Source organism: Pseudomonas sp. S2_H10 (genome assembly GCF_054668285.1).
On record NZ_CP162754.1, the window covers coordinates 2149678 to 2265020 of the forward strand.

101 protein-coding genes, 4 tRNA genes, 3 pseudogenes and 1 riboswitch (1 of these 109 running past the window's edge) are annotated in these 115343 nt (G+C 59.0%); of the genes and pseudogenes, 46 read left to right on the forward strand and 62 right to left on the reverse strand.

Annotated features, from left to right (window positions below):
* Positions 1-1073, reverse strand: the 5' portion of a protein-coding gene (locus tag AB4O16_RS09425; protein ID WP_160389682.1) for a dicarboxylate/amino acid:cation symporter. It extends 262 nt beyond the left edge of the window; the window shows 1073 of its 1335 coding nt (coding positions 1-1073); the start codon lies at positions 1071-1073; its stop codon lies beyond the left edge, outside the window.
* A gap of 337 nt (positions 1074-1410) precedes the next feature.
* Here AB4O16_RS09425 and AB4O16_RS09430 point away from each other — a divergent pair, with 337 nt between their 5' ends.
* Positions 1411-2409, forward strand: coding sequence for an AraC family transcriptional regulator (locus AB4O16_RS09430; protein WP_460157584.1), 999 nt, complete (start codon positions 1411-1413; stop codon positions 2407-2409).
* A gap of 137 nt (positions 2410-2546) precedes the next feature.
* Here the strand turns inward: AB4O16_RS09430 and AB4O16_RS09435 are convergent, their stop codons facing one another.
* The 3 genes from AB4O16_RS09435 to AB4O16_RS09445 form a co-directional block, all read right to left on the reverse strand.
* Positions 2547-3893, reverse strand: coding sequence for an ATP-binding protein (locus AB4O16_RS09435; protein ID WP_460157585.1), 1347 nt, complete (start codon positions 3891-3893; stop codon positions 2547-2549).
* The gene (locus AB4O16_RS09440) at positions 3890-4567 is read right to left on the reverse strand and encodes a response regulator (RefSeq protein ID WP_460157586.1); all 678 of its coding nucleotides are present in this window, start codon (positions 4565-4567) and stop codon (positions 3890-3892) included. The genes AB4O16_RS09435 and AB4O16_RS09440 overlap by 4 nt, the downstream gene beginning before the upstream one ends.
* Before the next feature lie 119 nt (positions 4568-4686).
* On the reverse strand, positions 4687-5289 hold the full coding sequence (locus tag AB4O16_RS09445; protein ID WP_460157587.1) for a hypothetical protein: 603 nt from the start codon (positions 5287-5289) through the stop codon (positions 4687-4689).
* Between the two features lie 148 nt (positions 5290-5437).
* On the opposite strand from AB4O16_RS09445, the pseudogene AB4O16_RS09450 reads away from it, so the two are divergent.
* A pseudogene (locus AB4O16_RS09450) lies at positions 5438-5554 on the forward strand (dienelactone hydrolase family protein); the annotation flags it as partial.
* A gap of 91 nt (positions 5555-5645) precedes the next feature.
* On the forward strand, positions 5646-6371 hold the full coding sequence (locus AB4O16_RS09455; RefSeq protein WP_460157588.1) for a 4'-phosphopantetheinyl transferase family protein: 726 nt from the start codon (positions 5646-5648) through the stop codon (positions 6369-6371).
* A 126-nt stretch (positions 6372-6497) separates the two neighbouring features.
* On the opposite strand, the gene AB4O16_RS09460 is transcribed toward AB4O16_RS09455, so the two are convergent.
* On the reverse strand, positions 6498-8108 hold the full coding sequence (locus AB4O16_RS09460; RefSeq protein ID WP_160389688.1) for an ATP-binding protein: 1611 nt from the start codon (positions 8106-8108) through the stop codon (positions 6498-6500).
* Positions 8105-8827 carry a winged helix-turn-helix domain-containing protein gene (locus AB4O16_RS09465; protein ID WP_160389689.1) on the reverse strand — a complete coding sequence of 241 codons (723 nt, stop codon included), beginning with the start codon at positions 8825-8827 and terminating at the stop codon, positions 8105-8107. Before AB4O16_RS09465 ends, AB4O16_RS09460 begins: the two co-directional genes overlap by 4 nt.
* Positions 8828-9563: 736 nt before the next feature.
* Between AB4O16_RS09465 and AB4O16_RS09470 the strand changes: the two genes are divergently transcribed.
* Positions 9564-12458 carry a ribonucleoside-diphosphate reductase subunit alpha gene (locus AB4O16_RS09470; RefSeq protein ID WP_160389690.1) on the forward strand — a complete coding sequence of 965 codons (2895 nt, stop codon included), beginning with the start codon at positions 9564-9566 and terminating at the stop codon, positions 12456-12458.
* A gap of 254 nt (positions 12459-12712) precedes the next feature.
* Here AB4O16_RS09470 and flgE read toward each other — a convergent pair whose 3' ends face one another.
* The 6 genes from flgE to AB4O16_RS09500 all read right to left on the reverse strand — a co-directional run bounded on the left by flgE (position 12713) and on the right by AB4O16_RS09500 (position 17821).
* On the reverse strand, positions 12713-14044 hold the full coding sequence (gene flgE / locus AB4O16_RS09475) for a flagellar hook protein FlgE (RefSeq protein WP_160389691.1): 1332 nt from the start codon (positions 14042-14044) through the stop codon (positions 12713-12715).
* A 31-nt stretch (positions 14045-14075) separates the two neighbouring features.
* The gene (gene flgD, locus AB4O16_RS09480) at positions 14076-14798 is read right to left on the reverse strand and encodes a flagellar hook assembly protein FlgD (RefSeq protein ID WP_160389692.1); all 723 of its coding nucleotides are present in this window, start codon (positions 14796-14798) and stop codon (positions 14076-14078) included.
* Positions 14799-14813: 15 nt separating this feature from the next.
* On the reverse strand, positions 14814-15257 hold the full coding sequence (gene flgC, locus AB4O16_RS09485) for a flagellar basal body rod protein FlgC (RefSeq protein WP_007980123.1): 444 nt from the start codon (positions 15255-15257) through the stop codon (positions 14814-14816).
* 3 nt (positions 15258-15260) lie between these two features.
* Complete coding sequence (gene flgB / locus AB4O16_RS09490; protein WP_460157589.1) at positions 15261-15668, reverse strand: flagellar basal body rod protein FlgB; 408 nt, start codon at positions 15666-15668, stop codon at positions 15261-15263.
* A gap of 348 nt (positions 15669-16016) precedes the next feature.
* Complete coding sequence (gene cheR, locus AB4O16_RS09495; protein ID WP_110662516.1) at positions 16017-16844, reverse strand: protein-glutamate O-methyltransferase CheR; 828 nt, start codon at positions 16842-16844, stop codon at positions 16017-16019.
* 44 nt (positions 16845-16888) lie between these two features.
* Positions 16889-17821, reverse strand: coding sequence for a chemotaxis protein CheV (locus AB4O16_RS09500; RefSeq protein ID WP_460157590.1), 933 nt, complete (start codon positions 17819-17821; stop codon positions 16889-16891).
* Positions 17822-17904: 83 nt separating this feature from the next.
* On the opposite strand from AB4O16_RS09500, the gene flgA reads away from it, so the two are divergent.
* From flgA to AB4O16_RS09520, 4 genes are all read left to right on the forward strand, one after another.
* The gene (gene flgA, locus AB4O16_RS09505) at positions 17905-18663 is read left to right on the forward strand and encodes a flagellar basal body P-ring formation chaperone FlgA (RefSeq protein WP_460157591.1); all 759 of its coding nucleotides are present in this window, start codon (positions 17905-17907) and stop codon (positions 18661-18663) included.
* Between the two features lie 167 nt (positions 18664-18830).
* Positions 18831-19157, forward strand: coding sequence for a flagellar biosynthesis anti-sigma factor FlgM (gene flgM, locus AB4O16_RS09510; RefSeq protein WP_160389695.1), 327 nt, complete (start codon positions 18831-18833; stop codon positions 19155-19157).
* A gap of 48 nt (positions 19158-19205) precedes the next feature.
* The gene (locus tag AB4O16_RS09515) at positions 19206-19673 is read left to right on the forward strand and encodes a flagella synthesis protein FlgN (RefSeq protein WP_160389696.1); all 468 of its coding nucleotides are present in this window, start codon (positions 19206-19208) and stop codon (positions 19671-19673) included.
* A gap of 93 nt (positions 19674-19766) precedes the next feature.
* A complete protein-coding gene (locus AB4O16_RS09520; protein WP_460157592.1) occupies positions 19767-20513 on the forward strand; it encodes a flagellar brake protein in 747 nt (248 codons plus the stop codon).
* Between the two features lie 66 nt (positions 20514-20579).
* Here AB4O16_RS09520 and AB4O16_RS09525 read toward each other — a convergent pair whose 3' ends face one another.
* From AB4O16_RS09525 to AB4O16_RS09545, 5 genes are all read right to left on the reverse strand, one after another.
* On the reverse strand, positions 20580-21956 hold the full coding sequence (locus AB4O16_RS09525) for an MFS transporter (RefSeq protein ID WP_460157593.1): 1377 nt from the start codon (positions 21954-21956) through the stop codon (positions 20580-20582).
* Between the two features lie 62 nt (positions 21957-22018).
* The gene (locus tag AB4O16_RS09530) at positions 22019-23263 is read right to left on the reverse strand and encodes a glutamine synthetase family protein (protein ID WP_460158048.1); all 1245 of its coding nucleotides are present in this window, start codon (positions 23261-23263) and stop codon (positions 22019-22021) included.
* A 201-nt stretch (positions 23264-23464) separates the two neighbouring features.
* The gene (locus AB4O16_RS09535; RefSeq protein WP_460157594.1) at positions 23465-24157 is read right to left on the reverse strand and encodes a sensor histidine kinase; all 693 of its coding nucleotides are present in this window, start codon (positions 24155-24157) and stop codon (positions 23465-23467) included.
* Positions 24154-25758, reverse strand: coding sequence for a response regulator (locus AB4O16_RS09540; RefSeq protein ID WP_460157595.1), 1605 nt, complete (start codon positions 25756-25758; stop codon positions 24154-24156). The genes AB4O16_RS09535 and AB4O16_RS09540 overlap by 4 nt, the downstream gene beginning before the upstream one ends.
* A 227-nt stretch (positions 25759-25985) precedes the next feature.
* Positions 25986-26062: transfer RNA gene (locus AB4O16_RS09545), tRNA-Arg, on the reverse strand.
* Positions 26063-26352: 290 nt separating this feature from the next.
* Between AB4O16_RS09545 and AB4O16_RS09550 the strand changes: the two genes are divergently transcribed.
* The 3 genes from AB4O16_RS09550 (at position 26353) to AB4O16_RS09560 (ending at position 27527) form a co-directional block, all read left to right on the forward strand.
* Positions 26353-26586 carry a hypothetical protein gene (locus AB4O16_RS09550; protein WP_160389702.1) on the forward strand — a complete coding sequence of 78 codons (234 nt, stop codon included), beginning with the start codon at positions 26353-26355 and terminating at the stop codon, positions 26584-26586.
* Between the two features lie 23 nt (positions 26587-26609).
* A complete protein-coding gene (locus AB4O16_RS09555) occupies positions 26610-26789 on the forward strand; it encodes a PA3371 family protein (RefSeq protein WP_460157596.1) in 180 nt (59 codons plus the stop codon).
* A gap of 411 nt (positions 26790-27200) precedes the next feature.
* On the forward strand, positions 27201-27527 hold the full coding sequence (locus AB4O16_RS09560; RefSeq protein ID WP_003178899.1) for an Arc family DNA-binding protein: 327 nt from the start codon (positions 27201-27203) through the stop codon (positions 27525-27527).
* Positions 27528-27856: 329 nt separating this feature from the next.
* Here the strand turns inward: AB4O16_RS09560 and mgtE are convergent, their stop codons facing one another.
* The 8 genes from mgtE to ltaE all read right to left on the reverse strand — a co-directional run bounded on the left by mgtE (position 27857) and on the right by ltaE (position 35729).
* Entirely contained in the window at positions 27857-29299 is a 1443-nt protein-coding gene (gene mgtE, locus AB4O16_RS09565; RefSeq protein ID WP_160389704.1) for a magnesium transporter, read from the reverse strand.
* A 465-nt stretch (positions 29300-29764) separates the two neighbouring features.
* Positions 29765-29841: transfer RNA gene (locus tag AB4O16_RS09570), tRNA-Arg, on the reverse strand.
* Between the two features lie 72 nt (positions 29842-29913).
* Positions 29914-29990 (reverse strand) — tRNA-Arg (locus AB4O16_RS09575).
* Positions 29991-30097: 107 nt separating this feature from the next.
* Positions 30098-30188 (reverse strand) — tRNA-Ser (locus AB4O16_RS09580).
* A gap of 62 nt (positions 30189-30250) precedes the next feature.
* The gene (gene csrA / locus AB4O16_RS09585; RefSeq protein WP_002554426.1) at positions 30251-30439 is read right to left on the reverse strand and encodes a carbon storage regulator CsrA; all 189 of its coding nucleotides are present in this window, start codon (positions 30437-30439) and stop codon (positions 30251-30253) included.
* 187 nt (positions 30440-30626) lie between these two features.
* Complete coding sequence (locus tag AB4O16_RS09590; protein WP_007971040.1) at positions 30627-31868, reverse strand: aspartate kinase; 1242 nt, start codon at positions 31866-31868, stop codon at positions 30627-30629.
* A gap of 91 nt (positions 31869-31959) precedes the next feature.
* Positions 31960-34578: an alanine--tRNA ligase gene (gene alaS, locus AB4O16_RS09595; protein WP_460157597.1), complete on the reverse strand. Its 2619-nt coding sequence runs from the start codon at positions 34576-34578 to the stop codon at positions 31960-31962.
* A 146-nt stretch (positions 34579-34724) separates the two neighbouring features.
* Positions 34725-35729: a low-specificity L-threonine aldolase gene (gene ltaE, locus AB4O16_RS09600; RefSeq protein WP_460157598.1), complete on the reverse strand. Its 1005-nt coding sequence runs from the start codon at positions 35727-35729 to the stop codon at positions 34725-34727.
* Positions 35730-35926: 197 nt separating this feature from the next.
* Positions 35927-36099: riboswitch (FMN riboswitch) on the forward strand.
* Between the two features lie 103 nt (positions 36100-36202).
* Between ltaE and AB4O16_RS09605 the strand changes: the two genes are divergently transcribed.
* The gene (locus AB4O16_RS09605; RefSeq protein WP_150714775.1) at positions 36203-36715 is read left to right on the forward strand and encodes a 6,7-dimethyl-8-ribityllumazine synthase; all 513 of its coding nucleotides are present in this window, start codon (positions 36203-36205) and stop codon (positions 36713-36715) included.
* A 108-nt stretch (positions 36716-36823) separates the two neighbouring features.
* Here AB4O16_RS09605 and astE read toward each other — a convergent pair whose 3' ends face one another.
* The 7 genes from astE to AB4O16_RS09640 all read right to left on the reverse strand — a co-directional run bounded on the left by astE (position 36824) and on the right by AB4O16_RS09640 (position 44734).
* Positions 36824-37834 carry a succinylglutamate desuccinylase gene (astE, locus tag AB4O16_RS09610; RefSeq protein WP_460157599.1) on the reverse strand — a complete coding sequence of 337 codons (1011 nt, stop codon included), beginning with the start codon at positions 37832-37834 and terminating at the stop codon, positions 36824-36826.
* Positions 37835-37846: 12 nt separating this feature from the next.
* Positions 37847-38137, reverse strand: a complete 291-nt coding sequence (locus AB4O16_RS09615) for a hypothetical protein (RefSeq protein ID WP_064119940.1) — start codon at positions 38135-38137, stop codon at positions 37847-37849.
* Positions 38138-38197: 60 nt separating this feature from the next.
* Entirely contained in the window at positions 38198-39544 is a 1347-nt protein-coding gene (astB, locus tag AB4O16_RS09620) for an N-succinylarginine dihydrolase (protein WP_460157600.1), read from the reverse strand.
* Positions 39545-39707: 163 nt separating this feature from the next.
* The gene (gene astD / locus AB4O16_RS09625) at positions 39708-41177 is read right to left on the reverse strand and encodes a succinylglutamate-semialdehyde dehydrogenase (protein WP_371926013.1); all 1470 of its coding nucleotides are present in this window, start codon (positions 41175-41177) and stop codon (positions 39708-39710) included.
* On the reverse strand, positions 41174-42199 hold the full coding sequence (gene astA / locus AB4O16_RS09630; RefSeq protein WP_160389709.1) for an arginine N-succinyltransferase: 1026 nt from the start codon (positions 42197-42199) through the stop codon (positions 41174-41176). The genes astD and astA overlap by 4 nt, the downstream gene beginning before the upstream one ends.
* A gap of 70 nt (positions 42200-42269) precedes the next feature.
* Positions 42270-43289 carry an arginine/ornithine succinyltransferase subunit alpha gene (gene aruF / locus AB4O16_RS09635; protein WP_460157601.1) on the reverse strand — a complete coding sequence of 340 codons (1020 nt, stop codon included), beginning with the start codon at positions 43287-43289 and terminating at the stop codon, positions 42270-42272.
* Positions 43290-43513: 224 nt separating this feature from the next.
* Positions 43514-44734 (reverse strand): aspartate aminotransferase family protein, encoded by a 1221-nt coding sequence (locus AB4O16_RS09640; protein WP_160389710.1) that lies wholly within the window; start codon positions 44732-44734, stop codon positions 43514-43516.
* A gap of 309 nt (positions 44735-45043) precedes the next feature.
* Between AB4O16_RS09640 and AB4O16_RS09645 the strand changes: the two genes are divergently transcribed.
* Positions 45044-49984 (forward strand): dermonecrotic toxin domain-containing protein, encoded by a 4941-nt coding sequence (locus tag AB4O16_RS09645; protein ID WP_460157602.1) that lies wholly within the window; start codon positions 45044-45046, stop codon positions 49982-49984.
* A 12-nt stretch (positions 49985-49996) separates the two neighbouring features.
* On the opposite strand, the gene argR is transcribed toward AB4O16_RS09645, so the two are convergent.
* From argR to acs, 7 genes are all read right to left on the reverse strand, one after another.
* Positions 49997-50977 carry a transcriptional regulator ArgR gene (gene argR / locus AB4O16_RS09650; RefSeq protein WP_160389712.1) on the reverse strand — a complete coding sequence of 327 codons (981 nt, stop codon included), beginning with the start codon at positions 50975-50977 and terminating at the stop codon, positions 49997-49999.
* 248 nt (positions 50978-51225) lie between these two features.
* Entirely contained in the window at positions 51226-51990 is a 765-nt protein-coding gene (locus tag AB4O16_RS09655) for an ABC transporter ATP-binding protein (protein WP_046042317.1), read from the reverse strand.
* Between the two features lie 27 nt (positions 51991-52017).
* Entirely contained in the window at positions 52018-53130 is a 1113-nt protein-coding gene (locus AB4O16_RS09660; protein WP_460157603.1) for a M14 family metallopeptidase, read from the reverse strand.
* A gap of 1 nt (position 53131) precedes the next feature.
* Complete coding sequence (locus AB4O16_RS09665; protein ID WP_160389714.1) at positions 53132-53830, reverse strand: ABC transporter permease; 699 nt, start codon at positions 53828-53830, stop codon at positions 53132-53134.
* Positions 53827-54516 (reverse strand): ABC transporter permease, encoded by a 690-nt coding sequence (locus AB4O16_RS09670; RefSeq protein WP_034151464.1) that lies wholly within the window; start codon positions 54514-54516, stop codon positions 53827-53829. Before AB4O16_RS09670 ends, AB4O16_RS09665 begins: the two co-directional genes overlap by 4 nt.
* A 91-nt stretch (positions 54517-54607) precedes the next feature.
* Complete coding sequence (locus AB4O16_RS09675; RefSeq protein ID WP_008154331.1) at positions 54608-55381, reverse strand: ABC transporter substrate-binding protein; 774 nt, start codon at positions 55379-55381, stop codon at positions 54608-54610.
* A gap of 701 nt (positions 55382-56082) precedes the next feature.
* Positions 56083-58038, reverse strand: a complete 1956-nt coding sequence (gene acs / locus AB4O16_RS09680) for an acetate--CoA ligase (RefSeq protein ID WP_460157604.1) — start codon at positions 58036-58038, stop codon at positions 56083-56085.
* 474 nt (positions 58039-58512) lie between these two features.
* Between acs and AB4O16_RS09685 the strand changes: the two genes are divergently transcribed.
* From AB4O16_RS09685 to AB4O16_RS09700, 4 genes are all read left to right on the forward strand, one after another.
* Entirely contained in the window at positions 58513-58776 is a 264-nt protein-coding gene (locus AB4O16_RS09685; protein WP_460157605.1) for a DUF2790 domain-containing protein, read from the forward strand.
* A 191-nt stretch (positions 58777-58967) separates the two neighbouring features.
* The gene (locus AB4O16_RS09690) at positions 58968-59243 is read left to right on the forward strand and encodes a hypothetical protein (RefSeq protein WP_150717332.1); all 276 of its coding nucleotides are present in this window, start codon (positions 58968-58970) and stop codon (positions 59241-59243) included.
* A gap of 86 nt (positions 59244-59329) precedes the next feature.
* Positions 59330-59572 (forward strand): hypothetical protein, encoded by a 243-nt coding sequence (locus tag AB4O16_RS09695; RefSeq protein ID WP_460157606.1) that lies wholly within the window; start codon positions 59330-59332, stop codon positions 59570-59572.
* A gap of 199 nt (positions 59573-59771) precedes the next feature.
* Positions 59772-61019, forward strand: coding sequence for a ribonucleotide-diphosphate reductase subunit beta (locus AB4O16_RS09700; protein WP_160389719.1), 1248 nt, complete (start codon positions 59772-59774; stop codon positions 61017-61019).
* Between the two features lie 104 nt (positions 61020-61123).
* Here the strand turns inward: AB4O16_RS09700 and dcm are convergent, their stop codons facing one another.
* Positions 61124-62869, reverse strand: a complete 1746-nt coding sequence (dcm, locus tag AB4O16_RS09705) for a DNA (cytosine-5-)-methyltransferase (protein ID WP_256678353.1) — start codon at positions 62867-62869, stop codon at positions 61124-61126.
* 1 nt (position 62870) lies between these two features.
* Here dcm and AB4O16_RS09710 point away from each other — a divergent pair, with 1 nt between their 5' ends.
* The 10 genes from AB4O16_RS09710 (at position 62871) to AB4O16_RS09755 (ending at position 77653) form a co-directional block, all read left to right on the forward strand.
* A complete protein-coding gene (locus tag AB4O16_RS09710; RefSeq protein WP_305989812.1) occupies positions 62871-63320 on the forward strand; it encodes a very short patch repair endonuclease in 450 nt (149 codons plus the stop codon).
* Between the two features lie 221 nt (positions 63321-63541).
* Positions 63542-63763, forward strand: coding sequence for a hypothetical protein (locus tag AB4O16_RS09715; protein WP_160389721.1), 222 nt, complete (start codon positions 63542-63544; stop codon positions 63761-63763).
* 27 nt (positions 63764-63790) lie between these two features.
* Entirely contained in the window at positions 63791-65719 is a 1929-nt protein-coding gene (locus AB4O16_RS09720; RefSeq protein ID WP_160389722.1) for a hypothetical protein, read from the forward strand.
* Positions 65694-66479, forward strand: a complete 786-nt coding sequence (locus AB4O16_RS09725; RefSeq protein ID WP_160389723.1) for a hypothetical protein — start codon at positions 65694-65696, stop codon at positions 66477-66479. Before AB4O16_RS09720 ends, AB4O16_RS09725 begins: the two co-directional genes overlap by 26 nt.
* Positions 66476-67225 (forward strand): hypothetical protein, encoded by a 750-nt coding sequence (locus tag AB4O16_RS09730; RefSeq protein WP_160389724.1) that lies wholly within the window; start codon positions 66476-66478, stop codon positions 67223-67225. The genes AB4O16_RS09725 and AB4O16_RS09730 overlap by 4 nt, the downstream gene beginning before the upstream one ends.
* A gap of 644 nt (positions 67226-67869) precedes the next feature.
* Complete coding sequence (locus AB4O16_RS09735) at positions 67870-68379, forward strand: BRO-N domain-containing protein (RefSeq protein WP_160389725.1); 510 nt, start codon at positions 67870-67872, stop codon at positions 68377-68379.
* Positions 68380-69066: 687 nt separating this feature from the next.
* Positions 69067-70941, forward strand: coding sequence for a UvrD-helicase domain-containing protein (locus tag AB4O16_RS09740; protein ID WP_160389726.1), 1875 nt, complete (start codon positions 69067-69069; stop codon positions 70939-70941).
* 4 nt (positions 70942-70945) lie between these two features.
* Positions 70946-74137 carry a helicase-related protein gene (locus AB4O16_RS09745; protein ID WP_160389727.1) on the forward strand — a complete coding sequence of 1064 codons (3192 nt, stop codon included), beginning with the start codon at positions 70946-70948 and terminating at the stop codon, positions 74135-74137.
* Positions 74127-75980 (forward strand): DrmB family protein, encoded by a 1854-nt coding sequence (drmB, locus tag AB4O16_RS09750; protein WP_460157607.1) that lies wholly within the window; start codon positions 74127-74129, stop codon positions 75978-75980. The genes AB4O16_RS09745 and drmB overlap by 11 nt, the downstream gene beginning before the upstream one ends.
* Complete coding sequence (locus tag AB4O16_RS09755; protein ID WP_160389729.1) at positions 75980-77653, forward strand: nuclease-related domain-containing DEAD/DEAH box helicase; 1674 nt, start codon at positions 75980-75982, stop codon at positions 77651-77653. Before drmB ends, AB4O16_RS09755 begins: the two co-directional genes overlap by 1 nt.
* A gap of 789 nt (positions 77654-78442) precedes the next feature.
* Here AB4O16_RS09755 and AB4O16_RS09760 read toward each other — a convergent pair.
* A complete protein-coding gene (locus tag AB4O16_RS09760) occupies positions 78443-80221 on the reverse strand; it encodes a SulP family inorganic anion transporter (protein WP_160389730.1) in 1779 nt (592 codons plus the stop codon).
* A gap of 118 nt (positions 80222-80339) precedes the next feature.
* Here AB4O16_RS09760 and AB4O16_RS09765 point away from each other — a divergent pair, with 118 nt between their 5' ends.
* Both AB4O16_RS09765 and AB4O16_RS09770 read left to right on the forward strand, forming a co-directional pair.
* Positions 80340-81305, forward strand: a complete 966-nt coding sequence (locus tag AB4O16_RS09765; RefSeq protein WP_460157608.1) for a hypothetical protein — start codon at positions 80340-80342, stop codon at positions 81303-81305.
* A 119-nt stretch (positions 81306-81424) separates the two neighbouring features.
* Complete coding sequence (locus tag AB4O16_RS09770) at positions 81425-81742, forward strand: helix-turn-helix domain-containing protein (protein WP_160389732.1); 318 nt, start codon at positions 81425-81427, stop codon at positions 81740-81742.
* 127 nt (positions 81743-81869) lie between these two features.
* Here the strand turns inward: AB4O16_RS09770 and AB4O16_RS09775 are convergent, their stop codons facing one another.
* The gene (locus tag AB4O16_RS09775) at positions 81870-82925 is read right to left on the reverse strand and encodes an MBL fold metallo-hydrolase (RefSeq protein WP_460157609.1); all 1056 of its coding nucleotides are present in this window, start codon (positions 82923-82925) and stop codon (positions 81870-81872) included.
* A 218-nt stretch (positions 82926-83143) separates the two neighbouring features.
* Here AB4O16_RS09775 and AB4O16_RS09780 point away from each other — a divergent pair, with 218 nt between their 5' ends.
* The 3 genes from AB4O16_RS09780 (at position 83144) to AB4O16_RS09790 (ending at position 85592) form a co-directional block, all read left to right on the forward strand.
* The gene (locus AB4O16_RS09780) at positions 83144-83752 is read left to right on the forward strand and encodes a TetR/AcrR family transcriptional regulator (protein WP_460157610.1); all 609 of its coding nucleotides are present in this window, start codon (positions 83144-83146) and stop codon (positions 83750-83752) included.
* Between the two features lie 157 nt (positions 83753-83909).
* Positions 83910-84977, forward strand: a complete 1068-nt coding sequence (locus AB4O16_RS09785) for a diguanylate cyclase (RefSeq protein ID WP_460157611.1) — start codon at positions 83910-83912, stop codon at positions 84975-84977.
* Positions 84978-85058: 81 nt separating this feature from the next.
* Positions 85059-85592: a DUF1003 domain-containing protein gene (locus AB4O16_RS09790; RefSeq protein WP_460157612.1), complete on the forward strand. Its 534-nt coding sequence runs from the start codon at positions 85059-85061 to the stop codon at positions 85590-85592.
* Positions 85593-85598: 6 nt separating this feature from the next.
* Here AB4O16_RS09790 and AB4O16_RS09795 read toward each other — a convergent pair.
* A pseudogene (locus AB4O16_RS09795) lies at positions 85599-85703 on the reverse strand (LysR family transcriptional regulator); the annotation flags it as partial.
* Between the two features lie 76 nt (positions 85704-85779).
* Between AB4O16_RS09795 and AB4O16_RS09800 the strand changes: the two are divergent.
* On the forward strand, positions 85780-86490 hold the full coding sequence (locus AB4O16_RS09800) for a CTP synthase C-terminal region-related (seleno)protein (RefSeq protein ID WP_460157613.1): 711 nt from the start codon (positions 85780-85782) through the stop codon (positions 86488-86490).
* Between the two features lie 141 nt (positions 86491-86631).
* Here the strand turns inward: AB4O16_RS09800 and AB4O16_RS09805 are convergent, their stop codons facing one another.
* Positions 86632-86958 carry a DUF2025 family protein gene (locus AB4O16_RS09805; RefSeq protein WP_460157614.1) on the reverse strand — a complete coding sequence of 109 codons (327 nt, stop codon included), beginning with the start codon at positions 86956-86958 and terminating at the stop codon, positions 86632-86634.
* A gap of 211 nt (positions 86959-87169) precedes the next feature.
* Between AB4O16_RS09805 and AB4O16_RS09810 the strand changes: the two genes are divergently transcribed.
* From AB4O16_RS09810 to AB4O16_RS09835, 6 genes are all read left to right on the forward strand, one after another.
* On the forward strand, positions 87170-88297 hold the full coding sequence (locus AB4O16_RS09810; RefSeq protein WP_460157615.1) for a glycerophosphodiester phosphodiesterase: 1128 nt from the start codon (positions 87170-87172) through the stop codon (positions 88295-88297).
* A gap of 214 nt (positions 88298-88511) precedes the next feature.
* Positions 88512-88820: a PepSY domain-containing protein gene (locus AB4O16_RS09815; protein ID WP_460157616.1), complete on the forward strand. Its 309-nt coding sequence runs from the start codon at positions 88512-88514 to the stop codon at positions 88818-88820.
* A gap of 184 nt (positions 88821-89004) precedes the next feature.
* The gene (locus AB4O16_RS09820; RefSeq protein WP_160389741.1) at positions 89005-90027 is read left to right on the forward strand and encodes a transporter; all 1023 of its coding nucleotides are present in this window, start codon (positions 89005-89007) and stop codon (positions 90025-90027) included.
* Between the two features lie 229 nt (positions 90028-90256).
* The gene (locus tag AB4O16_RS09825) at positions 90257-91870 is read left to right on the forward strand and encodes an inorganic phosphate transporter (protein WP_460157617.1); all 1614 of its coding nucleotides are present in this window, start codon (positions 90257-90259) and stop codon (positions 91868-91870) included.
* A gap of 191 nt (positions 91871-92061) precedes the next feature.
* Positions 92062-92928, forward strand: coding sequence for a hypothetical protein (locus tag AB4O16_RS09830; RefSeq protein WP_160389743.1), 867 nt, complete (start codon positions 92062-92064; stop codon positions 92926-92928).
* Positions 92925-93647 carry a TylF/MycF/NovP-related O-methyltransferase gene (locus AB4O16_RS09835; protein WP_056725897.1) on the forward strand — a complete coding sequence of 241 codons (723 nt, stop codon included), beginning with the start codon at positions 92925-92927 and terminating at the stop codon, positions 93645-93647. Before AB4O16_RS09830 ends, AB4O16_RS09835 begins: the two co-directional genes overlap by 4 nt.
* 152 nt (positions 93648-93799) lie before the next feature.
* Here AB4O16_RS09835 and AB4O16_RS09840 read toward each other — a convergent pair whose 3' ends face one another.
* Positions 93800-94696, reverse strand: a complete 897-nt coding sequence (locus AB4O16_RS09840) for a LysR family transcriptional regulator (protein ID WP_460157618.1) — start codon at positions 94694-94696, stop codon at positions 93800-93802.
* Between the two features lie 122 nt (positions 94697-94818).
* Between AB4O16_RS09840 and AB4O16_RS09845 the strand changes: the two genes are divergently transcribed.
* A complete protein-coding gene (locus tag AB4O16_RS09845; RefSeq protein ID WP_460157619.1) occupies positions 94819-95577 on the forward strand; it encodes an SDR family NAD(P)-dependent oxidoreductase in 759 nt (252 codons plus the stop codon).
* A gap of 25 nt (positions 95578-95602) precedes the next feature.
* On the opposite strand, the gene AB4O16_RS09850 is transcribed toward AB4O16_RS09845, so the two are convergent.
* A complete protein-coding gene (locus AB4O16_RS09850; protein WP_460157620.1) occupies positions 95603-96034 on the reverse strand; it encodes a multidrug/biocide efflux PACE transporter in 432 nt (143 codons plus the stop codon).
* A 90-nt stretch (positions 96035-96124) separates the two neighbouring features.
* Here AB4O16_RS09850 and AB4O16_RS09855 point away from each other — a divergent pair, with 90 nt between their 5' ends.
* Positions 96125-96979: a LysR family transcriptional regulator gene (locus AB4O16_RS09855; RefSeq protein WP_460157621.1), complete on the forward strand. Its 855-nt coding sequence runs from the start codon at positions 96125-96127 to the stop codon at positions 96977-96979.
* A 95-nt stretch (positions 96980-97074) separates the two neighbouring features.
* Here AB4O16_RS09855 and AB4O16_RS09860 read toward each other — a convergent pair whose 3' ends face one another.
* From AB4O16_RS09860 to AB4O16_RS09870, 3 genes are all read right to left on the reverse strand, one after another.
* On the reverse strand, positions 97075-98310 hold the full coding sequence (locus tag AB4O16_RS09860) for an RNA polymerase sigma factor (RefSeq protein ID WP_460157622.1): 1236 nt from the start codon (positions 98308-98310) through the stop codon (positions 97075-97077).
* Between the two features lies 1 nt (position 98311).
* The gene (locus AB4O16_RS09865; RefSeq protein ID WP_057713581.1) at positions 98312-98656 is read right to left on the reverse strand and encodes a YciI family protein; all 345 of its coding nucleotides are present in this window, start codon (positions 98654-98656) and stop codon (positions 98312-98314) included.
* A 72-nt stretch (positions 98657-98728) separates the two neighbouring features.
* Positions 98729-99154, reverse strand: coding sequence for a YybH family protein (locus AB4O16_RS09870; protein WP_460157623.1), 426 nt, complete (start codon positions 99152-99154; stop codon positions 98729-98731).
* Between the two features lie 140 nt (positions 99155-99294).
* On the opposite strand from AB4O16_RS09870, the gene AB4O16_RS09875 reads away from it, so the two are divergent.
* Positions 99295-99780: a GNAT family N-acetyltransferase gene (locus AB4O16_RS09875; protein ID WP_160389750.1), complete on the forward strand. Its 486-nt coding sequence runs from the start codon at positions 99295-99297 to the stop codon at positions 99778-99780.
* A 141-nt stretch (positions 99781-99921) separates the two neighbouring features.
* Here the strand turns inward: AB4O16_RS09875 and AB4O16_RS09880 are convergent, their stop codons facing one another.
* The 3 genes from AB4O16_RS09880 to AB4O16_RS09890 form a co-directional block, all read right to left on the reverse strand.
* Positions 99922-100410: a GNAT family N-acetyltransferase gene (locus tag AB4O16_RS09880; protein WP_160389751.1), complete on the reverse strand. Its 489-nt coding sequence runs from the start codon at positions 100408-100410 to the stop codon at positions 99922-99924.
* Positions 100411-100505: 95 nt separating this feature from the next.
* A complete protein-coding gene (locus tag AB4O16_RS09885) occupies positions 100506-100991 on the reverse strand; it encodes a GyrI-like domain-containing protein (RefSeq protein ID WP_160389752.1) in 486 nt (161 codons plus the stop codon).
* Positions 100992-101058: 67 nt separating this feature from the next.
* A complete protein-coding gene (locus AB4O16_RS09890) occupies positions 101059-101721 on the reverse strand; it encodes a LysE family translocator (protein WP_460157624.1) in 663 nt (220 codons plus the stop codon).
* Between the two features lie 139 nt (positions 101722-101860).
* Here AB4O16_RS09890 and alaC point away from each other — a divergent pair, with 139 nt between their 5' ends.
* On the forward strand, positions 101861-103078 hold the full coding sequence (gene alaC, locus AB4O16_RS09895; RefSeq protein WP_160389754.1) for an alanine transaminase: 1218 nt from the start codon (positions 101861-101863) through the stop codon (positions 103076-103078).
* A gap of 629 nt (positions 103079-103707) precedes the next feature.
* Here alaC and AB4O16_RS09900 read toward each other — a convergent pair.
* Positions 103708-105060, reverse strand: a complete 1353-nt coding sequence (locus tag AB4O16_RS09900; RefSeq protein ID WP_460157625.1) for a GntP family permease — start codon at positions 105058-105060, stop codon at positions 103708-103710.
* A gap of 81 nt (positions 105061-105141) precedes the next feature.
* The gene (locus AB4O16_RS09905; RefSeq protein ID WP_110662596.1) at positions 105142-105675 is read right to left on the reverse strand and encodes a gluconokinase; all 534 of its coding nucleotides are present in this window, start codon (positions 105673-105675) and stop codon (positions 105142-105144) included.
* A gap of 215 nt (positions 105676-105890) precedes the next feature.
* On the opposite strand from AB4O16_RS09905, the gene gntR reads away from it, so the two are divergent.
* Positions 105891-106922 (forward strand): HTH-type transcriptional regulator GntR, encoded by a 1032-nt coding sequence (gntR, locus tag AB4O16_RS09910; RefSeq protein ID WP_160389756.1) that lies wholly within the window; start codon positions 105891-105893, stop codon positions 106920-106922.
* A gap of 56 nt (positions 106923-106978) precedes the next feature.
* Here gntR and AB4O16_RS09915 read toward each other — a convergent pair whose 3' ends face one another.
* Positions 106979-107227 carry a DUF6124 family protein gene (locus tag AB4O16_RS09915; RefSeq protein ID WP_007974480.1) on the reverse strand — a complete coding sequence of 83 codons (249 nt, stop codon included), beginning with the start codon at positions 107225-107227 and terminating at the stop codon, positions 106979-106981.
* A gap of 420 nt (positions 107228-107647) precedes the next feature.
* Between AB4O16_RS09915 and AB4O16_RS09920 the strand changes: the two genes are divergently transcribed.
* Entirely contained in the window at positions 107648-108124 is a 477-nt protein-coding gene (locus AB4O16_RS09920; RefSeq protein WP_460157626.1) for a hypothetical protein, read from the forward strand.
* Between the two features lie 125 nt (positions 108125-108249).
* Complete coding sequence (locus AB4O16_RS09925) at positions 108250-108888, forward strand: glutathione S-transferase family protein (RefSeq protein WP_460157627.1); 639 nt, start codon at positions 108250-108252, stop codon at positions 108886-108888.
* A gap of 20 nt (positions 108889-108908) precedes the next feature.
* Here AB4O16_RS09925 and AB4O16_RS09930 read toward each other — a convergent pair whose 3' ends face one another.
* The 7 genes and pseudogenes from AB4O16_RS09930 to AB4O16_RS09960 form a co-directional block, all read right to left on the reverse strand.
* The gene (locus tag AB4O16_RS09930; RefSeq protein WP_460157628.1) at positions 108909-109556 is read right to left on the reverse strand and encodes a peptidase inhibitor family I36 protein; all 648 of its coding nucleotides are present in this window, start codon (positions 109554-109556) and stop codon (positions 108909-108911) included.
* A 499-nt stretch (positions 109557-110055) separates the two neighbouring features.
* Positions 110056-110595, reverse strand: coding sequence for a methyl-accepting chemotaxis protein (locus tag AB4O16_RS09935; protein WP_371926014.1), 540 nt, complete (start codon positions 110593-110595; stop codon positions 110056-110058).
* 9 nt (positions 110596-110604) lie between these two features.
* Positions 110605-111375, reverse strand: a pseudogene (locus AB4O16_RS09940) (PAS domain-containing protein); the annotation flags it as partial.
* A 465-nt stretch (positions 111376-111840) separates the two neighbouring features.
* Complete coding sequence (locus AB4O16_RS09945) at positions 111841-112854, reverse strand: ABC transporter substrate-binding protein (RefSeq protein ID WP_160389761.1); 1014 nt, start codon at positions 112852-112854, stop codon at positions 111841-111843.
* The gene (locus AB4O16_RS09950; RefSeq protein ID WP_460157629.1) at positions 112851-113399 is read right to left on the reverse strand and encodes a sigma-70 family RNA polymerase sigma factor; all 549 of its coding nucleotides are present in this window, start codon (positions 113397-113399) and stop codon (positions 112851-112853) included. Before AB4O16_RS09950 ends, AB4O16_RS09945 begins: the two co-directional genes overlap by 4 nt.
* A 183-nt stretch (positions 113400-113582) precedes the next feature.
* Positions 113583-114374, reverse strand: a complete 792-nt coding sequence (locus AB4O16_RS09955) for a phosphate/phosphite/phosphonate ABC transporter substrate-binding protein (protein WP_460157630.1) — start codon at positions 114372-114374, stop codon at positions 113583-113585.
* A 27-nt stretch (positions 114375-114401) separates the two neighbouring features.
* Entirely contained in the window at positions 114402-115343 is a 942-nt protein-coding gene (locus AB4O16_RS09960) for a fatty acid desaturase (RefSeq protein ID WP_460157631.1), read from the reverse strand.

Genomic DNA, 115343 nt, shown 5'->3' on the forward strand with positions numbered 1-115343 from the left:
GCTGCCAGTACGATGAAGCCCGAACCGGTCACACCGGCGGCGCCTTTGGAGGACAGCAACAACACCACCAGCAGGGTGATCTGGTGCGTGATGTCCATGTGGGTGTCAGTTGCCTGGGCAATGAACACGGCCGCCATGGTCAGGTAGATCGCGGTACCGTCGAGGTTGAACGAGTAACCGGTCGGGATCACCAGACCCACGACAGACTTCTGCGCGCCCAGACGCTCCATCTTGATCAGCATGCGTGGCAGTACCGATTCCGAAGAAGAAGTACCCAGCACGATCAGCAGTTCCTCACGGATGTAGCGGATCATTTTCAGCACGCTGAAGCCGTGCAGGCGGGCGATGGAGCCCAGCACGATCAGGATGAACAGCACGCAAGTGATGTAGAAGCAGGCCATCAGTTGACCCAGCTGCACCAGCGAGCCGACACCGTAGGCACCGATGGTGAACGCCATGGCGCCGAAGGCACCGATTGGCGCGAGCTTCATGATCATGTTGATGATGTTGAACATCACGTGCGCGAAGCGATCGATGAAGTCCAGCAGCGGCTTGCCGTAGGCACCCAGGCGATGCAGGGCGAAACCGAAGATCACCGAGAACATCAGCACTTGCAGAATGTCACCGGTGGCGAAGGCGCCGACGATGGTGGCCGGGATCACGTTCAGCAGGAAACCGACGACGCTTTGGTCGGCACCGGCCGCAACATAAGCGGCAACCTTGGAGGCATCGAGGGTGGCGACGTCGATGTGCATGCCGCTGCCCGGCTGCACGATGTTGACCACGACCAGCCCGACCAGCAAGGCAATGGTCGAAACGATCTCGAAGTACAGCAGCGCATAACCACCGGTCTTGCCCACTGACTTCATGTCCTGCATGCCGGCGATACCACTGACGACCGTACAGAAGATGATCGGGGCGATGATCATTTTGATCAGCTTGATGAACCCGTCACCCAGTGGCTTAACGGCCACACCGAGTTGCGGGTAGAAGTGACCGAGCGCGATACCGATGACAATTGCAACGATCACCTGGAAATACAGGGATTTGTACAGTGGCTGACGAGTCGTCATTGCAAAGTTCCTCCAGGGTGCCCGTGACAACATCCATCTGTTGCCCGCAACACCGCAATTGCGAACCCTCCTGCACTGGAGGGATTTGTTTTTTCGAGCTGCGCAACGGCAGGCATCTGCACGTTGTATCGCAAGGCCCGTGCCACCTCCCTTAAAATCCCTGCATGCCTTTTGATATCAGGGGTCGCAGCGAATTCCCTGTCAGCGGACGCATGCAAGCATGTGGCGGATTTCCGCCCTTCCACTAAAAGTCGTCCTGCAATTTGGCGGATATCCGCCCTGTTCATGCCCGCAGCGCGCAGCTACCATCGGTCGCTCAACGGTCAGAACTGCTGTCATGCGCGAACGCACCATTGCCAGTCATTTCGCCCGCGCCGTCCTTGGCGGTGCGCGTCGGCACGGCTATGACTACTCGGGCCTGCTCCAACAACTGGGAATCAGCCCCGAGTTGCTGGACGAGCCACGGGCGCGCATCGCTCTAGAGCAATTCACCCAACTGATCAAGGCCTTGTGGCTGGCACTCGACGACGAGTACCTGGGGTTCGGGCAAGCCCCGAGCAGGCCGGGCAGCTTCGCGATGATGTGCCATGCGGTGATTCACTGCCGCAGCCTGGATAAGGCACTCAATCGCGGCTTATTGTTTTATAGCCTATTCCCCGGGGCTCCGCGCCTGACCCTGAACCGCGAAGATGAATGGGTTCGCCTGAGCCTCGATGACTCGCAGCTTTGGGACCCGGATCATTTCCTCAGCGAAAGCCTGCTGGTGATCTGGCATCGTTTCGGCAGTTGGCTGATCGGCCAGCGCATTCGCCTGGAACAGGCCACGTTCAGCTACCCCCGACCGGAACACGGCGCCGAGTACGACCTGCTGTTTTCCTGCCCGCTGGCGTTTTCCAGCCCTCAGAGCAGCCTGTTGTTTCACAGCCGCTACCTGGCCATGCCGCTGCTGCAGGATGAACGCACGCTCAAGCATTTCCTCGAGCGCTCCCCCGCCGACCTGCTCTCACGCCCGGACGATGGCGACAGTTTGAGCAGTCGCTTGCGCCGCTTGCTCAGCCGCGACAGCTCATCCTGGCCCGATCTGGAAACCGTGGCCGCGCACCTGCACATCAGCCCGCAGACCTTGCGTCGGCATTTGCGCGAAGAGGGTTCGAGCTTTCAGGAGTTGAAGGACCAACTGCGCCGGGACATCGCGATTTACCACCTGAGTCGCGCCGACCTGTCGTTGCAACAGATCGCCGAGCAATTGGGGTTTTCCGAGCCCTCGGCGTTTCACCGGGCGTTCAAGAAATGGACGGGGCTGACGCCGGGGGCTTATCGGGCGCAGGAAAACTGAGTTTCAGGGCTCAGTTACAGGGTGAATTCACTGGCCTCATCGCGAGCAAGCTCGCTCCTACAGTTGACCGCGTACCCAAGGTAAATGCGTTCCCTGTGGGAGCGAGCTTGCTCGCGATGAGGTCCGACAGAGCACCACTAAACCACCGGAAAGTGAATCCGGAACGCCGCCCCGCCCATCGGCGAATCACCCAGGGTCAGCTTGGCGCTGTAGCTCTCGATGATGTCCTTGACCACTGCCAGGCCGATACCCTGCCCCGGATGCTGACGGTCCAGGCGCTCGCCGCGCTCGAGAATCCGTGCGCGCTGATCCTGGGGTACACCGGGGCCGTCGTCCTCGACACACAACTCGGTGCCGCCGAGGGTTTCACGCACGCTGATGCGTATTTCGCCGAGGCACAGGCGATAGGCGTTTTCCAGCAGATTGCCCATCATCTCCAGGAGAGCCCCCTGCTCGATAGGTACGTAGCACGGGTCGGGCAGGTCGAACGCGACGTGCACGCCCTTGTCGCGATAGACCTTGTCCAGCGTGTCGCACAGGCTTTTCAGCACCGGGTGCAGGTGCACCTGATGACGCACCAGACCGCTTTTGCGCAGGCTGGCACGCTGCAACTGATAGCTGATCTGCTGGCTCATGCGTTCGATCTGGGCTTGCAGCACCCAGGCCTGATCACGATCCTCGGGACGCTGGGCCATGTCCTCGCTGACACCCTGCAACACTGCCAGCGGCGTTTTCAGGCTATGGGCCAGGTCATCCAGCGAATCACGGTAACGGCTGCGCTGCTCATGCTCACTGTGCAGCAAACGGTTGAGAGAACCGGTCAGGCGCAGCAATTCCCGCGGATGCTCTTCACTGAGGCTTTCGCGGGTGCCGCCTTCGATCTGGTCCAGTTCCTGGCTCAAGCGCCGCAATGCCTGCAAACCCCAGGTCAGGCCGATCCACAGCAACGCCAGGAGCACCAACAGTGCCGCGCCAAAACCCAGGTAAAGATTTTCGCGCAGGCCTTCGAGGGTCAACTCGTACTCACGAACCGGCTGCAGCGCCACGATGCTGAAGGCTGCATTTTTGCCGCCAAGTAACTTGACCTCGACATCGTAGACGAAGAACTCCTGGCCATTGTCTTCGCGGATCCGCGCAAACTCGTTGCCACGTCCGTCGTAGCGTGGCTTGTAGTTGATGCGTTCTTCCCGGGTCGCCTTTGAGCGCCAGACCAGATGCCCATCACGGTCATAGATGTAGCCGAGCAACCGGCTGTCGGTGAGGTTGAAGCGCTCGTCGGGCAATTGCGCCGGCATCTGCAAGCTGTTGTTTTCCACCCGCGCGGCAGAGATCAATGTGGTCACGTCCGAGGCCAGGCGCTGCTCGATGGAGTCCTGCAACGCCAGGCTGAATGCCCCCTGCATCGCCGGCAACAACGCCAGCATGAACAACACCGCCAACAGCGTGGCGGCGAGCATCAAGCGAATGCGCAGCGAACGGATCAAGTGCAACGCTCATTGAACAGGTAGCCCAGGCCGCGCACGGTGTCGATCGGCTTGAACCCGCCCGGCCCTTCCAGTTTGCGGCGCAGACGGCCGACCAGCACCTCGATCACGTTCGGATCACGCTCGTCGTCATCCGGGTAGAGCTGCTCCATCAAGCGGTCCTTGGGCACCACTTGCTGATGGTGGCGCATCAGGTACTCGAGAATGCGGTACTCATAGGCGGTCAGTGCCAGGGGTTGTTCGTCGAGAGACGCCTGTTTGCGATTGAGGTCCAGCAACAACGGACCCGCGATGATGGTCGACTGGGTGAAACCGCTGGAGCGGCGCAGCAAGGCATTCAGGCGAGCCTCCAGTTCTTCGAACTGAAACGGCTTGACCACGTAATCGTCGGCGCCGGCGGCCAGGCCTTCGACCTTGTCCTGCCAGTTGCCGCGCGCGGTGAGGATCAGGATCGGGAAGGTCTTGCCACCCGAGCGCAACTGACGAATCAGATCGAGTCCGCTCATGCCCGGCAGACCGAGGTCGATCACCGCCAGGTCAAAGTTGAATTGCGCGGTCTGGTACAGCGCCTCCTCGGCATTGGCCACGGACTCGACCACGTGGCCGCTCTCCGTCAGGCGGGTTTGCAGGTGATGACGCAGCAACGCTTCATCTTCGACGACCAGCAGTTTCATAACGCTCTCCCGGGCAAAACAACATCTCCAAAGGCGCAACGTCGCACCTCAATAACTGACATGGCAACGCCGGATCAGACACTCGGGCTGATCCGGCGCAGGCCGCTTTCGAACGCTTGTCAGAAAGCGTAGTTGGCGGACAGATAAGTCTGGGCGCTGCTGGTCAGGTCCAGCGAACCCTGCTTGCTGCCACCGCGCTCATTCATCTCGGTGCTCGCGTTGCTGCGCAGGTAACGGTAACCCAGTTCAACCGAGGTGTTCTGCGAAACCTGTTGCAGCACACCCGCCTGACCACCGATGGCGTAGCCAATATTGCTGTCGCGGCTGAAGCCTGGCGATTCCTGGGTCATTTTGGTCAGGCCGGCCGTGGCACCACCGAACAGCCTGGTGCTGGCGCCCACCGGGTAAAACAGATCGTAGCTGCCCAGGAGGTTTTCCTGACGCAGTTTAATGCCGTTGTGCGAGCCCGATACATTGTCATAAGTGGCGTAGTAGCGGCCCTTGGTGTTTTGCTGGCCCAGACGAACACCCCAGGTGGTGTCCTTGCCGATCACGCCATCGGCGTTCGGGTGATCGAAGTTGTCGTTCAGGGCGTGGGATTTTTTGATCTTGTCGCTGGTCTGTCCAAGAGTAAGGCTGGCGAAGTTGTCGTCGGACGCGAAGGCTGCGGTGCTTGCGCCCAGAACCGTGAATGCCAGTAGCAGTTTTTTGAATCCAGTCATTGGGAAGTTCCTCATGTGCCGTTTGCTTTTTGGGTACGGGGCAAGGTTACTCAGCGCGCCCTGAACTCCCCCTGAACGCACTCTGAACCTGGGCTGAACCGCCCTTTCGCGAATGTTTCGACACGTTTCAACAGGAGTTCTGAGGCTCGACGCCGATCGACTGGGCCATGGTGATCATGGCGGGCCGGACATTGGCTACAACAAGGCCGCGGATGAAAAATCCTGGGCGGACATGCAGGCGTTTTTCAAAAAAATCTTTGGTTAACCCTGTCATCTGTGGCGAGGGGGCTTGCCCCCTCGCCACAAAAGCCACCTGCCACTACCCAGCCCCAAGCCAACCCGGCAAAATGCCTGACATGAATCCAGTCCCCGCCCTGCCCCTCTGCTGCACCCCCCTCGATGACCATTGGCCGCTACCCTTCGTGCTGCCCGATACGGTCCTGTTGAGCACGGTCTTCGATAGCGCACGCCTGGCCAGCGATGACTTTCAGCGCAGTGCCGTGGAGGCGCCGGCGACCATTCAGCGCTCCGTGGCCAAACGGCAGGCGGAGTTTCTTGCCGGACGGGTGTGTGCCCGGGCCGCGCTCCAGCGCCTGGAAGGCTTGAGCGTCATTCCGGCGATTGGTGAAGACCGCGCACCGGTCTGGCCTGCGCATATCACTGGCTCGATCACTCACAGTACGGGCCGCGCCGCGGCCATCGTGGCGAACAAAAGCCATTGGCGCGGCCTGGGCATGGACCTGGAAAACCTGCTCAACGTCGAACGCGCCGAACGCCTGGCCGGGGAAATCCTCAACCCGCCGGAGCTACAGCGCATGGCGGCCGGTCCTCGCGATCAACTGGCGTTGCTGGTGACCCTGACTTTCTCGGTCAAGGAAAGCCTGTTCAAGGCGCTCTATCCGATCGTTCAGCAGCGCTTTTACTTCGAGCACGCCGAAGTGCTGGAGTGGCGTGAGTCGGGGGAGGTGCGGTTGCGACTGCTCACTGACTTGTCCAGCGAATGGCGCTACGGTACGGAGCTGGATGCCCAGTTCGGGGTCAAGGATGGACAGTTGTTGAGCCTGGTGAGCATCAAGGCCTGAGGTTTATTGCTGCCTGTTAGGGCCCCATCGCGAGCAAGCTCGCTCCCACACTGGATCTATGTCACGCCACAAACCCCTGTGGGAGCGGGCTTGCCCGCGATGGGGCCCGAGCATCCACCGCACATCTCAACGCTTCTCCTGATTGCGCGGCCAGCTCAGGCTGAAACACGCCCCGCCCAGGCTCTTGCTCTTGCCGATCAACGCGCGCCCGTCGTGCCAATGGATGATGCGTCGCACAATGGACAGGCCTAACCCATGGCCTCCTGACGCGCGAGTGCGGCTGTCGTCCAGACGCAGGAACGGGGTAAAGATCTTTTCCCAGGCCGACTCTGGCACACCCGGCCCGTCATCCTCGATATCCACCCGGCATCGCTGCTGCCCCACCTGATAGCTGATGGTCACCCGCGATTGCGCATGGCGCATGGCGTTGGTCACCAGATTCTGGATCGCCCGGTGCAGGTAACGCGGCTCGGCCTCGACCCAGGCATCGTCGTTATCGGCCGCCGACAGGCACAACCCCCGCTGTACCGTGACCTCGGCGCGCAACGGCGCCAGCTCCTCGATCACTTGGTTGACCAAGGCATCCAGATCGATGCGCTGAAAGTTCAGCGCCGGAGAACCCTGTTCGAGCCGTGCGTAGGTCAGCATCTCGTCCACCAGCCGGTCGAGGTCCTCGATATCGTTGTCCATGCCCTGGCAGTATTTTTCCAGGGCCTGCGGCGTGGTGGCCGAACCGATCATCTCCAGGCCAAAACGCAGGCGCGCCACCGGCGTGCGCAATTCGTGGGACACCGCGCGCACCAGTTCGCGCTGGATCGCCAGCAACTGCTGCAAGTGCTCGGCCATGCCGTTGAACGCCGAGGCCAGCCGCCCCACCGAGTCCGCGCCGCGTGCCGGCACGCGGGTCTCCAGGCTGCCCTTGGCAATGCGCGTGGCGGCGGCCTCCAGGCCACGCAGACGGCGCTCGAGCTGACGCACCAACAGATAAACGATCAAACCGATCAGCGTAAGGCCCAGCGCGGCGATCAGCACCAGCCACTCCGGTGGATAAGGATTCATCTGGTACAACGGGCCGATTTCCAGGACCCACGGCGTGCCGACCATACCGGCAAACACCCGGATCGAATCGCCCCCCTTGCCCAGCGCCATCACGGTGTCGCCCTCGGACACCCGGCGGCTCTGGTCTTCGTCCATGTCCGCTTCATCCACCGTGACCAGGCGCAGATCGAAGCCGAAACCCTTGTCTTGCTTCAATTTCGCCAAGCGCAAGGGCTGGTCGGCAACCGGGGTGCGCACCAACTCATCGGTCAACAGGTAGATGGTCGCCCGGGCCAGTTGTTCGCTGATCTGCTGCACCTCCCCGGTGAGCATCAATTGCTCCTTGTCGCTGACCAGCTTGTAGACCTTCGCCGCGTGCGGCCCGGTCTGTTCCACCAAGGCCTGGCCGCGCAACACACGGGTGCGCTGGGTCAGGTCGAGGTCGGTCTCGACAAAGGTTTTCAACGCCAGCGGAATGCCCAGCAGCCGCTCCCACACCAGCAAGGCGCGGTGGCGCTCGGTCTGGTTCATCGGTTGCAGGTTGTCGGCCATCAGCGCAAACGTGCCGTGGGCCAGGCGCTCGCGGTATTGCTCGCTGCGCACCTGATTGAGCAGGTGCAACGCCAGCACACCGAGCACTGCCACCAGGATCAGCGCGGCGCACATGCCGCCATAGATACGCAGGAAGATCGAGTTCACAGGGTCTGGTCTACGCAAGCCTCGGGAACGAACAGATACCCCTTGCTGCGCACGGTCTTGATCAGCCGTGGGTGTTCCGGGTCATCGCCGATCTTGGGGCGGATGCGCGAGATGCGCACATCGATGGAACGGTCCTGACCGTCATAGCCGATACCCCGCAGCGCGGTGAAGATCTCTTCGCGCGAGAGGATGCGCCCGGCATTGGCCACCAACAGCCAGAGCAGGTCGAATTCGGCGCTGGTCAGCTCGATGCCGTTGCCCTGCAACCAGGCTTCGCGCAAGGCGTTGTCGACGATCAGCGGGCCGAACTGTAGACGCCGCTGTTTTTCCGGGGCGACTTCGGGTGCTTCACTGCGCCGCAGCAACGCCTGGATGCGCGCCAGCAGCAAGCGCGGGCGTACCGGTTTGCAGACGTAGTCGTCAGCGCCCAGGTCCAGGCCGAGAATCTGGTCGGTGTCATCGGTTCGGGCGGTGAGCATCAGGATCGGGCCGTCGTAACGGGCGCGAACCTTGCGGCAGATGCTCAGGCCATCTTCACCGGGGAGCATCAGGTCGAGGATCACCAGGTCCGGTTGTTCCGTGATGATGCGGTTCGCAGCGAGCGCACCATCCCCTTCGATCGATACACGCAGGCCATTGGCTTCGAGGTAATCGCGGGTCAGTTCGGCCAGTCGCTGGTCGTCCTCCACAATCAATACCTGCCAGGCTTCTTGCTCCACGGGTGACCTCTGCTTGCCAAAACACTTATAAAGGAAGGATCCGCCCGTCTTTTTGTAATGATTCGGGGGGACAAATATGTATACACGCTGGGCCGATTGTATAAACGTCGCCCGTCGAGAACACAAGCAGGTAAATGCGTTCGGATGACAGGGTTTTTTGTGATAGGGTTCGCGCCCTTAAAAATCCGAACGGCTGTTTTCAATCGCTGAAAATCAGTGAAAAACAGTCCGCTCCAGCTAGCTCGCGGCCTACACGCCCGTTCCATCTTTCACACACAATTTACGCACAGGTTTATCCACAGGCAGTACGTTGCAACCCCCTCAAAAACGCATTATCTTGTACCTCGGCGCTAAAAAAACCCTACATGTAGGGTTTTAGCTTAAAAGCCCAACCACATTTCAGACCACAAACTCAAGCGCTTATTGCCAGTTTATGGTTGAACCAAGCACGATTTTACAAGCCCAAACCGCACAGGCGGATGGCACCGTTTTTTCAGGCCCGCATGGCCGGAACGGTACGGGTGTTGCAGTCATGACTGGCACCCCAGAAAGGAATCCGGCTTCGAGCTCAGGCTCGGGGCCAAAGACTTCGGCACGGAAGCGGCATCATTAGCCTTTTTCCTACTGTCCCGAAGTTGTTATGCCCGACGCCTTGTCGGTTGTAGTGCTTCAGGACAGAACGGTGGGCACCATGATGGTGCCCAAACAAACATAGAGAATGTGGAGACACCCCCCCATGCAAACCGACACAACTCGCGAGAACCCGCAGGGCACCTTGCCGCAGGCCGCTGATTCGAATTCGGATCTGTCCGCCACCGCGCCTGGCCAACTGCGCGTGATCAAGCGTAACGGCACTGTCGTTCCCTACACCGATGACAAAATCACCGTCGCCATCACCAAAGCGTTTCTCGCAGTTGAAGGCGGCACCGCTGCTGCCTCGTCGCGAATCCACGACACCGTTGCCCGCCTGACCGAACAGGTCACCGCGACCTTCAAGCGTCGCATGCCATCGGGCGGCACCATCCACATCGAAGAAATCCAGGACCAGGTCGAACTGGCCCTGATGCGTGCCGGCGAGCAGAAAGTGGCTCGCGACTACGTGATCTACCGTGACGGTCGTTCGAAAGAACGCGCCGCCCACGCCCCGGCCGAAGAAGCGGTCAACGCTCACCCGTCGATCCGCATCACCCGCGCCGACGGCACCTTCGCTCCTCTGGACATGGGTCGCCTGAACACCATCGTCACCGAAGCGTGCGAAGGCCTGGAAGAAGTCGACGGCGACCTGATCCAGCGTGAAACCCTGAAAAACCTGTACGACGGCGTAGCCCTGACCGACGTCAACACCGCCCTGGTGATGACCGCCCGTACCCTGGTCGAGCGTGAGCCGAACTACTCGTTCGTGACCGCCCGCCTGCTGATGGACACCCTGCGTGCCGAAGGCCTGGGCTTCCTCGGCGTGGCCGAAAGCGCCACTCACCACGAAATGGTCGACCTGTACGCCAAGGCGCTGCCGGCCTACATCGCCAAAGGTATCGAGTTCGAACTGCTGAACCCTGTGCTGGCCTCCTTCGACCTGGAAAAACTGGGCAAGGCGATCAACCACGAGCGCGATCAGCAATTCACCTACCTGGGCCTGCAAACCCTGTACGACCGTTACTTCATCCACAAGGACGGTATTCGTTTCGAACTGCCGCAGATCTTCTTCATGCGCGTGGCCATGGGCCTGGCGATCGAAGAGAAACAGAAAGAAGACCGTGCGATCGAGTTCTACAACCTGCTGTCGTCCTTCGACTACATGTCGTCGACCCCGACACTGTTCAACGCCGGCACCCTGCGTCCACAGCTGTCGAGCTGCTACCTGACCACCGTGCCGGATGACCTGTCGGGCATCTACCACGCGATCCACGACAACGCCATGCTGTCGAAATTCGCTGGCGGCCTGGGCAACGACTGGACGCCGGTTCGTGCGCTGGGTTCGTACATCAAGGGTACCAACGGCAAATCCCAGGGCGTCGTGCCGTTCCTCAAAGTAGTGAACGACACCGCCGTAGCGGTTAACCAGGGTGGCAAGCGCAAAGGCGCTGTGTGTGCCTACCTGGAAACCTGGCACATGGACATCGAAGAGTTCATCGAGCTGCGCAAGAACACCGGTGATGACCGTCGTCGTACCCACGACATGAACACCGCCAACTGGATCCCTGACCTGTTCATGAAGCGTGTCTTCGATGACGGCAAGTGGACCCTGTTCTCGCCGTCCGAAGTGCCGGACCTGCACGACCTGACCGGCAAGGCCTTCGAAGAGCGCTACGAGTACTACGAAGCCCTCACCGAATATCCGGGCAAGGTCAAGCTGTTCAAGACCATCCAGGCCAAAGACCTGTGGCGCAAAATGCTCTCCATGCTGTTTGAAACCGGCCACCCATGGCTGACCTTCAAAGACCCGTGCAACCTGCGCAGCCCGCAGCAGCACGTCGGCGTTGTTCACAGCTCGAACCTGTGCACCGAGATCACCTTGAACACCAACAAGGACGAAATCGCCGTTTGCAACCTGGGCTCGATCAACCTGCCGAACCACATCGTCAACGGCAAGCTGGACACCGCCAAGCTGGAACGCACCGTGAACACCGCCGTTCGCATGCTCGATAACGTTATCGACATCAACTACTACTCGGTGCCACAAGCGAAGAACTCCAACTTCAAGCACCGTCCAGTCGGCCTGGGCATCATGGGCTTCCAGGACGCTTTGTACCTGCAGCACATCCCTTACGGTTCCGACGCTGCCGTCGAGTTCGCCGACAAGTCGATGGAAGCGGTCAGCTACTACGCGATCCAGGCGTCCTGCGACCTGGCTGACGAGCGCGGCGCATACGAGACGTTCCAGGGTTCGCTGTGGTCCAAGGGCATCCTGCCGCTGGATTCGCAACAGATCCTGATCGAAGCACGTGGCCAGAAGTACATCGATGTCGACCTGACCGAGTCCCTGGACTGGGCACCGGTTCGCGCCCGTGTACAGAAAGGCATCCGTAACTCGAACATCATGGCCATCGCACCGACCGCGACCATCGCCAACATCACCGGCGTATCGCAGTCGATCGAACCGACCTACCAGAACCTCTATGTGAAGTCGAACCTGTCGGGCGAATTCACCGTGATCAACCCGTACCTGGTTCGCGACCTCAAGGCTCGCGGTCTGTGGGACTCGGTCATGATCAACGACCTGAAGTACTACGACGGTTCGGTGCAGCAGATCGAGCGCATCCCGCAAGAACTCAAAGAGCTCTACGCGACCGCGTTCGAAGTGGACACCAAGTGGATCGTCGACGCGGCCAGCCGTCGTCAGAAGTGGATCGACCAGGCTCAGTCGCTGAACCTGTACATCGCCGGCGCTTCGGGCAAGAAGCTGGACGTGACCTACCGCATGGCCTGGTACCGTGGCCTGAAAACCACTTACTACCTCCGTGCCCTGGCCGCGACCAGCACCGAGAAGTCGACCATCAACACCGGCAAGCTGAACGCTGTTTCCAGCGGCGGCAACCACGGTGAAGATTCGGTCCTGGCAGCGCCTGCCGGCCCTGCTCCAGTGCCGAAGGCTTGCGCCATCGACGAGCCGGATTGCGAAGCTTGCCAATAAGCTGAGCCGGTAGGCGTCGCAAGGCGCTTACTCGAAACCCCCGATCAGCCTCTGGCGGATCGGGGGTTTTCTTTTGCCTGTACGAATTATGGTGTCTGTGCAGGCCCCATCGCGAGCAAGCTCGCTCCCACAGTTGATCGTGCCCCCTGTGGGAACGGGCTTGCCCGCGATGAGGCCATCACCTCCAACACAAAACCTCAGGGCACAAAAAAGCCCCTCTCTCGAGGGGCTTTTTTGTGCAGCTCAATCCAGCATCAAGCCATCTGAATGATGGTCTGCATGATGGTGCTCTCGGTGGAGATGGTCTTGGCGTTCGCCTGGTAGTTGCTCTGCGCCTTGATCAGGTCGACCAGTTCGTTGGTCAGGTTGACGTTGGAGTCTTCCAGGGAGTTGGAAACGATCGAACCCAGGGTGCCAGTCTCTGGCGCATCGTAGCCCGGGATGCCCGACGTGTAGGTTTCTTTCCAACTGCTGCCGCCCACCGGCTGCAGGCCTTGCTCGTTGGTGAAACTGGCCAGGGAGATCTGGCCGATCGGCTTGGTCTGGTTGTTGCTGAAGTTCGCCAGCAGCACACCGTTGCCGTCGATGGTCAGGTTGGTGATCTGGCCAGTGGCGTAGCCGTTCTGTGCCGGAATCGAACGCGCGGTATCAGCGTTGAACTGAGTGGTGTTGGCCATGGCAATGGTCAAGCCTGCCGGGTCGGCTGACGCGCCGTTGGGTGTCCAGACGCCATTGGTGACACTGCCCGGGGTCCAGTTGGCGACCTTCAGATCACTGCTGATCACCGAAGTCGGTGGCGTGGTTGGCGGCGTCACGGGTGTGCTGACCGAAGTCAGTTTGCCGGCGGAATCGAACGACATGGTCGAAGCAATCGGAGCGGTAACCTTCGGATCACTGCCATCCGGGTTGCGGCCATCGATCAGCGTATAGGTGTCCCAGGTGTTCGCGCCAGTCTTGACCATGTATTGATCCATGGTGTGCTGGTTACCCTGAGTATCGTAGATCGGGGTACTGAACGACTTGGTAAAAGTCTCGGTCTTGGACGGGTCGAACTTGTTGGCCGCAACCGTCTGATCGATCACCGGCGACGTGGAGTTCAGGTTGATCGTCGACGACACGTTGCTGGTGGATTTCGGCGCCAGGTTGGAAGTGTCGATCCGCAGGTCGGTCAGCACGCCGTTGACAATCTTGCCGTTGGCATCCACACCGTAGCCTTGCAGGCGGGCAGTGCCGTCGCTGTTGGTGACGTAGCCGTCCTTGTCGGTCTTGAACGTACCGGCACGGGTGTAGGTCAGCGAACCGTTGTTGCTCAGGACGAAGAAGCCGTTGCCCTGGATACCCATGTCGAGCACGTTGCCGGTGTTGCTCACGTCACCCTGGGTGAACTGCTGGGAAACGTTGGCCAGGCGCACGCCGTTGCCGACGGTCTTGCTGCCGGTGCCCAGGCGGGTCGCCGAGTACACGTCTTCGAATTCTGCACGGGACGATTTGAAACCGGTGGTCGCGACGTTGGCGATGTTGTTGCCGGTCACGTCCAGTTGTTTGTTGGCTGCAAAGAGACCGCTAAGGCCGATATTGAAAGACATCATCCACTCCTTTATGCCGGGTTAGTCGGCTTTACATACCAATGGTTTGTACTTTGGACAGGGCAACGCTGCCCAGCCCGGCCAGATTGAGCATCAACTCACCGCCGGTCTGGCTGATGGTCACGCTGTTGACGGTCGCGGGCAGGTTGGTGATCAACGCGACGGACTGGCCATCGATCGTCGTCGTGGCGCCGAACGTGTAGGTGCCGGCAGGTACCGTTTCACCCGCATCGTTCTTGCCGTCCCAGATGAAGCTGGCGTTGCCGGCCTTCTGCGAACCGAGGTCGATGGTGCGCACGGTCTTGCCGGTGGAGTCGGTGATCTTCAGGGTGGCGGACGTCACCGAAGACGGAACGACCACTGTGCCGCTGAGGCTCTTGGTGGTGTCGACCACAGCCTTGTCGCCCGGCGCGATGACCGAGCGGCCGACCAGCGACGACGCCTGCAAGGCCTGGGACGAGTTGTAGTTGCTGGCCAGGCCGCTCACGGTGTCGTTGAGCGTGGTGATGCCTTCCAGGCTGCTGAACTGCGCCAACTGGGCCACGAACGCGCCGTTGTCCTGGGGCTCCAGCGGGTTCTGGTTTTTCAGCTGGGTCACCAGCAATTGCAGGAACGCATCCTTGCCCAGCGCCTGGTTACCCGAAGCGCTGCCGGCTGCCGACGCGAGGCCGTCAGTCGTGGTGTTGGTCTTGATCGAGGAATTGGCCAGGATGTCGTTGAGGCTCAAACCGCTGGTGGAATCGGTAACACTCATCTGAGTCGCCCCTTATCACTGACCGAGGGTCAGGACCTTCTGCATCATGGTTTTGGCGGTGTTCATCATTTCGGCGTTGGTCTGGAACGAACGGCTCGCGGAAATCATGTCGGCCATTTCTTCAACCACGTTGACGTTCGGGTAGTAGACGTAGCCCTTGGCATCGGCTGCCGGATGGTTCGGCTCGTAGCGGGCCTCGAGGTTGCTCTGGTCTTCGACCACACCGAGCACCTGCACGCCTTGACCGGCGGCATCCTGGCTCTGGAACAGCGAGTCGCTGCCGCCGCTCTGGCCGCCCTGGAACATGGTGGCGAACACCGGGTGACGCGCGCGGTAGGTCTGGTCGATGCTCGACGAGACGGTCTCGGCGTTGGCGATGTTCGAAGCGACGGTGTTCAAACGCGTGGTCTGCGCACTCATGCCGCTACCGGCAATGTTGAAAACACTGGATAGAGACATGGCTTACTCTCCGCGCAGGGCTGACACCAGCCCTTTGAATTTGCTGTTGAGCAGGGTGAAGCTGGCCTGGAAGCCGACCGCGTTTTGCGCGTAGTTCGACTGCTCCAACTGAGCGTCCACGGTGTTCTGGTCGATCGACGGTTGCATCGGCGTGCGATACAGCAACGACTCGTCGCCGTTGCCCAGGCCTTCAGCTTCGATATGTCGGCTGTTGGTCATGTTCAAGGCAAAAGTGCCGCTCTTGGTTTTCTCGTTCTGCTCGGCGAGCACTTTCGAGAAGTCCAGATCCCGAGCCTTGTAGTTCGGGGTATCGGCGTTGGCGATGTTGTTGGCCAGGACTTCGGCACGCTGGGCGCGGAAGCCCAGGGCTTGTTCGTGGATACCGAGCGCTTTATCGAAGCTGATGCTCATGTCGGGAAACCTTCGGGTGACCTGATTTTTCGTAGGATCAACTTAGCAAGCCCCATGCCAATTCAAAAAAGCCCGGAAACCGGGGCTTTGCCGGCCGTGGCAACGCGGCAATGCCAGAAAAGCGGCAACGGTTTTCCGCCGCCTGCCGCTTTTCTGCCGCTTGGCACCACGTAACCTTGTAGGAGCCGGCTTGCTGGCGATCCAGGCGCCGCAGTCATCCAGACAGACCGTGTCATCGTTCATCGCCAGCAAGCCGGCTCCTACAAGGGCACGCGGTGTAAGTTGGAAATTATCGGCCACAAAAAAGGAGCCCCAAAGGGCTCCCGTTTTTTGACAACACCAACGAAATCACTTCGCCTGGTAAATGATCCCCGGACTGCACTGGACCATCTGGTAATGATCCGGCAAGCCGTTCAGCGCTTCGGAAGCACCGAGGAACAGGTAACCGCCCGGCTTCAACGTGCTGTGGATGCGCAACAGGATGTCCTTCTTCACCTCGGCGGAGAAGTAGATCAATACGTTGCGGCAGAACACGATGTCGAACTTGCCGAGGGCCGCATAACTGTCCAGCAGGTTGAAGGAACGGAACTCCACCCGGCTCTTGATTGGCGCCTTGATCGCCCAGCGCCCCGGCCCTTTCGGGTCGAAATAACGCTGCAGGCGCTCGGGCGACAGACCGCGGCCGATCGCCAGGCTGTCGTATTCGCCGGTCTTGCAGTTGTTCAGCATGGTGCCGGACAGGTCGGTGGCAACAATCTGCACGCCCATCCGCAACTGGCCCATGTTGACCCGCTCGAACTCGTCGATGGACATCGACAGCGAATACGGTTCCTGGCCCGACGAACACGCCGCCGACCAGATGCGCAGGCGCTGGCCGGGACTGGCCTTGATCGCTTCGGGCAGTACCTTGTTCTTCAAGACTTCAAACGGGTAGGTGTCACGAAACCACAGGGTTTCGTTGGTGGTCATGGCATCCACCACCTGTTCGCGCAAACCGCTGCGCGGCTGGGTCTGCATGCGCTGAACCAGCTCACCCAAAGACTTGATGCCTTGCTGTTCCATCAGTTTGTTGAGACGGCTGGAGACCAGGTACTGCTTGTTTTCACCGAGCAAAATGCCACAGGCTTTTTCCAGGAATACCCGGAACTGTTCGAAATCCAAATTACCCGTAGACAATGATGCCGCCTCTTAAATCGCGTTGACTGCCAGGGGCGGGGCCCCTAGCTGATATCTGCTGCTTTGATCCGGTCGACTACCCGGGATGCCAGGTCATCAGGACGGAATTTGGCCAGGAAGTCATCGGCACCGACCTTCTTGACCATCGCCTGATTGAATACCCCCGACAACGAAGTATGCAGGATGATATGAAGCTTTTGCATGCGCGGGTCGTTGCGGATTTCCGCCGTCAGGGTGTACCCGTCCATCTCCGGCATCTCGATGTCGGAGATCATCATCAGGAACTCTTCTTCCGGCTTCTTGCCCTCGTCGACCAGTTTGCGCAGGTAGTCCAGCGCTTGCCGACCGTCGTTCAACGCCACCACTTCGACGCCGACCGTCTGCAGGCAACGCGTGACCTGCTTGCGTGCCACCGACGAGTCGTCGACCGTCAGCACGCGCAACGACAGCGCCTTGTGCTGGGTTTCGACATCCACCACACCGACGGAAATCGCTTCCGGCGTCGGCGCCACTTCCGCCAGCACCTTCTCGACGTCGATGATTTCGACCAACTGATTGTCGACCCGCGTCACCGCCGTCAGGTAGTGATCGCGTCCGGTGCCCTTGGGCGGCGGATGGATCTCTTCCCAGTTCATATTGACGATGCGTTCCACCGAGCGGACCAGGAAACCCCGGGTCTTGGTGTTGTACTCCGTGATGATCACGAAGGGATTGTTCTTGTCCTTCAATGCACCCGAGCCGGTCGCCATTGCCAGATCAAGGATCGGAATGGTCGCCCCCCGGATGTTCGCCACACCGCACACGACAGGACTGGACTTGGGCATCAGCGTCAGTTTGGGGCATTGCAGCACCTCCCGAACCTTGAAGACGTTGATCCCGTACAGCTGCTGGCCGTCGAGACGGAACAACAACAGCTCAAGGCGATTCTGCCCCACCAGTTGCGTGCGCTGGTTTACCGAATCCATTACACCAGCCATGCCCAGACTCCTACACCAACGCCAAGTGTTGTTGCGACGCGCCTTGATCACTAAACGGCACGGCGCTTGCTTTTTTAATCGTTATGAACACAGAACCGACATTTTTTCGACGCCTGACCACACCCTACCGCAAATGGCTTGGTGTGCTGGCGGCCGTTTGCCTGTTCAACGCTGGCAGCCCTGCCCTTGCTGACGCGGTTACCTTGCCTGACATGCTTATCGGCGTCACTCAGGGCTTTCTTGAATTCACCGTAGAAGACTATCTGGCTACCAGTCAAACGGAAGGTCGCTACGAGATCGAGGTCAAGCAGCTCGATCCGCGCATGCACATGCCCATGTGCGACAAGGAATTGACAGCAACGCTGGAGAGTCCCAAGCCCCTGGGACGCGTCACGGTCAAGGTACGTTGCGAGGGTTCCTCCCCCTGGACCGTATACGTACCCGCTCAAGTCCGCCTGTTTCGCGACGTCGTCAGCGCCGCCCGGCCACTGCGTCGCGCCGCCATTGTCGAACCCGCGGATGTGGTGCTGCGCGAGCGCGACATCAGCCTGATCAGCCAGGGCTACCTGACCTCCCTCGACCAGGCGATCGGGCAGCGACTGACCCGACCAATGGTCGCCGACCAAGTGATTACCCTGGTGCATATCGAACAGGCCGAGGTCATCCGCAAGGGCGATCAGGTGGTCATTACCGCACGCAGCGGTACGCTCAGCGTGCGCATGCCGGGTGAAGCCCTGTCGAACGGCAGCCTGAGCGAACAGATCCGGGTGAAAAACCTCAATTCCCAGCGGGTCATCAAGGCGCAGGTCATGGCGCCGGGGCAGGTGGAAGTGTCCATGTAAGGCTCTGTGTTCATCGCAATGTGGCGCTTGCCGCGGCTGTTCCCTAGACTGTGCTCCATGCAGGGCAAGCGCTGACGCGCGCGAGGTTCATTGATAAATGAGCCTAAAGTTTTCCAGGGAATGGCCGAAAACATGGCAAGCGTCCAAATTCCCAGAGGTTTTTTATCATGGTCATCGATTTCAGCCGTTTGAACAGCTCCTCGTCCCTGACGGGCAGTACACGTACCAGCGCCAGCAAGGACAGCGCCGAAACCGGCAAAACCGCGCCGCTGGAGTCCGCGGCCGAACAGGCCGGCACCGTCAAAAGCGGGGAATCGGTACATCTCAGCAATGAGGCTCAACAGTTGCAGAAGGTCACTGACAAGCTGCGCGATCAGCCTGCCGTCGACAACGCCCGCGTGGCCGAGTTGAAAGCAGCGATTGCCGATGGCAGCTATAAAGTCGACAGCAACCGTGTAGCCAGCAAACTGCTCAACTTCGAAGCCCAGCGCTAGGCCACCGCCGGCGCCAGGCTTTTGGACGCTTAAAACCCAAGGCCAGCCATGCACGACACTAATCTACTGCAACTGATCACCGACGATTTTGCCCCGGCGCAACACCTGCTGGAATTACTGCGCACCGAATCCCTCGCCTTGCATGGCCGCGACATGCCATTGCTCGAGGACATCCTGGCGCAGAAACAGGCATTGGTCGTCTTGCTCGAACAGCATGGCCGCAAGCGCAGTGAAATCCTCGCCAGCCTCAACCTGCCGACCAACCGTGGCGGTCTTGAGCAATTGGCCAGTCAATCGAGCATTGGCGAGCAATTGCTCGCGCAAAGTGACGTACTGACCGATCTCCTGGCCCAGTGCCAAGCCATCAACGCCAACAACGGCCAGTCGATCCTCACTCAGCAGGTCGCTACGGCCACTCAGCTGAAAATCCTCACCGGTGGTGAAACCCCGGCGCTTTACGATGCCAGCGGAACATTCTCCAAGCTTGCTAAGCCGCGCCCGCTCAGTCAGGCTTAGGCCGCTCGATGAGCCCGCTCTATCCAAGACGCGAAAGATGCTGGCAGAATGCTGGCCAGTCGTAGTCAAATTTTGTCTGGAGATTGATTAACCGTGTCCAATGCCTTATCCGTGGATGATTCGCCGCAGCCACCCAAGGTGCTCTCCACGCCCTTGGAAATCTCCAGCAACCTGCGCCAGCTGCTCGAAAGCCATGACCCGCTGATCATCACGTTCCATGAGCGCAGCCAGCGCTTCCAGAGCTATCTGGTGGACCTGGACCGTGAAAGCAACATGATCGCCCTGGACGAAATGATCCCCCGTGATGGCGAGCGCTACCTGATGGCGGGCGAACCCTTCAGGGTCGAAGGCTTCCACGAAGGCGTGCGCATTGCCTGGGAAAGCAACGGCCCATTGAACATCGACGAATCCGGTGGCAGCCGCTGCTATCGCGGGCCCCTGCCCGATGAAGTCTCGTACCACCAGCGCCGCAATGCGTTCCGCGCGGCGTTGAAGCTGGCACAACTGGTCAACGTCAACCTCGACGGCGAAAAGCTCAAGGCGCCCATCAGCGGCAAGCTGCTGGATATTTCCGCTACCGGGTGCAAATTGCGTTTCGACGGCGACATCACCGGCAGCCTGCAACTGGGCCAGGTTTACGACCGTTTCAACGCCGACCTGCCCTTTGGCAAGATGACCGCTCCGGTCGAGTTGCGTTATCTGCACTTCGAAGAAAAGATCTCCACCACCTTCGCCGGCGTTCGCTTCCACAACATGAGCGGGCTGGTGCAGCGCCAGGTCGAGCGCTTCGTCTACCAGTTGCAACGCGAAGCACGTCGGTTCGACAAAGACGATCTCTGATAGATAGCTTCAACAAAAAACGGGCAGTCCCTTGTGGTGACTGCCCGTTTTTTTTATGCCCTGGATTTAAGGCCTGGCCTCGCTGAAATTAGGGTCCCGCCCTGTATCCGGGTCTTGTGGCGGCTGACCGGTTTCAGTTTCAGTTTCAGGTTCTGCTTCAGGCTCTGACCCGTTGCTCACCGGATTTTGCATCTGCTCCTGCACCACCTGCTCGTCAACACGCGGATCGAGGCAGGCCACCAGCGGTGAACTCGTCATGTTGTCCGGCATGGCCACGTGATGCAGCGGCGCATCTTCCACCTGGTGCAGGTTGGTCACGGCTTTCGGACGAATCCGCCACACCAGCACCAACGCAAAGAAACTGAAAAACGCGTAAAGCATCTGGCTGCCGAACAACTTCATCAGCACGCCTGCCACCAGCGGTCCAATACTCGCTCCAACGCCGTAGGTCACCAGCAACATCGCCGTCAGGGACACCCGGCGATCACCCTCGACATGGTCGTTGGAGAACGCCACCGCCAGCGGATACAGGCAGAACTGCACCAGCGAACAGATGAAACCGGCGATAAACAGAACCTCCAGCGGCACCTTCGGCATGATCGCCAGCGGCAGTGCCGCCAGGGCCAGGCTGAACGCAAAACTGCGGATCAACACAGCCCGATCGTAGCGGTCGGACAACCAGCCCAACGGCCACTGCACCAGCAACCCGGCAAAAATGCAGCTACCCATGAACAGACCGACCTGCTCCGTGGATAACCCCTGCTGCGAGGCATACAGCGGCGCCAGACCATAAAACGAACCGACGATCAGGCCCGCCCCGAGCACCGTGCTCAATGACTGCGGCACGCGCTTGATAAAGAACCGTGGTTCCATGGGCGCCGGATGCAAGGGCGCGGGGTGAATCCGGCGCGTCAGTGCCACCGGCACCAGGCACAGGGCGAAACACAGGGCAACCAGCATCAGCAGCTCCAGCCCCAGTGCCGGGTGCATGACCAGGATCAGCTGCCCCAACACCAGGCCCAGGTAGGAAGCGATCATGTAACCGCTGAACACCAGCCCGCGCTGTTTGGCTTCGGCCTGCTCGTTCAGCCAGCTCTCGATCACCATGTACTGGCACATCATGCCGAGGCCGACGATCACCCGCAGGAACAGCCAGGCCGGCAGCCAGTCGACCAGGCCATGGCCCAGCACCGCCGCGCCGACGATCCCGGCACAGGCCGAGTAAGCCCGGATATGCCCGACCCGGGCAATCAAGCGGTGACCGATCTTGCCCCCCAGCACCAGGCCGAAATAGTTGGCGGCCATCAACGCACCGACCCACAGGCTGTCGACATTGTCGGCCGCCAGGCGCAAGCCCAGGTAAGTACTCAACAGGCCCGAGCCGATCAACATCATCAGCGAGGCGAAATACAGCGCTCGAAAGGATTTCCAGATTTGGCGCAACGAGCGACTCCTTGCAGTGAGAATCGGCTATCGCTAAACGATAGCCGGATGTCGACGGGTCGTCAGGCCTGGGCTGCTAAAACACGCCGTTCCCAGGGAGTAATTTCATCATAAAAACTGGTCAGTTCCAGGGTCTTCGAAGCGATGTAGCCTTCGATGAATTCCGCACCGAACAGTTCCTTGGCCAACTGGCTACGTTTCAGACGCTCGAGTGCCGCATGCAAGGTACAGGGCAACGAAAGATTATCCGGCACTTCGAACTCACCCTGGATCGGCGCGCTCGGCTCCAATGCGTTCTCGATGCCATGCAACCCGGCCGCCAGGCTTGCGGCAATCGCCAGATAGGGGTTGGCATCAGCCCCCGGCAAGCGGTTCTCGACCCGACGGGCCACCGGCAAGCTGGCCGGGATGCGCAGGCCCGCCGCCCGGTTGTCGTGGGACCAGCAGGCATTGTTCGGCGAGGCGTAGGGGTGGCACAAGCGCTGGTAGGAGTTCACGTTCGGCGCAAACAACGCGGTGAAGTCGGCCATGCAGGCTTGCTGGCCGGCAATGAAGTGGCGGAAGGTGGCTGTCTCCTGCCCCGCCTCATCGCTGAACACGTTACGCCCCGAACCGATTTCGACGACGCTCTGGTGAATATGCATCGAACTGCCCGGCGTATGCGCCAGCGGCTTGGCCATGCACACCACGCTGAGGCCATGCTTGAGGGCAACTTCCTTGAGCAAATGCTTGAACAGAAAGGTCTGGTCGGCCAGCAGCAACGGATCGCCATGCAGCAGATTGATCTCGAATTGGCTCACGCCCATTTCGTGCATGAACGTATCGCGCGGCAACCCCAGGGCCGCCATGCACGCGTAGACCTCATTGAAGAACGGCCGCAAGCCATTGTTGGAACTGACGCTGAACGCCGACTGACCATCCTCGCGACGCCCGTCCAGCCCCAACGGTGGCTGGAACGGCTGGGTCGGGTCGGTGTTCGGCGCAAACACGAAGAATTCAAGCTCGGTCGCCACCACGGGCGCCAGGCCACGGGCAGCGTAACGGGCAATCACCGCCTTGAGCTGGCCACGGGTCGACAGATTGGAGCTGGTGGTGGTGCCCAGTTCATCCGCGTCGCAAATGGCGAAGGCACGCGGCGGGTTGCTCCAGGGCAAGCGGTGAATCTGTGCCGGGTCCGGAATCAGCGCCAGGTCGCCATCATCGCTGCCGTAAAAACGTGCTGGCGGGTATCCGCCCATGATGCATTGCAGCAGCACACCCCGCGCCAACTGCAACCGTCGACCGTCGAGAAAGCCCTCGCTGGTCATCACCTTGCCCCGTGGAACGCCGTTCAAATCCGGCGTGACACATTCAACTTCATCAATGCCCGTCAATCGCTGCGCGAGTGAACTCAGGCCAACGGTCGTCATGACGCTATCCTTGTTATTGTGCGGGCCGCGAACGGCGACCGTACAAAATAGGCTCCGCGTGTTCGGAATTTCAAGCAGCGTCGATAAATATGCTGCCGGTCAGGGCAGGTACAGGCGGAACACGCCACCCCCCAAGGGTCCGCCATTGCTGATTTCGGTACGTCCGCCGACGCCGTTGCGTTGATGCAGCGCGGCGATTCGCCCGGCGAAGTACAGGCCCAGCCCGGTGCTGCCGGTGGTTTGGTTGATGCCCTGCACATAATCGGCCTGACGCTCGAGCATCTGCGCCGGATACCCCGGGCCATCGTCATTGATGGTCAACACCAGTTGCCCGGCTTCGTCGCTGACGCTGATCAAAACGGCATGCCGTGCAAAACGGATGGCGTTGTTGATGCAGTTGGCCAGGACCGAGGCAATCAACTCACGATCGAAGAAACCCAGCGGGCTCAGCGGGTCCACTTCATAGGTGGCCATGATGCCGCGGCTGGCGAACACTTCCTGATGGCAGGCCAGCTGCGCTTCGATGAAGTCGTCCAGTTCATGGTAGGCCGGTTGCAACGGCATCTGGTTGACGCCGAGCTTATACAGCCCCAGCAACTGCACCAGCATGCCGTTGAGGTGGGCGAACTCGAAGTCGATCACGCCCTGCTCCAGCGTCTGCTGCGCCGACGCCGGCAATCGCGCCAGCCACTGGCTGTGGGCCTGCATCAGCATGGCCAGCGAGTTCTTCATATCGTGCACGGTCGAGGCAATCACCGTGGAGAAATCCATTGCCTGTTGGTCGTCGTTCATTGGCCAAACGCCTTGCTTTTCAGCTTCTGGTAACGCGCAAAGCGCGCGTCGGAGTCGGGCATCAGACCGACCATTTTCAGACAGGTCCGACATTCTTCCAGCTCCGCCGAAGCAACGCCGGTATCGGTGCCGTGCAACAACGACTGCGCCAGGTTGAGGGCGATACTGATGTTCTTCGGTTGCATCGCCAGGGCTTTGCGAAAGACCTGCCGCGCCTCGACCAGATTGCCGGTCTTGTACACGCGCACGCCCTGACGGTTGAGTTCCGCCGCGGCATTGCCGGAATTGAGGATGCTCGGGTCGTCGGTCTGCTTGGCGATGTCCTTCATCACCGCCGGATCGTCGCCGTAGATTTCCACGCAGTTTTTCAGCATGGCGGTGCCGGCCTCGGTCTGCCCGAGCATCTTCAATTGCTTGGCCACCAGCAACGCCGCTTCGGCGCTCATGAATTGCTCCATGCCATCGAGGCGCAACAGCGCTTGCTCGGTGAGCTTGTCGGCCGTTTCCGCATCGTTGATCAGCATGCTGGTGGCCTTCATCAAGCGCGCACGAATCTGCAGGCCCGGGTCGCCGGGGTTGTCCTTGGCCACGGCGCTCAGCGTGGTATTGATTTCCAGCCGGGTGCGGGTATCCAGGCCCCTGTCGCTGCCCTTGCTGATCAAGGCGTGAGCCAGGCCGAGGTTGCTTTCAGGGTCCTTGAAGCGTGACTGCGCGCCCTGGGCCACCGCCTGACGATAGGCTTTTGAAGCGGTGTCGAAGTCCTCGTTGGTCATCGCCAGCTTGCCGAGCAATGCTTGCCGGCGGACCGCCAGCGGCGACAGGCGAATCGCCTCTTCGAGAACGCGCTGCGCGCCCTTGGTGTCGCCTTCGGCGACCAGCACGTCAGCCATGCCGTCATACAGCGAAGGCATCATCGGGAAGACTTTCAGGGCTTTTTCGTAGACGCCTTTGGCCTGTCCGACCTGACCGCGCTTGAACAGCAACTTGCCCAGGCCGGCAAACGCCCACGGCAAAGGACGGTCGGCGATGATGCCGTCGTAAAGACGCTCCAGCGCCTCGTTCTGATTGAGGTCGCGCAAGGCATCGGCGCGAAAGCGCAGGCACAACGGCGAATAGCGGATGTCCTGCTTGCACAGGGCGATGCAGGCGTTGAGCACCTCCATCGGCTTGCCCCGGTCGAGGGCCTGCAGGATCGGTTTGAGCAGCGTCTTGCGCTGCTCCAGGCGCTCCAGGCGCTGGGCCAGGCTGGAACGGTTGAACGGCTTGGTCAGGTAGGCATCGGGCTCATGCTCCAGCGCGCTGAGCACCATGGCCTGGCTGGTTTCGGCGGTGACCATGACGAACACCGCTTCGTGGCTGATCAGCTTTTCTTCCATCAGGTCTTCGAGCACCTGCTGGCCGTTCTTCTTGCCGTCGCCCAGGTGAAAATCCTGCAGGATGAAATCGTAGGCCTTCTGCGAGCACATTTTCAGCGCCTGCTCGCCGGTGTCGGCAGTGTCCACTTCCTTGACGCCCAGTTCGCGCAACATCGACCGAACCGAACTGCGGAAGTCCGAGAAATCATCGACGATCAGAAAACGCTTTTGGTGATACGACAGCATCGAAGATTTCCAGGCAATTTAAGAAGAACAACCCAAAGGCAAATGCGCAGCCGGCCCCTGACTGTCCGGGTTATCGGCCAGCAGTGGCGTTCCCTTGAGAACCTTCCCCAACGCTTGATCCGAATAAGTGAAGGCGCTACTGAAAACGAGACATCGCGCACAAAAAAGCCCCGTCGGAATCAATTTTCCGACGGGGCTTTTGTGCACAGCGAAGCGCTGATGAATGATGGTGTCCCAGGGCAGGTTCGAACTGCCAACCTTCCCCTTAGGAGGGGGATGCTCTATCCAATTGAGCTACTGAGACACAAGTCGGTCGCGAAGAAACGCGACGCGATGGACGGCGTGCATGTTAACGGCCGGGCCTGCATTTGTCATGTCGTCCGTAGGCTTTTTAAGTGTAGGAAGAAGCCTCTGCCGGGCGCGGATTCGTTTACCGTGCAAATTGCATCACCTCAAAAAGCCATCATTGCAAAATGCAATGCAGCGCCTTACCAAAAATAACTTAATACATTGTTTTTAAAGAATTTAATTGCCGATAGACTCTGGCATGCGAGCTGCTTCCACTGTTCTCACAGAACAACCGAGGCCAGCGCCATGAATAGTGCCCTTTTACTCTCGAATGCAATCGCCCTGACGGTTTTGCTGGGTTTTCATTATTTCCCCGAGAGTGGTGCTACGCAGGTTGCCCAGCGAATGCCCCATTACCTTCAACTGCAGAAAGCACCGCAGTTGGCCGTGATGAGCGACCAGCACGGCTTTGTCAGCCAGGACGTCAGCCAGGAAAACATCCTGGTAGCGACTCCACCTGCCGAACGTTTGGTTTTTTGAATGACCCCCACCAGGAGCACAGCATGTCCAAATCAGCCTCGAGCTTTCTCATCCTCGCCTTGTCGAGCGGCATTTTTCATCGGGTCTTGACCCAGGACATGGTCGTCACCCTCCCCCTGATCGCCTGCGGTGTATTCAGCGCTCTGTTCGTGCTCGCATTGATTGCCGGGCGCAAGATCAAGTTTGATCCGGTACTGCGCTGATCCTGGCTTGGCAGTCCCGGTGCAAGGGCCTGCCATCCATCCCCAATTCATCCCCTCTATACGACTCCCCCTAGTAAATCGGCCATTTGCCACTATTCTGTATAGGTATGGAACAGTGATCGAGTGCGTTGTTTCTGCCCTTGGGCAACCTTTTGTCGGGCGGAGAAAGCGTTAAGCGATACGGCCGGTCGAACTTTTCAAACCAGTCCGCATTTCTGATAATTGGTGCTGGCAGAACGCCTTTATCCAGTTCAATATTTGTCACAGAATTGACGCCAAGGATCTGGCTGGCTTGAGGCATGATGCGCGCTTCTATCAATTCAGGTTGAACATTTGGTCAGAGCGCTTGTCCTACCAGACATCCTGCGGCCAATCCCGAAAACCGCTCCCCTGAACTAACCGGTTAAATATATGCGCCCATTGAAACAGGCAATTTATTCCAGCCGTACGGCTGACAAGTTCGTCGTACGTCTGCCAGACGGAATGCGTGAACGCATTGCCGAAGTGGCTCGCAACCATCATCGCAGCATGAACTCCGAAATCATTGCGCGCCTTGAGCAGAGTCTTATTCAGGAAGGCGCACTGGGAGAAGAGTTGAGCATGCGCCTGGACAGCCCGGAGCTTTCCTTGCACGAACGCGAGCTGCTGCAACGCTTCCGCCAACTCTCCCACCGACAGCAGAACGCCCTCGTCTCGCTGATCGCACATGATGCTGAAATGGCCGCCGACGCGTCCTGATTCAGCCAGAAAGCTCAAGCCAGCCTGATCGCTGGCTTTTTTTTGGGCATTTACTGGACACTGCTTCCTTGTAGGAGCTGGCTTGCCAGCGATGGTCGTTAACGATAACGCGTGTACCTGGATAAACGCGGCGCATTTGAGTCCATCGCCAGCAAGCCGGCTCCTACAATTCCCCGGTTGCTAACGATATCGCGTGTGAACCGGATAAACGCGGCGCACTTGAGTCCATCGCCGGCAAGCCGGCTCCTACAGCTATTGCGTTGTCGGTGCTTCCTGAAATCCGGGCACAAAAAAACCCGCCAATTGGCGGGTTTTTACTGGGCAGTGCCTCAGAGCAGGAAGATTGTTGCCAAGCCGAGGAAGATGAAAAAGCCGCCGCTGTCGGTCACGGCCGTGATCATCACGCTGGCACCCATTGCCGGATCGCGCCCCATCTTCGCCAGGGTCATCGGAATCAAGACCCCCATCAATGCCGCCAGCAGCAGGTTGAGCGTCATCGCGGCGGTCATCACCACGCCCAGAGACCAGCTGCCGTACAGCAGATAGGCGACGACACCGATCACCCCGCCCCAGATCACGCCGTTGATCAACGCGACGGCCAATTCCTTGCGCATCAGGCGCGAGGTATTGCCGGTACTCACCTGGTCCAGCGCCATGGCCCGGACAATCATGGTGATGGTCTGGTTGCCCGAGTTGCCGCCAATGCCCGCCACGATCGGCATCAATGCCGCCAGCGCCACCAGTTTCTCGATCGAACCTTCAAACAGACCGATGACCCGGGAGGCCACGAACGCGGTAATCAGGTTGATCGCCAGCCAGGCCCAACGGTTGCGCAGGGACTTCCAGACCGAAGCAAAAATGTCTTCTTCTTCCCGCAGACCCGCCATGTTGAGAACTTCGCTTTCGCTCTCTTCACGGATCAGGTCGACCATTTCGTCGATGGTCAGACGGCCGATCAGCTTGCCGTTCTTGTCGACCACGGGCGCCGAGATCAAGTCGTAACGCTCGAACGCCTGGGCGGCGTCGTAGGCGTCTTCGTCCGGGTGAAAACTTACCGGGTCGCTGGCCATCACCTCGGCAACCTGTTTGTCCGGATCGTTGACCAGCAAACGCTTGATCGGCAACACGCCCTTGAGCACGCCGTCGTAATCGACCACGAACAGCTTGTCGGTATGGCCCGGCAACTCTTTGAGACGGCGCAGATAACGCAAGACCACTTCAAGGCTGACATCCTCGCGGATGGTCACCATCTCGAAGTCCATCAACGCACCGACCTGCTCCTCGTCGTAGGACAGTGCCGAACGCACGCGCTCGCGTTGTTGCTGGTCGAGGGTCTCCATGAGCTCATGGACGACGTCTCGCGGCAGCTCGGAGGCCAGGTCAGCGAGTTCGTCGGCATCCATGTCCTTGGCCGCAGCCAGGAGCTCGTGATCATCCATGTCGGCGATCAGCGATTCACGAACCGAATCTGATACTTCAAGAAGGATGTCGCCGTCGCGATCGGCCTTGACCAATTGCCACAGCGTCAGACGATCGTCCAGCGGCAGGGCTTCAAGGATGTAGGCGACGTCGGCGGAGTGCAGGTCATCGAGCTTGCGTTGCAACTCGACGAGGTTCTGCCGGTGGACCAGGTTCTCGACCCGGTCATGATGCGGGCCTTCCTGGCGGTGAGTCAGGTCTTCTACTACTCGCTGGCGCTGCAGCAACTCAACCACCTGAGCCAGGCGATCCTGCAAGCTTTCCTGCGTTTTCTTTACTTCGATTTCAGACATAGGCGAACTCCACTCCCAGCAGCGGGGCACGCCGGAAGGATCAATCAGTCAATTCATGATTGGTAAAACTAGGTACTGAGTAACTACTGGGTAAGTCCATGGAGGTATTCCACAAGCCCCGGCGGGGCTGACGGGCGCAATGATACACCGCCTGACGGTTTTAAACGTTAAAAAATCTTGGCTGAAACAAGCGCTTGCACAACAAACTTGAGCATTGTCCTGATCCGTGAAAATGCGACGACGCAATCCGAGAGGAAAACACACGCCCCTTCGAAAATTGTAGCCGCCAGCCTTGAAATGGAATGCACGCAGGACGCCCGGGTGCACGCAGAGGCGAACTTCAACCGGCAGGAGCCAGCAAGACGCCGGGCACGCGTGGCGTTCAACAGGAAGGGATGCAAGAAGGGAAAAGCCAAACGCCAGACGGCAAAAAAGCCCGCATGAAATGCGGGCTTTTTGTTTGTATGGTGCACTCGACAGGATTCGAACCTGTGACCGCTCGGTTCGTAGCCGAGTACTCTATCCAGCTGAGCTACGAGTGCAATTTGTGTTTTTAGACCAGATCACAACTGGTTGAAGCCAAGTCACTTACATTACTATAAATGACTCTTAAATGGTGCACTCGACAGGATTCGAACCTGTGACCGCTCGGTTCGTAGCCGAGTACTCTATCCAGCTGAGCTACGAGTGCATTTGTTGCCGCGCATTATAGGCCGTCTAATCTCTATGTCAAACACTTTTTCTAGTAATTTCAACAACTTACCGAAAAAACCAGATTACGACGTACTAAGCAAATAATGGCGGAGAACGGGGGATTCGAACCCCCGACACCCTTTTGAGGTGTACTCCCTTAGCAGGGGAGCGCCTTCGGCCACTCGGCCAGCTCTCCGCAACACGGGGCGTATATTAACCAGCTTCTTCCCCGTTTGCAAACATAAAAAACGATAAAAATTAATGGCTTGGTTCTTCGTCCTTCTCTTTCTTGATACGCAGGTAAATTTCTTCCCGGTGAACCGCTACCTCTTTGGGGGCATTAACACCGATGCGCACTTGATTTCCTTTGACGCCGAGCACGGTCACGGTGATTTCGCCATCACCGATAATCAGGCTTTCTGCGCACCGACGAGTCAGAATCAGCATACCTTTCTCCTCACGCATTTCATTTCAGGGACAACAGTCTGCAAAAAAAAGGCAATCGACCTACAACCAAAACGGTCGAAGTCCTACATGCCTGAGTATTGACCAGCGCGAGCAAAAGAACAGCCAACGGGTCGCGCCTTGCAAAAAAACAAGGGGCGCGGTCAAACCGCGCCCCTTGGCAAACGCATCACTCGCCCTGGCGGGCCGGTGCGTCCAGTTCGAAAGCCGTGTGCAGGGCGCGCACAGCCAGTTCCAGGTACTTCTCTTCGATCACTACGGAGACTTTGATTTCCGAGGTCGAGATCATCTGGATGTTGATGCTTTCCTTGGCCAGGGATTCGAACATGCGGCTGGCCACGCCTGCGTGGGAGCGCATGCCAACGCCGACGATCGACACCTTGGCGATCTTGGTGTCGCCCACGACTTCACGGGCACCCAGCTCGCCAGCGGTCTTTTCCAGCACGGCTTGCGCCGCCTGGTAGTCGTTGCGGTGCACGGTGAAGGTGAAGTCGGTGGTGTTATCGTGCGCGACGTTCTGCACGATCATGTCGACTTCGATGTTCGCGGCACTGATCGGGCCGAGAATCTTGAAGGCAACGCCCGGGATGTCTGGCACGCCACGGATGGTCAGCTTGGCTTCATCGCGGTTGAAAGCGATACCGGAAATGATCGGCTGTTCCATGGTTTCCTCTTCATCAATAGTAATGAGGGTGCCCGGACCCTCCTTGAAGCTGTGCAGTACGCGCAGCGGAACGTTGTACTTGCCAGCGAATTCGACCGCGCGGATCTGCAGCACCTTGGAACCGAGGCTGGCCATTTCCAGCATCTCTTCGAAGGTGATCTTGTCCAGGCGCTGAGCCACGGACACCACACGCGGGTCGGTGGTGTAGACGCCGTCGACGTCGGTATAGATCTGGCATTCGTCAGCCTTCAGGGCCGCCGCCAGCGCCACGCCGGTGGTGTCGGAACCGCCACGACCGAGGGTGGTGATGTTGCCGTGCTCGTCGACGCCCTGGAAACCGGCGACAACCACCACGCGACCTGCCTTCAGATCACCGCGAATCTTCTGGTCATCAATCTGCAGGATACGTGCTTTATTGTGCGCGCTATCCGTCAGGATCCGCACCTGGTTGCCGGTGTACGACACCGCTGGCACGCCACGCTTGATCAGCGCCATGGCCAACAGGGCAATCGTCACCTGCTCACCGGTGGAAACGATCACATCGAGCTCACGCGGAACCGGTTGGCCGTCGCCACTGATTTGCTTGGCCAGATCGATCAGACGGTTGGTTTCGCCGCTCATTGCTGACAGCACAACCACCAGGTCATCGCCGGCATCGCGGAATTTCTTAACCTTGTCGGCGACCTGCTCGATTCTCTCGACGGTGCCGACCGAGGTGCCTCCAAATTTCTGTACGATCAAAGCCATTTCAAAGCCGCCTCTGCCCATGAAGGGCGCCCAAATAATCACTCAAACAGCGTTGCGGCCCGCCACTAGACTGCGAGCCGCACGTACTGCCTTATAGACCCTGCTCTACAAACGGAACGGTCAGCGCCAGTGCCGCATCCAGTGCGCCAGCGTCGGTACCGCCGCCTTGCGCCATGTCTGGACGACCACCGCCCTTCCCGCCCACTGCCGCAGCGGCTTGCTTCATCAAATCACCGGCTTTGAGTTGGCCAGTCAGGTCTTTGGTTACGCCTGCAACCAGAACGACCTTTTCCTCATGGACACTGCCGAGCAGGATCACTGCGCGGCCGAGTTTGTTTTTCAGTTGATCGACCAGCGCCAGCAGCGCCTTGCCATCCTGACCGTCCAGACGCACGGCCAGCACTTTCACGCCCTTGACGTCCTGTGCCTGGGCCGACAGATCGTCGCCCGCGGCACTGGCAGCCTTGGCTTGCAACTGCTCGAGTTGTTTCTCCAGCAGACGGTTGCGCTCCAGCACAGCCGACAGCTTGTCGATCAGGTTGTCGCGGCTGCCCTTGACCAGGTTGGCCGCTTCCTTGAGTTGTTCTTCCGCCGCGTTCAAGTAGGCCAGCGCTTGCGCACCGGTAACTGCCTCGATACGACGCACACCCGATGCCACACCGCCTTCGCTGATGATTTTCAGCAGGCCGATGTCGCCGGTACGGTTGGCGTGGATACCGCCACACAGCTCGACGGAGAAATCGCCACCCATGCTCAGTACGCGCACGTTGTCGCCGTACTTCTCGCCGAACAGCGCCATGGCGCCTTTCTGCTTGGCGGTTTCGATGTCGGTTTCTTCGGTTTCAACGGCGGAGTTCTTGCGAATCTCGGCGTTGACGATGTCTTCCAGCGCCTTGATCTGCTCAGGCTTGATCGCTTCGAAGTGGCTGAAGTCGAAGCGCAGGCGCTGACTGTCGACCAGCGAGCCTTTCTGTTGAACGTGATCGCCCAATACCTGACGCAATGCGGCGTGCAGCAAGTGAGTTGCAGAGTGGTTCAGCGAAGTGGCGTGACGCACGTCGGCGTCCACGTGGGTTTCCACCGGAGCGCCAATCGTCAGGCTGCCCGAATCCAGCACGCCGTGGTGCAGGAACGCGCCGCCGGTCTTGGTGGTATCGCGTACGTCAAAACGCGCGTTGCCCGCCTGGAGGAAACCACAGTCGCCGATCTGGCCGCCGGATTCAGCGTAGAACGGCGTCTGGTTCAGAACGATCACAGCCTCTTCGCCTTCACTCAAGACGTCGACGGACTGGCCATCCTTGTAGATCGCCACGATTTTTGCCGAACCGCTGGTATCGGTGTAGCCGGTGAATTCGGTGGCCACGTCAACCTTGACCAGGGTGTTGTAGTCCAGACCGAACGAGCTGGCCGAACGCGCACGCACACGCTGGGCTTCCATCTCACGCTCGAAACCGGCTTCGTCGATGGTCAGCTCGCGCTCACGGGCGATGTCGGCGGTCAGGTCCATCGGGAAACCGTAGGTGTCATACAGCTTGAACACCACGTCGCCCGGCACCACGGTGCCTTTGAGTTCAGCCAGGTCCTGCTCGAGAATCTTCAGGCCGTGCTCCAGAGTCTTGGAGAACTGCTCTTCTTCGGCCTTGAGGACGCGCTCGATGTTACTCTGCTGCTTCTTCAGTTCCGGGAAGGCTTCGCCCATCTCGGCGACCAGCGCGGCAACGATCTTGTAGAAGAAGCTGCCGGTGGCGCCCAGCTTGTTACCGTGACGGCAGGCACGACGAATGATCCGGCGCAGCACGTAGCCACGGCCTTCATTGGACGGCAGGACGCCGTCGGCGATCAGGAAACCGCACGAACGGATGTGGTCGGAAACCACTTTCAGCGAAGACTGATCGCCATTTTCGCAGCCGATCGCCTCGGCCGACGCGCTCAGCAGGTTCTTGAACAGGTCGATGTCGTAGTTGGAATTGACGTGCTGCATCACCGCACTGATCCGCTCCAGGCCCATGCCGGTGTCGACCGACGGCGCTGGCAACGGATGCAACACGCCATCGGCGGTGCGGTTGAACTGCATGAAGACGTTGTTCCAGATCTCGATGTAGCGGTCGCCGTCTTCTTCAGGCGAGCCCGGTGGGCCACCCCAGATGTGGTCGCCGTGATCGTAGAAAATCTCGGTGCATGGGCCGCACGGGCCGGTATCGCCCATGGTCCAGAAGTTGTCGGAGGCGTATGGCGCGCCCTTGTTGTCGCCGATGCGGATCATGCGCTCGACCGGCACGCCGATTTCTTTGGTCCAGATGTCATACGCTTCGTCGTCCGAGGCGTAGACGGTGACCCAGAGCTTTTCCTTCGGCAGTTTCAGGACACCGGTCAGGAAGGTCCAGGCGAAGGTGATCGCATCGTGCTTGAAATAGTCACCGAAGCTGAAGTTACCGAGCATTTCGAAGAAGGTGTGGTGACGAGCGGTATAACCGACGTTTTCCAGGTCACTGTTCTTGCCGCCGGCACGTACGCATTTCTGGCTGCTGGTGGCGCGGGTGTACGCGCGCTTTTCCTGGCCCAGGAAGCAGTCCTTGAACTGGTTCATCCCCGCGTTAGTGAACAGCAGGGTTGGGTCGTTGCCCGGAATCAAAGAGCTGGAGGCTACACGGGTGTGGCCTTGCTCTTCGAAGAAGCGAAGGAAGGCTTCACGGATTTCTGCGCTTTTCATTAGGTTCTTCCACGGAGGCTGCGGCCAAAGGCCTGTTCGAAACGTCAACAGACGAAGCGACGGCAAAGGGCCGCATTATATCGGCCCTGCGCGCGGGGTACAGCGTGTTTATACGATAGAAACGGTCAATTGGACGGCTAACGCTATCACTTGCGCGAAAAGTCGACGAATGTCGCGACGACCTGCTCGATTTGCGCCCGACTGACGTCCATGTGCGTGACCATGCGCAGACGCGCGGCAGCACTGAGCTTGATCCCGCGTTCGGCGGCAAACGCCTTGATCGCCTCGGCCTTGTCGCCCATCTGCACGTAAACCATGTTGGTCTGCACCGGCTCGACCTCGAAGCCCGCCGCACGCAGGCCTTCTGCCAGCAATTGTGCGTTGGCGTGGTCATCGGCCAGGCGCTCGACGTTGTGATCCAGCGCATACAGGCCGGCCGCCGCGAGAATCCCGGCCTGACGCATGCCGCCACCGACCATTTTGCGCAGGCGCCGGGCCTTGCCGATCAGCTCGGCCGAGCCGCACAGCACCGAACCGACCGGCGCGCCCAGGCCTTTGGACAGGCACACCGAGACGGAATCGAAATGTTGGGTGATTTCCCGGGCATCGACACCCAGCTTCACCGCCGCGTTGTACAGACGTGCGCCGTCCAGGTGCAACTGCAGGCCATGCTCGCGGGTAAAACTGCGCGCCCGGGCCAGGTACTCCAGCGGCAGGACCTTGCCCTGCATGGTGTTTTCCAGCGCCAGCAAGCGGGTACGGGCGAAGTGGAAGTCATCCGGCTTGATCGCGGCGGCGACGTGAGCCAGGTCCAGCGAACCATCGGCCTGCACTTCCAGCGGCTGTGGCTGGATCGAGCCGAGCACCGCCGCGCCACCGCCTTCGTACTTATAAGTGTGGGCCTGTTGGCCGACGATGTACTCGTCACCGCGCTCGCAATGGGCCATCAACCCCAGCAGATTGCTCATGGTGCCGGTCGGCACGAACAGTGCCGCGGCGAAACCCAGGCGCTCGGCCAGCTCGGCTTCCAGGCGGTTGACCGTCGGATCTTCGCCATACACGTCATCGCCGGTGGCGGCTTTGGCCATCGCGTCGAGCATGCCAGCGCAAGGTTGGGTGACGGTGTCGCTGCGAAGATCGATAACACTCATGAATCTGGCCTCGGTAAGCAGGGGAAATCCCTTTCAGGAAGGAATTACTGCGGGCATGGCGGTGAATATTCAACCCTTGGACCCGGATAATGCCCGCTAATAAAGCGAAATACTCGATAACAATCATCCAAAAGCATCGATGCGGATGCCGCAAATATGTGTTAAAAACGCTGCGCCGCCACACTTTCCGGCGGCAAAAACGTTCTCAGGGCGGGGTGCAACTCCCCACCGGCGGTAATTGCGCGCAATGCGCATAGCCCGCGAGCGCTTGCTGACAGACACGGCAAATGGCCGTGAATGAAAGCAAGGTCAGCAGACCCGGTGTGATCCCGGGGCCGACGGTCATAGTCCGGATGAAGAGAGAACGGGATTGGCACCAAAGGGCCGTCCGCCAGCACTCGTGCGAGCGCGCGTACCCTCAGATCCCCTTCGATTCATAACGCCCTGTTTTTCACACAAACAGGAGTCAGAACATGCAACCCACCGCAATCGACAGCAAAAGCAAAAACCATCACGGCGAACGCGTTGCGTTCATCCAGGCCTGCTGGCACAAGGACATTGTCGACCAGAGCCGTAAAGGCTTCGTCGCCGAAATGATTGCCCAGGGTTATCAGGAATCCGACATCGATTTCTTCGAAGTCGGCGGCGCCTTTGAAATGCCCCTGCACGCCAAGTTGCTGGCCAAGACCGGCCGTTACGCCGGCATCGTCGCCGCAGCCCTGGTGGTGGACGGCGGCATCTACCGTCACGAGTTCGTCGCCCAGTCGGTGGTCAGCGGCCTGATGCAGGTTCAGCTGGAAACCGAAGTGCCGGTGTTCTCTGTGTCCCTGACCCCGCACCACTTCCATGCCGGCGAAGAACTGCATCACAAGTTCTTCTTCGATCACTTCGTGCACAAAGGCCAGGAAGCGGCAAAGACCTGTGCCGATACGCTGCACAAGATTCGTGCGCTGCGCCGCACCGAGCCACGCGCGGTAGCCGTCTAAACACAAAACCTGTAGGAGCCGGCTTGCTGGCGATCGCGGTGGGTCAGTCAACAGTTCGTTAACTGGCAGTACGCAATCGCCAGCAAGCCGGCTCCTACAGGGTTTCCATCAGGCGAGGTTTTCGTCGGTGGTCGGCACGACCAGGATGCCGGCACGCAAACCATTCTTCACCTTGGGGTTCGGGAAGATGATCCGGGCGCCCTCCTCCTCGATGATCCAGCGGGTATTGGCGATGTCTTCCGCCAGCAGGTAACCCACTTCCAGCTCTGAAAAGTTCTCGATGTCCGCCGGCAGGTTCAGGCGGAAGCTGTCGCTGTGCTTGATGATTTCCCGCGCCACGCTGTACAGCTGCAAACCATCCAGCGCCTGTTCGGTCAGTTCCGGCTCGGTGCCTTCGATGATCTGCTTGAGGCGCGCCTCCAGCAGCGAGACATTGACCCCGTCGTTCTGACCGAACGGCCGAGCCTTGCCCAGTTCCAGGGTGAAGGCCTCGGCACCGAGCTTGTCGTAGGTGTAGGAGCTGAACACGATCGACGGCTTGTTCTGCAACAGCACCGCCTCCATGCCGGCGGCCCGCAGGCGCGCCAGTTCCTGACGCGAGTGCTGGCGGTCTTCTTTCCACGGGTACAGGGCGAACTGCTCGATCTTCGAGCCGCGGATCGCCGTGTGCAGGTCGTAATGCAGGCGCTGCCGGTCAGGCAGGCTGAAGAAACTCGCGGCCAGGCGTTCCAGCTCACAGGCACGCAAGGCTTCGGAGCCACTGCTTTGTTCGTGACGGCCGTTGAACAGCCGATTGACGTCCTGCTCGACGAAACGCTCGCCCTTGCGAATCGCTTCCGGGTTGCCGAACAGGAACAGAATGCGTGCACGCGGCTTCAGATCGCCGCGGGCGATGTCGTGCAACAGGCGATCGAGCAACTCGATCGGCGCTGTTTCGTTGCCATGGATCCCCGCCGACAGCAGCAGGTCCAGGCCGTTGTCACGCGCTTCAGGCGGCCGGACTTCCAGCGCACCTTCGCTCAACCAGCGCATGCGCACGCCTTCGACAGTCAGTTGAGTCTTCTCCGCCGGTTCGCGGCCGGCGAGGGTCAGTTCAAGCAGTTTGCCGAGGGCGAGCATAGAGCGGTTTCCTTAGTGGTCGTGGTTGCAATCCGGGCCGTGAACGTGATCCTCGTCGTCGCCGACGTCAGCCGGTTCCATCTCCAGTTGCAGACTTACCAGATTAGTCGCCAATGGGCGCAGCAGCAGGTTGGCGTACTCGGCATCGCCTTCTTCGACGTCCACGCCGATCAGCAACTGGCCACGGCCGTCCTGCTGGATCCACAGCTCTTTGCCTTGCCACAGTACCGCGACACGGGTGCAGGAAGTTTCCAGTTGCGTGCCGTCGGTGTCTTCAAGGATCAGCTGCAGGGAATCACTCATGTTTTACGCTCTCGTTTGAGATGAAGCGACGCGCTGCCATGGGAGGCCGCGCGCCGTCGATCAATTGATCTGGAATGGATAAACCGCGCCCAGTTTAAGGATTTGCGTCAGTTCATCCAGTGCCGTCCGGCACTCAAGCAGCAATTGCGGGTCCGCCAGATCGTTTTCGGTCATGCGGTCGCGGTAGTGCTTCTCGACCCATTCGGTCAGAGTGCCGTACAACGGTGCCGTCATGATAACCCCTGGGTTGACGGCCGCCAGTTCGGTTTCGTTCAGGGCCACGCGCAACCGCAGGCAAGCCGGGCCACCGCCGTTCTGCATGCTCTGCTTGAGATCGAAGACTTTCACTTCGCGGATCAGGCCGCCGGAGCTGGTCAAACCCTGCAGGTATTGCCAGACGCGCTCGTTGCCACGGCATTCTTCCGGCACGATCAACAGCATGGAGCCGTCAGGACGCGACAGCAGTTGGCTATTGAACAGGTAGGAACGAACCGCGTCTTCCACGCTTACTGCGGAACGCGGTACGCAGACTGACTGAAATTTCCCACCGACTTTGGCGAGTTTGCTCTGCAGTTCAGCGAGCATCTGCTCGGTCTCGAGGAACGCGTCCTCGTGATAGAACAGCACTTCGCCGTTGCCGACCGCGATCACGTCGTTGTGGAACACACCCTGATCGATCACCGCCGGGTTCTGCTGGGCGTAGACCACGCCGTCATCGCTCAGGCCGTGCAAACGGGCAACGGCCTGGGACGCTTCGAGGGTCTGGCGCGCCGGGTACTTCTGCGGCGCCGGGTAGCGGGTGTCGAACGCGCTGCGACCGAACACGAAGAACTCGACACCGGCTTTGCCGTACTCATGACAGAAACGCGTGTGGTTGGCCGCGCCTTCGTCACCGAACTGCGCCACGGCCGGCAAGGCGGCGTGGTGGGCAAAGTGTTTCTGGTCGGCGAACATCGCCCCCAGCACGCGGCTGGTGGTCGGGTGTTCGATGCTGCGGTGATATTTGCAATTGAGGTTGGCGGCGGTGAAATGCACGCGGCCGTCAGCGGTGTCGGCGCTCGGGCTGACGGTGGCGGCGTTGGCCACCCACATGCTCGAAGCCGAGCAACTGGCCACCAGCAACGGCATCGCTTCCTTGGCAGCGCGCTCGATCACTTGCGCGTCGGTACCGGCAAAGCCCAGGCGACGCAGCGCGGCCACATCCGGGCGCTCCTGCGGTGCCAGCACGCCTTGCTGGAAACCCATCTCCATCAGCGCTTTCATTTTCGCCAGGCCTTGCAGCGCCGCTTCCTTGGGGTTGGAAGACTGCTGGCTGTTGCTCTGGGACGCGACGTTGCCGTAGGACAGGCCGCCGTAGTTATGGGTCGGCCCCACTAGACCGTCAAAATTGACTTCATAGGATTTCATCAGCGAGGCTCCACGAGAATCTGTTGTTATAGGCTTGCGTAACTATTCAGTAAGACCGGGTCGCGGCCATCGCGGGCAAGCCCGGCTCCCACAGGTTCAGCATTGCTCACAAATTTCGTGTACGACGCGGTCCCTGTGGGAGCGGGCTTGCCCGCGATAGGCATCACGCCATCTTCACGCCAGGTGTCAGGGTGGCAGGCAACACCAGGCTCGGCGTTTCCAGCGACGCCACCGGGTACGCGCAGTAATCCGCCGCGTAGTAGGCGCTGGCGCGATGGTTGCCCGAAGCGCCTACGCCACCGAATGGCGCGCTGCTCGCGGCACCGGTCAGCTGCTTGTTCCAGTTGACGATACCGGCACGGCTTTCCAGCCAGAATTGCTGGTATCGCGCCTCGGAATCCGACAGCAGACCGGCGGCCAGACCGTAGGCGGTGTCGTTGGCCTCAGCGATCGCCGCTGCAAAATCAGCGTAGCGGATCACCTGCAGCAACGGGCCGAACAGCTCTTCGTCTGGACGATCGGCAACGGCGCTCACGTCCAGGATGCCCGGGGTCAGCAAGGCCGATTGAGCCTGAGGCTGAGTCATTTCCAGCAGCGCCACGGCGCCGTTGGCCAGTAGATGCTCCTGCGCATCCATCAACGCTTTCGCAGCGCCGAGGGAAACCACCGAGCCCATGAACGGCGCCGGTTGCTGATCGAAGGCACCGACTTCGATAGTCGCGCTGACCGCCACCAGACGCGCCAGCAACGAATCGCCCCAGGCACCCTGCGGCACCAGCAAGCGGCGGGCACAGGTGCAGCGCTGGCCGGCGGAGATGAAGGCCGACTGAATGATGGTGTACACCGCGGCATCCAGATCAGCGACCTGATCGACCACCAGCGGGTTGTTACCGCCCATTTCCAGCGCGAGGATCTTGTCCGGGCGACCGGCGAATTGCTGGTGCAGGTGATTGCCGGTGCGGCTGGAACCGGTGAAGAACAGACCGTCGATGCCGGGGTTCGCCGCCAGGCCGATGCCGGTTTCGCGAGCGCCTTGCAGCAGGTTCAACACACCCGCCGGCAGACCGGCCTCGATCCAGCACTTGACCGTCAGTTCGGCCACTTTCGGCGTCAGCTCGCTTGGCTTGAACAGCACGCTGTTACCCGCCAACAGTGCCGGTACGATGTGGCCGTTCGGCAAGTGGCCGGGGAAGTTGTAAGGACCAAACACCGCGACCACACCATGTGGCTTGTGGCGCAGTACGGCGGTGGCGTCGCCCAGCGGGCCGCTCTTCTCGCCGGTACGTTCGCGGTAGCTCTGCACCGAGATGGCAATCTTGTTAACCATGCTGGTGACTTCGGTCGCCGCTTCCCACAGGGGTTTGCCGGTTTCTTCGCCGATGGTACGGGCCAACTCGTCAGCGTGATTCTTCAGCGCGGCGGCAAAGGCTTCCAGCACCGAAATGCGCTCTTCCAGGGTACGTCGCGCCCAGTCCGGGAACGCCTGACGCGCCGCTTGCACGGCCGACTCGACCTGAGCGGCGGTGGCACCGGCACCGGACCACAGCACTTGCTGGGTCACCGGGTTCAGCGACTCGAAGACTTCGCCCTGACCTGCCAGCCATTCACCTGCGATATAAAGCGACTTCATTATTTCGACTCCCGAGCTGCGGACAACGCCACGGCGCGCACTTGATCGCCAGCGTTGAGTTGAAGACGTTTGGCGGTCTGCGGATCGACCACCAGGGTGCCGGCGGCCAGACGTGCCGGTGCAGCAGTGATGCGGCAGTCTTCGCGCTTGCGGTTGTGAATGATGAATGGCGTGGCATCGTCGCCCGGCGTGCCGACGGCCAGCACCAGTGCCTGGCTGTCGCGCACTGCGCGGATCTTGCCGGTTTCGCATTCGATGGCAGGACCTGCGTCGAAAATGTCGACGTAGCCTTGGTAGCTGAAGCCTTCGCCCTTGAGCATGGCCAGCGCCGGCTCGGTGTCCGGGTGCACCTGGCCGATCACGTTGCGCGCATCCGGCGACAGGAAGCAGGTGTACAGCGGGAATTTCGGCATCAGTTCGGCGATGAACGCCTTGTTGCCCACGCCGGTCAGGTAGTCGGCCTGGCTGAATTCCATCTTGAAGAAGTGCCGGCCCAGGCTTTCCCAGAACGGTGAACGCCCGGCGTCATCGGACACCCCTCGCATCTCGGCAATGATCTTGTTGCCGAACAGTTGCGCGAACTCGGCGATGAACAGCATCCGCGCCTTGGACAGCATGCGGCCGTTGAGGCCGGTGCGGTAATCGGCGTGCAGGAACAAAGAGCACAGCTCGGAGTTGCCGGTCAGGTCGTTGGCCAGGAACAGCGTCGGGATTTCGCGATAGATGTTCAGCTCTTGCGAAGCGCTGACCGTCAGGCCGACCCGGAAGTTGTACCAGGGCTCACGCAGGCCGACGGCGCCGGCAATGGCGGAAATACCCACCACGCGACCGTCGTCGTCTTCGAGCACGAACAGGTAGTCCGCATCGCCCCGCCCGGCTTCGCCGCGAAAGGTCTTCTCGGCCCAGCCGACCCGATGGGCCAGACGTTCTTCGTTGGCCGGCAAGGTGGTCAGGCCGGTGCCGGTGCTGCGGGCCAGGTCGATCAGAGCGGGTAAATCGCTGCTGCGTACGGGACGAACGATCATGCTATCTCCTCAAACGGGTCGCTTGCGCCACCCGTGAAACTTCGCTGCTTTCTAGGCATCAATTGCGACGTTAAACCGCCACCAGGCGCACGCTGGCACCCTCGCCGACGCCAAGGGCTTCGGCGGCTTCCAGATCCAGGGTCACCGGCTTGCCAGGCGCGTAATCGAGCTCGAGCATCACGGCGCGGAAATCCTGCAACTGGGCATTGGCCACCAGGTACTGGCGACCGACACCTTTGACCGGCTCGCCGATCTTCACCGGCACCACACGGCTCTGGGCGATCGAGCGGATCCCCGAGACACGGGCATGCAGGGTCGGGCCGCCGTCGAAGATGTCGATGTAGTGATCGGTCTCGAAGCCTTCGCGCATCAGGATGTCGAAGGTGATCTGCGCCCGCGGGTGCACCTGGCCCATCGCTTCTTGCGCGGAGTCCGGCAGCAGGGGCACGTAGATCGGGTAATGCGGCATCAGTTCGGCGAGGAACGTCCGGCTCTTCAGGCCGCACAGACGCTCGGCTTCAGCGTAGTTGAGGTCGAAGAAGTTGCGGCCGATGGCATCCCAGAATGGCGAGTCGCCGTTTTCATCGCTGTAACCGACGATCTCGGTCACCACGGAATCGGCAAAGCGCTCCGGATGGCTGGCCACGAACAGCAGGCGGCCACGGGAATTGAGCTCCGACCACGGTGAACCCACCAGGTCGCGCTGCACGTAGAAACTGGTCAGCAAGCTGTTGCCGGTCAGGTCGTGGCACTGCGAGAGCACGTGGATCTTGTTGTGGATCTTCAGCTCGCGCGAGGCGTGCACGAAGGTTTCGTTGCGGAAACTGTAGAACGGCTCGGAGTAACCGGCCGACGCGACGATGGCCGAGCAACCGACCAGCTTGCCGGTGGCAGCGTCTTCGAGGACGAAGAAATAGCTTTCCTCACCGTTGAAGCTCACTTCGGCGGCGAACGAGGCTTCGCTTGCCGCGATCTTGTCGCTCAGGCGCTCAACGTCATCCGGCAAGGAAGTGACACCAATCGGACTGTCCGCAGCCAGACGCTGTACCTCGCCCAGATCAGCCATTTGCGCGGGGCGCATCACCAGCATGGTGTCACTCCTTTCTCGTAAAACTCTTATAGGAAAAAACACCGGGTTCACCCTGAAACACCCCTTGTAGGAGCCGGCTTGCTGGCGATGGCGGCAGGTTGATCGCCGCAAGGCTTTCGGGCCTCATCGCCAGCAAGCCGGCTCCTACAGGTGTGGTGAGTCAGAGCGGATCCGGCATACAAAATTGGGTTCGACGCCTGAAAAGTCAGGCATCGAAGGGTCTATCAGGCTTGCGTCAGTTTTGCCGCGGCACGTTCGAAGCGATCCAGGCCGGCATCGATATCGGCGTCTTCCACCACCAGGCTCGGGGCGAAACGCACTACGTCCGGGCCGGCTTGCAGAATCATCAGGCCTTCTTGCTCGGCAGCGTTGAAGATGTCCTTGGCCTTGCCTTTCCAGGCGTCGCTCAGCACGCAACCGATCAACAGACCCAGACCACGGACCTGAGTGAACAGGCCGTACTTCTCGCCGATCTGCTCCAGGCGCGCCTTGAACTTGTCGTGCTTGGCATTGACGCCGGCCAGCACTTCGGGGGTGTTGATCACGTCGATCACGGCTTCGGCAACAGCGCACGCCAGCGGGTTGCCGCCGTAAGTGGTGCCGTGGGTGCCGACGACCAGATGCTTGGCCAGCGCTTCGGTGGTCAGCATGGCGGCAATCGGAAAACCGCCGCCCAGGCTCTTGGCACTGGTCAGGATGTCCGGCGTCACGCCGTAATGCTGGTAGGCGAACAGGTGGCCGGTACGGCCCATGCCGGTTTGCACTTCGTCGAACACCAGCAGTGCATTGTGCTCGTTGCACAGCTCGCGGGCGCCTTGCAGGTAGGCCAGTTCGGCCGGCAATACGCCGCCCTCGCCTTGAATAGGTTCCAGTACCACGGCGCAGGTCTTGTCGGAAACGGCGGCTTTCAGCGCGGCCAGATCGTTGTACGGCACGTGGGTGATGCCGGTGATCTTCGGACCGAAGCCATCGGAGTACTTGGACTGGCCACCGACGTTCACGGTGAACAGGGTACGACCGTGGAAGCTGTTGAGCGCCGCGATGATTTCGTACTTCTCGCTGCCATAACGGTCGAACGCGACACGACGGGCCAGCTTGAAGGCGGCCTCGTTGGCTTCGGCGCCGGAGTTGCAGAAGAACGCACGCTCGGCAAAGGTGGCGTCGACCAGTTTGTGCGCCAGGCGCAGGGCCGGCTCATTGGTGAACACGTTGGACACGTGCCACAGCTTGTTCGCCTGCTCGGTCAAGGCACCGACCAGCGCCGGATGCGCGTGACCCAATACGTTGACGGCGATCCCGCCGGCGAAGTCGATCAGCTCGCGACCGGACTGGTCCCAAACGCGGGAACCGGCGCCACGCACAGGAATGAATGCGGCAGGCGCATAGTTGGGAACCATTACCTGATCGAAATCGGCGCGTTGTACCGCAGCGTGCTCAACGGACATCGGAGTCTCCTGAAGAGAAAACACTCGCCTGAAACTGGCGAGCTTGGTGAGGATTGTAAGGACAGTTTTCAGCCCGGCCTTGCCGCCAAGCGACAACTTCTTATAGCGCAAACCCCGGATTTTCCCGGGTTTACGGCAATGCGACATATAGGGTCGCAAAGGCGCAGTTTAACTGGCGGCGGGTGTTTGCGGCAGGTCGCCGTGTCGTAACCCCTGCCGATTCGAAGAAGGCGGTAGATATGTACCGCGCGTCGTCGTCGTTTACGGGTTCTGCTGACGGTCTATCAACCGCGATGGTGGACCTCCCCCATGAATACCGAAAACCCCGACATCCCTGAGACTTTCAGGCCCGACGCGCATTATCAGCACCTGATGAACGTCATTCCTCCCTGGCTTCGCCAAACGACGCCGCAACGGCGCAAAGCGCTGAGCAACATCAAGCCAGGACTGCCCACCCGTATCAGGAATGCCTCTGAAGATCAGTACGCCGAACTCGGCCAACTCATCTCCAAACAGACGGTGAGCCAGAATCGGGTTGATCGGGCACTGGCTAACCTGCTGAACCCGGCAGCCTTCGCCGAACCCATGCTCAAGGGCGCACTCAAGACACGTTTCGGCGTTGACGCGGACGTCAACAACATCTTTCTGCGTCTTTACATCCCCGCGCACATACCCTGGTTGCGCCTGAAGTCCGGGGCCGCACGCATCTGGACCGTATCGTTGCTGGACGCCGCGCTGCACAACTTCGAAAGCGCCGAAACCGAGGCCGACGCCTTTGAGCCTGCCTCGACTTACATCACTGCGCCCTCTTCCACCGGGCAGTTCAGTACCCTGCCACAGATTCTGGACAAGATACCCATCGCGGCATTCACCCAGCTATGCCGTGAACTCGACATTGGCGAGCGCTATAAAAGCTATCTGGAAGACAATCTGGGCATCAGCAACCCGGTGACGGCGGCGGTCCTGCAAGCGAAAATTCGCCAAAGCCAAAAAACCGCACTGGCCACCGCCCTGCATATGGCGCAGATGCAAAACCTGCTGGCCAGCGACGATCATCGACTGCTCACCGATGCGCACAGGCAATCCTGGAAACCTCATGAACTGACGATCATGAATGCCCGCCTGACCGGCGTCGTGCTGTTCTCCCCGGATCTGGAGCGCGCTCGCGAGTCGGTGCGGGTAGTGGCCTGGATTCCTGACGACCCCGACCATCCCGTCAAGCAATACCCCTCATCGGCTGCATTCGCCGAGGAACTGAGCCAGCGCTTGCGGGTGCCCGACTATCAACAGTTTTTCAGTCGTTTCATCAGTCATGAGGACCGCGGTTACTTCTTCGCCGAACTGAACAACCGTCTCGACCCCATCACCTGGCAACCGGTCCCGCCTGGCGACCCTCGGCCGACCTGGCGAGAAAGCCCCAACCAGCGCCCCGACCTGCAAATGGCCGTCATCCCCCTCAGCGGCGACCTGTGGGTTCATCTGTATCAACGCAAACTCGACAAGATTCTCAATGACGCCCGTGTCATCGCCGTGTCGACGGCCACGGTCGACCGCAAGGCCCGATGGGCGTTATGGGACTCCTTCACGGAAATCGCCTCGGCACTGCTCAACATCGCCGCCTTCATCGCGTTGCCGTTCGTCCCGTTCCTGGGCGAATTGATGCTGGCTTACATTGCCTATCAGTTGCTCGATGAGACCTTCGAAAGCATTGTCGACTGGGCAGAAGGCCAGACGAGCGAAGCCTTTGAGCATTTCATGGGGATGGTTGAATCTGCAGTGCAACTGGGCACTTTCGCGGCAGGAGGCGCGATTGCCGCCAACGAATTCCGCGCGGTCCTGCCCCGGGAAATCGTGCAATTCATCGACCGCTTCAACTCGGTGAAACGACCCGATGGCGAAACCCGCTATTGGAAGCCCGACCTGACGGTTTACGAACAAAACGTCGCGATTGCCAAAGACGCGAAACCCGACGCGACGGGACTGCACACCCATCAAGGCAAAACCCTGCTGACGCTGGAAAACAGCCACTACTCAGTCACCGAAGATCCACTGACCGGGCAGCATCGCATCCAGCACCCCACTCGCCCCAACGCTTACCAACCGACCCTGAAGCATAACGGCAACGGGGCCTGGCAAACCGAACTCGACCAGCCACTGACCTGGGACCAGGCCACCCTGCTGCGCCGTATCGGCCCGGACATGCAGCGTTTTTCGCCGACCGAGCGCGAGCGCATCCTCAGCATCAGCGGCTGCCACGAAAACGCCTTGCGCAAGATGCACGTCAACGCCGAACAGCTACCGCCACTGCTGGCCGATACACTCAAACGCTTCAAGATCGATCAGGACCTGCAGACTTTCATCGAGAGAATCGGCAGCGAACGTCCAGAGCAATACCTGCAGGCTGATCCGGTCATGCAACTGGAATTGCTGTGCGATTACGGTGAGTGGCCAGCGGACAAGGGGCTGCGACTGCTCGATGCAACAGGAAACACCGTCTGGGAGCGCGTCAAGAATAACCAGGTCGTGGTGCAGATCAATCAAGCGCAGCTGGACGATGGCGACCTGATCAACACCCTGTTGCAACACCTCGACAACACCGACGCACGCTCAGTGCGCCGCTACCTGACAACGCTTGCCGCCGACAAACGGGAAACGCTCTTCAGTGAGCGCTACCGCAAAATCGAACAAGGTGCGCGCCCCTTGGTCCAGCGCATCATCGACAGCGAACCCGGCTTGCCAACCAGCCTCGCCGAAGCGCTGCTCGACAGCGCCAGCGCTGAGGAACGCCAGCTACTGGAGCGGGGAACTTTGTCCAAACGCCTCACTGAACTGGCACAGGAGGCCGGTTTGCAAGTGCGCGTCTCTCGCGCTTACGAAGGGTTCGACCTGTATTCGACGCGCAACAATCTCGACACCGATCGCCTGGCGTTGCACACGCTGGAACGCCTGCCGGGCTGGTCGGGGCAACTGCGCCTGGAAATCCGCCAATACACGCACAGCGGGCCGCTGATCGACAGCATTGGCGAGCCGGACGCGCCCTTGCGCAAGGTGCTGGTGTTGACCGATGAAGGGGCGTATCAGGCCTTCGATGACGCCGGTGAACAGCTCAGCAGTACCGACTCCCTCTATGCCAGCCTGTTACAAGCAATGCCCGACAGCGAGCGAATCGCCCTGAACATCAACATCGGTGAGGGCGATAAGCTCAAGCAATTGATTCGCACCCACGCGCTCACCCGAGAGGCTTTGCGTACGCTGCTGGCGCAACACCCAAATCTCAAGCCTGCATACGACCCGGCGGTCATGCGTTTGCTCGGCGGGAGCGATGGTTATCGCATGATGCCGGTCAATACCCCGTCATTGCAAAGCCACATCTATCGGCTGTTCCCCCATCTGAACGCAGAGGAACTCGAGGCCTTTGCCGCACGATTGCAACGAAATCCAGCCGGACCGCGGGTAGAACTCCAGCGTCTGTTTTATCAACACGCGCAATTGTTCGACGAACTGAGCGTCTGGCGCGATGAGATCCCGCTGTATGTTCCGGGCACGAATACAAGGTTGAGTGTCGAACAAATCGTCAGTCAACGGCATGCGCGCCGACAATTCATCGCCAGGCTGCTCGACTGCTGGCGGCGTCAGGCCACCTACGACAGCGCCCATGGCGAGCCGGTTTCCTTTGAGTTTTCCCAGCCGATTTTTGGCGAGCTGCCAAGGCTGAACGTCGATTTCCCTCAGGTGCGCAGCGTGATGCTTGAAGGTCATCGTGCCACCCGCGGCGTAAATGATTTCCTGAAAGGGTTTTCCGCGCTCAACCGCCTGGCGCTACGCAACTTCGAACTGGGTCAGTTGCCGGATGCCATTGCACAATGGCCACGACTCGACGCACTGATCCTCAGCGACTGCGCCGTGACCCTCACCGAGCAGAGTCGCGTCACCCTTTCCGCCCTGAGCCGACTGAGCGCGCTCGACCTGTACAAAAACCCGCTCGGCCTGTGCCCGTCCCTGGAAAACATGCCGTACCTCAACTACGTCGATCTTTCCGGTACCGGGCTGTCCGAACTGCCTCCCGGCCTGTTGACGCGACCACGCCTGCGGACCGCCCTGCTCAATGACAACCGGATCGAGGAACTGTCCCCCGCGCTGTTCAAGTTGCCCCGCAAAACTCAAGAAGGTTTCGACCTGGGTGGCAACCCCGTTTCCTCCGCCGACCGCGAACGGATAAAGATCCATTTCAATCAGACCGGGTGCGACTTTGGCGTCCTTGCCGAACAGGCCGACATCCAGCGCTTGCAAAGGCTCTACCCGCTAATGGATCAGGAAGAGGCCAGCGCATTCATCTATCGCCTGCCTGGAACCCTGGCCGAGGGTCGAATCGAAATAACGCGCCTGGAAACCGAGTACGACACCCTGCGTACCGTACTGGCCGCCTGGACCGCCGACATCCCCGCGCTGCACCCGGACACCGGTGAACCCTTTACCCCGCAGCAATTGTTGATCGAACACGCCACCCGCGATGAATTCAAGCAACTGATGGAACGCTGCTGGCGTCGAGAGACCGAGATGGACGATCTCAATCAGGTACTTGACCCCGGCTACGAGCTGGCGCTGACCACCATCATCACCGGCGAACTGCCTGAACTGCCTGCGGACTTCAGCCACGTCTCACTGCTGTACATGCACAGCGAAGCCGGGCTGACCGGCGGTGTCGAGGGTTTTCTGCGCAGTTTCCCCCATCTGAAGCACCTGACCATCCGCGAATACGCCCTGCACCAGATACCTGAGGCCGTATTCACCATGGGCAAGCTGACTTCACTGTCGCTGAGCGAGTGCGACATCACCTTGAACACACAATCCGTGCTGGCGCTGGCCCAACTGGATCGACTCGACTACCTCGACCTGAGCAACAATCCGCTGGGGCTGACTCCCGATGTCAGTCAGATGCCGAACATGTCGTCACTGCATCTGTCTCGCACGGGTATCACTGAGCTGCCGCCAGGCCTGCTGAAGCTGACGAGCCTGGATGTCGCTGACCTGAACAACAACGCTATCAGTCACATCCCCGACGACATTCTCGAGCTGCCACTGGACATAGCAGAAAGCATCAACCTCAGGGGCAACCCGCTGGATGCGCAAAGCGTGCAGACACTGATTGCCTACTTCAAAAAAACCAGCACCGATTTTGGCGTCGAAGCCGTGATCGAACAGGCTGAATTGGAAGTATCGAGCTCGGGGGATTCCGAACCGGACGAATAACCGGCAGCTGACTCAGCCGCGCTCCGGCGGCACCGATGACAATTCGAACGGGCTGCTGCTGCGCCGCTGGTTGCGATCTTCGCGCGGCGTGGCACCGAAGAAATTGCGATAGGCGCTGGAGAAATGCGGCCCCGAAGAGAAACCGCAGGACAGGCCGATCTGGATGATCGACTTGCTGGTTTGCATCAACATCTGCCGGGCCTTGTTCAGGCGCAGCTCCAGGTAGTACTGGCTCGGCACACGGTTGAGGTATTGCTTGAAAATCCGCTCCAACTGCCGACGGGACACGCACACATGCTGCGCGATTTCGTCGGTGGTCAGCGGCTCCTCGATGTTGGCTTCCATCAGCAGCACGGCCTGGGTGAGCTTTGGATGACTGGAGCCGAGGCGATTCTGCAACGGAATACGCTGACGTTCGCCGCCCTCGCGGATGCGCTCCACCACCAGTTCTTCCGACACCGCACCGGCCAGCTCCGCACCGTGATCACGGGCCAGCACCGCCAGCAACAAATCGAGCACCGACATGCCGCCGCACGCGGTCAGGCGATCGCGATCCCAGTCGAACAGGTGGCTGGTGGCGATGACCTTGGGGAAACGCTCGGCGAAATCGTCCTGCCAGCGCCAGTGCACGGCGGCGCGATAACCGTCGAGCAAACCCAGCTGCGCCAACGGGTAGACACCGGCCGACAGGCCACCGATCACACAACCGGAACGCACCAGTTGCTTGAGCGCACTGCTCAGCGCCGGCGCCAGCGTGGTCGGCGGCTCGTCAGCGAGCAGGAACAGTTTCTGGAAGTTTTCCAGCTTGCCGGTCCAGGCCTCACCGGGCAATTGCCAGGCACTTTCAGCGGGTGGTTCGGCCTGCAGGAACGACAATTCGTAAACCACGTCCGGATGCACACGCTGGGCAACACGCAAGGCCTCCTCAGCCAGCGCAAGCGTCAGTGCTTTAGTGCTGGGCCAAATCAGGAAACCAATTCGATGGGCAGTCATGGTGGGCAATCCGAAGCGAAGAACTGTGATGAAGGCATGGGCCAATGCTAGCCCGTAAATGAACGCAAATCTCAAAACCGGCAGAGATCAAACCTGTAGGAGCCGGCTTGCTGGCGATAGCGGTGGATCAGTTTGCATATCTGCTACAGACATACCGCTATCGCCAGCAAGCCGGCTCCTACAAGGATTCGGGGCCAGCTGCTAAGTTGCGAAGCATGCACTATCGCGGTGCACAACGGCAGCCCTGATTACTTCAAGCTGCCGGACAGGAATTGCTGCAAACGCTCGGATTGCGGGTTCACCAGCACTTCACGCGGGTTGCCGCTTTCTTCGACCACACCTTTGTGCAGGAACACCAACTGGTTCGACACTTCACGGGCGAAGCCCATTTCGTGGGTCACCACGACCATGGTCCGGCCTTCCTGGGCCAGGGCCTGCATGACTTTCAGCACGTCACCCACCAGCTCCGGGTCGAGGGCCGAGGTCGGTTCGTCGAACAGCATCACTTCCGGTTCCATCGCCAGCGCACGGGCAATCGCCACGCGCTGCTGCTCGCCGCCGGACATGTGGCCAGGGTAGGCATCCTTACGATGGGCCACACCGACCTTGTTCAGGTAGTGCTCGGCCTTCTCGCGGGCTTCGGCCTTGGACATACCGAGCACGTGGACCGGCGCTTCCATGATGTTTTCCAGCGCGGTCATGTGCGACCACAGGTTGAAATGCTGGAACACCATCGACAGGCGCGAACGCATGCGCTGCAGCTGTTTCGGATCGGCCGCCTTCAGCGCGCCGTCCTTGTTCGCCACCAGCTTCAACTCTTCGTTGTTGAGCAGGATCTTGCCCGCGTGCGGCTGCTCCAGCAGGTTGATGCAGCGCAGGAACGTACTTTTGCCGGAGCCACTGGAGCCGATGATGCTGATCACATCGCCGGCTGCCGCTTTCAGGGACACGCCCTTGAGCACTTCGTGACTGCCATAGCGTTTATGCAGGTCTTGGACTTCAAGTTTGTACATGCGGTCGGTTCTCACAAAAACAGTCAGTCAGTCGTTGAGCAAGCGCCCGTGACGCAGCGCTTCGCGCCCCGCCACCTTGGCCAGCCAGAAACCGGGTTGGGCATAACGCAGCCGTTCAATGGCAAACAGCACCCCGGACGTACCAGCACACACCGTGCTGACCCGATCCGCCAACGGATCGATCACTTCAAAAATCTCGTCGCCGGCTTCAACCCATTCACCAGGTTTGCGCAGGAAACTCACCACACCGGGGTGCGGTGCCAACAACAACTCGGTGCCTTCGAACGGCATGCCTTCGCAAGGATCCTGCGCAGGCTTGGGCCATTCACCGCCAATCAGGCCTTGCTCGGCGAGGAACGCCAGGATGCCTTCGGCGTGGGCGCACGCTTGCTCGCGACCGGTGTCGGCCTGACCACCCAATTCAATGGTAGTCGCCAGGCAGGCCAGTGGAATCTGCGCGTCCGGGAACAGGCGCGACAGACGCAGCCACGGCAACGAACAGGCTTCGTCGAACGAACTGCCACCAGAATCTTCCGCCAGCAAACCGACCCGCACGTTCAGGTGCGCGGCCAGCGAACGCCACTGCGGCCAGTGCTGCGGCAAGGCATACAGGTGCAGCGCCGCCTCGGCATCGCAATGCAGATCCAGCACCACATCCGCCGTGCAGGCATGGCTGAGGAGGACGCGCTGCATGCCCTGCAACTGGCTGCTCGCCTCAGGCAATGCAGCCAGGTGATCGGCCATCGCCTGACGGATCAGGCGAATGTTGGCGTGTGGATCATCGCCGAGGTTTTCTGCCAATGCAGCCGCAACCGGTGCGCTCAACTCGACGAAATCGCGGTTGAAGTTCTTGCCGCTGCCAGCTTCGAAACGCCCTTGATGATTGCCCTGAAGCAGTTGACCGAGGCCCAGCGGATTAGCCACCGGCACCAGTTCCACCACGCCGTTGAGCAAGCCTTGGGCTTCGAGTTCGGCCAGGCGTTTTTTCAGCTCGAAGGCTGTGCGCATGCCCGGCAGCTCGTCGGCGTGCAGGCTGGCCTGGATGTAGGCCTTGCGCTCGCCGCTACCGAAGCGGAACACCGAAATCCGGCGTTCGCTGCCCAGGTGGCTCCACGGCAAAGCATGATCGATACGTTCCATATCAGTGCTTCCGCGGGGCCAGGTAGCCCAGCCAGCGGCGCTCGGCCATCTTGAACAGTTTCACCAGGATGAAGGTCAGGCACAGGTAGAACACGCCGGCCGTGATGTAAGCCTCGAACGGCAGGTAGAACTGGGCGTTGACCGTGCGCGCGGCGCCGGTGATGTCGATCAGGGTCACGATGGACGCCAGACTGGTGGTCTGCAGCATCATGATCACTTCGTTGCTGTACTGTGGCAGCGCCCGGCGCAGGGCCGACGGCAGCAGGATGCGCTTGTACATCTTGAACCGCGACATGCCCATGGCCTTGGCCGCTTCGATCTCGCCGTTCGGCGTGGCCCGCAGGCTGCCGGCGATGATTTCGGCGGTGTAGGCGCTGGTGTTGATCGCGAACGCCAGGCACGCACAGAACGTTGCGCTGGACAGCCATGGCCAGAGGAAGCTTTCGCGCACGGCTTCGAACTGCGCCAGACCGTAGTAGATCAAAAACAGCTGCACCAGCATCGGCGTGCCGCGGATCACGTAGGTGTAGAGCCAGGCGGACATGTTGACCACCGAGTTCTTCGAAACGCGCATCAGGCCCAGCGGCAATGCGCACAGCAGGCCGAAGAACAGCGACAGCGCGAGCAGTTTGAGGGTGGTCAGCAGGCCGCCGAAGTACAGCGGCAAGGCCTCCCAAATGACGTTGTAGTCGAAGATCATAGATCAGCCGCCCTTACGCCTACCGAGTAGCGCTTCTCAAGGTGACGCAATGCCAGCAACGACACACTGGTGATCACCAGGTACATCGCCGCCACTGCGAGGAAGAAGGTGAAAGGCTCGCGGGTGGCATCTGCCGCCTGCTTGGCCTTGAACATCATGTCTTGCAGACCCACCACCGAAATCAGCGCGGTGGCCTTGGTCAGCACCAGCCAGTTGTTGGTGAAACCCGGAATCGCCAGACGAATCATCTGCGGCACCAACACCCGGAAGAACACCTGGAAGCTGCTCATGCCGTAGGCCATGCCGGCTTCGGCCTGCCCCTTGGGGATCGCCATGAAGGCGCCACGGAAGGTTTCCGACAGGTACGCACCGAAGATGAAGCCCAGGGTACCGATACCGGCGGCCAGCGGGTTCAGGTCGATGTAGTCGTCAAAACCGAGCAGCGGCGCGACGCGGTTGAGCAGGTCCTGGCCGCCGTAGAAAATCAGCAGGATCAGCACCAGGTCGGGAATACCGCGGATGACCGTGGAATACAGGTCGCCCAGCCAGGCCAGCCAGCGCACTGGCGACAGACGCAGTGCCACGCCGATCAGGCCCAGCACAATGGCCAGAGCCATGGACGACAAGGCGAGCTGAAGCGTCAGCCAAGCGCCATCGAGGATGACAGCCCCGTAGCCTTTCAACATGATTCAGGTCCTCGAACGTTGGGATGAAAAAATGGCGCAAACCTCAGAGATCCTGCTGCTTGCGCCATTTCGGACTTGTCGCCTGGACGTGTTACTTGCCGTAGATATCGAAGGCGAAGTACTTGTCCTGGATCTGCTTGTACTTGCCGTTCTCGCGAATGGCAGTGATCGCAGTGTTGATCTTGTCTTTCAGCGCGTCACCCTTGCGCACCGCGATGCCTACGCCGTCGCCGAAGTATTTGACGTCGGTGAACGCCGGGCCGACGAACGCGAAGCCTTTACCGGCGTCGGTTTTCAGGAAACCGTCATCCAAAAGCGTAGCGTCTGCCACGGTGCCGTCGAGGCGGCCAGCGGCCACGTCGAGGTAAATTTCGTTCTGCGAACCGTAAGGCTTGATCTCGGCACCCAGCGGGGCCAGGACTTCGCGGGCGAAACGCTCGTGGATCGAACCACGCTGCACGCCGATGTTCTTGCCCTTGAGCTCAGCCAGGCTGTCGCTGACTGGAGTGCCGGCCTTCATGACCAGGCGAGCCGGGGTGTTGTAGTACTTGTTGGTGAAGTCCACGGACTTCTTGCGATCTTCAGTGATCGACATGGACGACAGGATCGCGTCGATCTTGCGCACTTTCAGCGCCGGGATCAGACCGTCGAACTCTTGCTCGACCCACACGCACTTGACCTTCATCTCTTCGCACAGGGCGTTGCCGATGTCGTAGTCGAAACCAACGATGCTGCCGTCCGGTGCTTTCGAGGCGAACGGAGGGTAAGCCGCTTCGATACCGATTTTCAGAGGTTTTTCATCGGCGAAGGTTGGCAGGGACAGCACGGACAGTGCCAGGGCGCCAAGCAGCACGAGTTTCTTCATCTTGGGACTCCATCGGTAAAGGGCAAAAACGGCAGAGTGAGCAACAGCCCAATATGCGAATGAGTGGAACCGGAAAGCAGTGCTGCGTCCTACATTGCGCGTGCGAATTTTCAACACGGGCAACGACGAGCGAGTGATCGGCATTCTAACGACAGGCCGGAGGCCGATATTTCTTCAATGCGACAACTAATTACAGAAGCACCGAGAAAGTCGTTTTAGCGCGTTGACAGCCCTGCAAAATCATGCAAGAGCAAAAGACATGGAACCGATCTATGTTGCAAATTGCGGGCCTATTATTGGCAAACCCTTCTAATCCGGCAAGCGCAGCGTGGGGTCTTATTTTTCATCCACGGTTTATTGCCCCTGATTTGGGGCCTGGCGTTTCCCAATGCCCCGTAATGGCGCGATGCGGTTACACATTCAGTAACCTGAAAGATCCCAGGTAACAGTAGGAAACCTCCGACGGCTGAAGCCGATATTTATTGGCCCTGTTTATCGGGTGTCTGAAAGATCGCCATCGCGGGCAAGCCCGCTCCCACAGGGATTTGTGGTGTGCACGCGATCTGAGTCACACCACAAAACCCTGTGGGAGCGGGCTTGCCCGCGATGAGGCCAGTCCAGTCGACACAAAAACCTCAGACATAAAAAAGCCCCACCAGGCTCAACACCTGACGGGGCTTTCAGTGACTCAGAATCAGCGCTTACGCAACATTCATCGTCTTGTGCGTATCAATCAAATGCTGCACCACACTCGGATCAGCCAGGGTGGAAATATCCCCCAACCCATCGTACTCAGCCGTAGCAATCTTGCGCAGAATCCGCCGCATGATCTTGCCCGAGCGAGTCTTCGGCAGCCCCGGCGCCCACTGGATCACATCCGGCGATGCAATCGGGCCGATCTCCTTGCGCACCCAGTTTTTCAGTTCCAGGCGCAGTTGCTCGTTCGGCTCTTCGCCGTTTTTCAGGGTGACATAGACATAAATGCCCTGTCCCTTGATGTCGTGCGGCACACCGACCACCGCGGCTTCGGCGACTTTCGGGTGCGCGACCATCGCGCTTTCGATCTCGGCGGTGCCCATGCGGTGGCCGGACACGTTGAGCACGTCGTCCACGCGGCCGGTGATCCAGTAGTAGCCATCGGCATCGCGACGGGCGCCGTCACCGGTGAAATACATGCCACGGAAGGTCTTGAAGTAGGTGTCGACGAAGCGGTCGTGGTCGCCAAACAGGGTACGCGCCTGGCCTGGCCACGAGTCGAGAATCACCAGGTTGCCCTCGGCCTCGCCTTCGATGATGTTGCCCAGGTTGTCCACCAGGGCCGGCACCACGCCGAAGAACGGACGCGCCGCCGAACCCGGCTTGAGGGCATGGGCGCCCGGCAGCGGGCTCATCATGTTGCCGCCGGTTTCGGTCTGCCACCAGGTGTCGACGATCGGGCAACGGGACTTGCCGACGTTCTTGTAGTACCAGTCCCAGGCTTCCGGGTTGATCGGCTCGCCGACCGAACCGAGCAGGCGCAGGCTGCTGCCGTCAGCGCCTTCAACGGCGGCGGTGCCCGAGGCCATCATGGCGCGGATCGCGGTCGGTGCGGTGTAGAGGATGTTGACCTGGTGCTTGTCGACGATCTTCGCCACCCGGGTGATGTCCGGGTAGTTCGGCACGCCTTCGAACAGCAGCGTGGTCGCGCCGTTGGCCAGCGGGCCGTAGACGATGTAGCTGTGGCCGGTGACCCAGCCGACGTCGGCGGTGCACCAGTAGACTTCACCCGGACGGTAATCGAACACACGCTCGTGGGTCATGGCCGCGTACAACAGGTAGCCGCCGGTGGTGTGCTGCACGCCCTTCGGTTTGCCGGTCGAGCCCGAGGTGTAGAGGATGAACAGCGCTTCTTCGGCGCCCATCTCTTTTGGCGCGCACACGGTGCCGGCCACTTTCATCAGGTCTTCGTACCAGATGTCGCGATGCTGGTTCCACTTGATGTCGCCACCGGTGCGTTGGCACACGATGACTTTCTGGATGCTGCTGGTTTCCGGGTTGGTCAGCGCATCGTCGACGTTGGCCTTGAGCGGGATCTTCTTGCCGGCACGAATGCCTTCGTCGGCGGTGATCACCACTTTGGATTTGCAGTCGATGATGCGACCAGCCAGGGCTTCCGGCGAGAAACCGCCGAACACCACCGAGTGAATCGCGCCGATCCGGGTACAGGCCAGCATGGCGACCACGGCTTCGGGGATCATCGGCATATAGATAGTCACCACGTCGCCGCGGTGCACGTCCTGACCACGCAGGGCGTTGGCGAACTTGCACACTTGCTCGTGCAGTTCGCGGTAGGTGATGTTGCGGCTTTCGGCAGGGTCGTCGCCTTCCCAGATGATCGCCACCTGATCACCGCGCTCGGCCAGATGACGGTCGAGGCAGTTGTAGGAAACATTGAGGGTGCCGTCGGCGAACCATTTGATGTCGACATGGTGATCGTCGAAGGAAGTCTGTTTCACCGTGGTGAAAGGCTTGATCCAGTCGAGGCGCTTGGCTTGCTCGCGCCAGAAGCCGTCGGGGTTGACGACCGACTGCTGGTACATGGCCTTGTAGGTCGCCTCGTCGGTCAGCGTGTTAGCCAGAACCTCGGGACGAACGGGATACAGGGAAGCCGCACTCATCTTTCTTACCTCGGTGGAATAGTTGTTTTTGTATGGCCCTGTTGTAGCCGGGCCGGGCCTATAGAACCATTCGACGATGGTAGTAACAAGCCCCTACAAATTGTCGTGAAAACCCGTCAAACCCACTACCGCCGCGGTACCTGTGGGAGCGAGCCTGCTCGCGATGGTCGTCAACGATAACGCGTCCAATCTGACACCCCACGGTGCTCTCTGGCTCATCGCGAGCAAGCTCGCCCCCACAAAAGAAGAGGCTATTCAGGGATTGTTACAGGATCTGTCAAAAGTGTTTATCAAATCCACGGCTATATGGACGAGGCGCCCACGCCTAAAATCAGCCACGCCGACAAGGCAACCTGATTAACCCAGTTGCAGCCCCCACGAAGGCAGTTAATCAAACACTCCGGTACTGAAGTTCCACACGCAATCTCAAAAGGATTGCGTGCCCCCTTTCGACCTCCAAAAGGTAAATCCGCAATGAAAGCTTTATTAGTTCTGGCCCTCGGCAGTCTGTGCGCAACCGCCATGGCAAACGAGATCCCGACTGATGTCGCGCAGCAACAACCGGCCATAGAGGAATACACCTACTCCACCCATCTGGACATCGCCAAAGTGATCTCCATGAGCGAAGCGCCAAACGTCTGTGAAGTTGTGCCGATGAAAATGGAATACGAAGATTCCCACGGCCAACGGCATATCCTGCGCTACAGCATGATGGGCAACGGCTGCACCAATGGCTGACCTCCCGCTTCACCCCTACTCCCGAAAAGGTTCCAACCATCCGCCGCAATCAGGCAAGTGAAACGCCACAGCACAACTATCGATTATGTAGATCGTTTTAAGCATTTATTTGCGCTTTTTAATCGAATTGGTCGGCGTAGAATCAACTGCAACCCAAGACAAACAACGCAGACGAAACTGGAGCAACGACCATGAAAACCCAACTGATCCTCGCCCTGACCCTCTCCGTCCTGGCTGCCAACACCTTCGCCGCCGATGGTTACGACCGCACCGGCTCGGCCGCTTACACCACTGAAGCCGCTGTCGCTTCCGACGGTTACGACCACACCGGTTCAGCCTCCTTCGCAGCCGATGGCGCAGATCACGTTGGCGCCGGCAAACTCGCCTCCGACGGCTCTGACCACACCGGTGCCGCCCGCCTCGCTGCCGATGGCGCCGATCACGTCGGTGCAGGTCGCCTGAGCTGATCCGCCTGCGTGACTTCACAGCCCGACTTCGGTCGGGCTTAGTTGTGTCTGGAGCCGGAGAAAACCCCACCGAAACACAAGATGTAGTGAAAAAAGCCTTTTTTGGTTATTTCTTGTACAAAAAATTCCCGGGGCAAAAAATCAAGAAAAAAAATCTTCCCCCCGCCAACATCGCCCAAAGCCCTGTAAACCCTCGCTCCGACCGAAATGCGGCCGCCGTCGACCGATCCGTGAGCCATTTCGCCGCACCACAGCTCGCAAAACTTCCCTATAATGCGGCCTTAAACGGGCCTGCAATATCCCCTTACAGGGATGAAAAGCCAGTCTGAAGCCCCGCACAGGCGATCAACGCTTGCTGCGCCCATCAGTGGCTCTCGGAACCCCGTACAAAATTCTGTTTGATGCCTGCGTATAGCTGCCGCAAAAAACGATTCCTTTAGATCCAACGCGGCCAGTACGGCCGTGTGAAAAACCGACCCATCCAATTTCACACGGGCACACTGGCCCTCACGCAGGAGACGACACGTCATGCTGAGCTGGGACGAATTCGACAAAGAAGACACGGAAGTAGCAGTCAAGAGCGCCAACGCTGGCCACGCCACCGAAGCCAACATGGACCGTCTCGACAGCGCCGGCGGTGCCGCCGCCCTGGAAGCCCGTGCCGTGACCGCTGCTGACTCCGCCGCCGTTGCCCGCGCCAAAGCCGCCCTGGATTCCCTCGACGTCGCCGAAGGCCTCGCCGAACTCGAAGGCGCCTCCGCCCGTGTCGCCGTTGACGAAAAGCGCATGATCAACTGCCGCGCCGACCTCAACCAACTCGTACCTTTCAAGTACGACTGGGCCTGGCAGAAGTACCTGGACGGCTGCGCAAACCACTGGATGCCGCAAGAAGTCAACATGACCGCCGACATCGCCCTCTGGAAAGACCCGGAAGGCCTGACCGACGACGAGCGCCGCATCGTGATGCGCAACCTCGGCTTCTTCTCCACCGCCGACTCCCTGGTTGCCAACAACCTGGTCCTGGCCGTGTACCGCCTGATCACCAACCCGGAATGCCGCCAGTACATCCTGCGCCAAGCCTTCGAAGAGGCGATCCACACCCACGCCTACCAGTACTGCATCGAATCGCTGGCCATGGATGAAGGCGAAATCTTCAACATGTACCACGAGATCCCATCGGTCGCGAAAAAAGCCACCTGGGGCCTGAAATACACCCGCTCGATCTCCGATCCGAAGTTCGAAACCGGCACCGTCGAAACCGACAAAGAGTTGCTGCGCAACCTGATCGCCTACTACTGCGTTCTGGAAGGCATCTTCTTCTACTGCGGCTTCACCCAGATCCTCTCCATGGGCCGCCGCAACAAAATGACCGGCGTCGCCGAGCAGTTCCAATACATCCTGCGCGACGAATCCATGCACCTGAACTTCGGCATCGACGTGATCAACCAGATCAAAATCGAAAACCCACATTTGTGGGATGCCGAAATGAAGGAAGAAGCTTCGCAGATGATCCTGCAAGGCACTCAGCTGGAGATCGAATACGCACGCGACACCATGCCTCGTGGTGTGCTGGGCATGAACGCGGCGATGATGGAGGACTATCTGAAGTTCATCGCTAACCGTCGTTTGTCGCAGATTGGGTTGAAGGAAGAGTACCCGGGGACGACTAACCCGTTCCCTTGGATGAGCGAGATTATGGACTTGAAGAAGGAGAAGAACTTCTTTGAGACTCGGGTTATTGAGTATCAGACTGGTGGGGCTTTGAGCTGGGATTGATTCTGGTTTTATTCGCGATTCGCTAATCGCATTTAAATAGCAGAACTAAAAAGCCCCGATCCAATCGGGGCTTTTTAGTTTCAACAGCCAATCTTTAAGCAAGCTTAGGCGTAGCTCTCTTCACCCTTCGCCTCTTCAGCAAAGCGTTGGTCGTAAACCCTTACCTTGTCGAATAGGATACCAAACACCACTTTCGAGATCTTTGACGCCAGTAATGGTGGCACTGCGTTTCCAACTTGATGGAACTGGTCGGTTCTACTGCCTTGGAAGAAATAGTTGTCTGGAAATGTCTGGATACGGGCGGCTTCTCTAACAGACAAACTTCGGCATTGAGTTGGGTCGTAGTGGATGAAATAGTGTCCGTCTTTGGAGATATGACTTGTGATAGTTGTGGCATACCTATCTTCAATCTGAACTCTAAATCGATCGCTAAACTTTCCTGTTTCCCAGTTCTTATGGTCGGGCGCCAATCCCTTTAGGAAGAATCCCTCATGTCCTTTAGGCGAAGAACCATGAAGTTTTGCATACACAGCAGCAAATAGGTATCTACGTAGATCCGTCGGCATATGCCCACGAGACTCATGATTTAGCCAATATTCTAAATTTTCGTCTAAATACCATTCGTCCAGGCTCAAACTATTAGTCGAGCCATCATCCTTCGCATCCTTTCTTTTTACCCTTCTCCCACCAGGACTCACCGGCACGTCTGGCCCCTCAAAGGCTCTAGACAGGTCTTGAAACCCAGACCATAGCTCTACGTTGACAGGATTGGTCTGGCTTTGAATATAATTCAGCTGTTCTGTAACAACATCAATCCAGCCTGCTTGGCTGTCCTCGGTTTTTGAAAGACCACTGCGAAGTCTAGGCAGGTTATTTAGCACTTGCCCTACTGAAACCTTTGACTCTTTGCATTTATCAGAAGCCAGCTTTACCCAATCATTCGACGCAGGGAGACTATCTGTAGCAATACCTAAAAGGATTACCCGATGCCTTGCTTGGGGAATACCATAATCCTCCGCCCTAATGATAAAGGCTTTTGGATCAATCTTTTCCACATCCTCACCAGGACCAAAAGAACTGCCAGTTACCAGAGAGTAAATACGGTACTGTTTGCCCGCCCCCTCTAGATGAAGAGCTTGGCCAGGGTCCGAAAGGTCCTTTAAAATGTTCGAAAATATCCGTTCATTGTTAACCTTGGATGAGAGAATTCCCTTTACATTTTCCATGACGAACATTGTGGGCTGCCTCTCCCGAATGATTCGCAGGTATTCCTTGTATAGGAAATGTCGGTGGTCTTCCTCTGCCTTGTAATCGACCTTGGACTGGTTCCGCGCGCGCCCCACGATCGAATATGCTTGACATGGAGGTCCACCGATCAGCACCCACGGGCGCCTTTCGTTCAGTCCGTCGTTCAGGGCTTCATCTAGGGTTATATTGCCTTGGTCACTCCCCAGAGTGATGCACTTGGCTTCCTTCCCCGCCAAGTCCCACAGGTACTCTGTATTAACAGAAGGCTCAAACATGTCTGGGGCTTTTGGATCGTTGCAGAAATTGTAGTATTCAAAAAGCAGGTCTGGTCTTCGCTTTTTGAGCAGTCGATAGAACGCACGTAACCGGAGGGTTTGCCAAGCTTTTGGGTCTTTTTCCGCAGAAACAACGATCTCAAAGCGATCCCCCCCACCAGATGAAGTAAAACCTTCCCCAAGCCCTCCAGGGCCGGCAAAGAGGTCTACGACCTGGATCGGCTCATTGAGAAATCCGATAGGCTCAGGGGTCACATCTTCTGGAAGATTCAGATTTATCTGGGAGTCATTTATGGACATAGTCAGCAAAGAAGTCAGGTCTCGCATGATGGCTGGCATCCGTGGTAGCGATACATCTCCGGAAATAAAAGTCCGGCGCATGCTGCATCGGTATGGTTTCAGGTATCGCTTGCATCAACGGAATCTACCTGGAAGACCCGATCTGGTGCTCTCGCGTTATCGGGTCTGTATTTTTGTTCACGGTTGCTTCTGGCACAGACACCCCGGCTGCCGATACGCGACCACTCCGAGAACCAATGACGAATTCTGGCGAACAAAGTTTGACCAGAACGTTGCCAGGGATGCCAAGAACAAGGAGAGTTTGTTGGCATCAGGGTGGCGCGTTTTCGAACTGTGGGAATGCGGCATACGTGGGCCGGAAGCCGAAATTATCTGGATCTTGGATGCGATCAGGGATTGTAATCAAAAATCCGTCTCTTGGCCTGACCTCTTTATGGGTAAAGCATCAGAAATTCGCAGGTCAGCTAAGCCAGACTGACAAAAAGCCTAGACGCCGATTCCTAATTTTCTCCGACTTAGCCTTCTCCCAAACGCCAAAAAATTTACGCCGCCCCTCCCTTCCCCCTAGCAAACGTCTTTTACAAGACGACTACCAGCAAACCGCCCACAAAAAAACTTGACGACTTAGCAAATATTTACTAAATATTTACTAAATATTCGAGAAAAACCTGATTTATTTGTAGGATATGTGAGACCTCAATGTCAGAAAAAAGAGAAAAATTCGTAAGGCTTGCAGAGCAACGTGTAAATCGTGCTCTCAACGACGTCCGTCTGATCGGAAACCTTTCCAACAGAAACGCCTACAGCTTTACCGACGAGGACGTAAAAAAGATCTTTAAGACTCTACAGAAGGAGCTGGACCAGGCCAAAGCGCGCTTCTCTGACGCTGAAAATGCCTCTGGTGGCGACTTCAAGCTGTAGCAGAAATTGATCTGGATCCACTACTAGTTGGGAGAGTTTATTGTGGTTCATTGGCAGTTCCGCCCGCTAAATCCGAACGAGACTTCGGGGTCTAGCATTTCAGACGACAATTTCGCGGACGAAGAGCGCACCAGCGTTGAAATTCTCGTCCGCGAAACTCTCCAGAATCCATTGGATGCGCGAAGCAGCGAAAGCGTCGTTCGCGTTGAATACAAGCTGGTCACGGTGGACTTAGCCACCACCAAGTTCGCTCGATCCATCTTCTCAGACGATTGGATCAAGCACTTCCGGGCCGGCGAACTGATAGAGAGCGATGCACTCCCTGCCGAGATGAGGTTTCTTGTCATCGAGGATTTCGGAACGACCGGTCTGGAGGGCTGCTACACGGACTCCTCATGTGAGGGCTCGACTGAAAATTGGAATGCATTCTGGTTCCGCGAAGGCGAAGGCGCGAAAACGACAAAATCCAATGGTGGGGCTGGTCAAGGAAAAATCACCTTGTACTTGGCTAGTAAGTTGAGAAGCGTTTTTGCCTTAACTAAGCGCAAATCAGATGGCGTCGACCTTCTCTTCGGCTGCTGCCGCTTCAAACGTAACTACAAGCTGCCCGACGACAATAGGCGCTGGGCAAAGGAAGCAAGGTGGGGAGCAATAAGTAACCCTAACGAACTGGCAGTCCCCGTCGACAGAACTCAGATGCTTGACGGAATTAAGGCCGAACTCGGATTAGCTAGGGGAGCAGAAGCCGGCACGACCTTCATTGTCCCTATGCCAGCAGAGGACATCACGGAAAAGGCGTTGCGCAATGCCGTGGTCAACGAGTTCTTTTTCGCCATCAATCGTGGTCGCCTAGTGGTGAAAGTCGGCAATGTTACATTGGATACGTCAAGTATTGCCGGCGTGGCGGATGACATGGGAGGGGATTGCCGGCTGATCAAGGGTTATCGAGAATTTCTCGCACTAACTGCGAGGGACGTAAATGTAGCGGCCACAGCCACAGCGAAGGATTCATGGTCGAGAGAAGCGAAGCTGACAGTTAGTGCATTCGAGGAGGCTGAGCTGACATCATTGAAGGAAAAATTTGGCACCTCCGAAATGGTTTCGGTGGATTTCCTCATCCCAGTCAAAAAGAAACAACCGAAAGAAACTTCAACCGCAAAGTTCCGCGTTTTCCTCCAGCAAGACGAAAACGCAGAGCAGAGCCAGGAGCTGTTCGTTCGACAAGACTTAGGAATCGACGGCGAAAAGAGATTGAAGGCGGCACGGACCATCGTTCCGGTGATGGCGCTTACCTTCATACAGGATCCCAAACTCTCTGATTTGCTAGTGGCAGCCGAAGAACCGACCCATCGCAACTGGAATGCTCGGCGGCCGAAGGTTGTGGCTCAGTACTTTTCGCCCAATGATGCGCTGAATGCGGTTCGCAACGCAGCGCTTCGACTAGTACAACTGATCTCACCGGAAGGCAAGAAGGATGAAACAGCCTTGGCGGTTTATTTCGCCGATCCGGCTTCCGAACCTGCCAAACGTTTAGGTGGTGGCGGAGTGACGCCGGAAACACCCAAGGGTGAGCAACAACCGCCGAAAGAAATTCCGAAGCCAAAATCCAAGCCTGTTGTACTCAAGATTCTCGATGACGGATTCGAGGTTCGTGCGAAAGCAGCAGAAGGAATCACTTTCCCGATTGATTGCAAGATTACTTTGGCCTACGCCACTGTGGTGGGTGACGCATTCAAGCTGTGGGATGCCGCCGACTTCTGGATCGGTGATGATTCGTTGTATCCACGTGAGCATTCAGGGATTTCCGAGCCTGCCACTGCACTAAATACGATGAGCTTCCGCTTGGACGATGAGAACTCTTGGCTGGCAGTTGACGGCTTTGATCTCAACCGACAGCTTGAAATCCGCGTGAAGTATCAGGAGGTGTCCGATGGGGCAAATAACGAGGACAACTAATCCCACCCGACTGAGGCAAATCGACAAGAAGCATTTCGTGGTACGAGTCAGAAATGATTCCTCTAACGGCAGAGTTTTCTGGCTGGACAGCTTCGATTATGGGGCGGCTGATCTTGATCCTTCCGTGCAACTGGGCTGCATCGTCCATGCTGGAAGTACAGAAGAATACTTCGAACTTGGCCCTTTGTCCGATTTCAAGAAAACGCCTACGAGCATCCGGGATATCGCCACCGACAAGCCGTTGAAGTTCAGGTTCATTTTTAACAGACCGGGCGAATCATTGCTCGTCGGATACACGGATGGTGTCAGGGCATTGGATGAGGCCGGAAATCTCGGCTCCAGCTTGGTGGACATCGAGCCCACCGATCTGCACGGCATAGCTTGGAAACTTGTACTTCCAGAGGGCAAGGGGGCCGGCGAAAAACCGAATGTGCTAGTGGAACGATCTTTGTTCCCCACCGCCGTTTCTGCAGTAAATCAACCTTGGTTTGGCGTTCTTGTTATGCCTGAAGTCATGCGCCAAGTTGCAATAGCAATAGCAAAAGACCCATCGGCACTCGATGACTCGGAAACTTGGATTGCAGCATGGGCGGACTTCATAGCCGCATTGGGTGCTAATCCTCCCATCGAGTTCGAGGAAGACGACATTCTAGCTCAAGAGGCTTGGGCCGATGACGTTGTCACGAGGTTCGCAGCAAAGGGAATTTTCAAACACCACATGGCTGTGGCTTTGGCAGAGATGGAAGGTGAACAGTCATGACGAGTCAGGTCCGATCACTGAGTGAAGTCGGCATCGCCAAGCTTGCAGCATGGATCGACAACCCTACCAGCGCAGCTCCAAAAGAGCTTTTGAAGGACGATACATTTACCGATGTTGTAGATGGTGAATACCAGATCGATTTGTCCAGAAACTTTTCAACCAGCTTCGAGCTGGGAGAATATTTGGCAAACCAAGTTTTTGTAGGCAACGTGGACCGATTTGCCCTCTTGTCGAATCATGGTATGTGGGCATGGATTTCGTTAGTTTTCATCGAAAGCTTGGTGAGTAAAAGTCGAGGCACTGGTGTAGGAAAGCCTTTGGCAAAACCGCACTACATCATGCAGTCTCCGCGACTAGCCTACCGCCTGGTTGCTCGAACTGCATGGGACCTGGTAAGTCTACATGGGGCGGCAGCCAAGGTTGCCTTGGGTTCCCTGAGATCACCATGGGGTGAAATGGCCGAACAGATGACGTCGCGCCAGGAAATCTACGCCCATCGAAGTTTTTGGCCGGTAGCCAATTCGCTCTACGCCATGCCTGATGGTTCGGTAAAAAAAGGGGTGACTTCTCAGCGCCTGAAGAAAGATCGCTGCGACCCGAAGAGCAAAGCCGGGTTAGGTGGCATCCGTCGCCTACCTTTCACCTTCAGACAATTCGAGCGCACTTACAATTTGCGTCAGATGGCCAGCGAGGAAATTGCGACACTGCTGCCGAGTGAGTACGTCAAGTGGCGTGCGGGAAGCTGATCAAACAATCCGAAACTGCGCACTCAAAAACAGATTCACCAGAAACTGGTTGTGCGCAGTTTCTCACATCGCACAGGAGTGCATGCGAGTCGATTTCTGGCAGAGCAAGCCTAGTGAAGAATACTGAAAGACATCTCAAAACCCAGCAAACACTAGGCAATTTATAGCTGGTGGGTGACCACTGGGAATGCCATACAAAAAACAGAGATTTCCTACGTCTTAAGATCCAATATACGTTCAATGTATGATGCCTAAGGCCTACATACCTTTTGCCTCAAAAGTTTGTCGTTTTTGTAGGGTTGACTATACAGCGTTGAGCCCCTAGGCTTTCGATTCGGCGCCTAAGAAACGCCTTAAACCAGAGCGGTCCTCCGCACCCGACAGTCATGCGGCTTTTTTTCGTCTGCGGTTTCTCTACGTCTGCGAAAAATCCCCGTTATGTCGGGAGTGGGCGAATACAAGACCCGAAAGGGGAATATGTCCGGCCCGTCTCTGGTGGGTTTCTTAGCTCCCGACACCCTTAACGAATGCCCTAAGAAAGCAGCCAGAGGTAATGGAAATGCCTGACTATCCGACCTTCACGATGAAGGTGAATCGCCGTACCCACAGATCCAGCCACGCGCTTCCGCTCCAGGAGGCACGCCATGCCTGAATCACTCAAGCCTACCCTTTTCACCCGTCACAACGTCAACCTGCACGCTCTTCTTCTAGAGAACCAGGCGTGGTTCTGCGCGCATGATCTAGGGCGGCTGATGGGTAAACACCTTGATGAACGTATGACGCGCAAACTCGATGCAGATCAGAGACAAATGATGTTCGTCGATGTTTATGGCGCTGCGAAAGAGCGCTTGATGGTGAGCGAGTCAGGTGCGTACGCGCTGCTGATTTATCACTACTACCCTGAGAATCGATTACTGCGGGAGTGGCTGACTCATCAGGTGGTACCAGCGCTGCGTGATGCACGGCCATCTGGAATGGTGGAGCGTCCGACGCTGAGTGTGCTTGATTGGCCGAAGATGTCACTCTGTATGCTGCATTGGCAGGATGAACCATGGATTCGGTTGCGGGATATGCCGTGTGTGTTGGCGGATGATCCGTTCAATCGGCGTGAGTCTTGGTGGAGGAAGGCATCGCGATTGATGCGCGGATTCTGATTTCGTCCATCTCAAAATCCGCTGTTTAATTTTCAGACAGCGGACTTTTTATTTCGCCCTGTCTTCAATGATCCCAATCCGTATTATCTGATGCACCGCATTTGCTTGTTTTGCGGGTATTGCACGGATCTGCCCACCCGTTTGCTTTCGACTTGAACTGTCATTCGCATCGGATTTGACCAGCACGTTTCGTAACTATGACCGGTAGAGAACGCCTCTGAGCTGCAGGCGGACATCGGTAGAAATCGGTCCAGTCCGCCAGCTCTCCACACAGTACCGCTACAAAGCGAACGGTTACAGCCAGCTATAGTGTCCGCCACAGACAGTATCAGCTAGGGCTGTCTAAGGTTCGATGACTCCCCCATCCAAGAAGGGCCTCTCTTTTTGGTTCAGAGCTCTAGCCTCGGGGCCATTCACCCCTCGGGAATACTCACCCGAAAACGCCCACCACTGAACCACCTCCTGCGCCCTTCTGTAGAGATTACGCAAAAAACAACTCTATAAGGCCTTTCTTAATGAAGGCATTTTGCCTGCAAATGCAATAAAATATGTTTTTTCTGGCCCTCCGCAAGCTAAAGTGATTTCAGAGAGGGCCAAAAAGACCGAATGCTGGTTGAAAGTAAGAGACCGCTCTTACTCCTCGCAACTGCAAGTGATCCTCGAGCTGAAGTAAGGAACTCTTTAGCCATGAATATTGCTGGAAATACGGTTCTTGATTCAGGCTGGGATGCAGAGCAGTTTCGGGTGATCGAGGGGAGTCCGGATGCCCGGGTCGTCGTCGAGGCGGGCCCCGGAACGGGAAAGACGGCTGTCGCTTGCGCGCGCCTCGCCTATTTGATTGCTCAAGAAGATCTTGAGCCCAGCAACACTTGGATGATCAGCTTCACGAGGGCTGCAGTAGCGGAGATTCGTGCGCGGCTGCACTCTTACGTTGGCGATGCTTCCTTTGCTATCAGGATTGCGACCATCGACTCGCATGCGTGGTCCATCCATTCCGGGCATGATCCGAGTGCCAGGCTGACTGGATCCTACGAGGAGAACATAGACCGAGTCATCGAGCTGTTGAAGACAGACCCAGATGTGGCAGACGAGCTGTCACAGATAGAACACGTCGTAATTGACGAGGCGCAAGACCTCGTTGGGCGGCGAGCGGATCTGATCGAGGCTCTAGTGGAGCGGCTGCCTTCGGACTGCGGGGTCACCGTTTTCTCCGACGAGGCCCAAGCAATCTATGGCTTTTCTGACAACAGCATCGAGCGCCGTAATGGGGATGGGGCCGAGCAAGGGCAGTCGTTGCTCGGCCGTTTGCGGTCCGAGAAAGTTCTGGGTTTCACAACACTGGTCCTGAAGGAGATTTATCGTACGTCCTCTCCTGGGCTTCGGAAAATTTTCTCGGAATTGCGCCACGATATCCTCGACAAAAAAAAACACCGCGACGGATTGCATGCCGAAACAGCGGACAGAATCCGAGAGTTGGCGGACCAGAGCGGGCTAAATTGGATCAATATGAAGGTTGCCGATTTCACCAGCGACGATCTTCTTCTATTCAGAACTCGTGCTGAAGTACTCATGGCGTCGCAGTTCTGTGAGCTTCCCCATCGGCTACGTCTATCAGGGTATGGCGGAACCCTGCCGGCATGGCTGGCGATCTGCTTTTTTGATTTCGTAGACCCATTCCTCGCAGAGCGGCATTTTCTCGACCTCTGGGCCTCGCGCATAGAGGGAAAGGCTGCGCCTCAGTATGGGCCTGTCGAAGCTTGGCGGCATCTCATGCGCGTCGCAGGACGTCAGGATGGGTCGATCGACATACAAAAACTGAGGCGGCGGCTAGGCCAGCCCCGGCCCCCGGTCGAGCTGACTCTCCCTGATTACGGCCTACAAGGGCCGATCGTAGGGACGATCCACGCGAGCAAGGGACGGGAGTCGAGCAATGTCGTTCTGCTGCTACCGAATGCTACGGAATTCGAGTGCATTGAGGATGAAGCCGAAGAGGCCCGCGTGCTTTTTGTCGGAGCTACGCGCGCGCGCGCATCCCTCATTGTTGGAGAGAGTAGCTCCCTCAGAGCGTCAACATTGCGATCGGGACGGGGTCATCGCTCGACGAGAAAACGCCAATCGGTGATGGTCGAGATTGGGCGAGACGGCGATATAACGTCGCGTGGTCTTGTCGGTTGTAACGAGTTCAGCGCAGCGGATGCATCGGCAAGCCAAGCTTTTCTAACCAGGGTCGCCGATGTTGTCACCACCTACAAGCTGGAAGCTGACCCCAATCTAGATTGGCGCTACAGGATCCATACCGATAGCGACAACCTCTGTGTTGGTGCACTGTCCCGCAACCTCACGCACGACCTCTGGGAGATACTTACGTACAGAAACCAGAAGCAAAGCCACAGGCCACCGAGCTACGTGAACCATGTGAGAGGTCAGGGCTGTGAAACGATCGTTCTGGGCCCAGACGACAGTGATCTCGAAACCCTTCATGAGCCTTGGGCCTCCTCTGGTTTCGTACTCGCACCGAGAATCGCGGCGTTCCCCCCCTTCTACTTTCATGGCCGGAGGTAGCGCCATGCAGGACAAATCGCAGGACAGAGATATCGTTGCTATTAGACTTGCCGAGGATTTGGTCGGGCCACGTACAGAGGGTGAAAAACTAACGACACGTCCATCCGATGTCTATCTCACCGGCATCCTATGGCCCCAGCACACGGCAATGTTCGGGGAAGATGATGAGAGACTTGGATCTGCGGGGGTCGGTTCGGGCGAGGAGAGCGACGGTGAGGCCGAAGTAGTCAGAACTGGGTCTCTTCAGAAGCCATCCGTTGCAGGCATATCGTTCAGCGTTGCTTCCATCGGCACACCACAAGTACGGGTCATCTGTAGCTTCGCTACGTACCGGATCGAAAAGCTCGACGATGTCGATATTTGGGTTCGACAGCCACATATAGTCGATATTCCAAGTCTCGATTTATCGGCAGGCCCAACGCGGAAGATAGCGCTTGCAGCGCTCTGCAAGGGGCTACCCGATGTCTCGCTCAATGTCCGATCCATCAATGCAGGGAACGCCGTCTTAGCTACTCTGACGCTCGTGAATTCGGTCGTGCCAGAACAGGGCCGAAACGAGATCGAAGCCGCATCGCTATTCCAGACAGAGCTTCGCATTGAGCCCTGCGAGGGCACTCTTTTAGTACCGAAGCCCCCTATGCGTGTCATCTCGCTGCCTCAAGTAAAAAGCGGTAGGACCAGCTCTATCAGCGACGAGGAAAGCGGAGCACTGCTGTACAGGAATGTGGCCGAGTTCGCTGTCGGGCACGTCTGCTCGGCCGAATGGGAGCATGACAACCATGCAGCCGATGTTCGACCCTGTGCACTATGGGTGGGAACGACGTGGGTCCCCTCCGCTATTGTCGAGAGCGTCGACCCGAATGGTCATGTCTTCTTTACCGAGCTTGGAAAAGAGCACGGAGCCTTCGATCCGCTTTCGGCCGAATCTCTGGCTTCCGCCGACAGAACGACGCTCCAGCAGGGACTGCAACTCTTTTGTGATACCTACGAGCGTTGGATAGGAGTGCAGCGCGAGCGACTCGATAGTGTGATGGAGGTGAGCTCCGAGCTGAAGTATATAGCTGAGGCACATCTTGCCCGATGTGATGAGGCGCTTGAACGCATCTCAGCATCTGTTCTCGAACTCCACACTAATCCGCGACTTCAGAGAGCATTTCAGCTGGCGAATCTCGCTATGCACTTGCAGCACTCGTGGGACAGCTCAAAGAGCCAACACGGTCCTTTGCGCTGGCGTCCTTTTCAGCTGGGCTTTCTTCTGCTGAGTGCACCGTCCTCGGTTATCCGCGAACACAAGCATCGAGGAATCATGGATCTCCTTTGGTTCCCCACCGGGGGAGGCAAGACCGAGGCCTATCTCGCACTGATCGCATGCATTGCTGTATATCGTCGGCTCTCCGATGACCCGGCTGACCATGGTGGTGTCTGTGCCCTCATGCGCTACACACTACGACTGCTGACGACACAGCAGTTCGCACGGTCGGCGGCCATGATCTTGGCATTAGAGGCGATACGTTCTGGCCGGGCGGCATCTCCTGATGGCTTGCCACTTCAAGGTGATGCGCCATTCTCGATTGGCCTTTGGGTCGGAGGAGATGCAACCCCCAACAAGCGCGCAGATGCATTTGCTTCTCTTCGAGGGGCATTGGAGGTGGCATCACCGAAGCAGCTCACTTGCTGCCCCGCATGTGGCGAGAAGCTGCAATGGTCGATGGCGAGTGCAACCTCGCCCGTTGACGCCGAATGCACGAATAGTTCGTGCAAGATACGCGGAATATTGCCCGTCTTTACAGTAGACGATGACGTCTACGAAAACCGGCCGACGTTGTTGATCGGAACTGCCGACAAGTTCGCACAGATCGTCCGCGAGAAGAGAACCAATAGACTGTTCAGTATTTCAGACGGATCTCCACCTGATCTCATCATCCAGGACGAGCTGCATCTTATCTCCGGTCCTCTCGGAACTATCGCTGGTTTGTATGAGACAGCATTCGACTTGCTATTCGCCGCGCGCGGATATCGCGCAAAGGTCATCGGCTCTACAGCAACAATCCGTAGGGCGTCAGAGCAAGTGCTGGCACTGTTCGATCGTGAAGCATTCCAGTTCCCCCCGCCAGCAATTGATCACGACGACTCCGGCTTTGCAGTTCGTGATCGGCGGCCGAAAGCGGTGGGAAGACGCTATCTTGGTATCACTACGGCCGGTAGATCGGCAAAGTTCACCCTGCAGGCCGTCGCAGGCTCATTGTTGCAAACTGCTTCCGCGGCATTCAGCGATGATGTTCGCCGAGATGCCTACTGGACGCTCGTCGGGTACTTCAACTCAATTCGTGAGCTTGGTGGCGCGCTTGTCCTCATGCAGGACGACGTTACTGACAGTATCGCGCTCTACGCTAACGCACGCAGCGAAGAGAAAAGATCCCTCAGGAACGTTGAGGAGCTGACTTCCAGAAGAACACAGGAAGAAATCCGCGAGATGTTAGACGTCCTAGACATTAAAGTCGGGCTTCCTGGTGCAGTCGATGCGGTATTAGCGACGAATATGGTCAGTGTTGGCGTGGACATCTCCCGGCTAGGACTGATGCTGGTCAACGGGCAGCCCAAGACAATTGCCGAATACATCCAGTCCACCAGCCGCGTCGGTCGAGGTGAGGTGAGCGGGCTTGTAGTCTCTGTGCTCAACAACGCCAAAGCACGTGACCGTTCACATTACGAGACGTTCTGCAGCTGGCATCGCACACTCTACAGGGATGTAGAGGCAACGAGCGTCACCCCATTCGCCTCACGGGCTCGCGACAGGGCATTGCATGCAGCGCTAGTGGCTGCTGTACGTCATCTTGTTGTCGACATGCTCGACTCTCCTCGAATGGATGATGATGCAGAGGACGAGGCTATGGATCTCATCGACCTGATCGTCGAGCGCGCGAAGCGGGTCGATCCCGAGGAGACGGCCGTAAGGGAAGAGCTTGAGCGCCGTCTTGACACATGGCGAACAAGATCCCCTGCGGTGTACTGGAGCGACTACAAGGGAGGGGGTTCTCTTCTCCAGAGTGCAGAGCGGGCCGCGGCTCGTCGGGCTGCCAACCGCGAAACGGGAGCTGCTTGGCCAACCCTCAACTCCATGCGGACCGTGGAAGCTGGAACCCCTTTCAGGATGGCCCCTGTTCTCAGGGCAAAGGATGACACGCATGAAGAATGAACTTCAGGATCTGCGACGCAGCGCAGTTGTTTCAACTTTCGGCCCAGGCTCAGTTGTAGACTTCAGGGCTGGTGGAGGAGCTGTTTCGGGCATAGCTGCTGGACTGGAGGAGTGGGATCGCTCGTTTCCTCCTGCAGGACTGGCCCACCCACAGGTGACCCGCGAGCCACGCTTACAGAAGAAGCTTGGTGTTAAAGGTTTCAGGACTCCCCCTGTCACGTTTGAGCGGAGGAAAGATGACGGACCAGATACCAGGCGTCTTGTCGCCGTGCGTTTTCCGAAATGGCTGCAATGTCCGCGCTGCGATATCGTCAAGCCGGAACGCCGATGGGCAAACGATCCGGGCGAGGCCTATCGCTACTGTCCGACCTGCACCGAAAAGTCTCCTGGACGCGACAAGGTCTTCGTCATCCCGGTTCGCTTTGTCATGGCCTGCAAGCATGGTCACTTAGACGAGTTTCCTTGGGACTGGTGGGTGGCGCACAAGTCGGAGTGCTCGACTTTGAAGCGTGATAATCCGGAACGCCATCCCGGTCTTATACTTCGAGCGGAAAGCCCAGGACTTGCCGGTCTCATCCTCAGTTGTCCGAAATGTGGTGCGCGTCGGTCGATGGACGGCGTTTTCTCGAAACAAACCTGGAAGCAAGGTCCGAAATGTCGGGGGAATCGACCATGGCTGAGCGACGGCTACGAAACATGCGACAGGGAGCAGTATGCCGTTCAGCGAGGTGCCTCCAATCTGTACTTTGCGGTGACAGAGTCAGCCCTCAGCATCCCGCCTTGGTCTGACCGTCTCCAGGAAGTTCTAGGTGAATGGTGGAGTTCTCTTACGAATCTTGATGACCCGTCGAGGTTGGAGGAGTACATCGGGATCCTTGCCATGGGTGATCTGGAAAGCATTCTGCGGGAACTGAAGATGTCGCCCGCGGAGTTGGCAGATGCGATCCGGATCCGCCTCACGTCGTACGAACAGTTGCAAACCGACGACCTGCGTCCGGCAGAATATCGGCAGTTCGTCACCGAACTCGGTCGCAGCCGGACCTCCGACTTCGAAACCCGTAGAGAAGCTGTATCCCCAGAAATAGCTCCCTGGATCTCCCGAGTGGTGCGGGCTGTGCGCCTCCGCGAGGTCCGTGCAATCAAAGGGTTCACCCGGATCAACCCGCCGGGCGACCCGGACTCGCCCGAAGTGGCACGGCTCTCCAAGGTTCCGCTTGATTGGCTACCGGCGATCGAGGTACGTGGTGAAGGCATCTTCCTTGCGCTGAATGAAAAGCGGCTGTCCGATTGGGAGAATCGACTGGATGTCAGTGCACGTGCATCCGAGTGCGAGGCTAAGCACCAAGCGAACTGGAAGGAACGGTACGGAGACGACGCAAAGCCACCTCAGGAAATCACCCCGCGATACATGCTGTGCCACACCCTCGCGCACGCTCTTATGCGCCAACTGACTCTGGAGTGCGGCTACTCCTCCGCATCGCTGCAGGAGAGGATTTATGCCGGGATTGGTGATGAGCGCATGGCCGGGCTTCTGATTTATACCGCGACACCAGACTCGGACGGAACTCTTGGTGGTCTTGAGCGGCAAGGAAAGGCAGGCCGCATCGAAGGCATTCTGCAGCGTGCAATCGACGCGATCGAGTGGTGCTCATCCGATCCACTCTGCATCACGGATATGATGGGGGCGATCAACAGCTATTCACACTCAGTTTGCCACGCCTGCTGTCTTGCTCCGGAGACATCATGCGAAGCTTTCAACAGCTTCCTTGACCGCGCTCTCTTGATCGGTGATGGGACAGATTCGGGACTTGGATATTTCGAACACATGCTGAGGAGAGGCTGATGGCGGTGCTCTGGCCAAGGAGTTTGCCACGTTCGGTACTGGACGATTCGAAGCGCTGGGCCGAGGTTCAGGTTTACAACCGCCTCGCCGAAGTTCTCGACGACACTTTCCATGTCTTTTACTCGAGTCCTTGGCTGGGGACCGATAGGTTGGGAAATGAAAAGGACGGCGAATGCGACTTCCTGATCGCACACTCCCGCTACGGTATCCTCGCGATCGAGGTCAAAGGGGGGAGGGAAATCTCGTTCGACCCGATGGATGCTCAGTGGCGCAGTACAGATCACCGTGGCTTCGTTCACAAGATCAAAGACCCGGTGTCGCAGGCACGTAGTGCAAAGCATGAGATTCTGAAGCGCCTCAAGGAATCAATGAGAGGTACAAAGCGTGTGATACATGCTGCTCATGGGGTTATTTTCCCAAGTGCTGGATCACCTCGTGGCAATCTCGGCGCTGATCGCCCGGCTTTTATATTCTGTTGTTCAAATCAGTTTCAGCGAGGTCTGCATGAGTGGATCGCAGATAGGCTGAAAGAAGGGCAGCTACCTGATAACTATGATTCTCTCGGTCGCGACGGTATAGCGGCGCTGGAGAGATTGCTGGCACATCCCTTCACCCTGAGTTTCCGCATCGGTGCCGCACTTGCTGAAGCTGAAGGAACGTTCCGCGTCCTTGAGCCCTCCCAGTACCATATCCTCGATGTCATCGCCGATATCCCGCGGGCACTAATTCAGGGTGGTGCAGGCACAGGCAAAACTGTAGTGGCGATCGAGGAAGCGCTGCGCTCCGCCGCTACTGGCAAGAAGACACTTCTGACTTGTTACAGTCGCCCGTTGGGAATTGTCCTTGAACGAAGACTGAAAGCCGTAGCGAACCTAACGGTCGCAAGCTTTCACATGCTGTGCGGGCGCATGGCAGGTCAGGCAGGAGTCCAGACACCTACCGGCATCAGCGAAAGGGAACTCTATGAGAACGTGCTGCCTGATGCCCTCTACAGTGCGATGGAAATCAAGCCTGCGCTTAAGTGGGACACGATCATTGTTGATGAAGGCCAGGACTTCCGTGCCGAATGGTGGATCGCGATCGATGCCTGCCTGAACAGCAATGGTCACCTCCGTGTTTTCATGGATAGCAATCAGAATGTCTACGACAGCGTAGGGAATGGCATTCATGATCTGAGCGTAATTCCCGTTCGGCTTTCCCGAAATCTTCGCAACACAAAGAAAATCCATGAGGCCGCTTCGGTGCATTATTCGGGCCACGAGATAATTGCCGATGGGCCCGACGGCCTCGAGGTTTCTTGGATCAACGCTGATAATCCTGGGGCGAAAATTGAAGCTGCGTACAGGGAGCTTCGACGGCTCATAAATAAGGAGGAAGTGGTTCCGGGTGACATAGCAGTTCTTGTCAACGGACCCACCGGCCGGACGAGCTTTCTCGAAAAAAGCTTCGGGACAAATATTCCGTTTACAGACGCCGAAACACTGGTGCTCGAAGATGTAGTTGTCGATACCGTACGGAGGTTTAAAGGGCTGGAACGGCCGGCAATAATTCTCATTGTCAGCGGCGACGAAATGGAGCGTCGCGAACTGGCTTATGTCGCGTTCTCGAGAGCACGGGCCTATTTGTGCGTTGTGTGTTCCGAAAATGACGCACGGTGGCTTTCAGAAAAGTAAAAACACAATGACTAACGTACCACCATTCGGTTTTCGTACGTAACAACACTGAATAGGCTCCGTATCCCCTGAAACCTCCGAGGCCCACCAAGAGACGCCATGCGAATGGCCCCTGATACTAGGACATATTGGGGTGTCCACTTTGGGCTGATTTTTGCCTATCGCCACCGGCAGTTATGGGTAGTTCTCTGCCCGTCATGGTTACGAAGCATGCTGGTGGAATCCGATTCAATCGGTGGGCAGATCGAACGCAACAAGCGGTCAAGTGGAGTGCAATTTCGCATTGGAGCCACTGCGTGACCCAACGGGGATAAATCCCCTCGCCACAGCTTGGTGGTTGGCTTGAGAGAGGTGGTGATTGTGGGCATCGCAAACTGGCAAGTTCACACAAGTTTGGTGGGTAGTCATTGATTTGCAGCGTATTGAAGGCAGTGCAACCCGCCCGCCTCCCGCTATTAATGCCCTTCCCCGCGTGAGCCCAAGCCCACCATGAAATTCGACCTCGTCCGCTGCCTAAGTCTCGACGAAAAAACTGCCGGTTTCGGTGTGAGCGCCAATCCTGCGGGAACCAGTTCCGATACGGCCCACAGCTCTGCGGATACTGCCCTGTACCATGCAAAACGCTCAGGCCGAAACAGTGTAGATGTGGCAGACGAGCAATACTGCTGAGGTACCTCCTACATTGACGCTGTATCTGAGAAGCGCGAATCGGCTCCCGCCGGATTTGCACTTGATCAAGGCGATTGAGTGCGCCCCAACCGCCCTCCCAGCGCTTCAGCCAGTCGCCGCTCAGCGCTGCACCTCCCCCTCCACATAATCCACCCGATAATTCGCCACATAACTATCCACCGCCGTCCCAATCGTAGGAAAAAACGCCGTCTCCCCCAATCTTGCAAACAACCCAAACCGCTTCAGCTTGTCCTTCACCGGATCCTTCATCTCGGCAAAGCACAACTCGATCCCCGCCGCATGCAACCTGTCATCCAGTTCGGCCAACATGTCGGCAGACGTCACATCGACACTGGTGACCGGTTCTGCGGCGACCACCAGCCAGCGCACAGGCGTGGGTGATGCCGCCACGGCGTCCAGCGCGCGGTCGCTGAACAGTTCGGCGTTGGCGAAGAACAAGGGGGCGTCCCAGCGGAACAGGACCAGGCCGGGGATCAGGCGTGCGTCGGGGTAGCGTTTGATGTCGTGGTAGCCCTTGACGCCGTCGGCGCGGCCCAATACTGCGGAGTACGGGCGCCAGGCGTCCCAGAGGAATTCGATGATCGCGATCACGATGGCCAGGCCGATGCCTTCGATCGCGCCGAACACGGCCACGCCGACGGTGCAGACGATCGACAGCCAGCATTCCCAGCGCTGGATGCGATAGATCCGGCGCAGGTCGGTGATTTCGATCAGGCCAATGGCCGAGGCGATCACGACGGCCGCCAGGGCGCTGGACGGCAGGTGTTGCAGCAGGTTGGGTGCCACCACCAACAGCAAGGCGACCGCCAGTGCGCCGACGACGCCGGTCATTTGGGTTTTGGCGCCGGCGGCCTCGGCCACGGGCGTGCGTGACGAGCTGCTGCTTATCGGGAAGCCCTGGAAAAAACCGGCGGCGAGGTTGGCGATGCCGAGGCCGACCATTTCCTGGTTCGGGTTGACGTAGGTTCGGGTGCGCGCCGCATAGACGCGCGAGAGCACGCTGGTGTCGGCGAACGAGACCAGTGCGACGGCGCATCCGCCGATCAACACCGGGACGATGTCGGCGCGGGTGATCCAGGGGATGGCGAAGCCGGGCAAGCCTTGCGGGAGCGAACCAAGGACCGACACACCGGCGCGTGTCGCGAGGTCGAGGACACCGACGGCGACTGTCGCGCCCACCACGGCGATCAGGATGCCCGGCAGGCGCGGCCATCGTTTGAGCAGCAGGATCACCGCCAGCGTGAGGCCGCCCACCATGAAGGTGATCCAGTTGATCTTTCCCTCCGTCAGCGCCGAGACAATGGCCGCTATGTTTCTCAAGGGGCCGTCGGATTCAATCGAAAAACCGAACAGCTTGGGCAACTGGCTAATCAATACGGTCAGTGCGATGCCGTTCATGTAGCCGTAGCGGATCGGTTTGGACAGCAGCTCGGTGATGAAACCCAGGCGCGCCATACCGGCCAGGATACATACCGCTCCCGAGACGATCGCCATCATTCCCGCAAGGGCGACGGCGCGCTGCGGGTCGCCGCCGGAGAGTGGAATGATGACGGCTAGGATGACGGCCACCAGGGAGGAGTCCGGTCCCATCACCAGAATGCGGCTGGGGCCGAACAAGGCATAGAACAGCAGCGGAACGATGGTCGCGTAGAGGCCATAAATGCCGGGCACGCCCGACGCCACCGCATAGGCGATACCGACGGGCACCAGCATGGTGGTCAGCACCAGGCCGGCGACGATGTCGTCACGCAACCATGCCCATTGGTATTCGCGCAGCACGCCCAGCCCCGGTAGCCAGCGGCGCCAACCGTGCCGTTCATCCCGGCGGGCTATGCGGCCCGGTTCCGGTAGAGGGGGCGAAGCATCTGAGTGGCTCATAAACCGCCCTGTTTGATGGACGATGCAGACTCGGCGATATCGAAGTGATCTCATTGTAGCCCTTGCTTCGAATGCGCCATCACTGGAAGCTGGTCACCTAATGGATTTGGAACCCGACATGAAATTCGACCTCGCCTACTGCCTCAGCCTCGACGAAAAGCTGTCGATCTATGACGTTCGGGATCTGAATTTCGACGAGACGATGGCGTTCGATTCGGCGAAGGAGCATTTCCAGTGCCCGAACGATGCCTGCCGTCTGGCGTTCGATGCGACCAATGAGTTGGGCACGTTCAACGCCAGGAATGTGAATTACGTGCGCACGCCGCACTTCAAGAACCTGCCGAGTACCCGGCATGTCGAGGGCTGCCCTTATGTCAGCTTGAAGACACCGGCGCCAGGTGTGGATGAGGCGGAAACGGATGATAGTCGCGAGGAAAACTTTCCGTCGGAATTGTTACTGAGCCGGCGTGAGTATGTGCGCAAGCCCAGCGTACCGGTGGTGATTGCGGATGGCGCCCGGGATGAGCCGATGGCACCCAGGGCGGCCAGCCATGTCGAGCAACCGAGCCGGGATTCGACACCGGACAAGACCAGCGTCTTCGCCCATCCGGTGGAATGCTTCGTTTCAAACTTCGACGACAAGGATTTGCTCAAGCGCGTGCCGCTGAAGATTGGCGAGCACACCGCGCCTTACGGGTCGTTTTTCAAGAAGATCGAATACCTGCAGGACAACAAGGGGCTGATTTACTGGGGCAAGGTCAAGGAGATCAAGGACTACACCCAGAGCTTTCGCATCGATTTCGAGAAGAAGGTCTGGTTCGAGAAGAAGCCTTACTCGGTCAACGTCTACCTGAGCAAGAAACTCATCGACAGCTACCGCAAGCGCAAGGCGTTCCTTGAGGAGATCAAGCATGCCATCGAGAGCGGGCGGGAGTTGTATTGCTTCTTTTATGGCGTGACGCCCGAGCTGAAGCAGGTGCCGAGCAAGAAAAACCCCGAGCAGACGTTCGGGGTGTTCAGCGCCAACATCGAGAATCTGGATCACTTTATCGTGCGGGAGGCGCCGGGGTTGGCGGACAAATAAGGGCAGTGCCGTTCGTCTGCCTGAAAAGACAAATCAAAAAATGCATTTGATCCGGGCTCAAAACAACTGTACAAAAACACAGTATATTTTGACCAACACTCTCGAGCCCGGAGAACACCATGGCCTCTCAAGCGATGAAAATCACCCTGGAACGTATCGCCCTCTTCCAATTCACCCCGGCCCACTGCGCCCAGGCCCGAGCGATGCTGGGCTGGAGTGTGGAAGAGCTGTCGCGGGAATCCCGGGTCTCGGTACAGGCCATTCAACGTTTCGAGGCGCGCCAGGAGGTGCTGGATGTCACGCGCCTGGCGTTGGCCTATCGGCTCGAGGCCGAAGGGTTGGTGTTTTTCCCGGGGTTCGCGCCGGGTCGGGGGATGAATGTGAAAGGGTCAACGCCGAATCCGGTGGGGCGGGCGGATTTTGCGATGGTGGAGTGAGCCGATTCATCGGTTGACGATAAATGGCCTTCTGTAGGAGCGAGCTTGCTCGCGATGGACTAAAGGACAACCTGTTTAGTCAGGAAATCCGCGTTATCGTTAACGTCCATCGCGAGCAAGCTCGCTCCTACAGGACAGCCACCACCCGATCACTCTCCCCTTCCACCGCCAGCCACCACGCCCCACCGCGCTGCGGATGCATCAAGTTGAACGCCTCGCCCATTTGCGGTGTGGTGATCGATACGTTGCGTTCCCAGGCCAGGGCCAGGATGCGGTCGAAGGGTTCGTACCAGGCGTGCATCGACAGGTCGAAGGTGCCGTTGTGGATCGGCAGTAGCCAGCGGCCCTTGAGGTCGAGGTGGGCTTGCAGGGTTTGTTCGGGTTGCATGTGCACGTGCGGCCAGTCGACGTTGTAGGCGCCGGTTTCCATCAGGGTCAGGTCGAAGGGGCCGTGCTGTTCGCCGATGCGTTTGAAGCCGTCGAAGTAGCCGCTGTCGCCGCTGAAGAAGATGCGTGTATCGCCGTCGATCATCACCCATGAAGCCCAGAGGGTGCTGTTGCTGTCGAACAGCCCACGGCCGGAGAAGTGCTGAGATGGGGTGGCGATAAACTGGATGCCATCGACTTCCGTGCCTTGCCACCAATCCAGTTGGCGGACTTTGCTGGCGTCGATGCCCCACTTGATCAGGGTGTCGCCGACGCCCAGCGGGGTCAGGAAGTATCTGGTCTTGTCCGCGAGCGTGAGCACGGTCTGATGATCGAGGTGGTCGTAGTGGTCGTGAGACAGGATCACTGCTTCGATCGGTGGCAATTCTTCCAGGCTGACGGGTGGCTGGTGGAAACGCTTGGGGCCGGCCCATTGCACGGGCGAGGCGCGCTCGGCGAAAACCGGGTCGGTGATCCAGAACTTGTCGCGCAACTTGAGCAACACTGTGGAGTGGCCCAGGCGATAGACGCTGTGGTTGGGCGCGGCGATCAGCGCTGCTTGAGTCAGGGCTTGCACCGGTACGGGTGCGCTCGGGCGGGTGTTTTGCGGTTTGTTAAACAGCGCGTTCCACAGGATGCCCATGGTTTTGCCAAAGCCGAGACGTTGAACCGGCGTGAAGTTCTGATACTGCCCTTGAGCCTGTCGGGACGCTTCAGGTGTGGAGGCGTTGTCCGCCGGGGAGTTTGAATTGGCCATGACTGAATGACTCCAGAAAAACCGCGTCTGACGCGATTCTCCGCTTCGGGACGATTTAAATGGCCAAGGCACGCACGCATCAGCCGGACTTTCTATTTTTACCGGGCAGGATTAACAAAACATTACACTGCACAGTGTAGTTTCTAGGTTGCATCAAAGTCGTTCGCAAGTAAACTGCTGAGTGTAATTCTTCCCCTTGACCCTGCCGAAGCGTACTTATGACAGCTCCACAGCGCCTCACCGACCGAAAACGCCAAGCGATCATCCAGGCTGCGATCAACGAATTCCGTGACAACGGTTTCGAGATCACCAGCATGGACAAGATTGCCGCCACTGCCGGCGTGTCGAAGCGCACGGTGTACAACCACTTCCCCAGCAAGGAAGAGTTGTTCGCCGAGATCCTCAATCAGTTATGGATCCGGGTGACGGCGGAACAGGAAACGTCCTACCGGCCCGAGCTGCCGCTACGCGATCAACTGCGCGTGTTGCTGATGGCCAAACTGCAAATGTTGGGCGATGACAATCTGCTCGATCTGGCACGGGTTGCCATTGCCGCGACCATTCATTCCCCGGAGCGGGCGCAGGACATGGTGGCCCGAATGGGCGCGCGCGAAGAGGGACTGACGGTGTGGATTCGGGCCGCTCAAGCGGATGGCCGACTGAAGGCCGTGGCTCCCGAGTTCGCCGCTCAACAGATCCATGGCCTGCTCAAGTCTTTTGCATTCTGGCCGCAGATTTCCATGGGGCAGCCCAGCTTGTCCGCCGAGGAGCAAAATACGGTGGCGGATTCCGCGCTGGACATGTTCCTGGCCTGTTACCAGCTCTAGATCAGTTGCCTGGAGCACAGGCTGGAATTAAATGGCTTCGAAGGACACTGATTATTCCGGCTGGAATAAATGACAATATGCGCCGACTTTACCGATGGACGGTAATTCTAAACCCCATGCAGTAAAGTGTTTCGGAATGAATCTGGCGCAGGGAATTATGGATAATCAACACGGCAAGGGTTTGTCATTTGCCAGACGCATCTACATGCCTCGAACCATTGGCTTGGGCATCGGCAGTTTCAGTGTGGCCGCCGCACTGTATCCGTTGCACCTGCCGGTCTGGGTCTGGGTTTTGTTGGCACTCAATGGTTTTGTCTGGCCGCATCTCGCTTATCAACTGTCGAGTCGCTCGGCTTTTCCCTACAAGGCCGAACGGCGCAATCTACTTTACGATTCGCTGTGCGGTGGGTTTTGGGTCGCGACGTTTCAGTTCAATCCACTTTGCACCGTGACTATTCTGGCGATGATGGCGATGAACAATGTCGCCGCCGGTGGCCATCGGATGTTCCTGTTGGGCAGTCTGAGTCAGGTGGCGGGCATGATGATTGCCTGGTCACTGTTCGGCGCGTCATACACCCTGTCGACCACGCAACTGCAGGTGTGGGCGTGCTTGCCGATGCTGACGCTCTACCCGTTGGCGGTGGGCATGGTCTGCTACCGGTTGGCGATCAAGTTATCTGAACATAAACGTATGCTGAGCGCCTTGAGTCGCACTGACAGTTTGACCGGACTGCTCAACCATGGTGCCTGGAAGGACTTGCTGCAACTGAAGTTTCGCGAGTGCAGCCAGCGTCATCAGCAGGCCGCCATCGCGCTGATCGACATCGACCACTTCAAGGTCATCAATGACACCTACGGTCATATCATCGGTGACTCAGTGTTGCGCCAGTTAAGCATTGAGCTCAAATGCAACCTGCGCGAAAGCGATTTGGCCGGCCGCTATGGCGGTGACGAGTTTTGCGTGATCCTGCCCAACATGCCGCTGAACCAGGCCATCGACGTTATGGAGCGATTGCGCAAAGTGTTGCAAGACTATCGGCATCGGGAAGTGCCCGAGTTGCGGGTCAGCCTGAGTATCGGCCTGGCGGCTTATCAACCGTCGTTTACCGATGCAACGACCTGGCTCGAGGACGCTGACAAAGCCCTGTACATCGCGAAAAACACCGGGCGCAACAAGGTCAGTGTCAACCCAGGCAGCATCGGCCTGGAAACGTCGACCGCATGATGTAACAGCTTGACGATTGCGCTGCTCGAATGACGCTGAGGCTATAGTGAGCCTCAGTCCCAGCGCCAGACAGAGAGCATCATGACCACCACTCGCCACGACACCACCGCCCCCGTCGACCACCTGCGTTTCCATCGCCCGCATGCCCACCTGGCGCCGACCTTCGGCAATGACAAGTTTGCCCTGCGCGCCGAAGCCTTTGCGCGGTTCTTCGGCACCCCGACTTTTCTCGGTGCACAAACGCTGATCGTGGTGGCCTGGGTGTGCCTCAACCTGTCCGGTTTCACCCACTTCGATGCGTACCCGTTCATCCTGCTCAACCTGGCGTTCAGTCTGCAATCGGCCTATGCCGCGCCGTTGATTCTGTTGGCCCAGACCCGTCAGGCCGCGCGGGACAAGGCCCAATCCGATGCCGATGCGCAGCACCGCGAAGCGCTGGCGATCGCCAACAGCGAGCGGCAGGCGGATGCCGCGAAAAACGCCGCGCAACTGCTGGAGTTGCTTGAGCAGAACACCCGTCTCACGGAAATGACCAAGGCCCTCACCGAGCGCATCGAAAGCCTGACCACACAAATGCACGAACATTTCGTGCCCAAACATGAGCCCAAGGCCTGAACGGTTTCACGGCAGTTTCAGTGCCCGTCCCAACTCATCGAACAAGGTGACCACCGAGCGCAAGGCACGGCAGTCGGGACGGGTCAGCAGCCACAGCGCGGTGTCGTATCCGTGCAACGGCTCGCTCAGCAGCTAATAACGCCGATCTATAGTGGGCACCAGGAATCAACAAGTGCAGAGGCTATCCATGGAAAACCATCCGATTCGCATCGCCCTGATCGGTGACTACGACCCGCAAGTCACCGCCCACCAGGCCATTCCCGTAGCCCTTGAGATGGCCGCGGAACACAGTGGTTTGCATGTGCAATGGCAGTGGCTGGCCACCGATGAAATCCACGCCGAGACAGCGCTGCACGCATTCGATGGTTTCTGGTGTGTACCGGCCAGCCCCTATCGCAACGTGGACGGCGCATTAACAGCGATCCGTTTTGCCCGCGAACAGCAGCGACCTTTCCTCGGCACCTGCGGCGGTTTTCAACACGCCGTGCTGGAATACGCGCGCAATGTGCTGGGCTGGTCGGATGCCGAACACGGCGAGACGGCGCCCGATGCCGCACGGGCAATCCTCACGCCGTTGACGTGCGCACTGGTGGAAGCGGTCGATACCATTCACTTACGTGAAGGCTCGTTGCTCGCCCAGGCGTACGAAAGCGCCGAGATTCATGAAGGCTATCGCTGTCGTTATGGGGTGAATCCGCAGTTCGAAGAGGCGCTGCTCAAGCGCGAACTGCACGCTGTCGGCCACGATTCGGAACAGGGACTGCGCGCAGTCGAACTCAGCGGGCATCCGTTTTTTGTCGCGACCTTGTTCCAGCCCGAGCGGGCGACGCTCAAGGGCGTCTTGCCGCCGTTGGTTGGCGCCTTTGTCGAAGCTTGTTCGGGGCGCTCCAGCCTGTAAATGATGCGGTGTGCTTGAGGCAGCCATCGCGGGCAAGCCCGCTCCCACAGGGATCTCCAGTGGACACAAATTCTGTGAACGCCAGAGATCCTGTGGGAGCGGGCTTGCTCGCGATGAGGCCAGAACAGTCACCAAAAAAACTCAACCCTGAACCAAACAACGAACCGCCGAAATCTCCGGCACTTCCACCCGACTCATATACACCCGCAACGGCTCGGTGATGTTGATCCGGTCATCGATGTTCTGGTCCAGCAGCAACTGAATCAATTCGCGCTTTAACGTCATGGTCTGTTCAGGCCCCGGGGCCCAGACGAATTCGCTGGTCGGGATGATGCCGTCGTCCGCCACGTCCATGCCGAACGAGTCTTCGCTGAAGCGCACGATGTAGTGGCCGGTCTTGCGGTTGAGGCCAACGAAGCCTTTGAGTTGGTCGGCAGCCTGGCAGATGAGCTGGGAGGTGATGCGCATGGTAAACCCCGCAATGGTGAGCATTGATTTGCACGCAGGGCCTGCGTTTCCCTCTGCCGGGGAAATTGCAGGGCCCCAGCGTACTGCAAACGGGTGCACAAAAGTGCTGACGAACATCAGCTTTAGACAGGTTTATGTCGGTCTCGCGATAGCGCCTGCAAAGATCAGTTGTTAAAAGGGACTGCTCACTCATCACGAAAGGAACTCGACCATGCCTGCAACCTTTACCAAAAGCGCCCTGTTCTTGAGTCTGTTGCTCGGCCTCGGCCAGGTGCAGGCCGCCAGCGAACCAGCTCCCGCCGCGCTGGCGACGCGCCTGGGCATTCCGTATCCAGCGGTGATCGCCCACCGTGGCGCGTCTTTCGATGCACCGGAATCCACCGCGGCCTCCTACAAGACCGCTCGCGACCTGGGCGCCGACTACCTGGAAATGGACCTGCAGCGCAGCAAGGACGGCGTGCTGTTCGTCCTGCACGACAACAACCTGCAACGCACCACCGACGTCGCCAGCAAATTCCCCGAGCGCAAGGACAGCCCGGCCAATGCGTTCACCATGGCCGAACTGAAAACCCTGGATGCGGGCAGCTGGTTCAATGCCGCGTTCCCGGATCGCGCGCGTCCCGCCTTCGCCGGCCTGAAGATTCTGACCCTTGATGAAATCATCGACATCGCCGAGGGCAACGCCCTGCACAAGCCCGGCCTGTACATCGAGACCAAGGAGCCCAAGCAGTTTCCCGGCATCGAGCACGACCTCAAGGCCAAACTTCAGGCGCGCGGCTGGCTGAACCCGAGCGAATCGAAACCGGCGAACAGCCCGCTCGCGGTCGGCCAAGGCAACGGCAAAGTGGTCCTGCAGACCTTCGAGAAGAGCAGCCTCGAACTGCTGCAAAAGGAAATGCCGCAGGTGCCGAAGATCCTGCTGTTGTGGGTCAGTGAAGGCAGTATCGAGCCCAAGTCCAACGTGACATTTGCCGAGTCCGGCGAAAAGGACAAAGCCGCTTACTACGCCAAACAGCAACCGAAGGACAAAGCCGAATTCCAGCAATGGGTCGACTACGCCAAGGCCCAGGGCGCCATCGGCACCGGCCCGTCCGCCGCACTGAGCGAAGGCGGCGACCAGAGTTATTCGGACCTGGTGCAACCCTGGATGAACCAGTACACCCACGACCAGGGCCTGCTGGTGCACGTCTACACCATCGACGATGCAGTGGACTACCAGAAAGTCATGAGCGCCGGGGTCGACGGTATCTTCACCAATCGCGCCAGCGAGTTGTTGAAGTTTTATAAACGTCCGGCGCCGGCGAGCGTGGCGCAAGTGCTAAAGAACAACGGCTACTGATCCAGAATCGCGCAAAACCCTGTGGGAGCGTGGCTTGCCCGCGAAGAGGCCATCAGCTCAAACATCAACGTTGGCTGACACTCCGCTATCGCGGGCAAGCCGCGCTCCCACAGGGATTGGATTGATACAGGACATGACGGAGGTTTTAAGGGTGGATTAAGTTACACACGCTAACCTGATCTCACTTAAACGGATCACCCAAGGAAAGAATCCCATGAAGACCCTGACTGCCTTGTTCACCGCTGCAACCCTGACCCTCACCGCGGGCCTGGCCCAGGCTAAAGATGTTCCCGTCGACCAGATCCCTCAGTTGGTCAAGGACGGCAAGATCAAGCCGCTGGAAGAGTTGAACCAGATCGTGTTGAAGCTGCACCCGGACGCCACCATCACCGACAGCGACCTGGACAAACATTCCGCTATCTACGAATACGAAGTCGAACTGCGTGACGCCAGCAATGTTGAATGGGACGTGGATTTGAACGCCGCCACCGGCGAAGTCCTGAAGAACAAGCAAGACGACTGATACACACAGTAAAGAGCCGCACGATTTTCGGATCGTGCGGCTTTTTTGCGTCCAGGATTCAGACCGAAGTGCCAAGCCCTCATCCTGCAAGGCCTGCGTCACAAGGCTGTCATCAGCGCTTGCGATGATGCCGCTCAAGTGAACCTGCAAAACACGTGACAGGCACCTCCCCTTGCGAGCCCTCATGAACCACAGCATCGATCACAGCCATCGCGATACGGATCTGTTCGGCCTGCTCTACGGTTTCAGCTTTCGCCCCGGTGAACCCGGTCGGGAAATCAACTCCGCCGAGGCCCTGCACTATCTGCAACAACCGGAAAGCGACGAGCAATTTCTCTGGCTGCACCTGAACCTCGCCCACGCCGCATGCGAGCGCTGGATGAAAAGCCATCTGGAGTTGCCCGAGGAGTTTTTCGAGGCGCTGCACGAAGGCTCGCGCTCGACGCGCATCGAGCATGTCGATTCGGCGTTGCTGGCGGTGGTCAACGACGTGGTGTTCAACCTCAGCAACATGGTCTCCTCGGATGTCTCGACGCTGTGGGTGTGCGCCCGCAGCCGGCTGATCATCAGCGCCCGCCTGCAACCGCTGCACTCGGTGGACAAGTTGCGCTCGTCGGTGAAGGCCCGGGAGTGCTTTCGCTCCCCGCTGGAGCTGCTGGTGCATTTGCTGCGCGACCAGGGTGAAGTGCTGACCCAGATCGTGCGCAAGACCAGCCAGAGCGTGGACCAGATCGAGGACGAGTTGCTCTCCTCGCGCCTGTCGACCAACCGCGCCGAACTGGGCGCCAATCGTCGGGTGTTGGTGCGCCTGCAACGGCTGCTGGCGCTGGAGCCCGGCTCATTGCTGCGCCTGCTCAACCGGCCGCCGCAATGGCTGCAAAAGGAAGACGTGAAGGAGCTGCGCAAATCCACCGAGGAGTTTGCCCTGATCATCAACGACCTCACGGCGCTGGGTGAGCGGATCAAGCTGCTGCAGGAAGAGATCGCCGCCAACATCAACGAACAGACCAACCGCACGCTGTTCACCCTGACGGTGGTGACGGTGCTGGCGCTGCCGATCAACATCATCGCCGGCTTCTTCGGCATGAACGTCGGCGGCATTCCGCTGGCCGGTGATCCGCAGGGGTTCTGGATCCTGGTGGCGCTGGTCGCAAGCTTTACCGTGATTGCCGGGCGCTGGGCGTTTCGCAAGCAGCGGGATTACTGAACGCACCCGGGCCCCTGTGGGAACGAGCTTGCTCGCGATAGCGATATATCAGCTGACAACAATGTTGAATTTGCCGACGTCATCGCGAGCAAGCTCGCTCCCACAGTTTTAAGCGCTCGATTTCAGATCAGCAGCCTGCAAAAAACCCAAACACTGACCCAAAGCAGTCTCCCTGTAACAATTGGCAACGATTATCACCGGTACACCCTCCTCCTCAGGAATGTCCGTGATGGCTACACCCTCCTTCACCGCCGCCCAGGCACCCGCCGGTAGCGCCAGACCGCAACTGGACAAGAAGCCCGGTCTGATCACCATCGTGGTGTTTGTTGCCGTGCTGGCCATCGGCTTGCTGTTTACCGCCTACAGCCTGATGCACGACATGAACGAACTCGGCACGGTGGTGACCACCTGGACCCCGTTCCTGCTGCTCGGCGTGGCGCTGCTGATCGCCCTGGGTTTCGAGTTCGTCAATGGCTTCCACGACACCGCCAACGCGGTGGCCACGGTGATCTACACCCACTCGCTGCCACCGAATGTGGCGGTGGTCTGGTCCGGTTTCTTCAACTTCCTCGGGGTGCTGCTGTCCAGCGGCGCGGTGGCGTTCGGCATCATCGCCCTGCTGCCGGTGGAGCTGATCCTGCAGGTCGGCTCGTCCGCCGGGTTCGCGATGATCTTCGCCCTGCTGATCGCCGCGATCCTGTGGAACCTCGGCACCTGGTGGCTGGGGCTGCCTGCATCGTCATCGCACACGCTGATCGGTTCGATCATCGGCGTCGGCGTGGCCAACGCCCTGATGCACGGCCGCGACGGCACCAGCGGCGTGGACTGGGCGCAAGCGACCAAGATCGGCTACGCACTGCTGCTCTCGCCACTGGTGGGCTTCGGCTTCGCGGCGCTGCTGTTGCTGGCCCTGCGTGCGTTCGTCAAGAATCGCGCGCTGTACAAGGAGCCCAAGGGCGAGACCCCGCCGCCTTGGTGGATTCGCGGCTTGCTGATCTTGACCTGCACCGGCGTGTCGTTTGCCCACGGTTCCAACGACGGCCAGAAAGGCATGGGCCTGATCATGCTGATTCTGGTGGGTACGCTGCCAATGGCGTATGCGTTGAACCGCACCATGCCGGCCGATCAGGCCTTGCAGTTCGCGGCGGTGGCCGAAGTCACCCAGCAAGCCCTGGTCAAGGCGGCGCCGCTGCCAGCGCCAGCCGATCCGCGCCCGGTGCTGTCCGAATACGTGCGCAGCAAGGAAGCGACCCCGCAACTGGTGCCGGCGCTGGCCGCACTGACCGGCAGCATCGGCGCCGAGGTCAAGGGCTACGGTTCGCTGTCGAAAGTCCCGGCCGAAGCCGTGGGCAACGTGCGTAACGACATGTACCTGACCAGCGAAACCATTCGCCTGATGGACAAGAACAAGGTCGGCAATTTCGACGCCGACACCAATGGCAAGCTGCAACTGTTCAAGCAACAGATCGACAACTCCACGCGCTTCATTCCGTTGTGGGTGAAGATCGCCGTGGCCATCGCTCTGGGCCTGGGCACCATGGTCGGCTGGAAGCGCATCGTGGTGACCGTCGGCGAGAAAATCGGCAAGACCCACCTGACCTACGCCCAGGGCGCCTCGGCAGAAACCGTGGCGATGCTGACCATCGGCGCCGCCGACATGTTCGGCCTGCCGGTGTCGACCACTCACGTGTTGTCCTCGGGCGTGGCCGGGACCATGGTCGCCAACGGCGGCGGCCTGCAGATGAAGACCATCCGCAACCTGCTGATGGCCTGGGTGCTGACCTTGCCGGCGGCGATCCTGCTGTCGGGCAGCCTGTACTGGTTGTTCACGCAGTTGTTCTGAATGTGGCAGCGGGCTTGCAGGCAATCATCCCGGCGGGTTTTCCCGCCGGGATTTTTTTCGTCCAGCGGCACGGCATTTGCTCACATGCTCGAAGGCTTACGCTTTATTGACGCGCCACGCGTCCGCCAGCCCTTCAGTTTGTAAATGGGATGCCGACTCATAAGGCACTCGATGTATTCAGGAGAGGAACCGTGAATCTGTACATCAATCAGCTGCAACACAAAGCTGACTTCAAAGAAGCCATTTATGCGGGCGATATTTTCCTGAACACGCAGTTACGCGCCGCCAAAGAACTCTGTGCGTTCGCGCAGGAAAGCATCACGGCCGCCTTCGATGGCGAAACCAACCACCAGGCGCTGCACACGCTGATGCCGGTGGAAGAGTTCGTGGTGCTGGTGACTCGCCTCAAGGGTCAGTTCACCAACAGCCTGCGGGTCAAGGAACTGATCCGCAGCTTCACCGACGAAATCGGTGCCGCGCCCGAGGAATTCATTTTCGACGTACCGCGCATCCGTGTCGTGCCCAACTACGACTACCTGCACGCCGGCGTCAGCTATGCCTACAAGCCCCATCGCGATACCTGGTACGGCGGCGTCGACTGCCAGATCAATACCTGGATGCCGGTCTACACGATCCAGCCTGACCAGACCATGATGATCAACCCGGCCTACTTCGATGCCCCGGTGAAAAACACCTCGGCGCAGTGGAGCCTGACTGACTGGATCGACGTGCAGCGCCAGCGCGCCAAGGACAACGTCAAGGAAGAGGCGCGCCAACACCCGGTGCCCACCGAAGCGATCAACACCACCTCAGAACTGCGCATCGCCGGCAACACCGCCGAGATGCTGGTGTTCTCGGGTTCGCACCTGCACGGCACCGTGCCCAACTACACGCAACAAACCCGCTTCAGTGTGGACTTTCGCCTGATGCACCTCGACGACCTCAAGCACCGGCGCGGCGCGATCAACGTCGACAGCGCCTGCCCGGATGTCGGCGCCGGCTTCAAAGACTACTTCCACGTCCACGACTTTTCGAACTTCCAGGGAATCCAGCAATGACCAAGCGTCGCATCACGCCCGCCGAGGCCCAGTACAACGAAACCCGCACCAACGTCCTGAAACGGGTCGATGCCGAATACGTCGCCGACGCTCCGTTCGTCTTCGCCAACCGCATTGGCGTCACGGCCGCGCTGTCGCGCATGGAACTGTTCAAGAAGGTTGCAGAAGTGCCTGGTGCAATCATTGAGTGCGGCGTGTACAAGGGCAACTCGTTGATGCTCTACATGCACCTGTCGATGATTCTCGAGCCCTATGCGATCAATCGCTCGATCGTGGGTTTCGACACCTTCGAAGGCTTCCAGAGCATCGACAAGAAAGAAGACCCGGCCGACGTCAACGAGACCATGTTCGCCGACACCGACCAGTCGCTGATCCAGGACATGATCGACGCCAACGACCTGTTGCGCCCGGTCAACCGCATCCCGCGTTGCGAGCTGGTCAAGGGCGACATCGTCAAGACCGTGCCGGAGTGGGTCAAGACCCGTCCGGACCTGGTCGTGGCCATGCTGATCCTCGACACCGACCTGTACGAGTCGACCAAAGTCGCGCTGGAAACCTTCCTGCCGTACATGCCAAAAGGCGCCATCGTGGTGCTCGACGAAGTCGCCTACCGCAACTTCCCGGGCGAAACCAAGGCCCTGCGTGAAGTGCTCGACCTGAACAAGATCGAACTCAAGCGCCTGCCGTTCGATTCGTGCGTGGGCTACTTCCACGTCTAACGCAACGACGTAAAACCTGTGGGAGCGAGCTTGCTCGCGATGAGGCCGCTACATTCAACATCACTGTTGACTGAACAACCGCCATCGCGAGCAAGCTCGCTCCCACAAGGGCCAGGTTCCAACAGTGGGCCAGGTTCCCACCGGGGCCGGGGTCAGACTTCTGACCGGATCACCTCTCCCAGCCAATCCATGAACACCCTCACCCGCAACGGCAAATGCCGCTGCCTTGCATACAGCAGTGACGCCTCCAGGGACGGTGCGGTGAACTGCGGCAACACCTCGACCAATTCACCGCTTTGCAGGTATTGCTGCATGCCCATCCTCGGCGCCTGAATCAGGCCAAACCCACCCAGGCAGGCGGCCTCGTAGGCATCGGTGCTGTTGACCGTGACACTGCCGGCCATCGGCAGGCGCTGCACCTGCCCCTTGTCGACGTACACAAACCCTTCCGAACGCGCGCCCAGCACACCGACGTAGTGCACCAGCCGATGTTGCGCCAGATCCTCCAGCCGCTCGGGCATGCCATAGCGCTGCACATACGCAGGGCTGGCGCAGTTGACCATGGTGAATTCACACAGGTGTCGCGCCACCACCGATTGATCCGGCTGGGCGCCAATGCGCAGCACGCAATCGAAACCTTCGGCGAGCAGATCGACCCGGCGGTCGGTGCTGCTGATTTCCAGTTCAAGCAGCGGGTGCTGCGCCATGAACTGCGGCAAGCGCGGCATCACCACGCGACGGGCGAGAATGTTCGGCAGGTCGATGCGAATGCGCCCGACCAGCGACGCCTCGTCCTGGCGAAACAAACCCTCGATTTCGTCCATGTGCGACAGCAGATCCTTGCTGCGCTCGTACAACACCAGGCCATCCTGGGTGGCCTGCACCTTGCGCGTGGTGCGTTGCAACAAGCGGGTGCCAAGCAAGGCCTCCAGGGCCTGCACATGCTCGGACACCGTCGAGCGCGGCAGGCCCAGGCTTTCTCCGGCCAGGGTGAAACTGGACATCTCGCTGACTCGGACAAAGGTGCGCAACAGTTCCAGTTTATTCATCGGCCTGCTCTTGTATTGTTCGGTTTATCCGACCAGTGATTCCGGTTTAGCCATGTTTATCACCAACAAGCGGATAAATAAACTTCCTCACATCAACCGCCCATTGCATCTGAGGAAGTCCCATGAACCGTAAAATCGCACTGATCACCGGCGCCAGCCGCGGCCTCGGCAAAAACGCAGCCCTGCATCTGGTCGCCCAAGGCATCGACATCATCGGCACCTACAACAGCCGCGCCGATGAGGCGCAAGCACTGGTGGCCGAGATCGAAAGCCTGGGCGGTCGCGCCGTCATGCTGCAACTGGACGTCGCCCGCAGCGAGCATTTCGGCGCCTTTGGCGGCGAAGTCGCCAAGGTCTTGCACAGCCACTTCCAGCGCGAACGCTTCGACTTTCTGGTGAACAACGCCGGGATCGGCCTGCACGCCAACTTCGTCGACACCACGGTCGAGCAGTTCGACCTGTTGGTGAACATTCATTTCAAGGGGCCGTTTTTCCTCACGCAGACGTTGTTGCCGTTGCTCAATGACGGCGGGCGCATCGTCAATATTTCCAGTGGCCTGGCGCGCTTCAGCCTGCCGGGGCACAGCGCCTACGCGGCGATGAAAGGCGCGATGGAAGTGCTGACCCGCTACCAGGCGAAGGAGCTCGGCGCACGCGGCATCAGTGTGAATATCCTGGCGCCGGGCGCCATTGAAACCGACTTCAGTGGTGGCGCGGTGCGCGACAACCCTGAGTTGAACACGCTGGTGGCGAACAACACGGCCCTGGCTCGCGCCGGATTACCGGATGACATCGGCGCCGCGATTGCGCTGCTGCTGGCGCCCGGTAGCCAGTGGATCAATGGCCAGCGCATCGAGGCTTCGGGGGGGATGTTTCTGTAAGGCTGCCTCGCCACAAGAGCGGTGGTCAGCACACCTGGCGCACGACCATCCGCTCACGCACCACGTCATACACCCAGTGATAGAGGTAGGTATACGGCAGGAAGAACAGCAGCACGCCGATATCCAGCACAAACGCCTGCCACAGGCTGATGTTCAGCCACCAGGCGATCAGCGGCACGCCCAGCGCGACCAGCCCACCTTCGAACATCAGCGCATGGACCACCCGGACCCAGGCGTTATGTGCGATGGCGAGGCGCTTCAGCGCCCGGTCGAACATGCCGTTGAACACCACGTTCCAGGCCAGGGCCAGCGCGGCCATGGCGACGGTGACGGCGCCCATGTCCAGCATCGGTTTGTCCATGATCCAGGCCAGCAACGGGGTACAGATCAGGATGGCCAGCAATTCGAAACCGATGGCCTGGAAAATACGTTCAATAATGGATTTGTTGGCGCTCATGGCCGAGCTCCCTGAAGTGACTGTGGTTGCCATGATCCATCATCACACCGATACTTCATAACCAATAACCATCGATAAAGGCGATAGTTCATGGCTTCTCACGAAGTGCTGCTGGCGTTTGTCGAAGCGGCCACCCAGGGTTCGTTTTCTGCGGCGGCGCGCAAGCTCGGTCGCAGCCAGTCGACCATCAGCGCGGCGGTGGCCAGCCTGGAAATCGACCTCAACCTGACGCTGTTCGACCGCAGCAGCCGCAAGCCCGGGCTGACCCCGGCCGGGCACGTCATGCTGCAACGGGCCGAAGAGATCCTCGCCGCCACCAGTCGCCTGGAAATGACCGCGAGCCAACTGTCCCAAGGGGTGGAAGCGAAACTGACGGTGGCGCTGTCCGACACCTATCAGTCGGACCGCTTCGAGGCGTCACTCAGTGCCTTCGAGCAGCGTTATCCCGACCTGGAACTCGAATGCCTGATCGCCGAATGCGACGACCTGGTGTCCCTGGTGCAAAGCGGTCGGGCACAGATTGCCTTCGCCGAAATGCAAGACAGCTACCCGCCGGACCTGGTCAGCTCGACAGTGGACGAGCGCACCGAAATCGCCTTGTTCGTGTCACCGGCACATCCGTTGGCGACGCTGGACTACGTCGATCAGGACGTGCTGCAGCAGCACCGCGAGCTGCGCCTGGCCACCATCATCAATCCCTATGAAAGTCGCGCGAAGGGCCGCGTCTGGTCGGCGCCGAGTTATCTGATGCTGCTGGAAATGGCCCAGGGCGGATTCGGCTGGGCGCCGCTGCCCCGCTGGCTGGTCGAGCGCTTCGGGCCAGGCTCGTTGCAGGAACTGGTGGTGCGTGGCTGGCCGAAAACGGTGTCGGTGGATGCGTTGTGGTCGCGGCTGAATCCGCCGGGGCCGGCGGGGAGTTGGTTGCTGGGCAAGATGCTGGAATGAAGGTCCTTCGGCCCTTATCGCGAGCTCGCTCCCACAGGTTCAATGTGATACCTGTGGGAGCGGGCTTGCCCGCGATGAGGCCAGCCAACTTCACATCAACCCAACGCCCTGAGCCGCTCTTCGATAAACCGCCGCTCCGGCTCTTGCCGGGTCAACTCCAGCGCCCGCTCCCACGCCGCCCGCGCCTCTTGCTTGCGGCCCAGTTGCCGACAAAACTCCGCCCGCGCCGAATACGCCAGATGGTAATCGAGCAGCTCCCCCCGCTGCAGAATGGCGTCCACCAGCGTCAGCCCCGCCAGCGGTCCATCGCGCTGTGAAATCGCCGCCGCGCGATTCAACTCGATCACCGGCGACGGCACCGCCCGCAGCAGCACGTCATACAGACCGACAATCTGCGGCCAATCGGTTTCCCCCGCCGTCGGCGCTTCGGCATGCACCGCCGCGATGGCCGCTTGCAGGCAATAGGGTCCGAAGCGCCCCATGGTCAGCGCCTGTTCGATCAGCGCGCAGCCTTCAGTGATCAACCCGGCGTTCCACAGCGAACGGTCCTGTTCGTCCAGCACAATCAGCTCGCCGCTCGCCGAGGTCCTGGCCGGGCGACGCGACTCGTGCAACAGCATCAATGCCAGCAAGCCCATCACCTCCGGCTCCGGCAACAACTGCACCAGCAACCGGCCCAGACGGATCGCTTCGCGGGTCAATTCCTCGCGGATCAGTTCGGCGCCGATGGACGCCGAATAACCCTCGTTGAACACCAGGTAAATCACCCGCAATACGCTGTCCAGACGCTCGGGCAACTCTGCCAGCGTCGGTACTTGATAGGGGATTTTCGCATCGCGGATCTTCGCCTTGGCGCGCACGATGCGCTGGGCGATGGTGGCCGGCGCCGAGAGGAAGGCCCGGGCGATTTCTTCGGTGGTCAGGTCGCAGACTTCGCGCAGCGTCAGCGGCACTTGCGCGTCCGCCGCCAGAGCCGGGTGGCAGCAAGTGAAGATCAGCCGCAGGCGATCGTCTTCCACGTCTTCTTCACTCCAGTCGGCCTGCTCCAGTTCCTCCAGCTGCGCGATCAGCAACGGCTGCGAGGCGGCAAAACGTGCACGTCGGCGCAAGGCATCGATGGCCTTGAAACGGCCCGCGGACACCAGCCAGGCCCGCGGATTGTCCGGCACGCCGTCACGCTGCCAGCGTTCGACCGCGATAAAAAACGCCTCGTGCAAGGCCTCCTCAGCAAGGTCGAAGTCGCCGAGCAGGCGGATCAAGGTCGCGAGGATTCGCCGCGAATCCTCGCGATAGACCTGCTCGATCCGCGCCTGAACCGGCAGCCCGGGCATCTTAAGGATTCAACTGCCGAACGGGGCGCACTTCGACACTGCCGACCCGGGCCGCCGGAATGTTGCCGGCGACCTGGATGGCTTCGTTGAGGTCCTTGGCATCGATCAGGTAAAAACCGGCCAACTGCTCCTTGGTTTCAGCGAATGGCCCGTCGGTGATCGACATCTTGCCGTTGCGCATGCGCACCGTGGTGGCGGTCTGCACCGACTCCAGCGCCTCGGCGGCGACCATCCGGCCACTGCCCTGGATCGACTCGGCATAGGCCATGCACTCTTCGTCCTTCGGGCTTTCCGGCAGCGAATGCAGCAGGCGCTCATCGCTGTAGACCAAGCATAAGTACTTCATCACGCTCTCCTTATTGAACGGATCAACTATGGCCGCGAATCGGCACTTTGGCACAGCTTTCGATAAATCAACTCAGGGTTTCAGATCGAACAGGACGGAGCCACTCATCATGTCGAACGGCGCCGACCAGTGCTCATGGACGATCCGCCACAACCCGTCTTCCTGGCGATAGCACGCACTGCCGCGCATCCAGCAGGCCTGGGTTTCACCCTTGTCGTTGGTGCCGCCGCAATGGGCCAGCCAGTGGGCGAAGGCAATTTCCTGGGAGGCCTCGATGCGGATGTCCTGGAAGTCGAAAATGTGCGGGCCGGGGCACATTTTCATGCAATCTTCCCAATGCGCGCGGTACGCCTCCTTGCCCTTGAATTGCAAGGCCTTGACCGCGTCGAAGGAGACGATGTCGTCGGCATACAGGGTCATGATTTTATCTACGTCCTTGGCCATCATGGCCTGACGATAGGTTTCGATCAGGTTCTGGATCTGGGTTTGCGAATTCATGGTGGTTCTCCGTGGTTTTATTGGAAGACACCCTTAGTCGACTGGCGATCCGGTAAATCGACAGGTGAAATAAAAATAATCCAAACGGCCGGAATCGCTAGAATCGCAAGTTCTATTCATGTTGGAAAAAGGACCCTCCCGTGACAGCCCGACTCGTGCCCTACGAAAGCCTGAACGCGCTGCAGCGCCAGCAGGTCGAGGCCATCGAAGTACATCCGGAACAGATCAGGTTCAGCGGTGACATTCACGGTGCACTGCACTCTCTGCTGTCCAAGCCGGGCCCGGGAGTCAAAGGGTTTGCCCTGCTGGTCGAGGACATTCCCGTGGCGTTCCTGCTGCTCAAGCGCCCGCCCGCCCTGCCCGCGTGGGCCGATGAACACAGCGCGACGCTGCATGCGCTGCAAGTCGATCAACGGTCTCAGGGCAAAGGTTATGGCAAGGCTTGCCTGCAAGCGCTGCCCGAGGCCGCGCGCCTGGCCTGGCCGCAGATCAAGGGGCTGGAATTGTCGGTGGATGCGGACAACGAATCGGCGATCGGTTTGTATGCCAGGTTTGGCTTTGTCGACAGTGGCGAGGCGTACAGGGGGCGGATCGGGTATGAGCGGCGGATGGGGTTGGTGTTTTGATTGTACTGACACAACACCTTCCTCTGTAGGAGCGAGCCTGCTCGCGAAGGTCGTCAACGATGACACGGGCAATCTGGATAAACGCGGTGTGCCGGAGTTCTTCGCGAGCGGGCTCGCTCCTACAGGGGATCTGCGGTGGGTTCAGAGATTGAGCACCATCTCATGCCACGCCATGCCGCCATGGTCGGACGCCGAGGGTTTGATGTAGGCAAAGCCAAAACCGGCATACAACGGAATATGCCGCTCCTTGCACATCAGGTTGATGCTGACCTTGCCCATCGCACGCATGCGCTCGATGAACTCGCCCATCAGGAGTTTGGCCAGGCCCTGCCCCTGATAATCCGGGTGCACCACCACCGACATGATCACCACGTGCGGCCCGACCGGGTCGTGGCCGATCAGCTCCTTGAACGCCTCGTCCGACATTTCCACCTGGAACGCCGCACCGGAATTGATGAAACCGGCTACAACCCCGTCCACTTGCGCGACGATAAACCCCTCGGGCCAGGTGGCGATGCGGGTGGCAATCTTCTCGCGGGTCGCGGCTTCGTCGCCCTCATAGGCAAGGGTTTCGATGGCAAAGCAGCGGTCCAGATCGGCGGGGGTGACGTTGCGGATGACGGTGTTCATGGCAGCTCGGAATCAGCGTGGGAAAGGCCGGGGATGATAAATCAGCCGCCGTGGGACATCGAGAGACGAATCGGTGGATCCGCCTCCCGCGTACGTCACGCCTTGATCGGCAACCAGATTTCCAGCTTGCCGGTGTTGAGCTTCGGGTTGAAATCTTCGCTGTAGCGTTCGAATTCCGGGGCCGCCAATAGCTCGTGGCCGGACTTCGGCAGCCACGTGCCATGGATGTACTGAAAGGTTTGCGGCAGGGTGTCCAGCGGTCCTTGATGTTCGAACACGACGTACTTCTGGGGCTGAATCTCTACCCATCGATATGTGTCCGGCAAATCGTCGAGCTTGCTGATCTCGACCCCGGCGATGTAATCGAAGCCGCCCTTGCCATCGAAATTGCAGCAGACGCCGTAGGTAACTTCGCCTTTCTGGCCCGGAATCCGGCCCAGATGCGGGATGAATTTCTCCCAGAGTTCGGGAATGCCCTGGGTGGTTTGCTGGGTGAATTGACCGCCCAGCCCCGCAATCAGCAGGAAGTGCCCGTGCTCGAAGCGCGGTTGCGCCAGCTCGACGCTTGCTAACTCATCCATGACTCGACTCCTGACGCATAAAAATGGGTTCGGCTGGGAGTATAGAAGCCTTACCCGATTCGCCCAGTTACAGAGCGTGCAATTGCTCGACGGCTGCGGCACCGACGAACTCGTTATAGCCCGATAGAATCACGTAGACTGCGAAATAGCAGAAGATCGCTGCCGATGCCATGTAGGAATAGCGCAGCAACTTGTCGCCCAGCAACTTGCCGCCGTGGCTGGCGGCGAAGCACAAGCCTGCCGACCAGAGCAGCCCGGCACACAGGAAACCGCCGAGAAACAGCGCCGAACTGAGCGGGCCACCGCCACCGGAACGGGCGATCAGGGTGCCGCCAACGGCCGCGAACCAGAGAATCGCACTGGGCGAAGACATGGCCAGGAAAATCCCGCGCAAGAACTCCTTGCGGTGGGAGTTGTTCCCGACCTCCGCCGTCTCGGCCAGCAGCGCCTCGTGGTGAATCGCCGAATAGACCATCTTCGCCGCGAAGTACACCAGCAGCGCCGAGCCACCGATCCACAACACCCAGCGCACGGTTTCGTACTGCAGCAACACGGTCATGCCGACCAGTGCCAGTACCGCGTAGATCAGGTCGCCGACGCAGGTGCCGAGGCCCAGCGCGAAGCCCTGGAAATAGCCGCGCTGCATCGCCAGGGTGATCATCGCGATGTTGGCCACGCCGATATCCAGGCACAGCGAGAGGCTCAGCAAGAAGCCGCTGGTAAATTCCATCGAACCCTTTCCTTCGGACAAATTTGTTTACATTGAGGCTGGACAGTCTGCCACAGCTGCCCGTACATTCCGCCACAGGTCACCACAGTGACCAGCGTCGCTCGGACGGTTCCGGGCGCTTACGTTATCCGAGGCAACAATGGCCGAACAAGGTTCGCCGCGCCGCTTTGCGCGCATAGATCGACTCCCCCCCTACGTTTTCAACATCACCGCCGAGCTGAAGATGGCCGCCCGTCGTCGTGGCGAAGACATCATCGACTTGAGCATGGGCAACCCCGACGGCGCCACGCCGCCGCACATCGTCGAAAAACTCGTGCAGGTCGCCCAGCGCGAAGACACTCACGGCTACTCCACGTCCAAGGGCATTCCGCGCCTGCGCCGGGCGATTTCCAACTGGTACAAGCAACGCTACGAGGTCGACATCGACCCGGAAAGCGAAGCCATCGTCACCATCGGTTCCAAGGAAGGCCTGGCGCACTTGATGCTGGCGACCCTGGACCAGGGCGACACCGTGCTGGTGCCCAACCCGAGCTACCCGATTCACATCTACGGTGCCGTGATTGCCGGCGCCCAGGTGCGTTCGGTGCCGCTGGTGCCGGGCGTGGATTTCTTCGCTGAACTGGAACGGGCCATTCGCGGCTCCATTCCGAAGCCGAAGATGATGATCCTCGGCTTCCCGTCCAACCCGACCGCACAGTGCGTTGAGCTGGATTTCTTCGAGCGCGTCATCGCCCTCGCCAAGCAGTACGACGTACTGGTGGTGCACGACCTGGCCTACGCCGACATCGTCTACGACGGCTGGAAAGCCCCGTCGATCATGCAAGTGCCGGGGGCCAAGGACATCGCGGTGGAGTTCTTCACCCTGTCCAAGAGCTACAACATGGCCGGCTGGCGCATTGGTTTCATGGTTGGCAACCCGGAACTGGTCAACGCCCTGGCGCGAATCAAGAGCTACCACGACTACGGCACCTTCACCCCGCTTCAAGTGGCGGCGATTGCCGCACTGGAAGGCGATCAGCAATGCGTGCGCGACATCGCCGAGCAGTATCGGCAGCGCCGCAACGTGCTGGTCAAGGGCTTGCATGAACTGGGCTGGATGGTAGAAAACCCGAAAGCGTCGATGTACGTCTGGGCGAAGATCCCCGAGGCTTATGCGCACCTGGGTTCGCTGGAGTTCGCCAAGAAGCTGCTGGCCGAAGCCAAGGTGTGTGTCTCGCCGGGCGTGGGCTTTGGCGAGTATGGCGATGATCACGTGCGCTTTGCGCTGATCGAAAACCAGGACCGGATTCGCCAGGCCGTACGCGGGATTCGCGGGATGTTCAGGGCGGATGGCCTGGTCACCAAAGCCAACGCCTGACACAAAACCTGTAGGAGCCGGCTTGCTGGCGATCGCATCGACTCGGTCAGACGTTAAACCGAGTCGCCTGCATCGCCAGCAAGCCGGATCCTACAGGGGCATAAAAACCGCATCGCTGCGGTTTTTTTGTGCCTGTCGAATCGCTTAAACGAACAGCGACAACAACAGAATGAAGCCCAGGCCGTGCGCGGGATTCGCGGGATGTTCAGGGCGGATGGCCTGGTCACCAAAGCCAACACCTGACACAAAACCTGTAGGAGCCGGCTTGCTGGCGATCGCATCGACTCGGTCAGACGTTAAACCGAGTCGCCTGCATCGCCAGCAAGCCGGCTCCTACAGAGGCAAAAAAACCGCATCGCTGCGGTTTTTTTGTGTCTGCCGAATCGCTTAGACGAACAGCGACAACAACAGAAAGAAGCCCAGGCCGTGCGCGGGATTCGCGGGATGTTCAGGGCGGATGGCCTGGTCACCAAAGCCAACACCTGACACAAAACCTGTAGGAGCCGGCTTGCTGGCGATCGCATCGACTCGGTCAGACGTTAAACCGAGTCGCCTGCATCGCCAGCAAGCCGGCTCCTACAGAGGAAAAAAACCGCATCGCTGCGGTTTTTTTGTGTCTGTCGAATCGCTTAGACGAACAGCGACAACAACAGAATAAAGCCCAGGCCCACCACCGACAGGATGGTTTCCATCGCAGTCCAGGTCTTGAAAGTTTCGGCCACGGTCATGTTGAAGTACTGCTTCACCAGCCAGAAACCGGCGTCGTTGACGTGGGACAGAATCAACGAACCTGCACCGGTGGCCAGCACCAGCAGCTCACGGTTCACACCCGGGATCATCCCCACCACCGGCACCACGATGCCGGCGCCAGTGATGGTCGCCACGGTCGCCGAACCGGTGGCGATACGAATCACCGCCGCCACCAGCCAGGCCAGCAGGATCGGCGAGATCTGTGCGTTGACCGCCATGTGGCCGATCACGTCACCCACGCCGCTGGTCACCAGCATCTGCTTGAAGCCACCACCGGCACCGATGATCAGGATGATCGCGGCGGTTGGCGCGAGGCTCGCATCCAGCCATTTCATCATTTGGCTGGAACCGATGCCCTGCTTGTAGCCGAAGGTATACAGCGACAGCAGCAACGCCAGCAGCAACGCCGAAATCGGGTGACCGATCAGGTCCATGAAGGCGCGGAAGATGTTGCCATCGGGCAGCACGACGTCGGCAAAGGTTTTCAGCAGCATCAGGAACACCGGCAGCAGCACGGTCACCAGGGTGATGCCGAAGCTCGGCAGATCGGCCGAATCGGTTTCGCGCGCCAGTTGATCCACCAGCTCCTGGTTCGGATGACCGGGAATGTGCTTGGCAATGAACGTACCGTAGATCGGGCCAGCGATGATGGCGGTTGGCAGCGCAACGATCAGGCCGTACAGAATGGTCTTGCCGATGTCGGCACCGAACACGCCGATGGCCAGCAGCGGACCCGGGTGCGGCGGCACCAGGCCGTGCACGGCGGACAGACCGGCCAGCAGCGGGATACCGATCTTGATGATCGACACGCCAGTGCGCCGGGCCACGATGAACACCAGCGGAATCAGCAGCACGAAGCCGATTTCGAAGAACAGCGGAATGCCGACCAGGAACGCGGCGAACATCATCGCCCACTGCACCTTGTCCTTGCCGAAGGCGCGGATCAGCGTCTGCGCAATCTGATCCGCCCCACCCGATTCGGCCATCATTTTGCCGAGCATGGTGCCCAGCGCGAGGATGATGCCGACAAAGCCAAGCACGCCACCGAAGCCGTCCTGGAACGCCTTGATGATGGTGCCGATCGGCATGCCGGAGGTCAGCCCGAGGAAAGCTGCGGCAATGATCAGGGCAAGGAAGGGATGCAACTTGAACTTGGTGATCAGAACGATAAGCCCGATCACCGTGACCACTGCATCGAGCAGCAGGAACGTCTCGTGGGACATGCCAAACATTAGGGGTGTCTCCTGGTTGTTGTTGTTATTAAAGCGGGTTAATCAGAAGTCGTGAGGACAGCGCTGTCTTTGCGAGCACAGTCATACCGCCTGTTTCAGGCCGTTCGCCTGCCACCACACATGAGCCTGCGCAGCCAGTTGCTCGACGCTATGGGTGGAGGCATCCAGCGCCAGGGTCAACGGCTCGCCGACCGGCGATTCGAGGGTGGCGAACTGACTGTCGATCAGAGTCGACGGCATGAAGTGGCCCGGCCGATGGGAGACGCGGTCGGCAGCCACTTCGGGGGTCAACTCCAGGAACACGAAGCCCAGGCCCGGCAAGGCACTGCGCAGGCGTTCGCGGTAAATGTGCTTGAGCGCCGAACAGGTCAGCACCGGGCGCTGGCCCATGGCGTCGACACGGCGCAGTTCATCGCACAGGCTGTCGAGCCAGCCGGCGCGGTCTTCGTCGTTCAGGGGGGTCCCCGCGCTCATCTTTTCGATATTGGCGGCAGGGTGGAAAGAGTCGCCTTCAATGGCAGTGGCGCCGCTCAATTGGCACAGGGCCTCGCTGACGCACGTCTTGCCGCAACCGGCAACGCCCATGATGACCAGGGCGGTGATGGGATGATTCATGTAACACCTCAGCGCGCAGACAGCGCTACCTTTGCCAGTTATGACACTAGATCAAAAGCAGAAGTTGCCGACGCCTTTCTTGTCATTTTATGGGTTGCAGCAGGTTAGGTCCCAACGCCAAAAAGCGAGGATCAGGCGAACCCCCGCTCACGCATTTGCAGCTGCATCGAGACAGCGCTACCTTAGTGCCTTGAATTTTGTTTGGCAAGCCGTCGATGAACACAACCAAGAACGATAAAAATACCCGCACCACTGGCCGCCCTACCCTGAACGAAGTTGCCCGACTGGCCGGCGTCAGCCCGATCACCGCTTCGCGCGCCCTGCGCGGGGTCAGCACTGTTGCCACCGAACTGGTGGAAAAGGTGCAGAAAGCGGCGCTGGATCTCAACTACGTGGTCAACCCTGCCGCCCGTGCCCTGGCCTCGGCCCAGAGCCATTCCGTCGTGGTGCTGGTGCCGTCGCTGTCCAACCTGCTGTTCATCGACACCCTGGAAGCCATTCATCAGGTTTTGCGGCCCAAGGGCTTCGAAGTGCTGATCGGCAACTTCCACTATTCGCGCGATGAAGAGGAAAACCTGCTGCGCAACTACATGGCCTATCAGCCACGCGGCTTGTTGCTGACGGGTTTCGACCGCACCGAAAGTTCGCGGCGGATGATCGAAGCCAGCAACATTCCCTGCGTGTACATGATGGAGCTGGACAGCGCCGCCGGGCTCAATTGCGTAGGCTTTTCGCAGTTGGCGGCCGGCGAAACGGCAGCCGAACACTTGCTGTCTCGCGGCCGCAAGCGCCTGGCCTACATCGGCGCGCAACTCGACCAGCGCACCTTGCTGCGCGGCGAAGGTTTCCGCAAAGCCCTGCAAAAGGCCGGTTTGTATGACCCGGCGCTGGAAGTGCTGACACCCCGCCCGTCGTCGGTCGGCCTGGGCGGCGAACTGTTTTTGCAGATGCTCGCCAGCCACCCGGACGTCGATGCGATTTTCTTCGGCAACGACGACCTGGCCCAGGGCGCGCTGCTCGAAGCGCTGCGTCACGGGATCAAGATCCCCGAACAGGTGGCGATCCTCGGCTTCAACGACTTGCCCATGTCCGAACACATGGTCCCGCGCCTGAGCAGCATCAACACCCCGCGCGAAGCCATCGGCCGCCGCGCGGCGGAGCAGATGCTGACGCTGATGGCCGGCAATACCGTGGCCAGGCCGGTGCAGGACATGGGGTTTGAGTTGAAGGTGCGCGAGAGTACATAAGCACGACACAAATCACTGTGGTGAGGGGGTTTGCCCCCTCACCACAGGTTCGGCGGTCAATCCTGCGGATCGAGGTTATCCAGCACCCGGTTCACCGCCAGCTCGGCCAGCATGATGATCTGTGCAATCGCCAGTGCCGTATTGCGCTGGCTGCCTTCCAGAAACGTAGCAAAGTCATTGGTCATCACACTCGCCGAGGCCAGTGATTCGCAGGCGTGCGCCAGCAATGTTTCGTTATTGATGCCGGGGGAGATGGAGAACATCGGGCTGGGATTGCGTGGGGGGTTCGGCGTGGGTTTGAACATAGTGGTGCTCCTAGAGTAATGGAGCTGCCACGTCTCGCTGCGATACGAAGGGTGGCAGCTGTACGCGGGTCGCAGACCGGGACTCTAGAACCCGGTAGACCCGAAGGTCTCCCACGCACAGCCGCCATAACGCGATTCGATCACGAACGGTGGACGCTATGCGTCTAGAGATACCCGGGCTGCGAAACCCGATCGCTGAATTTGCAGCGACACGGAACGATAGAGTCCGGATACCAAGCGCACAAGTCGGCGGATTCTGGCGTAGTTGTAGGCAAGGGTGCAAGAAACAGTAGCCTGCGCAACCCCTCTGAAGCCGCTTGCCGTCAGACCATTCCTACACAGCATTTCGAAACATCTTTTACCCTCCGCGACCCGAGCGTCGAGTGCAGAATCCACAACCTTTTTCTCGCGGATATTGCTATGCGCAAAGCGATTTTCCTGACGTTCTTGCTCGGCCACGCGATTCCGGCACACGCCTCGCAGCCGGACGACTGGACGCAGTTTCTAAGTGATCCACGTTTCATGCCGGCAATCAAAAGTTGCCTCGCCTTGCACCCGAAAGCCCAGGGGCCAGCCGTTGTCATGAATGTTTGGCATGCGAACCTGGAAGAAGCCGGGGTCATGACAACCGACCTGAGCGGCCGCAGGAACAACTGTTTTGCCCGCAAGGACACGGGGCTTTCAAGCCATTCCGAGACGGTGTTTGATCTGCCCGGCCCACTGTTTGTATCAGTGGATCAAGCCAAGGTTGCCCCCAAAGGCGAGTGTATCGAGCCAACCCCGGTGTACATCGACCAACAGCTTCAGGGCTGGATCCTCAAGCAACCTGCCCTTCATCCATACATTCCCAGTGCCTGTTCGACCCCGATCTGGAACGACCTGCTGCCGAGCGCCTGAAGTCCAATCAAGAGCCGAACGCGGCGAGCGGATTTCAACTAACCTTTTAGAGCAACGAACGTCGCCCTCTGCTGGGCACGCTGTCAGATTCCCGTAGCGCACCAATTCGCTAACGGAGTAGCTCAATGGAACACACACTGAAGATCCTGGGTAAAGCCTCGTCGATCAACGTCCGCAAGGTTCTGTGGACCTGCGAGGAACTAGGCATTACCTACGAACGCGAGGACTGGGGCAGCGGTTTTGCCTCGACTCACAGCCCGGAGTTTCTGCGGCTCAATCCCAACGCGCTGGTACCGGTGATCATTGATGAGGCGGGCGTGCTGTGGGAGTCCAATACCATCTGCCGCTACCTGGTCGGCAAACACCATCACCACCATGCCGATTTGCTGCCAACCGACCCGGCCGCCCGCGCCCGGGTGGAGCAGTGGATGGATTGGCAAGCCACCGAGCTCAATCCGTCGTGGAGATATCCGTTCATGGCACTGGTGCGCAAGGACCCGGAATTCCAGGACCCGCATGGCCTTGTGGTCGGCATCCGTGGCTGGAACCAGAAAATGGGCATCCTCGAACATCAACTCGCGACCACCAAGGCGTATGTCGCCGGGCCACGTTTTACCCTGGCCGATGTGGTCATCGGTTTATCGGTCAATCGCTGGCTGATGACGCCGATCGAGCGCCCGGACTACCCCGCCGTCGATGAGTATTTCCAGCGCCTGGCGCAGCGTCCGGGTTTCCTCAAGCACGGCTGCAACGGCTTGCCTTGAATGGCCGCTGCAATTGGTGCTCACTTGGCATCCCCGCCAAATAGTGTAGAGACCTTGATACTCACTATTTTGTCACCCTGGGACTGAAGGTGATCGATGGCATATATTTCTGTCCACGCTGCGGAAGGGTCTGTTTTTTCGGGAGCACTGAATGGGCAACACTCATCACCAATTCCAATTTCCTTTAGAGTGCTGGTTTCTATTACTCCCACCCCATCTTTCCTGTTCACCCCGTATACGATCGAGGCGTAGGCTTTATTGTTATATTTCCACGACGATACCTGCAGGCTCATATTGTAGTCTGCGAGATTGAATGGACTGAATTCTTGCTTACTGCGCAATGACACTTTCCTGCCGGTGTAATATGGGTGCTCCCAGACGCAAAAATAACCATAGTCGCAGGTACTCTCCGGTTGAGCGGAGTCCTTGGGAGGGAAAGTCATAACGACTGCTCCATCTCCATAAACCACTTGGGTAGTACTGACCTGCCGCGCTCCCGCTTTTCTGGCGAGCTGTTGATCAATCTGCTGTTGTACCTCGCCCTTCTGTAATTCAGTCATTGTGGGATTGAATAATGTGTATGTGCTTTGCCCTACCGACTCTTGCTCAGCATTTGCGCCGAGGCAGACAACTAGTGAAAAAGCAGTAACAACCCATTTGATTTTCATATTAAATCTCGTCCATGCGAGTTATGAGCATCCCGGTTTTTATCCGACGTTATATCGGTAAACCAGCCACGTATTCGAGAACACATAGTCCAACCAACTCGATAGTCAGTCTACTGTCAGAACTAACAGGTATCGGACTCCGAGCGGCCCGAAACAAGGGCAAGCCAACAGACAAAGTTGGTCCTGTCTCCCTGCGGGTAACGGCGCAGGGAAATCTTGCAGATCGAATGATTATTGGGCTGGATGTGATAACGCAGCCCGATTGCCGGGCTCCGTAAAGCAGGCTCAATGAACGAACGCCCCAACCTTCCTGGCCCTCTTGTCAGCGCGCTATTTGCCGGTTTTTTTGGGTCCCTCTACCGGGACCCTTTTTCATTTGCTCATTTTATGTAGGAGCGAGCTTGCTCGCGATGGTCGATAACGATTACGCGTTTTGTCTGGCTAAACGCAGCGCTCTTGAGTCCATCGCGAGCAAGCTTGCTCCTACAAGTTGCTCTGCTTAGTTCAATTGCAACGTCGAGTTGAACTGACTGATCGCATCCACCACGTGGCGCGAGCCCTGCTGGATTTCCAGGATCACCTCCCCTGCCTCGTTCGCCAGTTCCACGCCGAGGCCGGTTCGGCTCAAACTCGATTGCATGCTCGACACCGCGCTCAGCGACAGATCGTGGTTCTTGCGCACCACCTCGACGATCTCCAGCGTCGCCTGACTCGTGCGCGCCGCGAGGCTGCGCACTTCATCGGCCACCACCGCAAATCCGCGCCCGTGCTCACCGGCCCGCGCCGCTTCAATCGCCGCGTTGAGCGCCAGCAGGTTGGTCTGATCGGCAATGCCGCGGATGGTCTGCACGATGGTGCCGATGATGTCGGACTGCTTGCTCACCGCATCGATGCTCAGCGCCGCTTCGTTCAGGTCTTTGGAAATGTCCAGGATGATCTGCACCGTCTGCTGCACCACCTCGGAACCCTTGCGTGCACAGACGTCGTTTTGCACCGAGGTGCTGTGGGCCGATTCCGCGGCGGTTTGCAGGGTGGTCATCTGGTGAGTGATGTCGCTGGCGAACTTGACCACTTTGTACAGCCGGCCCTTGGCGTCGAACAACGGGTTGTAGGACGCTTCGAGGAATATGGTCTGCCCCTGTTTGTTCCTGCGCTCGAAACGATGAGAGTGATATTCGCCACGGTTGAGCGACGCCCAGAAATTCCGGTAACTCTGGGACTCGGCTTCGGCTCGGTGGCAGAACAGGCTGTGATGCTGCCCCACCACCTCGTTGAGCGAGTACTGCATGGTTTTCAGGAAATTTTCGTTGGCGCTGATGACCTTGCCTTCGGGGGTGAATTCGATCACGGCCATGGAGCGGCCGATCGCGGCGAGCCGGCTTTCGTTTTCGTGTTCCCTGTTGACCCGGGCGGTGATGTCGGTGGCGACCTTGATCACGCTTTTCACCTGGCGGTCGGGGCCGAGCACCGGCATGTAGCTGGCTTCGAGCCAGATCTCCCGGCCGCTTTTATGCAAGCGCAAAAAGGTCCCGCTCAGCGGCTCGCCCCGCGCCAGGTCGCGCCACAGTTTGGTGTAGTCATCGCTGCGGTAATACTGCTCTTCACAAAACACCCGGTGATGCTTGCCGCGCACTTCGTCGGCGCTGTAGCCCATGGCACTGCAGAAGTTTTCGTTGGCATCGATGACGATGCCATCCGGGGTGAATTCAATCATCGCCATCGAATTGCTGATCGCCGCCAACTTGGCATTGGCCTCGGTCAGCGCACAGCTGAATCGTTCGATTTCCAGCAGGTCAGCCTTGTGATGTAGGTTGAACATGGTTGTATCACCTTCCGCGCGATTTTTTGATTGATGAAAGTTGCAGTTCTTTCAAATCCACCACTACGTTCCGTGGAACAGGCACACGCATCCCTCCAAAAAAGAAGGACTCGTCAGGTGATAATCGATGATCAATCGGAGGGTCCTTATAGCGACACGCTCATCAAGACATCCTTCTCTTGATAGCCCGCATGCGGGCCAGCCCTAACAGATTCACAACAAATTCCATTTAGCGGACAGCTCCCTGTGATCAAGTGTCGGTGCCTTTGATTGCGCACTCTGGCAGCACCACACCGACCGCCTCATCACGGCCGATACAGTTAGTTACACCTGATCATAGACAGCCACGTTGTGCTTGCAAGGCCACTAGTCGGCCAGTATCGAGGACAAAATCGGTTCAGCGGTTTTTTGCGGCTTACCGCCTGTCGAGCCTGTTGAACCAGATCGCATCGCGATGCGACAAAACTACAAACTGGCACTCACCCTGGTAGCCACCTCCCCCGGTACCCAGCCCTTCCACACCTGCGGTTGCTCACGCAAAAACGCTTCGGCGACTTCGCGGGGTTTCTGGCGTTTTTCGCTCATCTGGCCCAGGGTCTGGTTCAGCAGGTCGATCGGCAGGTCGACCTTTTCAAAGAACGTCACCAGATCCGGGTATTGCGCCTTGAACGGTGCCGATACGCCGATGGCCAGGCTGGCCGGCATCGAGCGCGTGCCCTTGGGGTTCGGGTTGTTGGCGTCGGCCAGGGTTTTCCAGGCTTCGGCGTCGAACGGCGGTTCGTCGAGTTTCACCAGCTTGAAACGGCCCAACAACGGTGTCGGCGACCAGTAGTAGAACAGCACCGGCTTGCCACGGCGGATCGACGACGCCACCTCGGCATCCAGTGCGGCACCGGAACCGGTGCGGAAGTTGACGTAGCTGGCGGTCAGGTCATAGGCCTTGAGTTTCTGGCTGTTGACGATTTCCGAGGTCCAGCCGGTCGGGCTGTTGAGGAAGCGTCCGCGGCTCGGGTCTTCGGGGTCGCGGAATACGTCCTTGTACTTCGCCAGATCGGCAACGGACTTCAGTTCCGGGGCCAACGGCTTGATGCCGCGCTCGGGATCGCCCTTGATCACGTATTCCGGCACCCACCAACCTTCAGTGGCGCCTTTGACCGTATCGCCGAGGCCGAAGACCTTGCCCTCGGCGGCAGCCTTGACCCAGGCGGGACTGCGTCCGGCCCACTCCTCGCCGATGACCTGGATATCGTTTTTCGCCAGCGCCGCTTCCAGGCTGACGGTGCTGCCCGGCAGCGTGTCGGTCGGGTAACCGTAACCTTTTTCAACGATCAGGCGCAGGATTTCGGTGATGAGGCTGCCACTTTCCCAAGTGATATCGCCGAAGTGAATGGGTGCGGCTTTTTCCGTGGCCCAGGACGGGTGGGACAACAGGCTCAGGGCCAGCAACGAACTGCCGAGCAGGGTTTTGATCGATCTCATGCGGACCTCTTGTTCTGGAGTGGACGGTTCAGGGATTGATTGGCGCTGTGCCGGTCGCACAGGGCCTGGGAACGGGTCATGTAGTCGCTGACCGAGCGCAGCGAAATGCCAAGCGCAGCGGCAATTTGCGCGTAGGTCAGGCCGTCGATCCGCGACAGCAGGAAGGTCGAACGCACTTTGCCGGGCAAGCGCTCAAGACTGCGATTCACCCGGGTCAGGGTCTGGGACAACTGGGCCAACTGCTCCGGCGATTCGGCATGGACCGGCTCGGCGTGTTGCAGTTGGTGAAGATACCGGCGCTCCAGATCCGCTCGACGCCAACGCTGATAGAGCAGGCGCCGGGCGATGGTGGTGAGCAAGGCACGGGGTTCGCGTATCGCCGTCAGGCCAGGGGCTTCGAGCAGTTGCACGAAGGTTTCGCAGGCAATGTCTTCGACACCGGCGGCATCGTTCAGTGACTGACGCAGGCGTGTGCAGAGCCAGTGATAGTGGGCACGGAACAGGCTGTCCACGTGTTTGCGATGGAGAATATCGGTGCCGGACATAGGGGCTCCTGGGTTAGGGGTCGCTGAATGTCCGGTGGTCCGGTGAGGCGGATCCTAGCAAGGAGGCTTATTCTTTAATAATACTTAAAACTTATTTTTATATTCCAATTAGATAGTTTCGCTGTACCTGTGGGAGCGTGGCTTGCCCGCGAAAAATGGACCTGTCGACCCAACATCTGCGCCCTATCGCAAATCCCCATACCCCAACACCTCGGCCTCACGCTGATAATCGAGCACAACCTGATAGTCGCTTTCGCTGGCGGGCAGCACCTGCGGCAAACCGAGGATTTCGGCAACCTCAGGTAACTCGCGCAACGCCTGGTTCATCGCCTGCAATAGCCCTTCAGCCTGCTGATCGCTGACGGTGGCCGAGGAGATGTAGGGCAACGTCGGGCTCAAGGCACTGCGCTCAATCACGCGCAAACCGGCCACTTCCTCTGCGGCGTGGCGCGCCAGATAGGCGAAGGTCACGCTGTCGATGGCCGCCAGGTCGGCAAGGTCTTCGCGTAACCAGTGCAGGCTTTCGCGATGGCTGCCGCTGATGCCGATCTGAGAAAAAAACCGCCCGTCACGCTGCAACGGCGCCAACCGGTGGCGCAGCAGGTTCATGCCGCTGTTGGAATCCCGGCCATTGATCACGCCCCGGCTGCCTCGAAAATCCGCCAGGGTTCGCCGTGCATCGTCGGTGCGTGCCAGGATCAGGCTGCAATGGTTGCCGCCACTGCTGTCCGGCAGTTCATACCGAGGGCGCCCCAGCACCCGGACCTTGCCGCGCAATGCTGTCATCAGCGGGTAGCCGCAGGTTTGCGCGAGCAGCAAGTGCGGCGACAACCACACATCCGACAGCGACAGGCCATCGGCATCACGGCGGGTGCCGCCCAGGTGCTCGAGGATTCGCGCCAGCCAGCGTTCGTTGGCCTGGTGGATCAGCTCGGGGGCGATGTACATCTGTAGTTCGGCGATGTGTTGGGTCATCGAAGTTTTCCAGAGCAGCGTAGCAAATCAGTAAAACGGATGCCTCGGGCTGTCGATGGCTTTGACGCCATGTTCACGCCACAACTGCCCATAACCCTGCACCAGAAACCCGCCACTGCGCGCCAGCCATTGCTCGCGGCGGGCCCGGTAAGCGCGGGGCAAGTCGTACCAGGGCAACCCCGGCAACTCGTGATGCACCAGATGGAAATTGAGGTTCAGGAACAGCCAGCGCCACGGCCAGGCGGCTTCATTGAGCACGGTGCGTTGCTCCGGCGCGGCATGAGGTCGATGTTCATAGTAGGAGCGAATCATGGCGATCGACAGCGCCGGCACGCTGATCAAAAACAGGTAATGCCAGAGCGCAAACACGCTGAAGTTCGCGATGAACAGCAGCATCAACAGCGTCAGCGAACCGTGGCTCAGCCACATCAGCCAGGCCTGACGATTACCCGCTTGCAATCGCTGCAACTCTTCGCCGGCCAACGCCAGCAAGGCCAGCGGCGCACCCAGGGCAAAGCGGCCGAGCACGGTCTTGTTCAGCCAGTGCAGGCTGCGCACCAGCAGAGAACTGCCCTGCCACTGCCCGGCACTCAGGTAGCGGCTTTCCGGGTCGCGACCGGGGATGGTCAGGTCTTCGTCACGGTGATGCAGCAAATGACTATCGCGATACAGGGTGTACGGATACCAGACGGCAAACGGCGCGTAGCCGAGGATCTTGTTCAGGGCTGGCCAGCGCGTGGGATGACCGTGCAGCAGCTCGTGTTGCACCGACAACCACAGCACCAGCAATGGAATCAGCAACAGCGTGCTCCACCACACACCCAGGCGATGGCTGTTCAACACGATGCCGAACCAGGCGCCATACACGCCGATCAACAGTAACCAGGTCGGCCATTCGGTACGGGCGGTGAAGCGTCGACGCAGGGTTTCGATTTCTTCTTGGTGGGCGCTATCGAAGTAATGGGGCAT

Bases quoted from the DNA above. Each gene is read 5' to 3' on its own strand.
- AB4O16_RS09755 (WP_160389729.1), top strand. From the start codon at position 75,980: ATGGCGGTGCTCTGGCCAAGGAGTTTGCCACGTTCGGTACTGGACGAT.
- AB4O16_RS09810 (WP_460157615.1), top strand. From the start codon at position 87,170: ATGCCTGCAACCTTTACCAAAAGCGCCCTGTTCTTGAGTCTGTTGCTC.
- AB4O16_RS09470 (WP_160389690.1), top strand. From the start codon at position 9,564: ATGCAAACCGACACAACTCGCGAGAACCCGCAGGGCACCTTGCCGCAG.
- AB4O16_RS09790 (WP_460157612.1), top strand. From the start codon at position 85,059: ATGACCACCACTCGCCACGACACCACCGCCCCCGTCGACCACCTGCGT.
- AB4O16_RS09805 (WP_460157614.1), bottom strand. From the start codon at position 86,958: ATGCGCATCACCTCCCAGCTCATCTGCCAGGCTGCCGACCAACTCAAA.
- gntR (WP_160389756.1), top strand. From the start codon at position 105,891: ATGAACACAACCAAGAACGATAAAAATACCCGCACCACTGGCCGCCCT.
- AB4O16_RS09550 (WP_160389702.1), top strand. From the start codon at position 26,353: ATGAATAGTGCCCTTTTACTCTCGAATGCAATCGCCCTGACGGTTTTG.
- flgD (WP_160389692.1), bottom strand. From the start codon at position 14,798: ATGAGTGTTACCGATTCCACCAGCGGTTTGAGCCTCAACGACATCCTG.
- flgC (WP_007980123.1), bottom strand. From the start codon at position 15,257: ATGTCTCTATCCAGTGTTTTCAACATTGCCGGTAGCGGCATGAGTGCG.
- AB4O16_RS09590 (WP_007971040.1), bottom strand. From the start codon at position 31,868: ATGGCTTTGATCGTACAGAAATTTGGAGGCACCTCGGTCGGCACCGTC.
- astE (WP_460157599.1), bottom strand. From the start codon at position 37,834: ATGCTCGCCCTCGGCAAACTGCTTGAACTGACCCTCGCCGGCCGCGAA.
- AB4O16_RS09880 (WP_160389751.1), bottom strand. From the start codon at position 100,410: ATGAACACCGTCATCCGCAACGTCACCCCCGCCGATCTGGACCGCTGC.
- AB4O16_RS09870 (WP_460157623.1), bottom strand. From the start codon at position 99,154: ATGAATTCGCAAACCCAGATCCAGAACCTGATCGAAACCTATCGTCAG.
- AB4O16_RS09855 (WP_460157621.1), top strand. From the start codon at position 96,125: ATGGCTTCTCACGAAGTGCTGCTGGCGTTTGTCGAAGCGGCCACCCAG.
- AB4O16_RS09660 (WP_460157603.1), bottom strand. From the start codon at position 53,130: ATGGAACGTATCGATCATGCTTTGCCGTGGAGCCACCTGGGCAGCGAA.
- flgB (WP_460157589.1), bottom strand. From the start codon at position 15,668: ATGAGCATCAGCTTCGATAAAGCGCTCGGTATCCACGAACAAGCCCTG.
- AB4O16_RS09905 (WP_110662596.1), bottom strand. From the start codon at position 105,675: ATGAATCATCCCATCACCGCCCTGGTCATCATGGGCGTTGCCGGTTGC.
- AB4O16_RS09765 (WP_460157608.1), top strand. From the start codon at position 80,340: ATGAAATTCGACCTCGCCTACTGCCTCAGCCTCGACGAAAAGCTGTCG.
- AB4O16_RS09530 (WP_460158048.1), bottom strand. From the start codon at position 23,263: ATGACCAGCGAGGGCTTTCTCGACGGTCGACGGTTGCAGTTGGCGCGG.
- AB4O16_RS09950 (WP_460157629.1), bottom strand. From the start codon at position 113,399: ATGTCCGGCACCGATATTCTCCATCGCAAACACGTGGACAGCCTGTTC.
- AB4O16_RS09890 (WP_460157624.1), bottom strand. From the start codon at position 101,721: ATGGAATTTACCAGCGGCTTCTTGCTGAGCCTCTCGCTGTGCCTGGAT.
- AB4O16_RS09715 (WP_160389721.1), top strand. From the start codon at position 63,542: ATGTCAGAAAAAAGAGAAAAATTCGTAAGGCTTGCAGAGCAACGTGTA.
- AB4O16_RS09760 (WP_160389730.1), bottom strand. From the start codon at position 80,221: ATGAGCCACTCAGATGCTTCGCCCCCTCTACCGGAACCGGGCCGCATA.
- AB4O16_RS09820 (WP_160389741.1), top strand. From the start codon at position 89,005: ATGAACCACAGCATCGATCACAGCCATCGCGATACGGATCTGTTCGGC.
- AB4O16_RS09445 (WP_460157587.1), bottom strand. From the start codon at position 5,289: ATGACTGGATTCAAAAAACTGCTACTGGCATTCACGGTTCTGGGCGCA.
- AB4O16_RS09865 (WP_057713581.1), bottom strand. From the start codon at position 98,656: ATGAAGTACTTATGCTTGGTCTACAGCGATGAGCGCCTGCTGCATTCG.
- AB4O16_RS09730 (WP_160389724.1), top strand. From the start codon at position 66,476: ATGACGAGTCAGGTCCGATCACTGAGTGAAGTCGGCATCGCCAAGCTT.
- AB4O16_RS09455 (WP_460157588.1), top strand. From the start codon at position 5,646: ATGAATCCAGTCCCCGCCCTGCCCCTCTGCTGCACCCCCCTCGATGAC.
- AB4O16_RS09945 (WP_160389761.1), bottom strand. From the start codon at position 112,854: ATGAGATCGATCAAAACCCTGCTCGGCAGTTCGTTGCTGGCCCTGAGC.
- AB4O16_RS09740 (WP_160389726.1), top strand. From the start codon at position 69,067: ATGAATATTGCTGGAAATACGGTTCTTGATTCAGGCTGGGATGCAGAG.
- aruF (WP_460157601.1), bottom strand. From the start codon at position 43,289: ATGCTGGTGATGCGCCCCGCGCAAATGGCTGATCTGGGCGAGGTACAG.
- AB4O16_RS09685 (WP_460157605.1), top strand. From the start codon at position 58,513: ATGAAAGCTTTATTAGTTCTGGCCCTCGGCAGTCTGTGCGCAACCGCC.
- AB4O16_RS09885 (WP_160389752.1), bottom strand. From the start codon at position 100,991: ATGGATGAGTTAGCAAGCGTCGAGCTGGCGCAACCGCGCTTCGAGCAC.
- AB4O16_RS09700 (WP_160389719.1), top strand. From the start codon at position 59,772: ATGCTGAGCTGGGACGAATTCGACAAAGAAGACACGGAAGTAGCAGTC.
- AB4O16_RS09735 (WP_160389725.1), top strand. From the start codon at position 67,870: ATGCCTGAATCACTCAAGCCTACCCTTTTCACCCGTCACAACGTCAAC.
- flgA (WP_460157591.1), top strand. From the start codon at position 17,905: ATGAACACAGAACCGACATTTTTTCGACGCCTGACCACACCCTACCGC.
- AB4O16_RS09850 (WP_460157620.1), bottom strand. From the start codon at position 96,034: ATGAGCGCCAACAAATCCATTATTGAACGTATTTTCCAGGCCATCGGT.
- AB4O16_RS09845 (WP_460157619.1), top strand. From the start codon at position 94,819: ATGAACCGTAAAATCGCACTGATCACCGGCGCCAGCCGCGGCCTCGGC.
- AB4O16_RS09930 (WP_460157628.1), bottom strand. From the start codon at position 109,556: ATGAAAATCAAATGGGTTGTTACTGCTTTTTCACTAGTTGTCTGCCTC.
- AB4O16_RS09775 (WP_460157609.1), bottom strand. From the start codon at position 82,925: ATGGCCAATTCAAACTCCCCGGCGGACAACGCCTCCACACCTGAAGCG.
- AB4O16_RS09925 (WP_460157627.1), top strand. From the start codon at position 108,250: ATGGAACACACACTGAAGATCCTGGGTAAAGCCTCGTCGATCAACGTC.
- AB4O16_RS09555 (WP_460157596.1), top strand. From the start codon at position 26,610: ATGTCCAAATCAGCCTCGAGCTTTCTCATCCTCGCCTTGTCGAGCGGC.
- AB4O16_RS09935 (WP_371926014.1), bottom strand. From the start codon at position 110,595: ATGACCACCCTGCAAACCGCCGCGGAATCGGCCCACAGCACCTCGGTG.
- AB4O16_RS09665 (WP_160389714.1), bottom strand. From the start codon at position 53,830: ATGATCTTCGACTACAACGTCATTTGGGAGGCCTTGCCGCTGTACTTC.
- csrA (WP_002554426.1), bottom strand. From the start codon at position 30,439: ATGCTGATTCTGACTCGTCGGTGCGCAGAAAGCCTGATTATCGGTGAT.
- AB4O16_RS09745 (WP_160389727.1), top strand. From the start codon at position 70,946: ATGCAGGACAAATCGCAGGACAGAGATATCGTTGCTATTAGACTTGCC.
- AB4O16_RS09915 (WP_007974480.1), bottom strand. From the start codon at position 107,227: ATGTTCAAACCCACGCCGAACCCCCCACGCAATCCCAGCCCGATGTTC.
- AB4O16_RS09645 (WP_460157602.1), top strand. From the start codon at position 45,044: ATGAATACCGAAAACCCCGACATCCCTGAGACTTTCAGGCCCGACGCG.
- acs (WP_460157604.1), bottom strand. From the start codon at position 58,038: ATGAGTGCGGCTTCCCTGTATCCCGTTCGTCCCGAGGTTCTGGCTAAC.
- AB4O16_RS09800 (WP_460157613.1), top strand. From the start codon at position 85,780: ATGGAAAACCATCCGATTCGCATCGCCCTGATCGGTGACTACGACCCG.
- AB4O16_RS09770 (WP_160389732.1), top strand. From the start codon at position 81,425: ATGGCCTCTCAAGCGATGAAAATCACCCTGGAACGTATCGCCCTCTTC.
- drmB (WP_460157607.1), top strand. From the start codon at position 74,127: ATGAAGAATGAACTTCAGGATCTGCGACGCAGCGCAGTTGTTTCAACT.
- AB4O16_RS09540 (WP_460157595.1), bottom strand. From the start codon at position 25,758: ATGCTGTCGTATCACCAAAAGCGTTTTCTGATCGTCGATGATTTCTCG.
- AB4O16_RS09860 (WP_460157622.1), bottom strand. From the start codon at position 98,310: ATGCCCGGGCTGCCGGTTCAGGCGCGGATCGAGCAGGTCTATCGCGAG.
- AB4O16_RS09960 (WP_460157631.1), bottom strand. From the start codon at position 115,343: ATGCCCCATTACTTCGATAGCGCCCACCAAGAAGAAATCGAAACCCTG.
- AB4O16_RS09900 (WP_460157625.1), bottom strand. From the start codon at position 105,060: ATGTTTGGCATGTCCCACGAGACGTTCCTGCTGCTCGATGCAGTGGTC.
- AB4O16_RS09560 (WP_003178899.1), top strand. From the start codon at position 27,201: ATGCGCCCATTGAAACAGGCAATTTATTCCAGCCGTACGGCTGACAAG.
- AB4O16_RS09825 (WP_460157617.1), top strand. From the start codon at position 90,257: ATGGCTACACCCTCCTTCACCGCCGCCCAGGCACCCGCCGGTAGCGCC.
- flgE (WP_160389691.1), bottom strand. From the start codon at position 14,044: ATGTCTTTCAATATCGGCCTTAGCGGTCTCTTTGCAGCCAACAAACAA.
- alaC (WP_160389754.1), top strand. From the start codon at position 101,861: ATGGCCGAACAAGGTTCGCCGCGCCGCTTTGCGCGCATAGATCGACTC.
- AB4O16_RS09955 (WP_460157630.1), bottom strand. From the start codon at position 114,374: ATGACCCAACACATCGCCGAACTACAGATGTACATCGCCCCCGAGCTG.
- AB4O16_RS09515 (WP_160389696.1), top strand. From the start codon at position 19,206: ATGCACGACACTAATCTACTGCAACTGATCACCGACGATTTTGCCCCG.
- argR (WP_160389712.1), bottom strand. From the start codon at position 50,977: ATGACTGCCCATCGAATTGGTTTCCTGATTTGGCCCAGCACTAAAGCA.
- AB4O16_RS09785 (WP_460157611.1), top strand. From the start codon at position 83,910: ATGGATAATCAACACGGCAAGGGTTTGTCATTTGCCAGACGCATCTAC.
- AB4O16_RS09430 (WP_460157584.1), top strand. From the start codon at position 1,411: ATGCGCGAACGCACCATTGCCAGTCATTTCGCCCGCGCCGTCCTTGGC.
- AB4O16_RS09615 (WP_064119940.1), bottom strand. From the start codon at position 38,137: ATGAGTGATTCCCTGCAGCTGATCCTTGAAGACACCGACGGCACGCAA.
- AB4O16_RS09725 (WP_160389723.1), top strand. From the start codon at position 65,694: ATGGGGCAAATAACGAGGACAACTAATCCCACCCGACTGAGGCAAATC.
- AB4O16_RS09840 (WP_460157618.1), bottom strand. From the start codon at position 94,696: ATGAATAAACTGGAACTGTTGCGCACCTTTGTCCGAGTCAGCGAGATG.
- AB4O16_RS09655 (WP_046042317.1), bottom strand. From the start codon at position 51,990: ATGTACAAACTTGAAGTCCAAGACCTGCATAAACGCTATGGCAGTCAC.
- AB4O16_RS09690 (WP_150717332.1), top strand. From the start codon at position 58,968: ATGAAAACCCAACTGATCCTCGCCCTGACCCTCTCCGTCCTGGCTGCC.
- AB4O16_RS09500 (WP_460157590.1), bottom strand. From the start codon at position 17,821: ATGGCTGGTGTAATGGATTCGGTAAACCAGCGCACGCAACTGGTGGGG.
- AB4O16_RS09440 (WP_460157586.1), bottom strand. From the start codon at position 4,567: ATGAAACTGCTGGTCGTCGAAGATGAAGCGTTGCTGCGTCATCACCTG.
- AB4O16_RS09605 (WP_150714775.1), top strand. From the start codon at position 36,203: ATGCAACCCACCGCAATCGACAGCAAAAGCAAAAACCATCACGGCGAA.
- AB4O16_RS09675 (WP_008154331.1), bottom strand. From the start codon at position 55,381: ATGAAGAAACTCGTGCTGCTTGGCGCCCTGGCACTGTCCGTGCTGTCC.
- AB4O16_RS09815 (WP_460157616.1), top strand. From the start codon at position 88,512: ATGAAGACCCTGACTGCCTTGTTCACCGCTGCAACCCTGACCCTCACC.
- AB4O16_RS09780 (WP_460157610.1), top strand. From the start codon at position 83,144: ATGACAGCTCCACAGCGCCTCACCGACCGAAAACGCCAAGCGATCATC.
- AB4O16_RS09670 (WP_034151464.1), bottom strand. From the start codon at position 54,516: ATGTTGAAAGGCTACGGGGCTGTCATCCTCGATGGCGCTTGGCTGACG.
- astB (WP_460157600.1), bottom strand. From the start codon at position 39,544: ATGAAATCCTATGAAGTCAATTTTGACGGTCTAGTGGGGCCGACCCAT.
- ltaE (WP_460157598.1), bottom strand. From the start codon at position 35,729: ATGAGTGTTATCGATCTTCGCAGCGACACCGTCACCCAACCTTGCGCT.
- astA (WP_160389709.1), bottom strand. From the start codon at position 42,199: ATGATCGTTCGTCCCGTACGCAGCAGCGATTTACCCGCTCTGATCGAC.
- flgM (WP_160389695.1), top strand. From the start codon at position 18,831: ATGGTCATCGATTTCAGCCGTTTGAACAGCTCCTCGTCCCTGACGGGC.
- AB4O16_RS09640 (WP_160389710.1), bottom strand. From the start codon at position 44,734: ATGTCCGTTGAGCACGCTGCGGTACAACGCGCCGATTTCGATCAGGTA.
- dcm (WP_256678353.1), bottom strand. From the start codon at position 62,869: ATGCGAGACCTGACTTCTTTGCTGACTATGTCCATAAATGACTCCCAG.
- alaS (WP_460157597.1), bottom strand. From the start codon at position 34,578: ATGAAAAGCGCAGAAATCCGTGAAGCCTTCCTTCGCTTCTTCGAAGAG.
- AB4O16_RS09710 (WP_305989812.1), top strand. From the start codon at position 62,871: ATGGCTGGCATCCGTGGTAGCGATACATCTCCGGAAATAAAAGTCCGG.
- AB4O16_RS09920 (WP_460157626.1), top strand. From the start codon at position 107,648: ATGCGCAAAGCGATTTTCCTGACGTTCTTGCTCGGCCACGCGATTCCG.
- mgtE (WP_160389704.1), bottom strand. From the start codon at position 29,299: ATGTCTGAAATCGAAGTAAAGAAAACGCAGGAAAGCTTGCAGGATCGC.
- AB4O16_RS09835 (WP_056725897.1), top strand. From the start codon at position 92,925: ATGACCAAGCGTCGCATCACGCCCGCCGAGGCCCAGTACAACGAAACC.
- AB4O16_RS09535 (WP_460157594.1), bottom strand. From the start codon at position 24,157: ATGAACGACGACCAACAGGCAATGGATTTCTCCACGGTGATTGCCTCG.